Origin of the sequence: Chitinophaga sp. S165, assembly GCF_003182155.1 — a bacterium.
In the GTDB taxonomy this organism is placed as follows: domain Bacteria; phylum Bacteroidota; class Bacteroidia; order Chitinophagales; family Chitinophagaceae; genus Chitinophaga.
This window is the reverse complement of the sequence record NZ_QGTG01000004.1, coordinates 1-115,343: the sequence shown is the minus strand read 5'-3', so window position 1 is coordinate 115,343 and position 115,343 is coordinate 1. Positions and strand designations below refer to the sequence as shown.

The window sequence follows — 115,343 nt, the reverse complement described above, 5'->3', positions numbered from 1 at the left end:
AATCAATATTTTCTTAAACATGTTTTTTCAATAGGTTAAAGAAAAAGTAATAACCTAAAAGGTTGGAAAACTATGAGGCAGGCAAGTATTCTTTCCTTCTCATAATATTCCAACCTTTTAAATAAAAATTAAGGCTCTACCAAAAACAAAGGCTGATCGTACTCCACCGGGGAAGCATCGTCTACCAGTACTTTTACGATTTTACCACCCACTTCACTTTCAATCTCATTGAACAGTTTCATTGCTTCAATGATACAAACCACTTTACCTGGAGCCACTTCGTCGCCTACGTTCACGAAAGAAGGCTTATCGGGGCCAGGGCTACGATAGAAGGTACCGATCATTGGAGATTTGATAGTTACCAGATTATCTGCCTTTGCTTCAGCTGGTTTAGCTTCTGCAGCAGGAGCCGCCTGAGCAACAGGTGCTACGGGAACTGCCTGAGGTACTTGCTGGTAAACCGGCGCTACTGCTGGAACAGTATACACTGGTTGTTCGTTATCTTTTTGCTTTATTGTAATCTTAAACTTGTCCTGCTCGATGCTCAGTTCACTGATATTGGACTTATTGACCATTTTTACCAGTTCCTGAATCTGTTTAAAATCCATGTAGACAGTTTTTGGTTTAGAAATGCTTGTAAGTAGATAATGTATGGACTAAAACTATTCTTTTACTCTTTCGATGTACTCACCATTTTTGGTGTTTACCCTAATCAGTTCTCCTTCATTCACGAACAGGGGAACATTCACTGTGGCACCGGTTTCAACTGTGGCAGGCTTAAGTGTGCGGGTAGCGGTATCACCTTTCAGACCAGGCTCGGAGTAAGTTACTTTTACCACGATCTTGTCAGGCAATTCAACGCTCATATGTTGTTCGGTTTCTGTATTAATAGACACGCTTACTTCCTGACCTTCTTTCAGGAACTGAGGAGCATCGATCATTGACTCGGGCAGTGCGATCTGCTCAAAGGTCTCATTATCCATGAAATTGTACCCACTGTCATCCTGGTATAGATACTGGAATGTTTTCTTTTCAACACGCACAGGGTATATAGTGTCGCCGGAGTTCCAGGTATGTTCAATAGACCTGCTATTGTCAACACCTTTCAGTTTAGCCCATACTTTAGCTGCGGCACGGGCTGTTTTGTTCTGACCAAACTCTACAACAGAATATAAGCTGTTTTCCAGCTTAATAATCAATCCTGTTCTGATATCTGCAGTGGTAGCCATAAAAGGATACTTAATTTAAAGTTAAAAATACATTAGGACTGCAAAAGTAATTCATTCTGGCTAAATCCCTCATGGAACTGGTTGCTTCCTAATTTGTTTTAGTGTTATATAGAGACCTATTATTTTTTTTAGGAATGCAAACATAGTGTAAGGAAGGGTAATCTAGTAATTTTTTTATAAAAAAATGGAAACTAAGTCCATACTTGCCTTCCACCTGCCCGGAATAGTCCTTTTTTAAGTAAAAAAACCGTCCAAAATAAAGGTTCAAAGACTCTTGCCTTTGGTTTATAGACTATTGCAAAAATCGATACCTTTAGTCCCGTACAAAAAATCAAGCGTTCAAAAAATAGAGTTATGAAGCGTTATCTGATCCTTTTATGTTGTTTCTGCCTGCCATTTATATCACAGGCTCAAACCAAAAAGACAGTGTCTGTGCCAAAGGACCAACCTCCTTATCTTCAGTATCCGATTGTCCCAACTTTCCCGCTGACGTTGCCCGACGGCCATGTCATTACCAAAAATGATCTGAAAAAGAATGTCAAGACGATCGTTTTTGTTTTTAGCGTAGATTGTGATCACTGTAAACAACTGACGGAAGACATGCTAAAGAACATCGATAAGTTTAAAAAAACGCAGATCCTGATGGTCACGCCGTTTCAGCCGGAGCAGATGAAGGCATACTATAATAATTATAACATCAAAAACTACCCCAATATTATAATGGCCAGTGAGCCCACCCGACAGATCATGTATTTTTATAACCTGCATTACTTTCCAGGAGTGTTTGTTTACGACAAAAAACAGCAGTTCATGAAGGGCTTCGAAGGCACTGTGAAACTGGATCAGCTGCAGGAATATCTAAATTAACAATGCGGGCCTGTTTCAGTGGCTAATGGTTACATTTGTTTTATCCTCATATTCTTCACCTTAAAACTTTATACAAACGATGAAAGTTACTGTCGTAGGAGCTGGTAATGTAGGCGCAACCTGTGCTAATGTACTGGCCCACAGAGATTTTTTGCAGGAAGTTGTGTTGTTGGATATTAAAGAAGGCACAGCAGAAGGAAAGGCGTTGGATAGCTGGCAGCAGGCCCCGATTGATTATTATAGCACCAGAATAACGGGTGTCACGAACGATTATCTCAAGACCGCTGATAGTGATGTTGTTGTCATCACTTCAGGATTACCGCGCAAACCCGGTATGAGCAGGGATGACCTCATCTCTACCAATGCCAATATCGTTAAATCGGTTACTGAAAACATTGTTAAGCACTCACCAGACGCTATTATTATAGTAGTGAGCAATCCGCTGGACGTAATGACCTATTGCGCCTATCTGACTGCTCAGAAAGACAGCAGTAAGGTGTTTGGTATGGCCGGCATTCTTGATACCGCGCGCTACCGTGCGTTCCTTGCAGAAGAAATCGGCTGCTCACCAAAAGACATCCAGGCCATACTGATGGGGGGACACGGAGATACCATGGTGCCACTTCCACGTTATACAACCGTATCAGGTATTCCTGTTACAGAACTTGTTGCTTCAGATAAACTGGAAGCTATTATTCAGCGCACTAAAGTTGGTGGTGGTGAGATCGTCAACCTGCTGGGAACTTCTGCCTGGTATGCACCTGGAGCTGCTGCCGCGCAAATGGTAGAAGCCATATTGAAGGATGAAAAGAGGATATTCCCATGCTGCGCATGGTTAACAGGTGAATATGGCCTTAAAGATATCTATCTGGGTGTTCCAGTTGTACTCGGAAAAAATGGTATCGAAAAGATCATCGAATTACAACTTAACGATATCGAGAAAGCTTTGCTCAGTACATCCGCTACCCACGTGAAGGAAGTAATGGACGTATTGGATAATATGAAAGTGATCGCATAATATATTGATCCTAATACAAAAGGCTGACTAATAGCCAAAAATGGTCCGGCTATCAGTCAGCCTTTCTTATGCCAGCGAAAGCGCTCAATCCCTTCCACTCCCCTCTCTCGCCTTACTATTGCCAGGAATAAATCCTTTCGGGCTCTAAAAAGATTTATTACATTCGTTTCAACGGTTATTATACAAAACCTGATGTTTTGTTTGCCAAATGCATGATTGATATTCGTATTTTTAACCCGACTATATTCTCACTTATGTCAAACATAGAAAAACTGATCTCGCAAAAAACATTTACCAGCGAGTATAATAAAGGGTTAATAGGTCTCATCTTCGTAGGCAACTGGATAGTGTCACGTCATCAACAATTCTTCAAGAAGTTTGACATTACCATGCAGCAGTATAATATATTGAGAATATTGCGTGGCCAACACCCTAAAGCTGCTAATATCAACACTTTAAAAGAGAGAATGCTGGATAAAATGAGTGATGTTTCGCGGCTGGTTGAACGTCTGCGGAAGGCAGGATTAGTAGAACGAAAAAGTAGTGAAGTTGATAGAAGAGCTGTGGATGTGCAAATCACGGAGAAAGGCCTGGCCTTACTTAAAGTGATGGATGTGGACCTTCCTGATCTTGAAGATTCTTTGAAATTATCACTTACTGAAGAGGAGGCACTACAGTTAAATACGCTCCTCGATAAGATACTAATGCGTTATTAGATAGAAAAAGCTTCCGGCCATTTGAGTACCAATACTCAATAGACCGGAAGTTTTTTTATTGTACGTTGTTGATAGGATTTTTTAAATCCTCCACATAATTAAGATCTTTTCCAAAAGTCTCCTCTACCGTATACGATGCTACTAAAGCAACGGCTATACATATTACAGCAACCACTGCGCCGCTCTGGAGATAAGTTAAGTAGTGCTGAGCACCTGTAAATAACAGCGAAATCAGCGGTAGCATACCTCGTGCAAAGTTAGGAACAGTAATAGCAACAGTAGCTCTGAGATTTGTACCGAAACTTTCTGCTGCTATTGTGACGAAGATAGCCCAGAAGCCTACACTAAAACCAAGTATGAAGCAAACTGTATAGAAAAGCGACTTATCAGCGCCATGAAGATTAAGGTAGAAATAAACACAGACAGCAGTCAATCCAAGAAAGATCAACATTACTTTCCGCCGGCTTTGCAGCATTTGGCTGAGTAGCCCGCTGGCAAAATCGCCTAATACCAATCCGGCATAACAAAATGCTACCGCATCTCCTGGCCTGATAGGGTCTTTTACTCCCATTTCAATGGCAAACTTATTAGAGAATGCTACTAATATCCCTACTACAAACCATGTAGGAGTGCCAAGCAGCACACATTTCAAATATCTGAGAAACCGGTCTTTATTGTTAAATAGGGCAAGGAATTCCCCTCTTCCGGCAGTACTCTTTTCAGCAGTCTGGCTGAACATATCAGATTCCATTACACTAATACGCAGTAGTAGCAAAAGTAATCCCAGTCCACCTCCTATAAAATAGCAATATCGCCAGTCAGGCACCAGTTTAGCAATGAGATTTGCAGCAATTGCTCCCGAGACTCCCACCGTAGCCACAATCATGGTACCGTACCCTCTTTTTTCCTTTGGTAGTATTTCGGCAACCAGTGTGATACCTGCACCTAGTTCTCCTGCCAATCCAAGTCCTGCAACGAAGCGCCAAAACAGATAACCGTTAGTTCCGGTAACAAAACCATTTGCAATATTAGCAACGGAATAAAGTAGTATAGAGCCAAACAATACTTTCAGACGCCCCTTTTTATCTCCGATAATTCCCCAGAAGATCCCTCCTGCAAGTAAGCCTGCCATTTGAACATTTATCAGCAGCATGCCGACACCGGAGTCAATTTCCGTTTGGGATACTCCCAGATCTTTCAGACTGGGAACTCTTACAATAGTAAATAACAGCAGATCATAGATATCTACAAAATATCCCAGCGAAGCAACTAGCACTGCGACATTAAAGATCGTTGCAGAACGATTACCGGATTTCATAACGGATACCTGATTTATTCATTCACATCAGTATGGGTAGGATGCGGATGTTTTGTTTTGCCAAAAACTAGTTTAATAATAACAGGTAATGTAGTAATAATTATTAATATAATTACGATGAGCTCCAGGTGATCTTTCAGATTAGGGAAGAATTTATCAAGGTAGTGACCTGCCAGCATCATAGAAAATACCCAACAGAAAGAACTAACAATGTTAAAGAACATAAATCTCTTCCTTTCCATCTGTACTATACCTGCTACTATCGGTGCGAAGGTGCGTATGATAGGGAGGAAACGGGCCAGGAAGATAGCGCCTCCACCGTATTTCTCGTAGAATTCCTTTGCCTGGTAGAGGTGTTTCTGCTTAAAAAAGAAGGTGTCCTTTCGATTAAAAAGCAACGGACCCGATTTACGACCAAACCAGAAACCAACAAAGTTGCCCAATACGCCCGCAATGGCAATCAACACCATAATAACGAAGAATGGAACATTGAAAAAGCTTTCGCTCAGTAAGCCTCCATATATGCCAGCAACGAAGAGCAGGGAATCTCCAGGCAGGAAAAAACCAACGAAAAGCCCTGTTTCTGCAAATATGATCAGCAATAATAAATACAGGCCACCATGGTCGATGATCCACTGTGGATTAATAAGATGCTTGAATAACTCTATAAACTGGTCCATATAAACTTTATAATCTCGAAATCAGATACTAATATAGGCGCTTACACTGCCTTCTGCCGGCATTAACATACTTCGTCCAATACCATACACAACAGATTGCGGCAAAATAAGCATAAAACTGTTATTGATTTGTTATACTTCCTTTAACTGTGGGACTGGCGCCGCTGCCAGGGAATTTTCCCATTTTGATACTATGGCGGTCGCCATTGCATTACCGATCACATTTGTAGCTGAGCGTCCCATATCCAATAGATGGTCTACCCCCAGCAACAGTAATAATCCGGCTTCAGGGATATCGAACATAGAAAGCGTACCTGCTATCACAACAAGCGAAGCTCTTGGTACGCCTGCGATACCTTTACTTGTGATCATTAATACAAGCAACATGGAGATCTGCTGTTCAATCCCGAGGTGCATACCATAAGCCTGGGCTATAAAAAGACTGGCAAAGGTCATATACATCATTGAACCATCCAGATTAAACGAATAACCCAAAGGCAGCACAAAACTTACAATGCGGTTATCGCAGCCGAACTTTTCCAATTCTTCCATTGTACGCGGATAGGCTGCCTCGCTGCTGGCGGTGCTGAAGGCTAACAGCAAGGGGTCTTTTACCAGTCCAAGCAACGTGAACACCCTTTTCCCGAGTATAATAAACCCTACAAAAGCTAATACTATCCATAACGCAGCAAGACCTAAGTAAAACTGTCCAATGAATTTGCCATAGGTAAGCAAAATAGTGAGGCCTTTCTGTGAAATGATTGCCGCCATAGCGCCAAATACAGCAAAAGGAGCAAAATTCATCACATAGCTGGTCACTTTCAGCATAATATGCGCTACGCTATCCATGAATTTAACTACGACGGTACCTATTTCGCCTACGGCAGCTGTGGCTACACCAAAGAAAAGAGCGAATACGACGATCTGTAAGATCTCATTATGAGCCATTGCATTAACAACACTATCAGGGAATACATGCTGAAAGAAGCCTTTTAAGGTCATACTTGCTGCGGCAACGCCGCTGCTGGCATGGGAATCAGGAACAGGTAGGTTTAGAGAATGCCCCGGTTGCAATATGTTTACCAATACTAAGCCCAGAAAAAGAGAAACGAAAGTTGCCGAAATAAACCATAACATGGTTTTACCACCGATACGGCCCACCGCTTTAATGTCGCCCAGTTTTGCCACCCCTACCACTAATGTAGAAAATACCAGTGGAGCGATGATCATTTTTACAAGCCGTAGAAATATATCAGTAAGGATGGAAATGTTATCTGCAAATTTCCGGATGGTAGCTTCTCCGTTTGTACCCTTTCCGGTAGAGAGACCTATAATATATCCGGCAGTGTTGCCGAGGGCTATGTTATCGGCAGAAACCTGCTGCGCGGCATTTCCACCACCATAGGTTTCAGCATAGGAAACGTTCACAATATATCCTGTCAGGATTCCCAATACCATGGCTATAAATATAAATAGTGTAAGCCGGTTGGATCTCTTCATGCAATGCCTTTTAATTACAAATAATATATGCTAAACTGCTAAAATTCCCCAAAAATAAGGTTACTACTGTTAAGTTGTGACTTCGTTCATAAAATAAAACCCCAGCGTTTGCTTTTTGATATTTATATTTGGCGATCTGTAATAAAACGAAACAACAAACTAAACCACTTAAACGTCAACCACAATATCTCATTAGTATGGGCAAACTTTTTGTAAAAAAGCCACTCTCCCTGTTATTAGCTGAAGCATCCGAATCTGAAAAGGGCCTCAAACGTACATTAGGGGCAGGATCGCTTATAGCATTGGGAATAGGCGCTATCATTGGTGCGGGGCTTTTTGTTAGAACAGCTGCTGCCGCCGGACAACATGCCGGTCCTGCTGTTACGATCTCTTTCATTATCGCTGCCATAGGTTGTGCTTTGGCAGGTCTTTGCTATGCTGAGTTTGCCTCTATGATCCCGATTGCCGGTAGTGCTTACACTTACTCTTACGCAACAATGGGTGAATTCATCGCCTGGATCATAGGATGGGACCTTGTGCTGGAATATGCGCTCGGCGCTGCCACTGTAGCTATCGGTTGGTCTCAATACCTGAATAAACTTATTGAAAAGGTGTTTGGGGCGGCTTACGTCATACCCTACCAGTGGTCACACAGTCCGTTCGAAACATCTGATGCTGGTGTACATGGTATTATGAACTTACCGGCTGTCTTCATATTATTATTGCTCACTTTATTGCTGATCCGTGGTATCGAAGGTTCTGCTATTGTTAATAACATCATCGTTATTACCAAAGTATCTATCGTGATCCTGCTGATCCTGTTGGGCTGGCAGTTTATCAATCCGGCTAACCACACTCCTTTCACGATACCTGCAGATGCGGGTTCTGTGACCATGCATAATGGTAAGGTGATCAATTACAGCGATTTCTGGTTCCACGGAATTCCAGGCGTATTGCGCGGTGCAGGGGTTGTATTCTTTGCTTTTATCGGTTTTGATGCGGTATCAACTGCTGCACAGGAAACGAAAAATCCTAAGAAGAATATGCCTGTAGGTATCCTCGTATCACTGGCTATCTGTACACTTCTCTATATCCTCTTCTCTTATGTACTGACCGGTATTGCGCCGTACAAAGACTTCCTGAGACAAGGTGGTGAGGCTTCCGTTGCTTATGCAATTGATACTTACATGCACGGATATGGCTGGTTGTCAACGTTTGTAACTATTGCTATCCTGGCGGGTTTCTCATCAGTTATTCTGGTGATGTTGCTTGGACAGACAAGGGTATTCTACTCTATGTCAAATGATGGTCTGGTACCAAAAGTATTCTCTAACCTGCATCCAAAATTCCGTACTCCATACAGGTCTCAGTTGTTATTCTTTGTATTTGTATCCCTTTTTGCTGCCTTCATACCTGACAGCGTAGTAGGTGATATGACAAGTATTGGTACCCTGTTCGCTTTCGTACTGGTATGTTTAGGTGTTATCGTAATGAGAAAGAGCAATCCGGAATTACAGCGTGCATTCAAAACACCATGGGTACCATTCGTTCCTATTCTTGGAGCACTTTTCTGTCTGACAATGATTGTCAGCCTGGGCTTTGAAAACTGGGCACGACTGATTGTATGGCTGCTGATCGGCTTCGCTATTTACTTCGGTTATAGTGTTAAACACAGTAAAGCCAGAAAATTATAATACCGATATTGGTTTCATGATATCAGATCGCAAGGCCGGAAAATTCAAGACTACGGAAGTAGTCTGAGTTTCCGGCCTTGTTGAGTTTAGTGGCTGAATGAGGTCATTATTACTATAAAAGTGATTATTTTTGCGTCTCGATTTTTTTAATAATTAATTATACCCAATATGGGAAGAATATTTGAAGTCAGAAAGCACACCATGTTTGCCAGATGGGACAGGATGGCCAAACAATTTACCAGAATAGGTAAGGAAATAGCGATCGCTGTGAAAAACGGAGGTCCTGACCCAGACAATAACCCCGCTCTCCGCAGATGCATGGTGAATGCCAAAGGTGTTAACATGCCTAAAGACCGTGTAGAAGCGGCTATTAAGCGGGCGATGGGTAAAGACAAGACTGATTATGAAGAAGTTGTGTATGAAGGATATGCCCCCCATGGTGTAGCTGTAATGGTAGAGACTGCAACAGATAATCCTACCCGCACAGTAGCAAACGTCCGTATGCACTTCAACAAAGAAGGCGGTAGCCTGGGTAACAGTGGCTCCGTAGGCTTTTTGTTCAACCGTACCGGCGTTTTCAAGATTAAAAATGAAGGACAGAACCTGGAAGAACTGGAACTTGAACTGATTGACGCAGGCCTGGAAGAAATAGGAGAAGATAGCGATGGTAATATAGTACTGCATGCGGCATTTACCGAATTTGGTAACATGGCGAAAGCGCTGGAAGAAAGAAATATTGTTCCTATTAGTGCTGAGCTGCAGCGTATTCCTGCTACTACGGTAGAATTGAATGAAGAGCAGGCTAAAGAGGTGTTAACACTGATCGACCGTCTGGAGCAAGACGATGACGTGCAGCAGGTATTCCACAATCTCCGCTAATAGTTATAAAATAGCAATAAAAGAAGGGCCTTGTCTATGACAAGGCCCTTCTTTTATTGCTATTAGGCAAGAGGCAATAATATTAAAGAACACGGCACACTTCACTTTCTATAACGAGGCGCAAGCCTTTGCCATGAATAGTTTCTAATTTAATGGAATTGTCAAGCTTGAAATGCTTACGTATACGTGTCAGGTAAACGTCCATACTACGCCCTGTAAAGAAATCATCATTTCCCCATACACTCAATAAAATACCTTCTCTTTTCAGTCTTTTGTTAGGATTATCGCAGAGAAACTTCAGCAATTCCGCTTCTTTAGGGGGTAGATTAATAGTTGCGCTGGTCGGAGGATGGTAGATCTTAAATTCACTATAATTGAAAATGAGCGTACCTAACTTAAAAACTATTTGTTTATCATTTTGCAACAGGCGGCTCCTTTTCATAAAAACGTCCATCCTGCAGAGCAGCTCCTCCATATTGAATGGTTTCACAAGATAGTCATCGCCGCCACATTCAAAGCCGTTCAGCTTATCCTGTTCCATATACCTCGAGGTGGTGAAGATTATAGGTACATTATCATTTCTATCCCTGATCTCTCTGGCGAGAGCGAATCCATCCATACCCGGCATTACAACGTCGAGTAAACAAATATCAAATGGCCTTTCCCGGAAAGTATTCCAGCCTTCCTCTCCATCTGAACAATGTACAACCAGATATCCTGCCTTTTCAAGATGGCTCTTGATAACTTTGGCAAAAAAATGGTCGTCTTCTACTAACAGAACTCCTGCTTTCATAAACGGATTTGGGTTGATGGTTAATTTAGAAGTCATTTCCTGACAAGCCTAACAAAATGACAAATTATTAACTATTAACGTGGACTAAATGTTTATCCAATTTAGTTTTATTCTTTTAAATTTTGGCGGCACAACACCTAATATCTTCATCCATTTCGTTCATTCCTGACCAAACGAAAAATAAGTATGTCTAATATATTAATTATCATTTACAATAGGAAATAACATTTGATTAATGTTATTCCAGGATTAAACTTAACCCTTACATGAAATAATTATTCAATTATATTTTAAAACGTTTATCATGAAAGTATTTTATAATATTTGCATACTACATTAACATCTTTTTAAACCTACAACTCACACTCAAAAAAAAACGCAAGGCCGGAAAGCCTTGCGTTTTTTTTATAAAAAAGAGAAATAAACTATTCTTCTACCATTTCTACAACAACTCTGATCACATCCTCCACATTCGGTTTGGAGAAATAATCGCCATCAGAACCGTACGCAGGGCGATGAGCTTGAGCACTTAAGGTTTTCGGTGCCACATCCAGCCATTTATATCCTCCTTGTATTTCCATCACCTGTTGGAACATGTAGGCGGTACCACCGCCGGGCACATCTTCGTCAACAAAGAGTATCCTGTTCGTTTTTTTCAGAGACTCGACTATCTGATGACCGGTATCGAAAGGCAGTAGCGTCTGAATATCGATCAATTCGCACGAGATACCAAGTTTCTGCAACGTCTGCATAGCCTCTTCAATCACACGTAGCGTGGAACCGTAAGAAACAATTGTAATATCAGTTCCCTCATGTACGACCTCTGGTACACCTAAAGGCACCGTAAAACTACTAAGGTTCTGAGGAAGTTTCTCTTTCAGTCTGTAGCCGTTAAGAGATTCGATCACCAGCGCCGGCTCATTAGCTGCCAATAAAGTATTGTACATACCTGCCGCCTGTACCATGTTACGCGGCACACATACATTCATGCCCCTCAACGATCCCAATATCATACTCATCGGAGAACCGGAATGCCAGATTCCCTCCAGGCGGTGCCCCCTGGTACGCACAATGATCGGGCAATACTGAATACCTTTAGTGCGGTATTGTAAGCTGGCCACATCATCACTTAGCGGTTGCAGTCCGTACAATAAATAATCCAGATACTGTATTTCAGCGATCGGACGAAGTCCTCTTAAGGCCATACCGATACCCTGTCCCATAATGGTCAGTTCCCGTATACCTGTATCAAAGATCCTTTCCTTTCCATGCTTTTGCTGTAAGCCAGCAAATCCCTGGTTCACATCCCCTATTTTACCTACATCCTCTCCAAATGCAAATACTTTGGGATTATTTTCTATCAACTGGTCAAAGTATTTGTTCAATACCTCATATCCATTCACTGTAGACGAATCTTCGTTATATACTGCAGGTACAACAGGCACATTAGATACTGAATTCGCGCCTTCTGCATGCAACAGAGAATTATAATTTTCTCTTTCCTGGCTCAGCAGATTTTCATAATAATGTTTCAAAGCATCCATTGCCGGTGCTTTCACCTTCTTATGATACACCAGGATGCTTGCTGCTGCCTTAAGCACGTCACGTCTCAATGGTTCACGGTTTACCTGCAATTCATGCAACAGGCTATTAACCATTGTAGCGTCCACCTCCGGCAAAGCCGCTACAGCCTGTCCATATGTCAACATCTCCTGTACCTGCTGGCGAATAGGAGTAATATATTTTTCCCAGGCATTTTTGCGTGCATCCTGTGCAACCGTTTTGGCCTCTGCTTCAATAGCCAAGAGAGTTGTTTCGTCTGACAATGCGTTTTCGAGTATCCACTGTCTCATCTGGTGATTACAGTCAAACTCTTTTTCCCATGTAAGACGTTCTTTATTCTTGTAACGTTCATGAGAACCACTTGTAGAATGGCCCTGGGGCTGCGTCATTTCCTCAACATGGAACAATGCCGGTATATGTGTTTCCCTGATCTTCCTGATACCGGTTTCAAACACCTCACACATAGATGCATAATCCCACCCCTTTACGTTGTATATATCAAAACCGTTGGAATCTTCTGTTTTACGGAAGCCTTCCAGGGCAGCACTGATCGAATCTTTTGTTGTCTGGTATTTACGCGGAACAGAAATACCATATCCGTCATCCCATACAAAGACAGCCAATGGTACCTGCAGCACGCCTGCAGCATTCATTGTCTCCCAAAAGTGACCTTCAGAAGTTGAAGCATCCCCTATGGTAGCAAAACAAACCTCATTACCGTTATTAGACAGCTTTGTAAACTCTTTTAACACTTCAACATCGCGGAATAGCTTCGACGCGAATGCCAAACCTAATGCACGCGGCATTTGTGCAGCAGTAGGAGACATATCGGTGGCAGTGTTCTTAATTTGCGTAAGATCCAGCCAATTACCATCCTTTCCAAGGTTTGGCGTTGCAAAGTGGGAATTCATCTGGCGTCCGCCGGAAAATGGCTCATTGGCCAGATCAGGATCGGCATACATCTGCGAAAAGAATTGTTCTGGTGTGGCAATACCACTGGCAAAAGCAAAGGTCTGGTCCCGGTAGTAACCAGAGCGAAAGTCTCCAGGCTTAAAATATTTAGCCATAGCAATCTGCGCTACTTCCTTTCCATCTCCGAAAATACCGAACTTGGCCTTGCCTGTAAGCACTTCCTTACGGGCCAGCAGACTAACTTCCCTGCTTTCGCAAGCCAGGCGGTAATCATCCAGTACTTCCTTCCGAAATTCATCGAATGACAACCGGCTTTCCGTATTCATAGTCAGTTCATTGTTTTCTATCATTGCCTCTTTGTTAAAGTACAAAAGTAAGGTTAATTATAGTTAATTATACAGTTGCAAAACGTCTGAAAATGTAATGCGTAAAATAATTTGATTTTTTTTAATAAGATTTTAATAAATTCTTTATCGATAGATTATTTTTGGCTGTAAATTTGTTATTAAGTAAACGATGATCTATTTTTTAACCAATCGTTTTAAAACCACATTATACATGAAAAAATTCATCTTATCCCTATTTGCGAGCATGCTGTTAACCACTGCTCTCTGGGCACAAACACAGACAGCAAACCCTGTTGATGCGAAAGTAAAATTCAAACAGGAAACTATTGACTTTGGTAAAACTAAACTGAACAAACCAGTTTCAGTTGACTTTGAATTTACCAATACTGCAAAAGAACCTGTACTGATCGAAACAGCGCGCGCTTCCTGTGGATGTACTACTCCGAGCTGGACCAAAGAACCGATCCTGCCAGGCAAAAAGGGAAAAATCACTGCCAACTATTCCGCTAATAGCGTAGGTCAGCAGAACAAAACTGTTTGGGTAAGATTAAAAGGTGTTGATCAGGACAAAGAACTGCACCTGACTGGTACTGTTGAACAATAATCACTACAGATACTATATACCCGTATAAGTCATAAAAATGCCTTACAGTTTTGCCTGTAAGGCATTTTTATGTTAGTCCCCTGCTGATTCCGCGCTGAAAATTTACTTGGCCACAGATCCCCATAATATCAACTAACTTTGTAAACTCAAAATCAAGACAATTTATGCCTACCATTAGTAAGAGAGGGGAACAAATGCCGCCTTCTCCTATCAGGAAATTGGTACCTTATGCGGAAGCAGCTAAGAAAAAAGGAACCAAAGTCTATCATCTCAATATCGGACAACCGGATATTGAAACACCAAAACCGGTACTGGATGCAGTTCGTCACTCGGACTTCACCATACTAGAATATAGTCATAGCGCAGGAAATGAAAGTTATCGCCGCAAGCTGGTCACTTACTATGAAAGATTTGGTATTAAGCTAAATCACCAACAGATCATTGTAACAACCGGAGGCTCTGAAGCCATCCTTTTTGCCTTTATGGCCTGTCTGGATGCCGGAGACGAGGTACTGGTACCTGAACCATTCTATGCCAATTATAATGGTTTTGCAATTGAGGCGGGCATTCAGGTACGTACAATCACTGCTAATATTGAAACAGGGTTTGCATTGCCGGCAATGGAAGCTTTTGAAAAAGCGATTACCCCGCGGACCAGGGCTATCATGATCTGCAATCCTAATAATCCAACAGGTTATCTTTATAGCAAGGAAGAGCTCTCCGTGCTAAAAGAGTTATGCCTGAAACATAACCTTTATCTATTCTCTGATGAGGCATACAGAGAATTTTGTTATACCGGCGATCACTTCTCGGCTATGAATCTGGAAGGCTTGGAAGAACATGTTATTCTCATGGATACCATTTCCAAGCGTTACAGCGCATGCGGAGGCCGAATTGGAGCACTCGTTACCAAAAATCAGACAGTACTTGACGCTGTAATGAAATTTGCCCAGGCCAGGCTTAGCCCTCCTTCATTTGCCCAGATAGCCGGCGAAGCTGCGGTAGACCTTCCACTGGATTACTTCGACGAAATAAAAGCAGAATATCTGAGCCGCCGTGATGTATTGGTAAGTATGCTCAATGACATGCCAGGCGTATTTTGTCCAAATCCAGGTGGTGCGTTTTATGCAATAGCGAGGTTGCCTATTGATAATGCAGATAAATTCTGCCAATGGCTACTGGAATCTTTCTCGTATGAGCAACAAACAGTCATGCTCTCTCCTGCTACTGGGTTTTACGCAACCCCCGGACTAGGCATCAATGAAGTACGATTAGCATATGTGCTGAACAAGGAAGATATCAAAAAGGCGATGATCTGTCTTTCTAAAGCCCTCGAAACCTATCCCGGACGAGTGGCTTATAAAGAAGAAGCACTTGCAACTGGCAGATAATTTAAAAGGCGGTAATTATATTGTAAATAATTCTATATAATATCATTATTGCCTTTTCTTTAAATTTTAGGTCAAAACAGGCTATTTTTTATATTAGTAAAATTTATATACACGTTTTTGTTCTACCAAAATTCAATTTATTATAACCAAAGTGTTCTTTAAGTTAAATTTCTTTGTATATTTGTAATGCGAAAGGCAGATAAACAGGTAGGAACTGGTAGATGTGGAATTAGAGGAAAACTTGTTTAGCATAAATTTAACCTTAATAATTTCAGTAAGCGTTTTATAATTCTGAACTTTGGGTTATTAACATTCAGAAAGAAATTATCAACTTTTTGTAAAAAAGTTCTAGATATACTAAAACGTTTTAGCAAAATACCTTATTTTTGTATCAGTTTTTCATAACGTGGAATTTATAAAGGCAAACGGCTCCGATCACGGAGCCGTATTTTTTTGTCCAATACCCACTAAGTACCTTGATAATCAATCTATTAATATCATCTATTCTTTTCGAACGTTATAGTCTTTAAAACATTTATAAAAACTGAAAGAGGCAGCCTGCAACCAGGACCGCCTCTTTTAGTTTTATCTATTCAAGATTTACATATTCTCTTTGATCATATTGAAGAAGTCATCAAACAGATAACGGCTATCGTATGGACCAGGAGTAGACTCCGGATGATATTGCACCGAAAATGCAGGCTTATTCTTGATACGGATACCTTCCACAGAAGAATCATTCAGATTGACGTGCGTTACTTCCACTGTCTGACTGGCTGCGATGGCTTTAGGATCTACCGCAAAACCGTGGTTTTGAGTCGTAATCTCACAACGACCTGTCGCCAGGTTTTTAACCGGATGGTTCAGCCCCCTGTGACCATGATGCATCTTATAAGTTGGAATATCATTAGCTAGAGCCAGCAACTGGTGTCCAAGACAAATACCAAACATAGGTCTGTTGGCATTCAGGATCTTTTTTACTGTGTCAACAGCATATTTCAATGGAGCTGGATCGCCAGGACCATTTGAGATAAAATAAGCGTGTGGTTTGAATTTTTCGCATTCTTCAAAAGCCGTATCTGTAGGGAATACCTGCAGATAAGCGCCTTTTTCAGATAAGCATTTCAGCATATTTCTCTTCACACCATTGTCCAGTACCGCTATGCGAATATCTGCAGCAGGATCGCCTACATTATATGCTTCTTTAGTTGATACTTCAGCACATAATGCCAGTCCTTCCATTGAAGGCACTTGTTTCAGCTGAGCTTTGAGCTGTTCTATATCCAGTATTTCAGATGAAATGATACAGTTCATAGCGCCTTTGCTACGGATATGTGCCACCAGTGCCCTGGTATCCACATCATAGATAGCCACCAGATTGTTATCGGTCAGGAATTTTTCCAGTGATCCGTCAGCCATCTGACGTGAATAGTTATAAGCAATATTCTTGCATATCAATCCACTGATCTTCACACTTTCACTTTCCACGTCATCTTTCTTAACGCCGTAGTTTCCTACGTAACAGTTATTCATGATCAGTACCTGCCCTTTATATGAAGGATCCGTAAATACTTCCTGGTATCCTGTCATTCCAGTGTTAAAACACAATTCACCTGCGGCGGTGCCAATTTTACCAAAAGCTTTTCCCTGATATACCGTACCGTCGTCTAACAACAGTATGGCCGGCTGGATTGATCTAGTCTGAGGCATGCTTATTTTTTCGTTTTAAAAAATCGTGCAAAGTTATTGAATAAAAGCTTAACAATCGAGATTTCTCCTCATAATTTGTTAATCTTTAGCTTCAATTATTTGACATGAATCGATTTTATAATACGATGAGCGGTTGCAAAAGCTGTTGTATCATCCTCCCGGTACCTGATCACTACCTCCCAGCGATGAGGGCCATTTACCAGCAGCAGATTACAGAAGGAAAGCCTGATACCGCTCTTGTAGTTAAAACTACCTTCCTGGAGCAAAGCTGACATGCCGCTTTGAGTGATGGTATCTGTGGTATATTTAAGATCAGAGATCTCTTCGTTCTTTTTCATTTCAGTAGCTGTGGTCGATCCGGCAATCTCCAGGTCATTGGACACGTTGGGCCGGAAACTATACATATTCACTTCCACCTGCATTCCCTCTTCCACCCTATTTCTGTAACTCTTAGCGTATTCGACAAATTGAGCCACCTCCGGAGCCAATGGCTTGTCATTCACCCCCAGGTGCATTGGTGTGCTGATCTCAATGGTTTGGCGCCCTATTTTGGCTGTTTCCCAGGAAGAATATAACCATGCCTTATTTATTTTGGGATAGATCAGGTTAAATACTACACGTTTGCCGATATATCCACCCGCTACAGCAGCCAGCCCTATTACTAATATCACAGTAATGATCGCTCCGCGCCTGCCTGCCCATGCTAAATATCTTCGTTGTAATTCCCCGATTGGATTGGTCCTTGCTTTTCTGGGTTTAACTCCTTTTTCCCGCTGGAATTCTTCAAAACTTCCTTCCGGTCTTTTTAACTTCCATTCAGCATAGTTCGTGGGTAATTTTTTGCCACATTCAGCGCAAAAGGTGAGAAACTCTGACTTGAGCTCATTGTAATGCCCACAGCTTTTACATTTCAGGTAAATCATAAGATATAGAGAGATTTTAAACGGATCTGCCCGTACAATTTTCAATACAAACACGATATTACAAAAAAAACTAATTAATCTGTATTACCCTTTTGCAGATGCCTGAAAATCAGGCATAAAAAAAATCCCGGAGTAAACTCCGGGATTCCTTTATGAATTGAAGCGAACTAATACTATTCAGCTGCTTTTTCTTCAGTTGCAGTACCTTCTTCAGCTTTTTTCTTGCTGCCGCCGGCACGACGTGTTTTCTTAGCAGGAGCTGCTTCTTTCTCAACTTTACCACCATAGATCTCGTTAAAGTCAACCAGTTCGATCAGCGCAGTTTCAGCGTTGTCACCAACACGTTTACCCAACTTAATGATACGGGTGTAACCACCAGGACGGTTTGCGATCTTTTCGCTGATAGCACCGAACAGTTCCTTGATAGCTTCTTTATCCTGCAGGTAACTGAACACAATCCTACGGTTGTGAGTAGAATCGCTCTTTGCTCTTGTCAGCAAAGGCTCAACATATACACGCAGCGCTTTAGCTTTGGCTAAAGTAGTGGTGATACGTTTGTGCTTGATCAGTTCCATTGCAAGGTTAGCTAACAGGCTCTTGCGGTGTGCGGCTTTTCTGCCGAGTGGATTTAATTTTACTCCGTGACGCATGACGTTTTGTTTTTTAATTCCCCTATACCGTGTCAGGAATTACAGGGTACTTATTTAGATCTAATTAGTACTATTCTTCGTCTAATTTCAGTTTGGACAGATCCATACCGAAATGTAAACCTCTTTCGTTCAATACCTGCTCAATCTCACTGAGGGATTTCTGACCGAAGTTCCTGAATTTCATCAATTCTTCCTGTTCGTACTGTACCAGTTCGCTCAGGGAGTTGATCTTAGCAGCTTTCAGACAGTTGAAGGCACGAACACTCAGATCCAGATCTTCCAGCGGCGTTTTCAGTATCTTACGCAGCTGCAGTGTCTGTTCATCCACAACATCTTCCTTCTCTGTGTCTTTAGTATCAAAGCTGATGTTTTCATCGGTGATGATCATCAGGTGCTGGATCAGTATGCGTGAAGCCTGTTTCACAGCTTCTTCCGGGTGGATCGTACCATCGGTGATCACTTCCATGATCAGCTTCTCATAATCAGTCTTTTGTTCCACACGGGTGTTCTCGATGCTATATTTTACGTTCTTGATAGGCGTAAAGATAGAGTCGATAGCGATGTAACCGAAAACGGCATCTTTAGGTTTGTTCTCTTCAGCTGGTACATAACCGCGGCCTTTACCGATAGTCAGCTCAATATCCAGCTTTGCAGATGGATCCAGCGTACAGATAAGCAATTCAGGATTCATGATCTGGAAAGCACTGGTAGCTTTTTCGATCATGTCAGCACGGAACTCAGTTTTTCCTTTAATAGAAATCTGAATTTTCTCGTTGCTAACTTCGTTTTCAACGATACGTTTGAAACGTACCTGCTTTAAGTTCAGGATGATTTCAGTTACGTCTTCTGTGATTCCTTTTAAAGTTGCAAACTCGTGATCTGCACCTTCTATCTTTATTCCCACAATGGCATAACCCTCCAGAGACGACAGCAGCACACGACGCAGCGCGTTACCCACAGTCACCCCATAACCCGGTTCTAACGGCCGGAATTCGAATTGAGCTTCAAAGTCAGTAGACTTTTGCAAAACGATCTTATCAGGCTTTTGGAAATTCAGAATTGCCATTGATATGTTAAGTTTAATTGTTTATGTAAAACTGCCTTTAGCCATTAACATGCAGTCCTTAGTAACCTGCGTAAATTTACTACGCAGGCAACTAATGACCCATGCTTAACGGCTAAAGACATATTATTATTTAGAGTACAATTCTACGATCAGCTGCTCCTTAATGTTCTCAGGAACGCTCTCTCTCTCAGGATATGCAATGAAAACACCTTTCAGTTCTTTTTCATTCCAATCCAACCAGCTGAATTTAGGATTTTTACCGCGGATGTTGCTGGTGATAGCAGTGTTAGTTGCTGCAGAAGCTTTCAATCCGATCACATCACCTGGTTTCAGCTGATAAGAAGGGATGTTCATTACTTCACCATTAACAGTGATGTGCTTGTGAGAAACCAGCTGACGTGCAGCAGGGCGGGATGGAGCGATTCCGAGACGGAATACTGCGTTATCCAGACGTGCTTCCAGCAATTTGATCAAAACCTCACCGGTAACACCTTTACGACGGTTAGCTTCAACGAACAGGTTAGCGAACTGGCGCTCCAATACACCATAAGTGTATTTCGCTTTCTGTTTTTCACGCAGCTGCAGCGCGTATTCACCCAGCTGTTTACGCTTGCGGGTTACACCGTGCTGACCCGGAGGGTTGCTGTTCTTACCTAAATACTTACCGTTTCCTAAAATCGGTTCTCCAAATATCCTGGAGATCTTGGTCTTTGGTCCTGTATACCTTGCCATGTTCTTTGATAGATTTTTTAGTTTCGGTATATGATCTTTAAAAAATCTTAAACCTGATCATATACCCATTGTTAATAAAATTCTTAAGCGGCAATTCGAAAGCAGCAGGTGGAAGATACTTCCAACTTTCCACTTTCGAAATACCGCGAAATTATATCGATCCTATACCCTTCTCTTTTTAGGAGGACGGCAACCGTTGTGAGGTAAAGGAGTAACGTCTTTGATCATGTTAACCTCGATACCGGAGTTAGCGATCGCACGGATAGCACTTTCACGACCAGCACCAGGGCCTTTTACAAAAACATCTGCTCTTTTCAGACCTGCTTCCATTGCTGTTTTTGCAGCGTCAGAAGCAGCCAGCTGAGCTGCATAAGGAGTGTTCTTTTTAGAACCCTTAAAGCCCATCTTACCTGCAGTAGACCAGGAGATTACCTGACCCTGTTTGTTGGTAATGCTGATGATGATATTGTTGAAACTAGCAGAGATGTGTACATCACCGTAGTTGTCTACTTTAACTACCCTCTTTTTGTTAGCAGCAGTTTTTGTATTTGTTGCTTTTGCCATAATTATATAAAATTCCAGGTTCCAGGTTCCAGATTCCTCTTGCCATATATACGACTACTGGAAACCGGAACTTGTTATTTGTATTATCAAGTTTATTTCTTAGGCGCTTTCTTTTTACCTGCAACCGTCTTACGTTTACCTTTACGGGTACGGCTATTGGTACGGGTACGCTGGCCTCTTAACGGTAAGCCCTTCCTGTGACGAAGACCACGATAACAAGCAATGTCCAATAGACGCTTGATATTCATCTGTACTTCAGAACGCAGCTGACCTTCTACCTTAAACTCACTGTTAATGACGTTACGGATAGCAGCCTGCTCATCATCGTTCCAGTCCTTTACTTTCTTGTTAAAGTCTATACCAGACTTTTCCAGAATATATTGAGCGGTAGAACGACCAATACCAAAGATGTAGGTCAGGCCAATTTCTCCACGTTTATTTTTAGGAAGATCGATACCGGCTATACGTGCCATATTTGTATTTTAATTTACTAGTTATGTATTAAATGATTATCCCTGACGTTGTTTAAAACGGGGATTCTTTTTGTTGATCACCAACAATTTACCCTTCCTGCGCACAATCTTGCAATCTGCACTTCTTTTTTTTATGGAAGCTCTTACCCTCATAAGTTATAAGTTATAAGTCTGTGTGTGTTATTATTTATATCTGAATATAATTCTGCCTCTGCTCAAATCGTATGGACTCATCTCAACCCCTACTTTGTCACCAGGCAGGATGCGGATATAGTGCATTCTCATCTTCCCAGAAATGGTAGCTAAAATCTCGTGCCCGTTCTCTAACTTAACTCGGAACATAGCGTTAGACAAGGCTTCTAGTATTATTCCATCCTGTTTAATGAGTGCCTGTTTTGCCATAAAAATTTTTAGGACTGCAAAGATAGCGAAATCTTAGGAAAAAGAAAAATTAATCAAATAAACGTGAATAATTAATTGTGGATAATTCCTTGAATATATCCTTACTCATTAATTATCAATAGTTTGAACTTAACGCCGGGTTCTCCCTTTCTGCCTTTTCGATACCTTCAAATGAAGAAAGTATGTCTGGTTTTCCGTTCATTACAGCCACATTGTGCTCGAAATGAACGGAAGGCTTCTCATCACGGGTGATCACAGTCCAGCCATCTTCCATATATTCCACTTCTTTCACACCCAGGTTTACCATAGGCTCAATCGCGATCACCAGTCCTTCTTTCATGATAGGACCACTACCACGCTTTCCGTAATTAGGTACCTGCGGGTCTTCGTGGAGATTACGGCCCAATCCGTGACCAACCAGCTCACGTACCACGCCATAACCACGTTGCTTCTCTGTATAGTCCTGGATAGCGTGTGCGATGTCTCCGATACGGTTGCCCGCTATAGCCTTTTCTATGCCTTTATAGAGCGCTGTTTTCGTTGCCTTCATCAGCTCCAGTACCTCTGGTTTCACGTTACCAATGGCAAACGTATAGGCACTGTCTCCATGATAACCATTCAGCAGTACGCCAACATCCACACTCACGATATCTCCATCCTGCAATACATATGCGTTAGGAATACCGTGTACCACTTCCGCATTTACAGAAATACAGCAGCTTTTAGGGAAGCCCCTGTAATTCTTAAACGAAGGAACCGCCCCATTAGCAACGATGAACTTTTCAACGATCGCGTCGATATCAAGGGTAGACATTCCCGGTTTCAGATTTTTGGCCACTTCTTCCAATGTAGCACTCACCAATAATGCGCTTTTGCGCATCAGCTCAATTTCTTCCTTAGTTTTATAATGCACCATACTAAAAAACGGGTTAGGAAAGTTCAGTTTCGAAAGTGTTGTAGCGCACTGTTTCAATAAAGATCGTAACCACATAAAGGATGCGGCTTTTGCACTTGCCTCAGATTCGTAATTGCTCTTTACTTAAAAGATTAAGCCACGCAAGCATAAAACCGGCAGAGATCAACTCTGTTGGTTTTATGCTTCTGTGGCTTTTATACCAGGTAGCCTGGATTAATCAGACGTTAGCCGGAGCTGTTCTTCCTTTAATCCGACCTGTGCTCATGAGTCCATCGTAATGGCGCATCAGCAGCTGGCTTTCTATTTGCTGGAGCGTATCAAGGATAACGCCCACCATGATCAGCAGGGATGTACCTCCGAAGAAGGTAGCAAAGTTGCTATTGATATTCACCGCTGCAGCTATACCAGGAAGGATACCTACCAGTGCCAGGAAGAATGCACCTGGCAGGGTGATACGATCCATTACCGCTCCGATATAATCAGCAGTAGCTTTACCAGGTTTAACACCCGGAACGAAACCATTATTACGTTTCATTTCATCCGCCATAGAGGTCGGATTAAATATCAATGCAGTATAGAAGTAAGTGAAAACTATCACCAGTACAGCATAGATCAGGTTGTACCAGCCATTAGTGTGATCACTGAAGATACGAATGAACCCAGATCCGCTATCTGTTGCAAAACCGATTGCTGTAGCAGGGATAAACATGATTGCCTGGGCAAAGATGATAGGCATTACACCTGCCGCGTTCACCTTCAGGGGAATGAACTGGCGAACACCACCAAACTGTTTATTACCAACTATACGTTTTGCGTAGTTTACAGGGATCTTGCGGGTACCTTGCACGAGCAGGATCAGACCGATTGTGATCAGTACGAACACAGCCAGCTCTATAAGGAACAGCATCGGACCACCGTTGCTCTGGGCGTTCCTGGAGGAGAACTCCTGGATGATAGCCTGTGGCAAACGGGCGAGGATACCCACCATGATTATAATAGAAGTACCGTTGCCGATACCTTTATCTGTGATCTTTTCTCCCAGCCACATTACAAACAGGGTACCTGCTGTAAGTACAATGGTAGTAGTCAGCCAGAAGAAGGCTGCACCATATTCAGGGATAATAGAACCTGCGGATTGTTGTTTCAGGAAGGCTACGTAAGCGCTCGCCTGGAAACCGGTTACTATTACTGTCAGTACACGTGTATACTGATTAATCTTTTTTCTACCGCTTTCACCTTCTTTCTGGAGTTTCTGGAAATAAGGCACGGCAATTGTAAGCAGTTGTATGGCTATGGATGCAGAGATATAGGGCATTATACCAAGCGCAAAAATGGACGCCCTGGAGAATGATCCACCGGCGAACATATTGAACAGTCCGAGAATACCTTTCTCAGATTTGTTGGCAAACTCTCCCATACCCAGGCTGTTGGCATCGATACCGGGTAACGCGATATAGGATCCTACACGATAGATGAGGACAAGAAGCAATGTGGTGAGAATGCGGTTACGCAAATCCTCGATGCTCCAGATATTCTTAATCGTTTCGATAAATTTCTTCACAGGAAGATGAATGTTTAGATATTCAAAATTTCATCCCGCTTTAAGCGAGACCAAATTCCGAACCTGTATTAGCTGCTATCCAGTAACTCTGGCCGGGATTTGTGTTGTTTTCTCTGGCTTGATAAAATGTGAAAAGACGCACTACTCCGTAGGCGTCTCCTCAGTCGTGAAATCTTATACCAGCTCTACCGTTCCACCCGCTGCTTCTATCAGCTGCTTGGCTTTTTCGCTGATCGCATTCACTTTTGCGGTTACTTTAGCCTTCAGTTCTCCCTGACCCAGGATTTTCACTTTCGCGGTCCTGTTGATCAAACCGTTCATATACAGGTTTTCCAGAGAGAAGTCCTGCAGACCATATTTTTCAACCAGGTGATCGATCTGACCGATGTTGAATACCTGGTATTCTGTTGGATTCAAGCTCTTGAAACCACGTTTAGGCATACGACGCTGAATTGGCATCTGACCACCTTCGTGACCTCTTTTGCTCTGATAACCAGCACGTGACTGACCACCTTTATTACCTTTTGTAGATGTACCACCTTTACCTGATGCTTCACCACGACCAAGGCGCTTCTCTTTATGTACGGAACCTTGTGCAGGTTGTAACGTATGCAGATTCATTTTCTAATTTTTTTTACTTACGCGGAAATTAACCGCTCGCTTTAAATGTAAAATGTTTTTCGTAAATCTCCGATATAAATGTAGGATTATTTCCCGGGTAATAAAATTTATTACGCCTGTTCTCCTTCAACTTTCACCAGATGATTCACTTTACGCACCATACCCAGGATCTGGGGGGTAGCTTCCACTTCTACAGTGGCGTTCATTTTTTTCAGTCCTAATGCCTTCAGGGTGAGCTTCTGGCGCTCAGGACGGTCTATACCACTTTTTACTTGAGTGATCTTGATCTTTGCCATTGTTATTTGAATTGCCACTTTACAATTGCCAGAGCAGAATACCTGCTCTAAGTAACTGGATAGTGATATTATCCGTTAAATACTTTCTTCAGCGATACGCTTCTGGTTTTTGCTACCTGGATCGGCTCACGCAGGAGACCTAATGCCTTAAATGTAGCTTTAACCACGTTGTGCGGGTTAGCAGAACCCAGAGACTTAGCCAGAACGTCGGTGATACCTGCGCTTTCCAGTACGGCACGCATTGAACCTCCGGCGATCACACCAGTACCATGAGCAGCTGGCTTAATAAGTACTTTAGCAGCACCTTCTTTAGCTAACTGGTCGTGAGGAATAGTACCATGCATCACAGGAACTTTGATAAGATTTTTCTTAGCATCGTCGATACCTTTGGTGATAGCTTCCTGCACTTCCTTCGCCTTACCCAGACCGTGTCCTACTACACCGTGTTCGTTACCAACTACTACCAGGGCAGAAAAACTGAAAGTACGTCCGCCTTTGGTTGTTTTGGTTACACGGTTGATAGCCACTACCTTCTCTTTCAGCTCCAGGTCACCGGCCTTTACTCTATTAAATGTATTCTTTGCCATTTTTTTATTTGCGAATTACGATTTAATCAATTTCGATATTAGAATTGGAGACCAGCTTCTCTGGCACCATCAGCTACGCTCTTTACGCGACCATGATACAGATAACCACCGCGGTCAAAAGTGCAGGCAGTAATGCCCAGTGATTTTGCCTTAGTAGCCAGTGCAGCACCTACGAGTTTAGATTTCTCGGATTTGGTACCTTTCTGTGCTTTGATATCTTTATCACGGGAAGAAGCAGCAGCCAGCGTAACTCCGTTAGCATCATCTATCAATTGCACGTAAATGTCGCTATTGCTGCGAAATACAGATAATCTCGGATTCTGTGAACTACCAACAACCTTTTTACGAATGCGGTAGCGGATCTTCTGTCTCCTATTAACTTTTGTACTCATTTCTGATTTAATTTATTCATCCCGATGCTGCCGGGATGGTGTTGAATTAGCTAATTGACGCTACCGCCAATTAGCTAATTAAAATTATTTACCTGCAGACTTACCTGCTTTCTTACGAACCACTTCATCACTGTAGCGAACACCTTTACCTTTGTAAGGCTCTGGTTTACGCAGGCTACGGATTTTAGCAGCTACCTGACCTAACAGCTGGTTGTCGATACCTTCCAGCATGATCTTCGGGTTAGCACCCTTTTCAGTCAGTGTTGCTACTTTCAGTTCTTTAGGGATCTCAATAACGATGTTGTGAGAGTAACCTAAAGACAGGTCCAGTAACTGACCAGCGTTAGAGGCTTTGTAACCCACACCCACCAGTTCAAGTTGTTTCTTGAAACCTTCTGTAACACCTGTCACCATGTTGGCGATCAGTGCGCGGTACAGACCGTGCAGTGCACGGTGACGGATCTGGTCAGTAGGACGTACTACTGTAAGAACGCCATCCTTCACTTCTATTTTGATATCCCTGTCGATGGCTTGTTTCAGCTCACCTTTAGGACCTTTTACAGTCAGCTCATTAGAAGCGGAAACAGTTGCTGTTACACCGCTTGCTAATTTGATAGGACTTTTACCTATACGAGACATAATTGCAGTTTTTACTGTTATGTTTGGATTCAGGATCCTTCCGTGTTCAGCGCCGTATAGAAAGCTTAATTGTCAGAAGGTCCGTATGATTCGGCTTGTTATTGATCTGCACTGGTCAAACCTGTCAGCACTATTAACAAGCCATATATATTAATAAACGTAGCAAACGACTTCTCCGCCTACATTCTGAGCTTTGGCTTCTTTGTCGGTCATTACGCCTTTAGAGGTAGAGACGATTGCAACACCTAAACCGTTCTTGATACGTTTGAAATCAGCTGGTTTAGAGTATTGACGTAAGCCCGGACGGCTGATACGCTGCAGATCAGTGATAGCAGGTACTTTAGTCTGTGGGTCATACTTCAGGGCTATTTTGATAAGACCCTGTTTAGTATCTTCTTCAAATTTGTACTTCAGGATGTAACCTTTGTCGTACAGTATCTCGGTGATACGTTTCTTAAGTTTAGAGGCAGGAATTTCCACAATCCTGTGGTTGGCCATTTGCGCGTTCCGGATTCTGGTCAGGAAGTCTGCTATTGGATCAGTAACCATTGTTCTTAAAATTTAAAAACTATTTTACAATGCGATATCCAATCAGTAATAGATAGGAAAATCAAATAACTAATGCCGGTTTATTCCGGAGCCGGCTGGCATCCGGAAGTGGTGTTGGCTTACCAGCTTGCTTTTCTTACGCCAGGGATCTTACCAGCCAGGGCCAGGTCACGGAACATGTTACGACACATGCCGAAATGACGCATATAACCTCTTGGACGACCGGAAAGCTGACATCTGTTGTGCAGGCGAACAGGAGATGCATTTCTTGGAAGTTGGTCCAGTGCAGCATAGTTACCTTCTGCTTTCAGGGTAGCACGCTTTTCTGCAAACTTCTCAACCAGTGCAGCTCTCTTTCTTTCGCGAGCCTTTACGGATTCTCTTGCCATGTTATTGTTATATAATTCCAGTTATAAATTCCAAATTCCAAACCCTTTCAGGGATTGGAATTTGATATCAGATATTATTGATTATCCTTTTTGATATTCTTGAACGGCATACCCAGTTCTTTCAGCAGCTCGTAAGCTTCTTCGTTGGTGTTAGCCGTAGTAACAAAAGTGATATCCATACCGGAGATCTTTGTTACTTTATCGATATCTATCTCAGGGAAAATGATCTGCTCAGTGATACCCAGGGTATAGTTACCACGGCCATCGAAAGCTTTTTCATTTACACCTTTAAAGTCACGTACACGAGGCAGGGAAACTGCGATCAGACGATCCAGGAAGTCGTACATGTTGTTACCACGCAGTGTTACGCGGGCACCGATCGGCATGTTCTTCCTCAGTTTAAAGTTAGAGATATCTTTTTTAGACATAGTAGCGATCGCTTTCTGACCAGAGATACGGGTCATCTCGTCAACAGCAATATCTACCAGTTTTTTATCTCCAACAGCGCCATTGATACCCTGGTTCAGACAGATCTTTACCAGACGGGGCACCTGCATTACGCTCTTGTAATTAAATTTCTTTTGCAGGGCACTAACCACTTCATTGCGGTATTTAGACTGCAGTCTGGGTGTATATGTAGTGTTTGCCATTATTTAATTACCTCCCCTGATTTTTTAGCTATACGAACTAATTTACCGTTATCACGCTGCCTGTTAACTTTGGTAGGTTTACCAGCCTTAGCATCCCATAACATTACGTTAGAAATAGCGATAGGAGCCTCCTGCTTAACGATACCACCTTTGGTGTTCTGAGCAGTTGGTTTGGTATGTTTGGTGATGATATTCACACCTTCTACCAGAATGCGTGCCTTGTCAGGGATCACTTCCAGCACCTTGCGGGGCTTGGTCCTGTCCTTGTCATCACCGGCAATCACCACAACCGTGTCGCCTTTCTTAATGTTGAACTTAGGCTTGAATCTCGTTTTCATTATTTGTTTATTTAAAACGCCAAGCGAAACACCTGTTCCGCTTGATTAATATTGTCGTTTTTGAAACGGGCTGCAAAGATATGTTTTTAAGCTGAAAGCACAAAGCCTAAAGATCTTAACTTTTGGCTTTATGCTTTCAACTCTTATAATGCTTTGATTTACAGCACCTCGGGAGCCAGAGAGATAATCTTCATGTATCCCTTATCGCGCAGCTCACGGGCAACCGGACCGAAAATACGGGTACCGCGTGGCTCGTCAGAGTTGTTCAGCAATACAACGGCATTATCGTCAAAACGGATATAGGATCCGTCTTTACGGCGCAGCTTGTTTTTAGTTCTTACGATAACAGCTTTGGTTACCATACCTTTCTTTACGCCACCACCTGGGATTGCATCTTTAACCGTCACAACGATCTTGTCACCCACTTTAGCGTAATCCTGGCCTGAGTTGCCTAATACCCTAATACACAGTACCTCTTTGGCACCGCTGTTATCAGCCACATTCAGCCTTGATTCTTGTTGTATCATCTTATATGATTTGTTGTTGTTTAATCAGCGGCTACAACCGGGGATGCCGGATGGAGCTTGAAACAAAAAATTATTTTACTTTTTCGATAACTTCTACCAGTCTCCAGCATTTGTTCTTGCTCAGAGGGCGAACTTCCATAATTCTAACGGTATCGCCGATGCTGCACTCGTTTTTCTCGTCGTGCGCCATGAACTTGGTAGTTTTCTTAACGAACTTACCATAGATAGGGTGCTTCACCTTACGCTCAACGCTTACGGTGATAGTTTTATCCATCTTATTGCTGGATACCACACCAGTCCTGGTTTTTCTTAATTTTCTTTCGATCATTGTTGAAAGTATTTACTCCCTAGCCCTTCTGTTTTCACATCCGGGTTAATGAATTTTATTATTTAGGCTTGTGCGCCCAGTTCTCTTTTGCGCAGCTCGGTTTTCAGCTGTGCGATCTGACGCCTGAGTGAGCGGATGCTCATTGGATTCTCAATTGGCGTAATTGCATGACTGAATGTAATTTTCTTCAGGCGTAATTGCTCCTCAGAGATTTTCTCTCTCAGGTCCTGGTCGCTTAAACCTTTCAGATCCAGCTTATCTTTTGCCATTGTTTTATAAAATTTCTGGTTTATCGTTTATAGTTATCTCTCTGCGTTTGCATTCCTGCGGGTTGCCGGATTATGCAACGTAATCGGGACGCACTACAAATTTCACTTTAATCGGCAGTTTCTGTGCAGCCAGTTCCATTGCTTCTTTAGCTACCTGTAAAGGAACACCATCAGCCTCAAATAAAATGCGGCCTGGTTTCACTACTGCAGCCCAATGGTCAGGAGCACCCTTACCTTTACCCATCCTCACTTCCAGTGGTTTGGCGGTGATAGACTTATCCGGGAAAATACGGATCCACACGTTACCTTCACGTTTCATATGCCTGGTCAGAGCAACCCTGGCAGCTTCAATCTGCCTATCGGTGATCCACTTAGGTTCTAATGCTTTCAGACCGAAACTACCAAAGGAAATAGCCGCGCCACGCTTAGCGTTACCTTTGATGCGGCCTTTATGCATCTTCCTGTGTTTCGTTCTCTTTGGCTGTAACATCTTGGTATTAGTTAATTGTTAATGTTAATTGTTAAGTAAGCTTATCTGCGGCCACCACCACGGTTGTCACCACCTCTTCTGTCGCCACCACGGTTATCACCGCCTCTTCTGTCGCCACCACGGTTGTCACCACCTCTTCTGTCGCCACCACTTGGACGTCCTTCACCATCTTTAGCAGAAATTGCGTTAGGGTTCAGGTCACGTTCGCCAAGTACTTCGCCTTTACAGATCCATACTTTGATACCGATCTTACCGTAAACGGTCAGAGCGAAAATAGAAGCGTAATCAATGTCCATACGGAAAGTGTGCAATGGTACACGACCTTGCTTCATTTCTTCTGAACGTGCGATTTCAGCACCACCTAAACGGCCGCCTACTTTCACCTTGATACCTTCAGCACCCATTCTCAGAGCAGTTGCGATTGCCATTTTGATCGCACGTTTATAGTTGATACGGCTTTCGATCTGCTTAGCGATGGTTTCAGCTACGATATTTGCATCTATTTCCGGACGACGGATCTCCAGAATGTTGATCTGTACGTCTTCTTTTCCTGTCAGTTTCTTCAGCTCTTCCTTGATGCGGTCTACCTCTCCACCACCTTTACCTATGATGATACCAGGTTTAGATGTATGAATGGTGATGATCAGTTTACCTAAAGTTCTTTCAATCACTACCCTGGAAATGCCGCCTTTGTTGATACGGGCATTCAGGTAAGTCCTGATCTTGTTATCCTCGATCAGTTTGGTAGCATAATCCTTTTTGCCACCATACCAATTGGAGTCCCATCCTCTGATGATACCTAACCTGTTACCAATAGGATTTGTTTTCTGACCCATGTTCTGGTTTATTTGTCTATTAGATAAATAGTTTTAGTTTCTTTTATTTTGCTTCCACTGCAGGACGGCTATCAACAACAATTGTTACATGGTTGCTTCTCTTGCGAACGCGATAACCTCTACCCTGTGGTGCCGGACGCATTCTTTTCAGGATACGGCCACCATCAACGAAGATGGTTTTAACCTGCAGGTTAGCATCTTCTGCTCTTGTACCTTCGTTCTTCACTTTCCAGTTTGCAACGGCAGACAACAACAGCTTTTCCAACGGAACGCTGGGATGCTTAGGATGGAATTTCAAAATATTCAGAGCTTTTTCTACATCCAGACCACGGATCAGGTCAGCCAGCAAACGCATTTTGCGGGTTGATGTAGGATTATTGTTAAGCTTAGCTACTGCTTCCATTTTCTATTATAATTTGTGATTTGAGGTTCGAAGTTTGGGTTTAGAGGTGAATCAAAAACCTCAAACTTTAAACTTCAAACGATTTACTACATTTTCTTGTTAGCGTGTCCTTTAAAGTTGCGGGTTGGTGCAAATTCGCCCAGTTTATGACCTACCATGAATTCGGTCACGTATACAGGGATGAATTTGTTGCCATTGTGTACCGCAAATGTGTGGCCTACAAAATCAGGCGTGATAGTAGAACGACGGCTCCAGGTCTTGATTACAGTACGCTTGGTGCCTTCATTCATTTTCTCAACTTTCTGCTCTAATTTCTGGTCAACGTAAGGACCTTTTTTTATGGAACGACCCATGTCTTGTTGTTTTTATTCCAGATCCGCTTTATCAGTTCCGCTTTTGCGTTCTCTGCGTCAGCGGAACTGTTAAGGCGTTAAGTTTATAATTTCTTACCGTTTTTCCTGCTGATGATCAGTTTATCAGAGCTCTTATGCGACTTTCTTGTCTTCAGACCTTTCGCATATTTACCTGTTCTGGATCTTGGGTGACCGCCGGAAGATTTACCTTCACCACCACCCATCGGGTGATCCACCGGGTTCATCGCAACACCACGGTTACGAGGCTTGATACCTCTCCAACGGTTAGCACCTGCTTTACCGATAGACTGTAACGCGTGATCTGAGTTAGAAACAGTACCTACAGTTGCAGCACATGTGATCAACACTTTGCGCAGTTCACCAGAAGGCATTTTCAGAACGGCATATTTTTCTTCCTTGTTGGACAGCTGAGCATAAGTACCGGCGCTTCTTGCGATTGCACCGCCTCTGCCAGGCTGTAACTCGATGTTGTGAACAACAGTACCCAGTGGCATGTTTTTCAGCACCAGCGCGTTACCAACTTCCGGAGCTGCATTAGGACCGCTTGTTACGGTAGCACCTACCTGCAGACCCTGTGGAGCCAGGATGTAACGTTTTTCACCATCTGCATAGTTCAGCAGAGCGATGAATGCGCTACGGTTCGGATCGTATTCGATAGATTTAACTGTAGCTGGAATGTCGTGTTTGTCACGTTTGAAATCTATGATACGGTAGTGTTGTTTGTGACCACCACCAATGTAGCGCATAGACCTTCTACCCTGTACGTTTCTACCGCCGGACTTCTTGATAGGCTCCAGCAGGCTTTTTTCAGGGGTATCCGTGGTCAGCTCTGCATACGCGTTGCCTATTTTCCAACGGGTACCGGCTGTCATCGGTTTGTATTTCTTCAGTGCCATGATCTAGTGTCGTGTTTAACTAGTTTCTATTATAAAAAGTGATCTGTATATACATCCATCATCCTGCTGTTACGCAGGAATGAGCACTATATGTTAGCATACAGATCTATAGTTTCTCCTTGAGCCAGTGTAACAACCGCCTTTTTGTAAGAAGGTTTTTTACCAGCGATGAAGCCTGCTTTAGTAAAGCGCTGTTTTGCCTTACCTGGCATTACCGCGGTGTTCACTTCAGCTACGGTCACACCGTAAAATTCTTCCACTGCTTTTTTGATCTCCAGTTTGTTGGATTTTTTATCCACGATGAAGTAGTAGCGGTTGAATTTATCAGTGGCTTTGTTCACCTTTTCACTTACCACCGGTTTGATTAAAACGTCTGAAAGTCTCATCTTTTATAGCTTTGAGTTGCGGTTACCCGCAAGCTGTGTTTTTGTAATATTAACTATTAAGCTTCTACCGGCTCTTCAGTGAAGATCTTAGCAGCACTTTCTGTGAGAACGATGTAGTTGCTGTTCATGATATCATAGGTATTGATATCGCTCAGCATTACGCTATCCACAGTAGGGATGTTCCTCAGAGACAGGTAAACATTATCATTGTACTCAGGCAGTACGAATAAAGTCTTACGGCCAGTTACATTTACATTCAGATTAGCCAGGATACCTGCAAACTGTTTAGTTTTAGGTGTATCCAGGTTCAGATCTTCCAGTACGATGATGCTGTTTTCTTTAGCTTTGGTAGACAGGGCAGAGATCTTAGCGAGATCTTTCACCTTTCTGTTCAGCTTAATGTCATATTTGTGCGGTTTAGGACCGAAGATGGTACCACCACCTTTATACAACGGGTTACGGATGTTACCTTTACGGGAACCACCAGTACCTTTCTGTTTGTGCAGTTTGCGGGAAGCACCCTTCACTTCAGCTCTGGTCTTAACTTTGTGAGTACCCTGACGCTGTGCGGCCAGATACTGTTTTACTGCCAGGTAAATAACGTGGTTGTTAGGCTCCACACCGAAAATTTCCTCAGGAAGCTCAATGGTCCTGCCGGTTTTCTTACCTTCTTTATTTAAAATATCAACTTGCATGTTACTTCTGGATTAAAACGATTGAACCATTGTGGCCGGGAACGGAACCACTTACCAGGATATAATTCTTTTCAGGGAATATCTTCAGGATCTTCAGACCTTTCACTTTCACCTGTTCGTTACCGGTCTGACCAGCCATACGCATACCCTTGAAAACGCGGGAAGGATAAGAGGAACCACCCACAGAACCAGGAGCCCTGCTTCTGTCGTGCTGACCGTGTGTAGCTTCACCCACACCGGAGAATCCATGGCGTTTTACAACACCCTGGAAACCTTTACCTTTTGAAGTACCTACTACTTCAATTGTTTCTCCTTCTGCAAATATTTCGGTGGTAATGGTCTCACCAAGAGCTTTTTGTACATCCGGGTTGCGGAACTCTTTTACAAATCTTTTAGGGGAGGTGCTTGCTTTCGCGAAGTGATTAAGTTCAGCTTTGGGAGTGTTCTTTTCTTTCTTCTCACCAAATGAAACTTGAATAGCGTTGTACCCATCAGTTTCTACTGTCTTTACCTGAGTTACAACGCAAGGACCGGCTTCGATGATGGTAACAGCAGTCTGCTTACCATTCGGTTCGAAGATGCTGGTCATGCCGATCTTTTTACCAATAATACCTTTCATTATTATATATATTTTACCCAGCGCCTGGGGGTTGATCTAGCTATCCCCAGGATGGGCGGTTTAAATGCTTTATTGGGCGGCCACCCAGAAGGCGTGACCTATATTTGTGTGTGTTGTTATCTGACTGACAAAGGTGATTCAGTCCCTCTGCCAGGCAACAACCAGTCATATTAAATCAAATCAGGCAGACCTTTCGCCTACCTGCCGATGTCCTACGCTTTGATTTCAACTTCCACACCGGAAGGTAAATCGAGCTTACTCAGCGCGTCTACTGTCCTTGAAGAAGAAGTGTAGATATCCAACAGACGCTTGTGCGTGCACAGCTGGAATTGCTCACGTGCCTTCTTGTTAACGTGCGGTGAACGCAGCACCGTAAAAATTTTCTTTTCGGTTGGTAAAGGAATTGGACCTGTTACCACGGCGCCCGTGTTACGCACGGTTTTAACGATCTTCTCAGCAGATTTATCTACCAGATTATGATCGTAGGACTTCAGCTTGATTCTAATTCTCTGAGACATATGCAATGAACTTCTTCTTGTTTTTACCCTTACAATTTGGGAGGGCAAAGGTAACCCGTTTTTTTTTACTTCACAAATAAATTGTGGAAAAATAATCAGGAACTGTGTGTACGAGGCCAGGGCAGCCCTTCCATAACACACAAAGAAGTTTTTTTGAGGATTAGCAAAATACTGTTTTTCAATCAAATACCAAAAAATGATTGCCCAGCGCCCTAAACACCCCAATTCCTAACCGGCCCAAAATAAAAACAGGCCTCCGGGGAGCCGGTGACCTGTCCTGTCTGGGAATGCAATAAGCAATATTTTTCAACCTGTCAGACCTCAGATGGGTAAATTGCCCAGTAAGGAATTCAACAAGCCAAAAATTAAAGCCAATAACTGGTTTAATAAATCCATAGTTGAAGGTTTTCCATAAGTGATGCCTACTCTATTCTTGGTTTTCGGCAATCCCAAAGCAACCACGAGCTGGTGCATGAACCGAAGTTAAGTGCAAGCAGGGAAATAGCAACCATTCATTTCATTCATTATCAGCTAGTTCGGCTGTCTTACTGAATGAACAGAAAATGAACAAAGAGTTACAGAATGAACAGAGGTAGACCACAGGAAATAGACTAAAAAAAAGAGCTCCCCCAACCGGAGAGCTCTTAATAAAATCAGGACCATGCTCAGCGCTTCATCGCATTACAGATCCCTTAGGGAACTTGGAACTTACTATTACAACCCGCCCAGCAAGGACGCCAGCAACGCAAAAAGAGTTGCCAGTAACTGATTAATCAAATCCATTACGAATTATTTGATGGTTAATACCTACTCTTTTCTTGGTTTTCGGCAATCCCAAAGGAGATGATCATCTTTCCTCCGGCGAATTTAATGGCTGGTCACAAAATCAACATGTTCACTTTCATTCATCTACAAGCAGTTATGCCATTCCATTCAACTTGCCGCCGTGACTAAACAGAATCTCCTTTTTGGACACGCTCGGCTGTTTTCTACTTCCCATTTAATAAAAAAGCCCTGGCAACCTGCCAGGGCCTAACATTTTTACAATGTCTGCGGAGCCTACAAACTACGTAACAAATTCTTCACAAATCCGAGAATTGCAGCAAGGATGCTGGATGTCATAGCATTAGATTTAAGAGGGTGTCATGCCTACTCTATCTGGTTTTCGGCGATTCCCAGTTCACGATACACTGTTCCCGCGAACACTCTAAATTAAATGGCGCTCATCATTAAAGTTCCGTTCATTCTCATTCATTCTCAACCAGTTCATTCAGTCCGTTCAAGAGTAAGCTAGCCTCGTTCAAACACCCTGAACATCCCTTACTTGCCCGTTTCCTCCCGCATGATAGCCCGCGCTTTCGCCGTCGGTAAAAAGATCTGGAAACCTAAACCGAAATTTAGCTGGTGCGCGGTAACCGAATTACCAAAGCCTATGATCACATCATACTTCAGCAACGCATCCAGCGCCACATTAGGCGTAATGAAATAAGACAACCCAGGCCCTACTCCTAACTGTAGCCCATTCGTAGAAGCCCCGTTCGCCGGATTAGTTCCTCCGAAACCCACATTAGCCTCTCCAAAAAAACGGACGCGCTTAGAAAACTCCAGCTTACGCACATTCTCATCATGAATATAATAGCGGCCCAGCGCACCAACGCCGTAATTCACATTCGTTCCATTGCCTCCAGTGGTCTCAAGACCAAAGTTCAGATAACCTCCCAGCGCTAAATCATCCCTGAAAAAGTAAGCCAGCTTAGGGTTCAGATCAAAATGGAAAATTGTGCTCTCCTTCTGAAAATTAAAGCCGAAATCTGTGAGGTCTGCTCCTACCATGAGGTTGCCTTTCTGCGTCTGCGCTACCGCCGTGGTGCCAAATAATAATGCAGCCAGCGCAAGGGTTAATAGACGAGTTTTTTTCATGTTCTGATTTTTAAATTGATAAATACTTGCCATCGAAAATTATAGATGCCCGTTACAGGGAACTTTTAAACATTACACTTTGATGCTTAATGAGATAAGTGGGATATGAAGGGGTCTCCAAATTTAATGCCATTATAACCCGTCAGGGCTTTAAAAGTTATTGAAAATGAATAAAATAGGTCAACAATGAGTTATACACAATAATAACAAACAACTTTCTTCTGATGATGAAATGACGCACAGATAAGAAATACCGCCCGTTAACGGGTATCAGTAACTACAATATTCTCTTGCAGGGCAGCATACCTTCCGGCCTATATAGCCCAAATGCCGGCCCCTTTGAGCCACTGGCGGCGTATAGCGGGCCAATCCACCATAAACGAAGAAGGGATGCCTTTTCAGGCACCCCTTCTTTCTATAACTCTGATATGAATCTGCTTATTAGTCAGCGTTCACTTTACCTTTCACTTTTGCCATTTCCTCTTCAGCGATGCTGTTCGGAGCTGCAGAATAGTGAGAGAACTCCATGATGGAGGTTGCACGGCCAGATGACATTGAACGCAGCTGAGTTACGTAACCGAACATTTCTTTCAGCGGAACTTTAGCTTTGATCACCTGTACACCATTTCTCATTTCCATACCTTCCAGCATACCACGACGACGGTTCAGGTCACCTGTTACGTCACCCATGTACTGGTCAGGAGTCTGTACTTCTACCTTCATGATCGGCTCCAGCAGAACTGGTTTAGCCTTACGGCCAGCTTCACGGAAAGCAGCTCTTGCACACAACTCGAAGGATACTGCATCGGAGTCAACCTGGTGGAAGGAACCGTCAAACAGACGAACTTTCAGGTTGTCCAGCGGATAGCCGGCCAGTACACCCTGGTTCATTGCACTTTCGAAACCTTTCTGCACCGGAGGAACGAATTCTTTAGGGATGGAACCACCAAAGATGTCGTTGATGAACTGGAAAGTCTTACCGTCGTTCTCTTTCAGCCATTCTTCATCAGCAGGGCCGATCTCAACCTGGATGTCAGCGAATTTACCGCGACCACCAGTCTGTTTCTTGTACACTTCACGGTGTGTAACTTTAGCAGTAAATGCTTCCTTGAAAGCAACCTGAGGCGCACCCTGGTTAACTTCAACCTTGAACTCGCGACGCATACGGTCAACGATGATTTCCAGGTGAAGCTCACCCATACCACTCAAAATGGTCTGGCCGGTTTCTTCGTCAGTTTTAGCTTTCAGGGTAGGATCTTCTTCTACCAGTTTAGCGATAGCCATACCCATTTTATCCATGTCTGCCTGAGTTTTAGGCTCGATAGCGATGTGGATAACCGGCTCTGGGAAGGTCATAGACTCCAGAACGATCGGGTTGTCTTCGTTACACAGGGTATCACCTGTTTTGATATCTTTAAAACCTACAGCAGCTCCGATATCACCAGCTTCGATGAAATCGATAGGGTTCTGCTTGTTGGCGTGCATCTGCATGATACGGCTGATACGCTCGTTCTTACCAGTACGGGTGTTCAGTACATAAGAACCTGCATCCAGGTGACCGGAATAAGCCCGGAAGAACGCCAGACGGCCTACGAAAGGATCGGTCATGATCTTGAACGCCAGTGCCGCGAATGGTTCTTTAGCATCTGGTTTACGGGAGATCTCAGCGCCGGTGTCAGGATTAGTACCTTTTACTGCTTCGATATCCAGAGGAGAAGGCAGGTAACGGCAAACCGCATCCAGCATCTTCTGAACACCTTTGTTCTTGAAGGAAGAACCACACAGCATCGGAATGATAGCGATATCGATAGTAGCCTTACGGATAGCTTCGTGGATCTCAGCTTCAGAGATTGAATTTGGATCTTCGAAGAATTTCTCCATCAGGGTGTCGTCGTACTCAGCAACTGCTTCTACCAGTTTAGCTCTCCATTCTTCTGCCTCATCTTTCATGTCAGCAGGAATTTCAACTTCCTGGTAAGTAGCACCTTTACCTTCCTCGTCCCAGATGATACCTTTCATGGTGATCAGGTCAACCACACCTTTGAAAGAATCCTCAGCACCGATAGGCAGCATCAACGGAACTGGATTTGCACCCAGCATTTCCTTCACCTGTTTTACCACGTTCAGGAAGTCTGCACCGGAACGGTCCATCTTGTTAACGAAACCGATACGAGGTACACGGTAACGGTTAGCCTGGCGCCAAACAGTTTCAGACTGTGGTTCTACACCGGATACAGCGCAGAACAATGCAACCAGACCATCCAGTACGCGCAGTGAACGCTCTACCTCTACGGTAAAGTCCACGTGACCCGGAGTGTCAATGATGTTGAATTTATACTCTTTTGTGTCTGGCTGGAGCTTTCCCTGTGTAGTCGGGAATTTCCAGAAACAGGTAGTAGCAGCAGATGTGATGGTAATACCTCTCTCCTGCTCCTGTGCCATCCAGTCCATGGTGGCAGCACCTTCGTGCACCTCCCCTATTTTGTGGGATTTACCTGTATAGTACAGGATACGCTCTGTGGTAGTGGTTTTACCCGCATCGATGTGCGCCGCAATACCAAAGTTTCTTTGAAATCTTAAGTCTGCCATAATATTAAAATGACTGTATTACTAATGCAATTTGGGGGGCAAAGGTAAATGTTTTTTACCAATAAATAAAACCTGATAACCTTACCAGATAGATATTTAAGAATTCCTTTACAGACCGGAATTCCCCCTGTGAATAACCGCGCAAAGGTAAACTAATTTTACCATCTAATTCCCATCCAGCTATCTTCCTGAATACCAATTGTACAATTTGAACGACCGGTTTTAACAATAATCCCGCCACCCAATAATTATCCATTGTCTTTTTTTCACCTTTAAAACATATTTGTATATGTTCTTGTAATCTAATTGTCCTACCCCCGTACCCAGCTCACTGTTCATTATTGTCATGCTGAAATGTTTTAGCCGTTGTCATTAATTCACCCGAAATACATCTACACATGCGGATCATCTACAAACGACTCCTGCTGTTGAGCCTTGTTGCCGGCGGTATTCCGACCGCCCACGCGCAGTTCATCCTCAACCGGCAGGTCAATGCAAGTACAGGGGGAGGCGGCCCCTCCGGCGATTACATCTTCCAGTATACCATTGGTGAAATTGCCGTCAGCTCCCTTCAGAAAGGTAATATGCTCCTTACCCAGGGCTTTCATCAACCGGAAGAATTACCCCCGGTCCCTGCCGGTACCGAACTTATCGTTAACATGCTGCTGTACCCTAACCCGGTAGCTACCAACCTGAAAATCCAGTTCGACCTGCTGTCAAACAGCCCGGTTGCCCTCCTCCTCATTAACAGCGGCGGACAAATGGTACATCAGGAATCCAGGACCTACGGTGCAGGCAGGGTGCTGATCACACTACCGGTCACCAAATTCTCCGCAGGCATCTACACGCTCGTCGTCAAAGCCGGCGGACATATGTTCCAGGAAAAACTGGTGATACAATAACTCTCAAAAACATCAACCATGATCCAAAAATCTACCATATTGTTATGCGTTGCCGGGCTGCTTACCCAAAGCGGTCTTGTGACTGCCCAAACAAAAGGGATCAAAGCGCTCAATACCGGCGCCTCCTTCCTGATGGTGAATCCTGATGCCCGCAGCAGCGGCACCGGAGATGCCGTTACAGGACTGGAAGCCGATGCGAACTCCCTGTTCGGCAACGCGGCCAAGATCGTCTTTGCAGGCGATTGGGGTGTCAGTGCGTCCTATGCTCCCTGGATGTGGGACCTCAATAACAGTGATCAACGCACCAATATGGGCTACCTCGCCGCCTTCAAAAACTTCAATAATAATGCAGAAGGCGTGGGCGTATCCATGCGCTACTTTACTAACGGCACTATCATCTTCAGAGATGATAACGGTACCGAACTGCAACGCTACAAACCACGGGAGTACGCTATTGATGCAACTTACGCCCGCAAACTGGGCGCCCGTTATTCCCTGGCGATCACCCTTCGCTATATCCGTAGCGATCTCGGTCAAGGGAGCTACAACGGCCTTCAGCAAAAGCCTGCCAGTGCTGTGGCGGGCGATATCGGTCTGTACTCCCAGAATTATGCGAAGAACGATCCGGCAGGTAACCGCTATAGCTGGGGCATTGCATTCACCAACATCGGCTCAAAGCTGAATTATACGGACGATAGTGACCGTAAAGCCTTCCTCCCTGCAAATCTGCGTATAGGCGGCGGCTATTCATTCGTCAATACTATTGAACACCAGTTTACCCTCCTGGCTGACATTAACAAGCTGCTGATCCCCACTCCTCCCACATACCGGCTGGATGACAACGGACAACCTACCAGTGAAATACTGGATGGTAAAGATCCAAACCGCAGCATGACAGAATCTCTGTTCACTTCTTTCTGGGACGCCCCAGGCGGTTTCCAGGAAGAGATCCGTGAATTCTCAGTAGGTGCGGGCCTCGAGTATACTTACCAGCATCAGTTATTCATCCGTACCGGGTACTTCTACGAACATCCGCAGAAAGGCTACCGGCAGCATTTCTCGGCCGGTGTGGGTACCCGTTTAAAAGGTTTCTCTGTAGACATGGCCTATATCATGCCTACGGCAAATAGCATCTATCAGCGCAGGACCCTCAAGTTCTCGGTCGCATATCATATCGGCGCCACAACCGGCAATTAGTCCATATCCATCACACATATCAACTCCAACATATGAAACCATACATTTTACTGATTACGCTCCTGTTTTCCGGGCTGGGTATTTCCATAGCTCAGCAACGCACCAGGGATAAGCTGTTCCCTTCATTCCAAAAGGACTACTCGGCACTGAAAGAAAAAGAAAAAGATAGTAAACCCGCGCCTCAGGCGAAGAATGCCCGCTCCGCAAGAGAGCAGATGTTCACTAATTATCAGCCGCAAACTGCTCCGGCCCCAAACAGGTCCAGTGCATTAAAGCGGAGTGTTGCTCCGGGAGGAAAAAATCCATCAGATATCAGTGCTACGGAGGCATTGAATGCGGAGAGATCAAGACGGACCGATCTGCCTGCTACCCCGGTTCCCACACAAGGCTTTGAAACAGAGAGAAGCAGTACACCGTTTAAAAACGCATCTCCGGCAATTACCACGCCTCCTGCGAAAGCAGCTGCTCCTACTGCTGTTCCCTTCAGGAAAACATTCGAACGTAAGAAACAGTAATCCCTCAGTCTAAACACATTGTCATGAAGAAATTATATCTCCTGCTTATACTCCTGGCCGCGACCTGTTATGGTGCCTACGCCCAGAACGGGCTTTCGGGTACGAACTACCAGGCGGTGGTCCGTAATACCAATGGTACGTTAGTCGCTAATAAGAATATTTCTGTACGAATTTCCATCCTGGGCGGCTCTGCTGTCGGTCCGGTACAATACGAAGAAACCCACGAGGCAGCTACCAGCGCACTTGGTTTGTTCAATATCCAGATCGGTAAAGGAAGTCCTGTTACAGGTACTTACGCAGCCGTTCCCTGGGCTAACGCGAATCAGTATCTGAAAGTAGAAGTAAATACGGGCAGCGGTTTTGTTGCATTAGGCACTTCAGCATTGATGAGTGTTCCTTATGCGCTTTACGCTGCTAACGGTACTCCTGGCCCTGCGGGGCCTGCTGGTCCTGCCGGCCCGCAAGGTACGACCGGAGCAACCGGAGCCGCTGGCCCCGCAGGTCCTGTGGGAGCTGTAGGTCCTGTTGGACCGGCCGGTCCTGCGGGTCCTGCAGGCGTACCCGGACCAATCGGTCCGGTTGGCCCTGCGGGTGCAACTGGTGCTCAAGGTGATGCAGGTGCTACAGGTGCACCTGGTCCTGTTGGTCCCATAGGACCTGCGGGCGCTGTTGGCCCCGTTGGACCTGCTGGTCCGATGGGTGTGGCTGGTCCCGCTGGACCGATTGGTCCTGTTGGCCCGGCTGGTGCCACTGGCGCTCAAGGTGATGCTGGTCCGGCCGGAGCTGCTGGTCCAGCTGGTCCCGTAGGCCCTGCGGGGGCTATAGGCCCTGTTGGACCTGCTGGTCCGATGGGTGTGGCTGGTCCAGCTGGACCGATTGGTCCTGTTGGCCCGGCTGGTGCAACTGGCGCTCAAGGTGATGCCGGTCCGGCCGGAGCTGCGGGTCCTGCTGGTCCCGTAGGCCCTGCGGGGGCTATAGGTCCTGTTGGACCTGCTGGTCCGATGGGTGTGGCTGGTCCCGCTGGACCGATTGGTCCTGTTGGCCCGGCTGGTGCCACTGGCGCTCAAGGTGATGCTGGTCCGGCCGGAGCTGCGGGTCCTGCTGGTCCCGTAGGACCTGCGGGGGCTATAGGCCCTGTTGGTCCTGCTGGTCCGATGGGTGCGGCTGGTCCGGCTGGCCCGATTGGTCCTGTTGGCCCGGCGGGTGCAACCGGCGCTCAAGGAGATGCAGGAGCAGCCGGTCCTGCGGGTGCTATGGGCCCTGCTGGTCCTATTGGCCCGGTCGGACCTGCTGGTCCTGCGGGTCCACAAGGTCCTGTAGGTCCGGCCGGCCCTGCTGGCGACATCAACGGTGTTGCTGCGGGTGGCGATCTTGGAGGCAACTATCCAAACCCCAACGTAGTCCGTATACAGAATACACCTGTTTCCAATGCGGCCCCCGCGGCGGGTCAGGTGCTGAGATATGATGGTGCAAACTGGGTGCCTTCCGCATTGGGCGGCGGCGGTTTCACCTTGCCATATGTCACTACCGAAAACAACGCGGCCACATTGTTTTCCATCACTAATGACGGAGATGGTACTTCTGTGGAAGGCTCCAATAATACAACAACCAGCAATATAGCTGCGGTACGTGGCGTGGTTACCAGCACCGCTCCCGGTGGATTCTCTGCTGGTGTCAGGGGTATCAATAATGGCACCGGAGGTTTAGGTATCGGTGTATATGGATCACAGGGTGGTTCCGGCTGGGGCGTATACGGCGTAACGCCAAACGGTCTTGGTGTTTATGGTAATGCTTCTGCCAATGGTACGGGCGTATATGCCAATAGCAATACCGGAACCGGTTTAACTGCTACTTCCAATAATGGCATTCCAGCGAGCATCTCCATTTTTAACAACGCTAATAACAATACAGCCCTGAGTGTTTCATCTGTGGGCAACGGTACTGTGGTCAATGTAACCACTACCGGTAACGGCGCCGGTGTACGAAGCAGTACAGCCGCTGGCTTTGGCGTACATGGCATCACATCTTCACAGAGTTCCGCAGGTGTTATAGGTGATAATAATGACGGCGGTGAAGCCGTAGTAGGCCGCACCACTTCTGATATTGCAGGTGCGGTGGTAGGCCGTAATGATGGCGGAGGTTATGGCGTAAGAGGTTTTATCGCTACCAATACCTCTAACACTGGCGTAGGTGTATTGGGACAAGTAGGTCTTAATAATAGTACCGGCAGCGCCGGCAAATTTGAAAACTTCAACCAGAGTAATACGGAAGCTAACATCCTTGAGGTTGTTAGTAATAGTAATGGTAACATTCCCGATAATACATTGGGTAATGCCGGCTCATTCTTGCTGGACAATAACAATAGCGTAGGTGCAGCTGTAAGAGCTGAAGTAAATACCATCTTCGGCAACTTTGGTGCTGCTGGCGTTTTCGGTATTTCATCCGGTACTGGGGGCCGTGCAGGGCTTTTCTATGCATCCAATCCTTCCGGTAATGGTGCAGCCCTGATATCACTGACTGATGGAAATGGAAATGCGATCACTGCAAATGCCGGCAAAGACGGTAACGGTGTGGAAACCAATATAGATGGGGCAGGTACTGCCCTTTATGCCTGGGTACCTAGTTTCTCTGAAGGCCGGGCCGGCAGGTTCGAGATCTTTAACGAAGACAATGATAATCCGGCGGTAACTGTCAAAACTGTTGGTAATGGTACTGCCGGAGATTTCTTCGTTGACAGAACCACTGGTACATCTCCGGCAGTAAAAGGTGAAGTGAATTCCCAGTTCGCCAACTTCGGCACCGCCGGTATATTCGGTGAGTCTTCCGGTACTGGTGGATATGCAGGTCTGTTCTATGCTTCCAATGCTGCAGGTAATGGTCCTTCAGTATTGGCCTTAACAGAGGGTAATGGTAACGGAATCACCGCCAATGCCGGTGGAAATGGCGACGGTGTAGAAGCCAGCTGCGATGGTGGTGGTAACGCCATTTCCGGTTTCATCCCAAATTTCGGTACAGGTAAAGCCGGTAGGTTTGCAAACTTCAATAATGCGAATTCCCAACCCGTAGTACATATCACTACTTCAGGAACTGGCCCTACACAGCTGATCAACCACCAGGGGCCATCAGGTAGCATCGCTGTATTCCAGAGCGCCAGTACTAATGTGGCCCGTATCAACAAAGCTGGACGAGGTTTCTTCAATGGCGGAACCCAGAATAGTGGCGCTGACGTAGCGGAAGCATTTGATGTAATAGGAAATGTAAAACAATACGCCCCAGGCGATGTTCTGGTAATAGCTGAAGACACCGACAGGGCCGTTGAGCTATGTTCAAAGGCATACTCTACATTGGTGGCTGGTGTTTACGCTACCAAACCGGGTGTACTGCTGACCGAGGAAGATATTGATGCTGACCTCACAGATAAGGTACCGATGGGTGTGATAGGTGTGATCCCCACCAAAGTATGTGGTGAGAACGGGCCTATCCGCAGAGGGGACTTGCTGGTGACCTCAAGCAAACCAGGACATGCAATGAAGGCTGACCTTGATAAAGTTAAACCGGGTCAGGTGATCGGTAAGGCATTGGAAACATTTGACGGGAAAGGCACAGGACTGATCAGAGTGCTGGTAAATGTAAGATAGAAATCCCTACGATTAATACTAACTACCTCAAAAGGCGGCTGGATGACGTAAAGTTGTCCGGCCGTTCTGTTTACGGGGTATCGTCTAAGCATTAACATCAAACACCGGATAGCAGGAAGGCGAAAGTACGCTTTAAACATGCTTCATACATGTCGTATATACGACGCATCCGTGACGCATCTCTTAAGTTAACGTATCAAAATGATCTAAGCCGGAAAGTATGGCAAGTGGAATTTTTCCGGTTATTGTATTCACCGGATGTGCAGGCGGGTAAACTTCCGGAACTACCGGGCACAAAAAAAGAGAACATCCCCCGGTATAGCCCGGAGGATGTTTCCCTTATATCTTTATAAACCATCTACCTTAAGCGGTAGTAGATTGTTAGATCCTGAAGTGGGAGAATGCCTTGTTAGCTTCAGCCATACGGTGAGTATCTTCTTTCTTTTTGAAAGCAGCACCTTCACCTTTGCTTGCAGCTACGATTTCGTTAGCCAGTTTCTCAGCCATGCTCTTACCATTCCTTTCACCAGCGTAACGGATTAACCATTTCATACACAGGGAGATCTTTCTGTCAGGACGAACCTCAGAAGGGATCTGGAAGGTAGCACCACCGATACGACGGCTTCTAACTTCTACAGAAGGAGTTACGTTTGCCAGAGCTTTTTTCCAAACCTCGTAACCGTTATCGCCGGTTATTTGGCTAACTCTGTCAATTGAATCGTAGAATATCCTAAAGGCAATGCTCTTTTTGCCCTGTTCCATCACGTTGTTAACAAATCTGGTAACCAGTTTGTCGTTAAAGCGCGGATCCGGAGCCAAAGGCATCTTTTTTGCAGCTTGCTTTCTCATTTATTTGAAAAATTTCGACTATTTGTAAAATGTATTATTTCTTAGCCTTTTCCTTTTTGGTACCATACTTGGAACGGCTCTGCTTTCTATCTTTCACACCAGCGGTATCCAGGGAACCACGTACGATGTGGTAACGAACACCTGGCAGATCTTTTACCCTTCCACCACGGATCAACACGATGGAGTGTTCCTGCAGGTTGTGTCCTTCACCCGGGATGTAGGCGATCACCTCTACTTTATTGGTCAAACGCACCTTTGCAACCTTGCGCAGCGCAGAGTTAGGCTTTTTAGGCGTGGTTGTGTACACACGGGTACAAACACCACGACGCTGAGGACAGCTATCTAAAGCCCTGGACTTGGATTTAGCCCGGATAATTTCTCTTCCTTTTCTTACTAATTGTTGTATAGTAGGCATTCTACCTAAGTTTTTTTTCTGTCGGTTTACAATGACATCCAAATCACCCAGAATGGGAATTTGGGAGGGCAAAGGTACATTTCTCCATGTTAATAACAAAATGTTTTAAACATTTTTTTGGAGCGCCCCTCTAGCGACCTGACAGAACGGTCACAATGTCTTTCCATTCCTCCTCTAAAGACACCTCCGGCATTCTTCGGCCTGCCCTGTTATACCAATAACGGGCGTTGCCGCGGTCTCCTTCTTTCCGGTGAAGATATGCGTGCACCCAGGCGGCCGTATCGTCCTCCAGATGCTCTATTATATCATGTGCTTTTTGCCAGTTTCCTTTACCTTCCCACCAGAGGGAGGTCAGATAAGATGAAATGCCTGTAGGAGGCGTATCCTGGACGAGGGAGTCCAGAAAAGCAGAAAGTGTCATCCTGCAAAGATGCATTTTTTCCCCCGGAATCCCTAGTCTGCCGCTAAAGCGCTCCAAAAAAGGTTACCGCCAGTTATCTTCACGTCTATTTTAACCCATCATAGGGGTAATTTTCTACCCTATAATGTATTGCAATGTCCGTCTTGCCCAGAAACAGGTTACACTGTTTTAAGGTGTAAACCCATTTCAGGATTATACAACAAGCTTTATACAAGCTTTATACAAGCTTTATCTTACGTTCATCTTACGTTCAAAGACGTAAGATGAACGTAAGATAAAGCTTGTATAAAGCTTGTATGATACATATCAAATCGGAACCCTTCCGGACAGATATTGACGGGCAGTCAGTATAAACGAAGGGGGCCATCCGCATTCGCAAATGGCCCCTTACTAACACAACTAAGACTATTTTTAGTGTTTTGATACTTTGTAGTTCCAGTTACGGGCGTCTTCCGCTTTACCTGTGCGGATAGCATCCAGGCGCTCCAACAGCTCTGCTCCTACAGCATATTTGGAGGTATCCAGGCGGATCTCATGTTCCTTGTAGAACAGGTCTTCCACATAAGCCACGCTTGATGCAGTTCCTGTACCGAACACTTCCCGTAATGTACCGGCTTTCCAGGCGGCAACGATCTCGTCTATAGAGAGTGGCCTTTCTTCAACGGTCAGTCCCATATCTGAGAGAACATCCATTACACTGGCACGGGTCACCCCTGCCAGGATAGTACCCTGGGTCAGGTCTGGCGTGATCGCTTTATTGCCAATGATGGCAAAAACGTTCATGGTACCGCACTCCTGTAAATATTTATGCTCTTGTCCATCTACCCAGAGGATCTGGTCAAACCCCTGTTTACGGGCCTGCATGGTCGGATACATGGCGCCGCCATAGTTACCCGCTGCTTTTGCATAACCTACGCCTCCAGGAAAGGCGCGTATATATTTATCCTGTACCAATAAGCGGATCGGCTTATTAAAGTACGGACCTGAAGGTGAATTAATGATAACGAACTTGTAGGTGTCGGAAGGGCGTACACCAATAAATTCATCTGCAGCGATCATGAAAGGCCGCAGGTACAGTGAGCAACCTTCATTGGTAGGTACCCAGTCACGGTCCAGGTCGATCAGCATATCCATGCCGCCGATAAATAACCATTCCGGAACCTCTGGCATCCCCATTCGCTCTGCAGATGTGTTAAAACGGGCATAGTTGTCATAGGGACGGAAGATCATTGGCTCACCTTCCTGGTCTTTGTACGCCTTAATACCTTCGAAAATAGCCTGTCCGTAATGCCAGGCGGCATTCGAAGGGCTTACAGAAAGTTTCTGAAAAGGCAGGATCTCTGCATCTCTCCATTCCTTCCCATCAAAATCTGCCACCAGCATATGGTCGGCATACTTTTTCCCGAATACCAGGTTGTTAAAGTCAATCTCGTTGATCCGACTTTCTGTCGTTCGGGTCACTTTAATTTTCTTAACTGCCTCTTCAAGTACGGCGTTTGTTGTTGGATTGTCTACTGCCATCATAAGGACCATTAATTTTTTGTTTGCGTTTTGGTGTCTGAATTTCAATTCCCGGTCCTGTTTCCGTGAAATCTAAAGTCGGAAATTCTGAATCTAAAATTGAATACTCTTACATTTGCTCACTGTCAAATGCAAATAAACTGATTTTTTCCCCAAAGGGGAGCCATACATTAAGTTAAATATACATATACATGTCTTTTGATAAATTGCAACTGGATCCGTACTTATTGGCCAGGATATATACCCAGCCTATCATTCCGGGGAAAAAAGCGCCTGTTGCAGTCGTGCAGGAAGCACCTCCTAAAGTGAAATTTTTAGGCGAAAATCAAAAAAACATTACGCTGTTCATACAAAACGACAGCGAAGCATTCTTAAATGAAGAATTATTTAACCTGCTTACCAATATATTAAATGCATGTAAACTCGGTATGCAGGATATCGCTCTTATAAATGTAGCCCAATATGGTGCAATGGCATTTACAACCTGGCAAGCTGCCGTTCCTATGAAACAGGCTGTACTGTTTGGGATACCTCCTGCTTCTATGGGGCTTGAAGCCATCTCCAACTATCAGTTGCTACAGGTTAACGGTTGCCAGCTGCTTTGTTCTGACCCACTGGAGCTCATTGCACAAGACAAGATCCTGAAAGGAAAATTGTGGATGGGGTTGAAGCAGTTGCTTGGGATCTAATCCATCATTATCAAAGACATTAAATACCTTTTTCGTATGACACTTGTATTTGCTACCAACAACGAAAACAAGGTAAAGGAGATCCGCTCCATGCTGGGTGATCATTTCTCGATCATCACACTCAAGGAAGCGGGTATCGATATCGATATTCCTGAACCGCATGATACACTGGAAGATAATGCCAGGGAGAAATCAACTGTCATATATGAAATGACCGGTAAGGATTGCTTTTCTGAAGATACCGGCCTTGAAATAGATGTTCTCGATGGCGCACCAGGCGTACTGTCTGCCCGGTATGCCGGCGAACAGAAACTTTCGGAAGACAATATTACCAGGGTATTGCAGGAAATGGATGGTAAAGAAAACCGGCAGGCCCATTTCAGAACGGTGATATCCCTGATACTGGACGGGAAAGAATATCAGTTCACCGGTGTGTGCCCTGGCACTATCCTGACTGAAAAACGTGGTGGAAAAGGCTTTGGTTATGATCCTATCTTCGTACCGAACGGGTCGGATAAAGCATTTGCAGAAATGGATATGGCCGGTAAAAACCATTTCAGTCACCGTGCGAAAGCGCTCCAGCAGCTGATCACCTTCCTGAAAGACGCTGTTAACAAACCGCTTTCCTGAATGGCATAGATCATGCTACTTAATTGAAACTGTATTATATATAGATAGACATGGCAAGAGTTAAAATCGATATGCCGGCAAAACTGGATTTCACTACCCAGGTACCGGTAAGAATAACAGATATAAATCACGGCGGACACGTTGGTAACGATTCTATTCTGTCCATTATCCATCAGGCCAGGATCGATTTTCTTAAATCACTGGGCTATGAAGAAAGAGGTGCGGACGACAAAGGACTGATCATGGCAGATGCTGCCCTGGTTTATAAAGGTGAAGGTTTCGCAGGAGACATCTTCGATATCGCAATTGGTGTTGCAGATATCGCTCCTTTCGGCTTTGACTTTTATTACAGGCTCACAACTGTGCGTGGCGAAAAAACGATCCTGATCGCTGAAGCGAAATCAGGTATGATCTTCTTTGATTACAGTGCACGCAAGGTGGCAAGACTACCGGAAGACTGGAAAGAAAAACTGTCGGTATACGCCCAGGACAGCGTATCCGAAGGAAAATAAAACACATAAAACAATCAGGAAAAAGAATGGGAACAGCCACTCTGACGAGTATTATCAAACAACGCCGTAATATCAAACCGGCCAGCATGAACGGGAAAAAGATACCTGACGAACAGGTACAGGAGTTATTGGAACTTGCTGACTGGGCTCCTACTCATGGCTATACTGAACCATGGTATTTCGTAGTATTCAGTGGTGATGGTGTAAAACGCTTCTGCCAGGACCATGCAGATCTTTATAAAGCTAACACACCGGCAGAAAAATTTGCACAGGGCAGCTACGAAAAGTTGCAGCAGCAGGGAGACCTCGCTTCTCATGCGATCGCTATCTGCATGAAGAGAGGTAACAAGCCAGCCATTCCGGAACTGGAAGAAATCGCATCCGTTGCCTGCGCTACCCAGAATTTATGGCTGGGCGCTACAGAAAAAGGATTTGCAGGTTACTGGGGCTCGGGTGGCATGACCCTCCACCCCGCCATGAAAGAATATCTTTCCTTACGCGAAGAAGATAAAGTGCTTGGCATTTTCTACCTGGGATATACTGATGAACAGATCCCCGAAGGCAGAAGACTGAAGCCGAAAGAAGAGAAAGTGAAATGGGAAAAGTAGATTAACTAGGGATCAGGGATTGAAGACCGGCAACGGATGTTTCACTACCTGATCCCTAATCGTTAATTCCTAATTTTAACAGTATGCGGAACCATATCTTTCCGGAAATATTTTCCACTCTTTTTTTACTGTTGCTTTGTGCCCATCTCCACGCACAGAATAAACCCGCCCCTCCGAAACCAATAGACAGCGCAACACTCAGTAAGATCATCTCCCAACAGGTAAAAGACACTTCTTCAGGAAAGTCAGTGATCAAATTGTCCGACACCTCTGTTGCTATTATTATCACCCGGCTGGAAACATACACTTTGATGCTGAACCAGGTCATGAGCACCCTGCGTCGCGGACTGGATACCGTAGAGATCAGCGAAAGTATTCCACTGATAGATTCTTCCATGAAGGTCGTGAAAAGAGATATGGCCGCCAGTGGCAGTACTAACAACGTTCATGACCTCTATACTAACCGTGTATTGCTTGTACAGCTGGAAAGAAAACTGGACAGCTGGCAGGATGTGCTGTTCAAGTTCCATGACAGGCTTGTAAATATTACCGATACGCTGCTGCAACTCAGATCGGACACCACCATGCGTAATTTCCCTGCGGAAGATGAGTTGAGAGATATTTACGTCGGACAAATGGCCACCCTTATACAGAAATGGCGGCAGGTAGACAGTGCCAATAAGGCCAATCTGCTGCACCTCGGATTGCTGCAGAATAAAGTCGCCAAGCGATATATAGATGTAACGAACCTGCTGGAAGATATGGACTTTCAACTGTCCCGGTTCACACAACGTATGTATAATAAAGATTTCAGCTATCTGTGGGAGCCTCCCCTTCCCGGGAAAAAAGGCCCTAAGTTTCCGCAGGTATTGAACCGCTCCGTTCATAAAAACATTAACATCCTCAAGATTTTCTTTTCCGTTCGGGGGCCTATTTATCTGTTATGGTTCCTGGGTGCAGGCCTGTTCCTGTGGTGGGTATCCTTTAATGCTAAAAAGGTAAAAAGCAAACATGAAGAACGAGAGGCAGAAACGATCCTCCAGCAGTCACGCTACCTGTACAGATATCCGGTAGCCAGTACTATTCTGCTGGCGTCAACACTTTCTTTCCTGATCTCCATCCAGTACCCGATTATGTTCACAGGCATATGTTGGGTGATCACGGCGTTAGCTACCACGTTCATCATCCGTCATAATATTCCGCCAAACCTGTTCAAAAGATGGTTGCTACTGGTATTGCTGCTGGTAATGTACTGCATCAATAACCTGCTGATCCAGGTGACATTTACTGAACAATGGGCTGTCTTTATTGGAGGTATCATATCTATTCTGTTAGGCAGTTATCTGTTACGTGCGCTTCGTAATACGACCTTGCCTTTGCCGAAATATTCACGTTCCGCGATCTGGTTGTTTATTATACTCAGCGCATTGTCGGTAGTACTGGTTGTAATGGCACGCGTTGCTGCGGCTAAGATCGTTGGCGCAGCCAGTGTTGTAAGCATTACGATGGCACTGGGCGTTGTGCTGATGGTGGAAATATTGATGGAGGCCGTTTACCTACAGGTGGAAGCGAAGAAGGACTCCAGCACCTTCATCTCTATGATCGATTACCAGAACATCAAATCCCGCCTGAAGACCATTTTCTATATCATAGCCGCTGTGGGCTGGCTTGCCCTGATGGCGCGCAATCTTTATTTATATGACGGTCTTTACGAACAGATCACTGACATGCTGATAGCTGAACGGAAGATCGGCAACTTCACGTTCTCTTTCAGTAGTGTAATTATATTTCTGCTGATCATCTGGCTGTCGACCGTTGTTACGCAGATCATTTCCTATCTGCTGGGATATACAGGACAAACCTCGCAGACGCATAAAAAGCTGGGATCCGCCATGCTGCTGATACGGCTGGCCATACTGGCAGCAGGTACACTGTTAGCTTTTGCTGCATCGGGCATCCCTATGGATAAACTGGCGATCGTGATAGGCGCATTGGGCGTAGGTATTGGTTTTGGACTTCAGAATATTGTGAACAATCTGGTATCAGGGGTGATCCTTGCATTTGAAAAACCCATTGAAGTGGGCGATGTCATTGAACTGGGTACACGTACCGGTGTAGTAAAAGAGATCGGGATACGTTCCAGCAAGATCTCTGCAGGTGATGGATCTGAAGTGATCGTACCTAACGGCGACCTGATAGCACAGCAACTGGTAAACTGGACGCTGACCAGCAGGACGCGCCGTGTAGACGTACTGGTGGGTATAGCTTATGGCGCTGATCTCAAGAAGGCGCTGACCGTGATCAAAGACTATCTGTTAAGCCAGGATGACATCCTCAAAGCACCTGAACCTGTCGTGTTATTGCAAAACTTCAGGGACATCGGCGTAGACATCCAGGCGATGTTCTGGATCAGTGATCTTGGGCAGGCAGGGATAGTGAAAAGCCAGGTACTGACTGATGTCTATATCAAACTGCAGGAGGCTGGTATCAGTATCGCCTATCCCAGACCGCAGCAGGTACAGATCAATATGGAGCCAGGTATGTGGAAACAACCATCAGCAGGCCCTACCCCGGTTACACCGTCAGCTCCGGTAACGGCTGTAAAGCCCTCTCCGGTAGTACCTCCTCCGGGAGCACCGCCTGAAAACCCACGGCCCGATAACAGCCCGAACGATGCCGGTGATGTATAGAAAATTCACCTACATTTGTACCAGGTAACCATGCCACAACATAAACTTGTCGCAATATGCGCAGTATTCTGTCCCTGCTTCTAATTGTAGCCTTAAGTGGATCTGCAGCTCATGCACAGGTCCTTCAGTACCCGGACAAAGCATTTGAACTGGCCCAGGCCTCTGGTAAAAAAATAATGCTTGTATTTTCCGGGTCAGATTGGTGTATACCCTGCATCCGGTTCAATAAACAAATACTATCTGACAGTAGCTTTCTGAGCTTTGCCGGGGAGAACCTGGTAGTATTGGAAGCAGATTTTCCGCAAAGAAAAAAGATCGCTGCCCCGCTCCGGTCACAATATGATTCGCTGGCAGCAGCGTTTAATCCGCAGGGCGCTTTTCCACAGGTAGTACTGTTAAGTCCGGAGAAGAAACTACTGGCTTACGTGCCCTACCGGGAAGAAACATCCGCCGGTTTTATTTCAACACTTAAACACCTGCTTCAATAAACATCCATGCATAGCAGTAAGCTTCATACCAGGTTAATGGGCTCCGATTTTGAGCTGATAGCTACAGGAGCAAACGAGGCGATCACTGCCAGCAGGCTGGAAGAAGGCGTGGCGGAAATAAAACGGATAGAAGATCTGCTAACAGTGTTCAATGATAGTTCTGTTACAGCACAGATCAATGCGCAGGCAGGCGGAGCGCCTGTAACTGTACCTTCAGAGGTATATCAGCTGATACATCGTTGTAATAAGATCAGTACCATTACCCAGGGCGCTTTCGACATTTCAGCCGGCGTATTGAAAAAGCTGTTCAACTTCAAATATGACCATTTCGCCTGGCCGGAAAAGACGGCTATAGAAGAAGCCATGCAATGCATCGGTTTCCAGCATATTGCTCTCCTGAACAATCACTGCGTACAGTTAAAACGTAATGGCATGCGCATTGAATTCGGCGGTATCGGTAAAGGTTATGCAGCCGACAGGGTAAAAGCCCTCTGGATAGCCGGTGGTGCTACCAGTGGTGTGATCAATGCCAGCGGAGATCTTACTGCATGGGGCACACAACCCGATGGCGGGCCCTGGAAGATCGGCATCGCGCACCCCGACGATCCTTCAAAAGCATTATTATGGTTAGCCGTGAACAATGCCTCGGTAGCTACCTCCGGGAATTATGAACAATATGTAGAACGTGGAGGGATCCGTTATTCTCATAACATCGATCCCCGCAAAGGCTGGCCGGTACCTTATATCAAGAGTGTGACCGTTGTCAGTCCCAGTGCAGAACTGTCTGATGCACTGGCTACCGCCATCACCGTAATGGGACCTGTAGTGGGCCTTAACCTGGTAAACCAGCTGCCGGATGTGCATTGTATCATCATAGACGGCAAGAACAAAATATTTCAATCGGATAATATTCAAATACATGCGAAAGGCTAACAGCGGCAGTATGCTGCTTGTCGCCACGGGTACGTTACTGGCATTGCTGTTCATGCAATCTTGCGTGGCAGTAAAACCATATCAACGGATGTATCTCAACGACGAGAGTATGCAACTGGGAAAAACAGGAATGGAAAAATTTGACGAAAACGTACATACTTACCGTGAAGGAAGCAGTGGAGGAGGAAGTGGGAAAAGCAGCGGAGGTTGTGGTTGTAACTGATCTTAAATGAAAAGACTATTTATTGCGGCAGGCTTGCTGGCGGCTTATTTCACAGCATCTGCGCAAAAAGGAATCGACAGCACGGCTTATAAGAAACAAAAGATCTCTCAGACAGACATACAGGCATTGTTCTCCTTTTACACACAGGATGGAAATCATTCAGCCGTGACCGGGGGAAAAGGCACTGAAAATCTGCAGGTCTATTCTACTGATTTTACTATTTCCCACAGGCGGGATTCTGTGAATACTTTTGAACTTGGTCTGGGCATAGATATGATCACATCAGCGTCCACCGACCGCATTGATACGATACTATCTTCCGCCTCCCGGCACGACAATCGCTTTCATATCAATGCAGGTTACAGTCGCCAGTTGAAACGGCCAAACCTACGTGTGGGTATCAGCAGTGGTCTGGCCCTGGAATCAGACTATCTCTCAGTTCCAATTGGCATCTCTGTATCGCATGATAATGCTGATCATAGCCGCCAATGGTCGGCCGCACTTCAGTATTATTACGATGATCTTCGCTGGGGAAGATTCGACCCCGATTATTATAGTCCGGAAACCCTTGTATACCCGATCGAGTTGAGAGATACCGCCTGGTTCAACATCTACACACGGCAATCGTATAACCTCAATCTGGCCCTCTATCAGGTGGTCAACCAGCGCATGCAGTTTGCCATCTTCCCGGAGCTGGTGTACCAGAAAGGACTGCTCTCCACTCCTTTTCATCGCGTGTACTTTAATGATGATAATACACTAAGAGTGGAAAACCTTCCCCGGCAACGGTGGAAGTTCCCCCTGGGCGTACAATTCAATATGTTTGCGGGCAGGAATACGATCATCCGCTCCTACTATCGTTTTTACCACGACAATTTTGGCATTACCGGACATACGATCCAGGTGGAAGTGCCTGTAAAGACAAGTCCACAGCTGACCTTGACCCCTCTCCTGCGCTTTTACACACAAACAGGAGCTAAGTACTTCAAGCCTTATAAAGAACATGATATAAAAGAAGCCTTTTACACTTCCGACTACGACCTGAGCCAGTTCAACAGTTATAAAGCCGGTATCAGCGCCCGTTATGCCTTGTTCAAACCGATGTTCAGACATTATTCTTTCCAGGAAATAGGGCTGCGGTACTCGTTCTATAAACGTTCCGATCAGCTATCGGCACATATAGTGTCTTTACTGCTGGATTTTAAGCATAGCAAAGGGTGAGCGTATTGGCACAGCGTATGATATACTCTATTAAAAAGAGTATATGAGAAACTTACAACTGGGCCTGCTGGCCTTTGCCGTTATGTTATTGAGCAGCTGTGAAGTAGTTGGAGGAATATTTAAAGCGGGAGTATGGGTAGGTGTGCTGGCAGTTGCGTTCGTGGTGATTATTATTGTGTGGCTGATAGGGAGAGGTAGGAAATGATGGTTTATATAAGCTTATAGATATATAACCGGGGTTATCCCGGTTATTTTTATTCCCCCAAGATCAAATCAAGAAAAATTGACACGTTCGAGTGAAAAAAGAGTCTAATATTCTTGAAATAGAATAATAAATCCGATTTTTGTAAGAATACAGCAAAAAACAGGTTTATTATGCTTATTCAGTTTTCTGTCGCAAACTTTAAGACGTTTAAGGATAAGGCCACTCTTAACCTGCTTGCCTCAAATTATGACAAGGAAACCCGTGAAGAAGAGAACATCATACAAATTCCCGGGTTCAGCCTTAGAGTTTTGAAAAGTGCAGTGGTATACGGTGCGAATGCAAGCGGGAAAAGCAGGTTCATGGATGCAATTGCATTTATGAAAACCTTTGTGATCAAGTCGTCAATAGACAGGCTTAAAGGAGACCCCATTAATGTTGATCCATTCAGGCTTTCGGCTGATACAGAAGCGAGCTTCTCTGAGTTTGAAATATTGTTTCTTCATAACAATGAAATGTACCGGTACGGATTTCAGATATCCAAACAGGCGGTCTTGGCTGAGTGGTTATATTACAGACCTAAAACGAAAGAGATCGAGATCTTTTACAGGGAAGGGCAACGATTCGAGTACCATGTTAAAAGATTTTCGAAAGGGCATATACTTGCTAAAGAGGACCTCATAAGGGAAAATGCCCTGTTACTTTCCGTGGCGGCACAATTTAATGATAAACTGTCCGGCGATGTAATAGACTGGTTCAAAAAACTGAAGGTTATATCCGGGTTGCAGGAATACCGCTATCAGGGATTTACAGTGGAAAAAACTGAAGATGCCATCCAAAAAAAGAGGATACTAGATCTCTTATCAGTCGCAGATCTGGGTATTCATGACATCACACTGGAGCGTGTTGACACGGACAACCTACCTGCCGACATGCCTAACCGGCTCAAAGAACTTATTCAGAAGAAAGTCAACGAAGAAAACACGGAATTTATTTCAGACATACTCACCACACATCGCAGATATGATGCAGATAAAAACTATATTGGTGATGTTAAGTTCTCCCTTGACAATGATGAATCATCCGGCACGTTCAAATTCTTCTCATTGACAGGGCCGGTCTTAGATGCATTGGAACATGGTTATCCTTTATTTGTAGATGAACTTGACTCCAAGCTGCATCCCAATCTGGTATGCAAGCTGACGGAGCTGTTCAACTCAGCTACATCTAATCCACATAATGCACAGCTGATATTTAATACACACGATACAAATCTATTGAGCTCCGGGTTATTCAGGAGAGATCAGATATGGTTTACGGAGAAAGACAGATATGGCGCAGCTTCGTTGTATTCATTAAGTGATTTTAAATCAGAGGTACGAAGAACTGAAAATTTCGAAAGTAATTATATACAGGGGAAATATGGAGCTATTCCATTTCTAAATGATTTCCCCACGCCATTTAAATCCCAAAAAAAACCTGATGATACGAAATAAAAAAGTTTCACCACCATTAAAAAGACTTTCTCCATTTCTGACTGAAAAACCAACTATCCTGATTGTATGTGAAGGAGAAAATACCGAGCCATCCTATTTTAGAAAATTCAGACTATCATCTGCAACAATAAAAGCAGTTGGTGATGGACGAAATACCGTGGCGGTAGTAAAGCAGGCAATGGAATTATCGTCAAAGCGGAAGTATGAACAGGTATGGTGTGTATTTGATAAAGATAACTTTCCGGCAAGGGATTTTAATAGTGCGATTACACTTGCCACAGCCAATAATATTAAGGTCGGCTATTCAAACCAGGCTTTTGAATATTGGCTGATCCTGCATTTTACGGATCACCAGGGAGGTAGAATGAGCAGGAAAGATTATAACCAGGCTATAAATGCGCAAACCCGCCCATTGGGAGTTACCTATAATGGCAAGGCTAACAAACAAATATCAGAAGACCTATTTGACCTGTTAATGGCTGTCGATGATACAACCCGGGTGAGAAGGATTAACCTTGCAATAACCCGCGCAAAGAGAAACTATAAAGCTGTAGTACACTTAAGCCCTGTAGACCAACAATCTGTTACTACCGTTTTCAGACTTGTGGAAGAGATACTGAAATACACATAGACCATCTTACCCCGGCAACACCGTCCCTATATACCCATTCCGGTAATACTCCTCCTGGATCTTTCCCCAGATCCACGCCCTTCCTTTTCCTGACTTCAGGATCCATTCCCGTCTTAATGCTGACTGCTTATCGTCAAAATGTTCCAGGTAAATGACTTCCCAGGGACGATAATGCAGTGTGGCCCTTTGCCGGCCATGTTCATTATGGAAATGGAACCGCTTCAACAGATTGGCAGTATGACCAGTATACACCTTCTGGAACTGGCGGGAAAATAGGACATAGACGGTATACATAGATAATGTTATTCCTGAAATAAGGAAAGGTTACCCATTGGGGTAACCTTTCTTTTGCCTTCATCTCATAGGAGAACGAAGATACTCAATTTATCACGGCGGGCCGGGTATAATCTTTTGCTCCGGCCTACCCTGTTCAGGATCAACAGTTTGTTAATCAATAAGCTCCAGTTCTTTTAATCTTGCTACTGCCTCTATCAGCATGGCACCACTTAATTGAGTAGTAAGGTCAGTGGTAGTTGCTGTTTTCGTCCAGCTGGTGTTATAAATTACCTGCGGACGGCTGGTACCCTGCAGCCACATGGTCTGTGCATTCAGTTGCAGGAAGCTGATGAATTTAGCGGCGTCGGTACTACTGAGGCTGCCGTCGGTGATCAGCAGCATCATGTAACGCACCAGGATGCCCTTGAACAATCCGCCGTCTCCGCCACCTTCATCTTTCATGATGTTATTGCTGCTGAACTCACCGGCCAGAGAGTTATTAGCAGTTTTTAAGGCGTCTGTCAGGTAGGTCTGTTCACCGGTGATCTTGTATAGTTCCACACCTGCACCGATGAAAACACCCTGATTGTAAGTGAACTTCCATGCTTTGTTGGTACCACTGCCATCCAGTCCGTCCCATACCAGTCCTGTTACAGGGTCTACCAGGTTGTTCTTCTGCCACTGATAGATCTTTTTAGCCCAGTCCAGGTCTTCGCCATTATGGTTCAGCTGGTACATGCGGGAGGCGATGATCGATGCCGGCGCATTGGCAGGTGTGTTCTTATTCTGGCGGTCTTTATTCCAGTAAATACCACCACCCCAGGTATCATCCCAACCGCCTTTGATATCGTTCCATAACAGCTCGGCTGTTGTTTTGTAACGATCATCGCTGGTAGCTTCATAAGCACGCAGGCAGGCAAGTACCATCCATTCCATATCATCATAGAAATGGTTGATGTAGGTATTACCGTTCTTGGCTTTCATACCGTCCAGCAATTCATCCATGCGGGTCTTGATAGCGGCATCGCCGGTACGCAGATAAATATCCGTCAGTACATCCAGCGCATGTGCATTAGGCCAGTAGTTGAAAGTGAGATCGCCAGCATTGTTCTTGTTAAAATACTTACCACTCTGGTTGTAAAAACCGCTGATCAGTGACGATGCAGATGAATCAGCAATAGAAGGCCAGTTGTAGTTATAGGTAGTCTTACCGGCACCTGGACCCGGACCTTCATCCACAGGCTCTTTCAGACAAGCTGTGAAGGTCGTGGCCATGGCCGCTGTTATAGTAAATAAAAGAAAGATTCGACGCATGAGCTTTTGATTGATCGTTTAGATGAAATGGATGTCTATACCGGATTAGCGCACTATTACTTCGTGCGTGTAAGTTTTGTCCGGAGAGAAATACAATTTCACGTCACAGTTTTTAGTATCCACTTCTGAAGCGAATTTGTAACAGTAGTTATACTGATCGCTATTCTGAATAGGTTTCAACTCCCAGAAAGAAAGCGGTGTTGCTGAAGTAGGGCGGTTGTTGTCAGCATTGGAACTACCGAACCATTCTGTACCAGCTGTACCATCCGCAGCTTTTACGCTTACACGGAACTTGTAACGTTCGTCACGGCCCCATGATTCCTGGTGGAAGTTGATCAGTTTATTTTCAAATGACCAGACGCCATTAGTAGTGTAGCCGAGATCGTACATGATGCTATTCTCAGGTGCGAACCACAGGCCGATAGCGGTGATCTCTGTAATAGTGGCAACGGTATTATTGAAGTCCAGACGCAGACGGTATACTTTAGTGCCGCCAGACTGGGTGCTCTCCCCTCCTTCTTTCAACGCGGTTCCATCAATGAAATAAGTAGTAGGTGTACCGGTATTCCTATCAACGAATTTGTATTTACCATCTTTCAGTGAAGTATAGATCTCAAATACACCGGCGGCGGTAGATTTAAGCTTGACAGCCTGAGCCAGGTCAGCGCCTGCTTCGGTAGCATCTCCTGTCAGGAAAACATCTACTGGTATTTCTGCAAAGCCATTTGGTCTTTCTACTTCAATGGTGCGGGTTTCTGCTGCAGGTTGGATGTTATAACCTTTTGAAGCATTTACCGTCCATTTCAGTTTACCGGTAGCCAGTGCAGCGATGCCTGCTTTACCGGCAATACTGTTCAGGTCTTTGTGTGAAAGCGTTAGTTTGTTCTGCACACCACCACCATCTGAAGTGATCTTTGCAATCGGATTGGAGAAGTCCCCACTCTCTTTATCGATCACCAGTTCATATAATACAAGTGATCCGTCTTCAGCACGTGCCTGATCCCATTCAAAGCTAACAGTAGCGCTGGTAGCCGGTTGCAGCTTGATGTACTTATCAGCTACCGGGGCTGTCAGGTGAGCTACAGGTTGCAGATTGGTATTCAGTTCATGATCGTCTTTGCCGCAGCCGGTCAGTATAAGTCCCAGTGAAACCGGTAATGCGAGGAGTATATTGGCGAAAAATGTTTTCATATCGTATCAGTTTGAAAATATTAATGTGGGAATTACCAATCCTGGTTCTGACCAAGATTTGTGTTCTGATCGCGTTCAAATGTAGGCACCGGCCAGAGGTAGTGCTTCGGATTTATGAAGGCCCTGTCTTCTACAATGATGTAGCCGTTCGCATCTGTTCTAAAGCTGCCTCCGGATACTTTGATACCTCTTACAGGCCTGCTCATTACCTGGTCGGCGATCTTCCAGCGACGGATGTCCAGCGCACGTACACCTTCGAATGCAAGTTCTGCTCTTCTGTCCCGGCGTACGATGGTTTGCAGTGCTGCCTGTGCGACCCCAGGGAACTCCAGTGCGCCTGCATCGGTGAAGCCGGCACGTGCCCGCAGTGCACGGATCGTTTGGTTCCAGACACCAGCATCCAGCTGACCGAGTTCATTCTTCGCTTCTGCATACATCAGCAACACATCGGCATAACGGATCACGATGAGGTTTAAGCCAGAGTTATAGTTAGTAGCAGTACGGTCATAATATTTGTAGAAATAATAACCGGTGGGAGAAGCTCCCTGGTCGTCCACGCTGTTAGTAGCAGGATTGGAACCAGGTTTGGTCAGGATCGTCTGTACCTTACCATCAAAGTCTGTAACGGTAGAACCGTCGTGCAGGATGGTAGCGTTGAAACGGGGATCGCGGTTAGTATAAGGATCATTTTCGTTATAACCGGAACCCGCTTCCCGGATACCCTTTCCGTTCAGCATGATATAATCATCCACCAGATCCTGCGTAGGCACCAGCGTACTTCTCAGCAGCGCTACTGTTTGTGGCAGGAAGTTACGTTGTGAGCTGTTGGTACGGCCACCGCCATATTGTATGTCGAAGATTACTTCGCTGTTATACTCATTGGCGGTAGTGAAGATATTGCTGTAGTTGCTCTGCAATGCATAAGTGCCGTTGTTGGTATTGCTTATGAGCAGTTCACAATCGTCGATAGCTAACTGCCATTCGCTTTTGAACATATGCACACGTGCACTCAGGGCAATAGCAGCGCCACGGGTGATGCGGCCACGGTCTTTTTCCTGGTATCCGCCATTGGCACCGGAGTAGTTGTTTACCGGCAGATCGGGACGGATAGCGGTCAGCTCGGACTGAACAAAGTTGAGCACTTCATTCTTATTTGTCCGGGAGATCGATCTGGCCTCTTCAATGGAGATCAGGTTAGTGTAGAACGGTACATCTCCAAACCAGCTTGCCAGCTGGAAATAAGAGTAAGCACGAATGAACCTTGCTTCCGCCAGGATACGGCGTTTCAGCGTAGAGTCCATTCCGGGTACCCTGTCAATATTTGTCGTTACGATATTACACTTGCGGATGCAGGTGAAACGATATTGCCATTCCTGCGTAAGCCTGTCGTTGGACGGGTCGTAAGCGCCGGAAGCAATCCTGGAAACGGATTTATAACCGATACCGTTTACAAAACCATTGTCACTGAGTGCTTCGTCACCAAAATAATAAGTATCGTCAGACAGGTTCTCATAACAGCTTGCGAGCGCTGCCAGTGCATCGTCAGCGTTCTGCCAGTAGGCAGCGTCTGTATAGTCGCGCGTGATAGGCTGGTCCAGCTTACGGCAGGAGAACAGCACGACGGCGCAAAGTATTGGTAATAATAATTTCTTCATACTAATGAACTTTGAGCGCTATTATCAGAATTTCAGGTCCAGACCAAATGAGAAGGTAGCTGCATTCGGATAGCTACGTCCTGCAATAGCATTGTAATTGGTAAAGGACAGTTTATCGTCAAACTGTGTGAATTCCGGGTCCACACCCAACTCGCGGAAACGGCGGGGAGTGAATGTCAGCAGGTTCTGGCTGGTGAAATAAACCCTTGCGCTCTGGATGTGCAGCGTCTGACTTACACTACGAGGCAGTGTATAGCCGAACTGCAGGTTCTTTAAGCGCAGGTATTTTGTATCGAACATCCAGTAATCGGAATACGCAAAGTTGTTGGCATCGGCAGTACCAATAGTGAGCCGTGGATAAGACGCATCCGGATTGGTAGGCGTCCAGCGGTCAAGGTGCTGCTCGAAAGCATGGTCCTCATTGTTGTGGAATGCCTCTACGATGTCACCACGCAGGAACTGGCTTCTTTTACCAACACCCTGCCAGAACATTGAGAAGTCCCAGTTCTTCCAGTTAGCTGAATAATTGAATCCGAAAGTGTAACGTGGGAAAGGATTGCCAAATACATAACGGTCATCGGCATCGATGGTGCCGTCGCCATTACGGTCGATATAACGGATATCGCCCGGCATCACCTGCTGGTTGTAAGCAAACGGCACCTTTGGAGCGTTCTTGATATCGTCCAGGTTCTGATACAAGCCGTTTGACTTATAACCATAGTAGGAAGCGATCGGGAAGCCTTCCTTGATAATGAATGAGAAGTCAGAACCCTGTACGGATTGTTCACCGTATTTCACGATCTTGTTCAGGTTGTCTGACAGGTTACCGGAGATGGTATGATTGACAGCTCCGGTTTTTGCATGATAAGACACTGTTAACTCCCAGCCTTTGTTCTGCACTTTACCTACGTTCTGCAGAGACGCGCCGATACCGGCAGTACCAGGCACTACCTGGAACAGGTAGATACCATCAGTATTTTTATTGAAGTAGTCGAATGATGCGGAGACCTTATTATTAAACAGGTCTACATCCACACCATAGTTGCTCATAGTAGAGATCTCCCATTGCAATGTCTCATTGTAAGCGGAGAAATCGGCACCGGTGTTAGGTGTGTTATTGAACGGATATTTACCGGTGTTCAGTGTTACCCTTGCCAGGTAGTTGAATCCTCCGATGTTGGAGTTACCCACCTGTCCCCAGGAATAACGGAACTTCACGTTACCATACTTTTCCTTGAAGTCTTCGAAGAAGGCTTCGTCAGTGATCCTCCAACCCAGAGAGAACGCCGGGAAGAACTGCCACTGATGACCTGGAGCAAGTTTGGAAGAACCGTCATAACGCCAGGTGAATTCCGCCAGATATTTATCGTTATACACATAGTTCACTCTACCGAAAAGTGAGTTCAGCGCAAACAGGTTAGGATTGACGAACTCGTTGTAGGTACCAATGTTCGCATAATCGAAAGTACCATCAGGTTTAGGAATATATCCACCGCCGATGCTCCAGTCGGGATCCAGGTTAGTGGTACCGTAACGGGTAGCTTTTAAACCATATTCTTCATTAATGGCGTCACTACGACCGCCCACCTGTGCTTTCACATAATGTTTACCAAAGGTATTCTCATACTCTGCTGTAGCATATACGTTTGAGGCAAGATCTTTGAATTCATATTCATACATCTTGTTGTACAATGGAGGATTGGCCGTGGTATAATAAGAAGCGTAACTGTATTTGTTCTGACGATCGGTCTGGTTAGTGATCGTATAAGTACCGGAAGCGTTAAAATTAAGTTTGAAATGCTTTACCGGGTTGATGGTAATATCAAGACCGCCCAGCAGGTTGTCTTTCTCTTCTTTGTTGAAGCCTTGTGATTTTAACTGTGCCAGTACGTTATTACTGTTCAGTGACGGCACTACGAAATTACCGAGTGAATCAAGTACAGGATAGATACGAGGCGTACGGATAGCATCCCTGATCAGGATACCGATGTCTGCCTGTTGCCTGCGTTTAATCCCTTTGGTATAGGCAAGGTTCACATTTACTTTTACATACTTGCTCACATCGACAGAGAGATTTGCCCTGGCGTTGTAACGCTTGTAGAAGAAGTCCTGGTCAACATAAGAGTTCTGCAACATGTTGCCCTGGTTCACATATCCCAATGAAACAAGGTAGCTGCTTGTTTTGCCGCCACCGGTCATACTGAGGCTATGGTTCTGCATAGGTGTATGGTCGCGCAGCATTTCCTTCAGATAAGCAGGTTCTGAACCGCGTTTATGCCAGAAGTTGATATCATCCGGAGAGAACTGTGGCGTTTTACCGGAGTTCACCAGTGCTTCATTTTTCAGTGTCATGTATTCCCATGCTTCCACGTTACGGGGCAGTGTGGTAGGTGTTTGCCAACCATAGATGCCGTTGTAGGTAACACTTGGTTTCTCGTCTTTACCACCTCTTTTGGTTGTGATATAGATAACACCGTTTGCAGCCTGGGAACCGTAGATAGCAGAAGAAGCGGCATCTTTCAATACGGAGATGCTTTCTACATCATAAGGGTTGAGGTTTTGCAAACCATCCTTGCCAGCCTGCACACCATCAATAATGATAAGCGGGGAGTTACCGGTCAAACTACCTACACCACGGATGTTGAGGGTAAGCTGAGCACCCGGTTCAGCGTTGTTCTGCTGGAGGATCAGGTTAGGCGCCGTTCCCTGCAAGGCCTGGAACATGTTAGCAACGGGCCGGCCTTCAATATCTTTAGTGGAGATCGTATTGATGGCCGCCGTTACCTGTGTTCTCTTTTGTGAGCCGTAAGCGGTAACCACTATCTCTCCCAGGTCCTTAGAGTCGGCAGTGAGCATTACGGTAATATTAGTTCTTCCGCTGATCCCTACTTCCGATGGGATGTAACCAACGGAAGAGCAGACCAAGGTACCATTGGCTTGCCCAGCTGGGATCTTTAGCGTAAAAAAACCCTGATCATTTGAAGTGGTACCGACATTGGTACCCTGCAAACGAACATTGACATTCGGGATACCTTCTCCCTTATTGTTAACGATCCGGCCATTGATCGTGATTTCGGCCTGTTGAGGTGTGGCAGTAACTGCCTGACGGAGAATGATCTTGTTATCGATCATTTCGAATTTGATGTCCAGCGGAGACAACACCATATCCAGTACTTCGCCCAGTTTCTTGTCTTTCACGGACAGAGAGATCTTCTGCGCTACTTTTATTTCGTCATTTGAATAGACGAACACATATGGTGTTTGCTGTTGAATTTTCTCCAGCACCTGCCCGAGCAGTTCATTATTTACCTGGAGACTAATACGGTTTTCAAGTGGGATGTTTGTGTCCTTAACCTGTTGTCCCTGGCCGTATACAGTGTGATCTGCATTAGCAGCAAATGCACTCTGCGCCTTCAGGTCGAGCATGTTCAATAACGCCATGCAGACAAAAAGCGGGAGGAACAACGAGCGGAAAAGTCCCGAAAAACGCATGGGTAGCGGTCTTTCTTTCATAACGCAGCTGTTTGTGAATGAATTGATTTGATTGATTAAATAAACGAACGTGACCTATTCTGTGATCAGTAATGTGCTATCTGTAATTGTATAGTGGAACGCTTTGGACCTGGCAAGATAATACATGATATCCTGCAGGCTGTTGTTCTGGAAAGCCCCCGTAAGCCTATAATAGCGGGGAGCATCGCTGGCGAAGGTGACCTTCTTGCCGAATGTTCTTTCCAGTTCGAATGCTATCTCTTCCAGTGTTCTGTCGCGGAATACCAGTCTTCCTTCTGTCCAGGCTTTATCATCTTCTGCGGAAGTAATTTCTTTAACGATAGCCCTCTCACTATCATCATCGGTAACAACCTGGCGGTACGTCACTTTTTCATCTGGTGTGATATAAATGGTATCAGGTTTCTTCCCTGCTTCATAGGCCGGTATGAATGCTACTTTACCTGTTTTTACAGATGTTTGTACAGCTTCATTTTCATAAGCGCGGATATTGAAGGAAGTTCCGAGTACATGGATGCTACCTGATGAGAGATGTACGATGAATGGTTTCTTCGGATCTGCAGCGATATCGAAGAAGGCCTCACCGGTAAGATAGACCTCGCGGGAGTGACTATTGAACACTTCCGGATAAGACAACTTACTATCGGCGTTCAGCCAGATCTTGCTACCGTCTGCCAGTTCTATAACGGCCCTCGTAGCTTTACCATTCTGACGTTCCATCAGTTTGGCCACTTCTATCTGCTGTTGTTTGGGCCTGAGTGCCACAACGGCGACGGCAGCTATTAATATTGCGGCAGCAGCAACACCTGCCCATTTCCAGGGGAACATCCTTTTTACAGGAGTTACGTTTACGTTAATATTGATCCTGGACATGGTACGTTGCAAGGCCTGCTCTGTTTCGACAGAAGAATGATATGCCGATACTTTGAAGTACTGTTGCAGCAACTGGTAGCGTTCGCGGAGTTCAGGATAATCCTGCAACATCAACTCAAGCTCCTGCTGCTCTGCGGTGGTAGCTTCTCCTGCCAGTTTCCTGGCGGCTAACGTGGTAAATAATTCTTCGTTTATCATACGCGGTTGTAGTAGAAGGACAGAGAGAATAGAAAAACTACTTACAGGGAATCCGGTTTTTTATTTTTTTCTTTTAGTCTGTTGGTGATGTATGGGCCTATCACTTCGTTCAGGCGTTTCATAGCACGGAATAATTGCGTTTCTACTGTGCGCGGAGAAATGTTCAGGATCTCTGCTACATCTTTATATTTAAATCCTTCTTCTTTGATCAGTTTAAACACACGACGGCACTGGTCGGGCAGGCGGCCTACTTCCTGGTCCATTTTGAACAGGATCTCTTTCCACTCCATTGTGCGTCCGGGATCAATTGAGTTGGTCAATTGTGAAAGTCCGGTGTCGTCATTGAGGGGAGTGATACGTAAGGAGGAATATTGTTCGAGATAATTCAGCGAGTGATTTTTAACGGCCACGAAAAGGTACACTTCGAGATTGGCGATCTTTTCGAGTTCGTCACGGCGGTTCCAGATCTTTACAAAAACATCTGAAACTATTTCTTCCGCGGCTTCGCGGGTGTAAACGTATTGGATGGAGAAGTGTAACAGGCGGTCATAGAAATGGCGAAAGAGCTCTGAAAAAGCCTTTTCATCGCCTTCACATGCAATCTGCCGCTGCCAATATCTGATATCTTCACTGTTACTCATACGGTATGTACTAAGCTTAGTTTACATACGGAAAGTCCCCCGGAGGTAAATATAATGATCATTATCGCGGAATTATCCCCCTTTATTATGTTGGTATAGTCCTAAATTAGCCTGATCTAGAGAAGTTGGTAAATTATCCGATCAAGATCTTATCAGTCTTCACAACGTTGTTATTTTTGTATCATTTTATTTTTCCGGCTGGCATAGTACTCATTGGGCTGTTAAATCTTTAATTATCAGTTTTCGACACGTGCTTTTCTGTTCCTTCTTATCAGGCTCCCGCCCAGTCTGCCTTACCGGCTGGCCCGGAAGTTGATCCGGTATCTATATGAGGACAGGTAATTCCGGAAAACTACTTACAGGAGTAAAAAAAATATTTGGAGAGTCTTGGATTAGGAATAATTTTAAATCACACTGTAACTATATATAAAAGAACATATAAGTGTTTTTTTGACAGAAATTGCGTAATTTTAATAGCTATGACTAAAAACAGAAAATGTAACCTAGTATGATGTCATCTACATTTACTACCATATTGGTGATTATTGCGGTGTTCGCCTCGTTGTCATCTTTGGCAATCACGCTCCTGAACGCATCCCGGGAGACGGCCAGACTCAAGAGAATCCGCCGATTTCCACCAAAGTCACTGGTGGTAGAAGACAAATCAGGACATGTTGTAGTGCTTGATCTCGAAAAACAAAATGATACACAACAGATACTCCGTACCATAGATGTATTATTAGGGAAATAGTTCTTATTATTTCATTCACTTTATCACTATCGCCTGGTTAAATACCATCATCCACTATATTTATTTAACTATAACTATTATCCTATAAAACCACTTTCATTCGTTGGAACAAGAAAATTCACTGGTTGCTAACCCATCCACGCAATCTTCCAATACCCAGCAACCTAATTCGACATCCGCCAGTATAGCCGGCGCAGGAGGTGGTACCTTACTGGTGCTGCTGGCGAACAATCTGCCTGATAATTATCCTCTTAAATCATGGCTGGTCATCCTCGCGCCCAGCGTATCCATTGTATTATCCCTGTTCTGGAAATATATTTCCCGGAAGTCCAATGCATACTTCAAAGTGAAGAAAATAGAACGGTCAAAGAAGCTGCTGTTGCAGAAGATTGAGAACGCGCTACAGAACGGGATCATATCTGAAAAGGAAGCTATAACACTGCGAAAGAAAATGCGGGAGATCGAGCTGCAAAGCATCGATAACCTGGCCAACAAGATCAAGTCTATTGATTTTGAGGAATAGCAGATTTTCTGAACTTCTCACGCTGGGCCAGATAAAGCCCACCAATCACCAATATTGTACCGGCGAAGGTAAACCATGTGATAGGCTCATTGAGGAGCATCCAGGAGTACAGGAAGCCAAATACGGGGCATAGGAACAGCCACAGAGAAGCCCTTACTGCATCTTTACGGACAAGGTAGAACCATAACTGCAAGGCAATAACCGAAACAGGGATGATCAGCCAGCCGACGGAGAGCCAGAACTCTGTGTTGAAATGTGTCGTCTCAAAATTGGCGAAAGCAGCGGTGATGGGAATGAAAAGCAGTCCGCCGAGAAAGACCTGCCAGCCGTTAATGGCCAGATTAGGAAGTGTCCATTTAATACGGGCATAATACACAGTGGCCACCGAAACTGATAACATTCCTGACATAAGAATGATGATACCGCCTACGGTAGCATGGCTGTCCTGCAGTAATGGGTAGGTAGCGATGGCCACACCTGTCATTCCCAGGAACATACCTGTGATCTCATACCACTTCAATTGCCGCTTCATCCAGAGGGCTGAAATGACCATTATAAATAAGGGACTGGTGGCCGTAGATAAACTGCCGATACCGGCAGATACTGTTTTCATAGCGATCACGAAGCACCCCAGATAGACAGTGGTGTTCAAACTGCCGAATATCGTCAGGTGCAGCCACTCCTTTCCTTTGGGTAACGGATGTTTTCCCTTCTGTATCAGATAGGCGAAGATCAGCATCCCCCCTCCTGCCAGTAAGAACCTGACATTAGCAAGGATGAGCGGATCGGCCGCATGGATGCCAAATTTGGTGGCAACTGCAGCTGATGCCCACAGTAAAGCAAAGAGAAGACCTATGACGAGCTGGCGCATTATTATTCCTGTCGGTTTGTAATCGGCTATAAAAGTAGATATTTCCTGATGTTATTTTAACAAAAAGTCCCTGAGAGTACAAGCAGAGTTATAGCAGAGAAGACGGAGAGTTATAGCAGAGAAGACGTATATGGGTAAAAATTGGATAGAAAGTATCATTAAAAAAAATAACAGCCAGGGGTAGTACCACCGGCTGTTATTTTTTTTTAATATCCGGAAGGAGCTTATTGCTTTCCGAAGGTAACACCCTCGAAATTGTCTGTACGGAAAGGACTGGCCGGCAAGCCTGCACCATTGTATAAGTTACCGTCAGGATTATTCGACCAGCTGTAACGTACTGCCACGGGCTTGGCCACTTCGCTGCTGGAAACTGTTACACGGTTACCGCTGATAGTCGCATCTGCCCAATGGAATTTCTTATCCGCACCTGCAATCTCGAATCCTTTCAGCGTCCCGTTCTTTGCTTTCAGCCCATCATCTGTAAACTTGAAAGTGAGAACAACCTTATTTCCCACGATCTGTTTGGATTGATAGATCGGTCCGGAGTAAGGTATCTTCTCCCCGTATACCTTCGCCCTCGCGATCAGGGATAAACGACGGGCTACCTCCTGCTTGTTCTTTGGATGAATATCTTTGTCATCACCAATGTCAATCGCGGAAGCCATACCTGTATTAGGCAGGGATAACGCCATTAACTGAGCTTCACGCAATTCTGCCCAATCAGATTCCACAGGCTGCGACTTCTTCTCTGTGAAGTTAGCCAGTTGTACAAAAAAGAACGGGAAATCGCTTTTCCATTGTTTGCGCCAGTCTTTGATCATCAGGGGAAATAATTCCCGATATTGGTATGCTCTACCCACATTTGCTTCTCCCTGGTACCAGATAGCGCCACGGATCGAATAAGGCAGTAAGGGATGGATCATTGCATTATAAAGCAGCGTGGACTTATTGGCATCGGATGGTGATTGTGGTGTAGCGAGGCGCTCCAGCGCTTTCACAGTATCTGCAAAAGCAGGCATCTTCTTCAGGGATTCCCCACTTGTCCATGCTTCCGCTACTGTTCCACCCCATGAACTGTGGATAACACCTACGGGTATATGCTCATGACTATTTATTTCACGTGCGAAAAAATACCCCACAGAAGAAAATTCAGGGACACTCTGTGGAGTACACACCGCCCAGCCACCTTCCCATGGCGTAATATCGTCTTTTGGCGACGTGCTTGTTACGTGTTTCGCCTGAAAGAAACGGATCTGAGGATAATTGGCCGCGGCAATCTCCTGTTCATAATTCAACACTTTTCCCCATCCTTTAACGGGCATCTCCATATTAGACTGGCCCGAAGCTAACCACACATCCCCTACCAGTATGTTGTCCAGCGTTATAGTATTGTGACCGGCGATAGTCATTGTATACGGACCTCCTGCAACCTGGGCAGGCAATTGCACTTTCCACTTACCATCCGCAGTTGCAACAGCAGTATAGGAGCCTTGTTTGAACTTAACGGTCACCTTCTCTCCCTTGTCGGCCCATCCCCATATATTCAGGGGTTTATTTCGTTGTAATACCATGTTGCTACCGACCAAAGCGGGTAAACGAACATCAGCGTAGCTATTGAGGATAAGTGCTGTTGACAGGAGACCTGTCAGCATTGGTTTTAATAACGTGGTCAATTGCATGAACGGTAAATTTTATTCCGCCGGTCAAGGTACAAAATGGGGAATAGATGCGCAATATCTTTCGGGACAAAGTATGCGAGGTTGCGGCATTTATTGTCCTTTTTATGGCCAGGTATCATTTTGGCACGAAATTGTTATAGTCTATCTGCATAAAACGATAAGATCATGATAAACGGTATCATAACATTCGACTTCGACATCAAAGCACTGCACTACCTGAATAGTAACAGCCGTTATATCAAAGCTACTGCAGATGCGAGCGGCGATACGGACATAGCTTCCGCTGCCTTACAATATTATAAATCGACTACTAATCATCCTGATATACAACTGGAAAATGAAGCGGACGTGAATAGGTTCAAACATGTGGCGCGCCGCTTTTTCAGTGAGTTCAGTCAAAACTGATTTTCATTCTTTTGTTTCCCCGATGTTCATTCATTGTTCCCCCGTTCATCCATTGCCCCGGTTTCATCCATTTAACTCCATCATTCATTGTTCCCCCAACGGGTTTTCATTCATTGTGCTTTCCCCGGCATTCATTGTTCCCAAGGCAAGCATCCATTAAACAAGACTAACCTCAATATCGTCCATTACCCAAAAAAGTAAGCAGCCTGCAAAGTCACATTTGCGGGCTCTTTTATATAAAAAAAAGAAGGTCGCCAAGAATGACAACCCTTTCTAACCATATCCTAATAAAAACCAAGTTCTTTACTTCATATGCGATAACATATCAAGTGTAATATTTTGAATAAGATGTTTTTCTTGTGTAATTATTTCAGTATAGGGAAAGGGTGGGACCTTTTTTATTGTTAGGACAGTATCAAATTTCTTTCGTTGCTGATACAAATATATGACCCGCATTCATATTGTTTTGTAGTAGTATTACTACACTTAAAAAAGAGTGGGGCGACTCTTCTACAAATGGCCACCCCACTGCATTTCAGCCGATCATTTATTTAATTATTTTTTCAATATATTACCTAATACCTGCATAAAATATCCTCCTACTACACTTCTTGCCTGGAAGCCGACCATCTTTCCATCTTCTGTTTCATGCCAGTCGCTCAATGGTACACGTGACTGTGTTTCCTGCGCATACTTATACACAGGATCCACCAGGGCAGCGAAGTCTGACTGATTGTCCGTCAGTGCGGCAGTCCACAGTATCCAGTCGGATTTAGTGTATTTTTTACGGCTATCCAGTGGTAAGCCATATTTTAACTGATGTGCCAGATAGTATTTTATTTCTTTCTGATAAACGGATTTCGGGAATAATCCGAGGTTTAATACCTTGTCCCAAACCAGGTTGTACTTCTGACTCCAGGTACCTTTATTTTCGAACGCGAGTGTATAGTGATCACCATCTTCCGCCAATGTCATCCATTTAGGGACCATCTCTGTTGCTGCGGTCCTATATTTCTGAGCTGCTGTTTTATCTCCCAGCATATCCGCCAGCATAGCGTAACAACCGAGTCCTACGATCGCCTTTACAGAGAGGTTTGCATTCCTTGCCAGGTGACCGGCGAAATCGTCTGTACACAATTGGTTAGCGGGATCAAAGCCTTCCTTCAACAGATACTCTGCCCAGGTGGTCAGTGTTTTCCAATGTTGCTTTGCATAGTTCGCATTACCTTCTGCCTTCGCAATTGCTGCTGTCAGAATGATCATGTTACCGGATTCTTCTACCGGCATACCTTCTCCATATGCCTGACCATTTGCCAGCGGATATGTTCCCAGATCGTGCGCTGCATATGGCTGTGTATACTTACCACTTTCGCTGAAGTAGAATATTCCATTCAGCATTCCCTTCATCAGATCAGGGTTGTACACCAGGTACAATGGTGCTGAAGGATAAGTTACGTCCACTGTATTGATACAACCATTGCTGAAGTTCTCTTTTGAAAGGAACAGGATCTCTCCCTGCGGGCTCTTCACCAGCTTGTGTGCGGAGATGCTTTGACGATATCCCAATACACAAAGCTTGGCATATTTCTCTCCTCCCGCTTTCAGTGCTGCATCATATATTTCCTTGTCAAATGCAGTGCAGCGTGCAATAACAGCCGCATAGCCATCCTGCGCTTTTTTCAATTCCTTCTCTATCGTATAGCTATCATCTTTCTTCCACCAGGGTTTCAGATTAGTTCCGAAATACTGAATGGAATAAATATCGTCATACCCTACCAGGAACACCTGTTCTTTTTCAGTGCCATCCACCTTTCCAAGAGATACGGTTGTATTCAATACCAGCTGTGTACCTTTATCGACAGTAGCAGGTTTACGCTTGCCTGCAAATGTGCCGGCGGCAACGCCTTCCTTCGTAACATATTGTTTAGCGCCGGCAGACTGTGGTACAGCTACATAAAGATATCCCCAGTCAATACGCAGATCGTCTCCTTTCTTAGCCAGTACCGGTTGTGCGACAGAGCCGGTTTTCAGGATAGACAATCCTTCGCTATTATATTGCTGTGCGGTCACTTCCTGTGCAGCTGTATTCACGGCAAGATCGGATGAGGCTCCAAAATACACTTCTACTTTATGCTTCCGCCCGTCATTTGCTTTTACTTTATAAGATACATAAGAAACAGGACGGGACATCAGGTCCAGATCTTTCAACAACAATGGAGAAGTGAAGGTCAGTTTCAGGTCCACTTTTCCACAAGTGAAGTCATAACTGGTCTGTGTTGCTTCAAGCGTAATATTCTTCTGTTCCGCCTGCAATATCTTATCCACCAGTTTATCTTTTTCTTCTGTTACGATACCTCCGTCAAGGTAGGCACCACCGCGTGTATTGGTACAATGCATGGCCAGTACATTGTTGCCTTTACGCAGTTTCTTTCTTACATCGTCACTGATAGGGAAATATTCCATATGGTTTAACCATCCCACGTAACTATAGATAAGCTCTCCGTTCAGATAAACTTCTGCGTTATCGTCGTGGTTGATCTTCAGCAGCAGGTTATCCACATTGGGATCATCTACTGTGAAAGTTCTACGTGCCCATACGTCGTCCGTAAACCAGGGAGTACCGCTAGTCTTTTTTTCTTTTTCAAATGGCGCATTTCCTGTTTTCCAGTCTGCGTCATTAAATTCGGGTGCTTCCCAACCCTTTGCAGGAGCTGTCTCTGTATACCGCACCTGATAAGGCGCCATATCAGCAGTTGCTGCCAGCGCACGATATGCATGTCCGGGGGAACCTAATACTCGATAGGTTACACCATCCACCTTTACGAACCCCGTCAGAGATTGCTGTGTTCCTGTCCAGTGACGGGTAGTGGAAGCTGTCAGATTATCCGTTGCCGACCAGACGCTGAAATAGGGATCGTGCGTGATCAACGGATAGGCAGGCGCCTGCTGTTGTTGCGCATACAGCTGTTGTGCCAGCAATACGGCTGCAATACCAAAAATTCTTTTCATGATTTGTGGAGCTTTATATAATGATTATAGAAAACGTGGATACGCGCCGCTACCTCCGCGGCAATGGCAGTGTTGTTGAGACTCATGGACCTGAATTAAATAATACCCGTGGATTAAACTTAACTGCACACAGTAACACCGTCACCCGCGAAAAATAGAGATTTTTTTCGGGAAACGTATTCTTTACGCTTATTTTTTCCGGATTGGAGATCTACCTTCGTATGTTTAAGCTGTCATACGGGAAGCGGCGCGTGTTGCCGGGCTCTTTTTTATCTTCTTATTCCTTCTACCCCACCATATATACACGCCGGTCACGGGCAGGCTGGCGCAAACCAGGCTCGCCATGAACATGATAATCTTACCGGGTATTCCGGCTATTGCTCCAATGTGGATATCGTAGTTCATATCCCGCAGTTTATCTGCAAACCCGGCTTTCGCATATTCGCCGGTATAAGGGCCTTTTGCTGGCAGTATCGCTAATGTATTCTGATCGAAATAATAATTGTCCATCTTATAATATGTACCCGGCCTGTAATTGACTGATGCGGAAATAGCTGCCGAATCATCCGCCGGATAAGATATCATTATACCTGCATCTGCCGGCGCTTTCTTTCTTAGATCCTGCCACACCTGATCTTCCGGCGTCTTGTACAATGCTGTTTTAGTTTTATCAGACAATGGCGGTGCATCCACTGGCAAATGCTCTCCCCCTGATGTTACGTAATACAATGCATTGCTGAACCACTGGAAGCCCCATACCAGTCCGGTAGTAGCGAGGATCAGTCCTATTGCCATCACATAAAATCCCAGCACGTTGTGCAGGTCATAATTCAACCGTTTCCACTTTGCACTCAACTTCACAGAGAACCGTTGTTTGGCGGCTGCTTTATTTTTAGGCCACCATAACACCAGGCCCGTGATCAGCATTACAAAGAAGATCAGTGTTACAGACGCCGTTACCGGCTGACCGATCTTCTCCGGCAGCCACAGGTAATAATGTCCGTGTAATATAAAATGGAAGAAATCGCCTTCTTCACTCCATACCTTGATAACTTTACCGGTGTACGGATCCATGAAGACCTGGTAGTAATAATCCGGATCTGCTCCGAAGAACATTACTGTCGCGCTTTTGTCCTTTCCGGGGTAGCTGATAAGATTGGGCTGCTTATGAGAAATCTCTTTAACTGCGATGGCTTTTAGCGCTGACGGGGATAGCGGTGTTGCGTTCGTACTTGCCGTATATGTATATGGTTTCGTGATGCTTTCTATTTCCTGCTGGAATGCCAGGATACAGCCTGTTACGGCAATTATGAAAACGCCGAGGCCGGAAGTGAAGCCGAGCCATAGGTGTACTTTTCCGATAAGTTTTTTAACAGTCATAAGCAATTACATTCGCCAGGTTGCGGGTAAAGATGCTATAATTAGTAATGAATGTTTGCTCGAAAACGGAATTTCTTTTGGACTTCTGTGATTCAAGGGTTGGGCGGTTGCTATTTAGGGATCACTCTGGTTTTTGAAGTTATATATGGGATGCGGATATGGGATGCTGTGATTATAGCCCTGACCTTCTAGCTCAGGGATGCAGACTGGGACGCGGAGAGGGGCTGACAGTGATTATAGCGTTGACCTTCTAGCTCACGGATGCAGGTGGGGCCACTGGCTGCAGTTCTTTGAAGTTGCCTTGATATTTGGCTCTGGTTGGGCGGTTGGGCGTTGGTAGTTCTATTGAACCCCTGGGTACGTCGTATTGAGCGTACTTCAAATAACTGAGGCCAGTGGCTCCCACCCGCACCGCTCGCTGCGGCCGGTCTCCAAAATAATTGCAGGAGTCTGGCTCCCATGCTTTATCACGTTACGATACTTGCATGATATCCTTTATAATTCCGTTATGACCAGTTAAGATCCTATTGTTTGATCACCTCTTATGATCACCTCTTATGATTGCCTCTTATGATCACCTGGTATGTTTAATGGTTGTGTTTATCCATCATGATTGGCTATCATGATTACCCATTGTTTTTTGCCATTCTGATTCCCAAACCTGATTGCACTTATGAGTTCGTACAACGCAGAAAGAAGTGACTGTGATTAGTACAAATGATACAACAACCTGAATTGAGCGGCCGGACATCAGCCGTATAAAACCATATGGTCAGGATAATGTTGGGCGGCAAAAACGGCATAAATGGCATATCCGGCAATAAAGTACGCTTTAAACATGGCGTTAACCCGACGTTACTACGGCGTATCCCCTTAGTAACCTACATTCGTATAAACTAATATTATATGCCGAAATTTATTGGTGGTCCGCCGCCCTTTATTGGGACTCAGGATAATCTCACAATATATCTTATGAACGGAGAATACATCATCCGTACTAAAAGTTCGCTTACTGGTAAACGTGTTAAACGTGATCCCGCTTTTGCCAAAACTATGATGTATGCCGGATGGCTTAAACAAGGTGCACGTATCGCTTCACACATATATAGACAATTATCCGATGATAAACGTGTGTATAAGCGATATCGTGAACTCACAGGAAAAGCCATGTTGCTGTTAAAAGAAGGGTTTGATGCAGATAATGTCATCACTATGTTGGAAGCCGTTTATCTGTCTCAGCCAATGGAGTACATAGCGGGTAAAGACCTTGATAGATGCAGTAAAGGCTGCAGTGAAAACACTGTTTCAGAAGTTGGCCTTCTCCCCAATTTAGTGAAGAGCAATGAGGGGAAAGCTAATGATAGATGCAGTAAAGATCGTAACAAGTATTGTGGTGAATACGCCCGCAAGCCCGTTGGGAAATGTGTTAAATGTAATAGAGCACAGACACGATCATGCGTAAGCAAAAGTGTTGTAAGTACTACATGTAAGCTTAATAATAAATATTGTAAGGGCGATGTTCTGCATAATAAATATTGTAAGAGCGATGTTCTGCAAGGCTTAGATGCAACAATAAATGTAACAGTATGTAGCAGGAAATGTAACGGTGAATCCAAGGAAGAATATGAGCTTGATTACGCACACGAATATATGTTGCTGTGCTATTATTTTAGGGACCGACCGCAGCGAGCGGTGCAGGTGGGAATCACAGGCATTAGTTGTTTGAAGTACGCTGATGCGACAGATAGGGGTTTAATAGAAATACTAAAGCCTATCCGCCAATCAAAGCTTAATAGCTAGGGTACTTCAAAGAACTACAGCCAGTGCTCCCACCTGCAACCGTGAGCTAGAAGGTCAACGCTAGAATCACTGTCAGCCCATATTCGCTTCCAATGCAAATAGTGCGGCAATGAATTACAGTGATCCCACCTGCAATCGTGAGCTAGAAGGTCAACGCTAGAATCACTGTCAGCCCATAGTCACTTCCCATGCAAATAGTGCGACAATGAATTACAGTAATCCTACGTTCAACCGTGAGCTACAAGGTCAACACCAGAGTCACAGCATCCTATATCGCATGCATAATAGCACACTATTTACTCTTGTAGATCTCTGAACCTGCTAACAGGAAACATCCAAGACCGTAATCCTCAAAATCAGGAATCTTGTTGAAAGTTACAGGCTGCCCGTCTGACGGTTGTTTGCCGGTGCTTTGAACATAACCCAGCATGCCGTTGTCATGAACACAATCCTTCACAAGCGCATTCCATGCTTTTAACACCGCCGGCTGATAAGTCTTCTTGTCAAGATAACCATTACGAACACCCCACGCCATGCTGTAAACAAATAGCGAAGTTCCAGTCAGTTCCTTGCCGCCAAAGTTAGTAGGATCGTGCAAGCTGGCATTCCAGAAGCCGTCAGTACGTTGCAGCTTGAGGACAGCGGCAGACATATCTTTGAAGTCCTGAAGATATATTTTGTAGTAAGGAGAACTCTTCGGCAAGTCTTCCATGGTACGTACAAGCGATGCTAATACCCAGCCATTACCACGGCTCCAGTAACAGTTACCGCCATTAGGTTCTTTATAAGGAGGTACGAAATCCTTGTCGCGCCACCACAGGTGCTCCTGCTGATTGTATAAACCATTGCCGCCATGTTTGAATTTTGTAAAGGCATACATCTCGTACATACGGTGGAAATAAGTAGTGTCGTTGTATAACTTGCCAAGGCGCGTCATTACCGGCATCGCCATCTGAATGGCGTCAATCCAGTCCCAATCGTCAATGACATCGGTCGCCAGCATACTGTCGATCGAGGCCTTGATATCGTGTATACGATTGGGTTGTTTATCTATCTGGTAGAGGTCAATGTAAGTCTGACCACAAGCCTGGTTATCTGCATTGCGGGTAATGATACCTCCGCGTAAGCCCCAGTGATGCTTGTCGCCCCATTGTACGGCGTAGTCATAGTAGCTTTTCTGCGGATCGATCTTGTATAATGCCATCAGGCCTTCGTAGTAGACGGCGCGCGTCCAGATGTTGGAAGGCCATGTCTTATGCAGTACGATCTCTTTACCGGCATCCGGCCATTTGTCCATGAAATAACGGTTAACGAGGGTCAGGGTTTTCAGCACTTCTTTTTTCGGCGGCAGTGATTGAGCCTTTACAGGCAAATAACTGCTACAGCTTAGTAAGATAGTGGCGGCTAAAAGTTGCATCTTCATTATATATAGTTTTTACGTGGATTGAACGTGTATCAGGGCATTGGCTGAAGTCCTTCCCACATCACATGCCATTTGCCATTGCCGGGGATGCCTGGCAATGGATCAAGGCAGCCGTCGTATCCGGCGCACATCATGGCGACAGCGGTAAGCAGGCCTCCGTTGCCGGGCAGATATAGACGCAAACGTTCGTCCTGGTAGTTGTGGCCGTTAGGTAACCAGGTGTTCGTTTTTACAGGCATGAATAAGGCGTCGATGGCTTTATCAGGCATGCCGAGACGGGTGGCAGTCATCGCTGTTAAAGGGAAATCCCAGCCCCAGGTTTCCTGCCAGTTCCAGGAGGTCCATATTTTGTTGAAGGTGCGACGCATAACTGCGGAATCAACATGGGAGCCTGCTGGTAACATACCCAAAGCACCCAGTACAGCCGGATGATCAGTCATGTATGGTGGATTCGTGTATGAATCGGGTGCGCTTTCCGCTGCGAGATATAGCCCATCTTTCTGAGGGAGGACTGAGAGACTGTCCAGGATGTTGTCCCAACGGGTATTACGGGGCATTCCGAGGCGGGTACGCCACTGCTGTGCGGTAGTAAGGCCCCAGCGCCAGTAGGCCAGCTCGAATGTGGCGTTAAAGGTGCTTTCCGGCTTAAAACGTTCCTGGGCCGGGATCATGCCTTTGCCCAGTATATAGCGACGTGTGGTGCTGTCGTACGAGGCGTACGATGCCATGAAATCCGCGGTAGCGAAAACGAGATCTTTATACTTGTTCAGTGTTCCCTTGTCGTGGTAGTGCCGGTATAGCAGTTCCGTCATATAAATAAAGTGAGGCTGCTGCCATAACAGGAAGGCGCCTATAGAAGAAGGGCTTTCATTGCCTTGCGGGTCGGTCATCTTCTGCCAGCGGATGCCTTCGTAACCCTGTCGTTCGGCAATAGCCTTTGCTTTCCCTGCAACGGTGGCATACCATTGAAGGCTCTTCTCAAGCATATCCGGACGATTCCATAACGCAAAATGAACGGCATGCCACCAGTGCATTTCGAGGTGAGGTTTGCCGAACCAGCTATTATAGGTCAAGCCGGTTTCCTGTGGCGGCATGTTACCTGCACATTGAACCGCCATCAGGTATTGCGAAAGGATGATACGACGTTCGAGCTCAAAGGCACGCGGATCTGTGCTGCCGAGGAAATCAACGGCTGCGCCCAATTGCCAGAACTTATGCCAGTGTTCTTCGCTGAGCACACGCACTGTTTCAAAAGGCGGAAGGGAACGGGTAGTAGAAGGACGCTCTTCACTAAAGCGGAAATCACAATCAAAACGGGCCACATCAGCAGAAGGGGTAATGATGTGATCATGCCGCTGTTGCTGCGCCATGGTCATAGCGTCGGAACCAGTCACCTGTAAGAAATATTGTGTTTTGTCAAGTCTGTGTTCCAGCGTGAAGGAACGCTGCCCAACTTCTACAACACGGGAAATGTGTTTTTCAGGATACTGACGGTTCACCCCTGCGTCGGAAAAAGTACCCGTGGGATAAGGGAAGCGTATCTGGAGTTTAATGCGACCTTCCCTGAGCAAAGCAGATTCTAGTCTGACTGCGACGAGGTCAGTCTCAGGATGCACTGTGGTCTGCACTTCTACAGGGATGCCTTCTACTGTGAAGCTGCTATGGATCACACCATTCCAGAGGTCCAGTTCCTGGTTGATCTGTTTAATGTCGGACAGGCGGCAGGCGGCGCCATTCTTCAGCAGGATCTGTAGTCCGATATTGCCTAACTGCAAACGGTGCATGTTCTGACGGAACCAGTCTGACGCCAGCTTGTTACGTTCCGGCGTATTCCATTGTACTGCGTAGGTGATGTCCCTGTTATGCAGATGATATGTTTTAAGACTTTCTTCAAAGCGGTAACCGGCAGTATCGGTAAAGCTGTGCCATCCCCATTCGGATTGCGTACCTAGTGGCACGCCCTGGCTATAAGCGTCGGGAAATGATTGCAGTCCGGTGACGTCTACGGTAAAGGCGAAACCACCGTTGCCGAGTGTGAGAGATGCAAGCGAATCTGGTTTATTATTAACAACGTTATGCCGTTGTACCAATGCCATACGGTTAATGAGCTCCTGGCTCCGGGAAGCGGAGCTGACGAGCAGCAGTGCCGTACAAAATAATAGCGCGTATAACCGGGTTTGTATCCTTTTATTCATGATGGTGGAACACATTTCAATAAATGTATGGAAACGTTTGCGCAAAAACGGATTATTAATTTGCAATATCTCCTTCAGGAAAGTGTCCTATGGTGTCCTATCAATCCTGATAACAAGTGGGACAGATTTTATAATTTAGTCTGTATGAAAACATTTTCCCTTCTCCGATCCGCCACCTGGCTGCTGATCCTTTGCGGCAGTATGCAGGTGCGCGCCAACACCGGTCAATCTGCCGACGATAGTACCCGGCAGGAAAAATATGTACTTGTTATACATGGCGGTGCGGGCACTATACTGAAAAAGAATATGACCGCGCAGAAAGAGGCCGCTTACAAAGCCGGGCTGGAAGAAGCGCTGAAGACCGGTTATAAAGCTATCCAGGCAGGCAAAAGCAGCCTGGATGCCGTGGAAGCTACCATCAGGGTACTGGAAGATAATCCGCTGTTTAATGCCGGCAAAGGCGCTGTATTCACACATGACGGACGTAATGAAATGGATGCGGCGATCATGAATGGCAAAACGCTGGAAGCGGGGTCTGTGGCAGGCGTGTCTACGATCCGGAATCCGATCTCTGCGGCGAGAGCGGTAATGGAAAAGTCGGAACATGTGATGATGGCGGGACGTGGGGCAGAACAGTTTGCGAAGGAAGCGGGTCTTGAAATTGTAGATCCTTCCTATTTCCGTACACAGGAACGTTGGGATGGACTGCAGAAAGCGTTAAGAGAAGATTCTATCAAGAGTAAGCTGGACCATAGTTACCGGCCAGCGGGAAAACTGGGCATTGAAAATATCGACAACAAGTTCGGTACTGTCGGAGCTGTGGCGCTTGATAAAGCGGGTAATCTTGCAGCTGGAACATCTACCGGAGGTATGACCAACAAAAAATATGGACGTATCGGAGATGCTCCTATTATTGGTGCGGGCACTTATGCTAATAATAAAACAGTAGCGGTTTCCTGCACCGGTTGGGGAGAGTTTTTTATCCGTAGTGTTGTGGCATATGACCTTTCGGCGCTTATGGACTACAAAGGACTAACGGTGCAGGAAGCCGGCAAGGCTGTGATTGAAAAAGTAGGTACGCTCGGTGGCAATGGTGGACTGATAGCTTTGGACAAAAATGGCCACGCTGCACTTCCCTTTAATACCGAGGGTATGTATAGGGGCATGGTGACTGCTGATGGAAAAATAACGATTGAGATCTACAAATGATGGATAGTTCCGGGAAACTCCAGGACGGAGTTTCCCGGTTAACATTTTCATGTCAGTATAGGGTATTAGGATATAGTTATTTTTTTAGCGGTCGTGCGAAACCGCAACAGTTCGTTTTATTAAACAAAGCTGTTCTCAAACAATTTTCCAACTCCGGGGACAGGGCTTAGAATGTCTTTGGACGCTGCAGCAGCGCCAAAGGTCATTAAGACCAATGGAAGAAGGCCGGCAACCGCTAATATTGAGCCTATTGATGGAACAATTACTGAGATGATCTTAATGGCAGTCCAAAGGATCACAGTAAAGATAAAAATGCCCAGTGCCTGGTTGAGGTGATACCGTACCAAACAGCTTTTATCCGGGCTATTTTTATAGTGGACATAGCTATATATCCATCCAATCAATGTGATGTAGGCAATAATAGCCAACGTTTGGTTTTTCATAAAAGATATGGTTTAATTTTTCCGGATAAGGTTACAGTATTACTACCGCTGCCATTATCCTTTGCCATCAATTATTTGGGTGGGTTACCTTTCAGTTGTCGTGTCTGCGGTTACGATACCGGCTTTTGCAGCCTGTGTATCACGAGTGTTCTTTTGTACGCTGATAGCGCCGAAAATGCTCAGCAGGAAGGCGAAGGCATAGAAACCTTTCTCACTTGGCAACAGTGTCGCATTCCACAAGCCTACTGTCAGCAATACGATACATAAAATAGTGGATACCCAGCTGATACCATAGTAGATATCGGTTACCGGTATTCCTTCCAGACGGTCTCTTACGCATTTCTGCACAGATACGCCGGCAAACAGGCCATACATCAGTATGGTGAAATAATAGCCTTTCTCATTGAGCTGCATTTCAGCGTTCCACAGTCCAATGATGTAACCTAACACTCCTATAAATAATGCAAGCCAGGAGGTAGCAATAAAGGCAAGTGATGGTTTTTGCTTCATGTATGTTGTGTGATAATTACGATGTAAAAGTAGATCAAATTACAGGGGCAGGGAATAGCGGTTTTCAGGTATAATTCGACAGGATTCATTATTTTGGTCCTCAATATCCAGGATACTTATGCAATATAATAAGGGGACCCATTTGATTGCGACATTGCATACAACTGACAACCAATCACTTAATACATTCGAGGCATTCAGAACGTTGACCGACGAACTTATTCTTACCTGCCAGTTACAAAAACTGGGCGAAGTATATCATAACTTCTCCCCTTCCGGTTATACGGGAGTGGTATGTCTGAGTGAAAGTCATCTATCCATACATACCTGGCCGGAACACGGAAAGATCAATATTGATATTTATCTCAGCAACTACCTGCGTAATAATGACGGCACGGTAGATAAAATATACAGCGCGATCAAAGGTCATTTTAATGCGACTGTTGAACAAGAACAATTCCTCAAACGCTAGACAATGACGGAGATCCCTATCACTTATCCATGCCCTTCCTGTAGCAACGTAGTCACATTTACATCCAAACATACTACCGTAAAGGTATGTGCATGCGGTACAGTGTTGAACAGAATGCCTGACGGCACTGTGCTGTCAAGACCTTTCCATACCATTTCCGATAAAGCAGCTGTTATAGCTCCAGGTACTACCGGCAAATGGGACGGTAAGACGTTCAGAGTGACCGGCCGTTTCAGGACCTGGACATCTGAAACTGTATTCAATTACTGGACAATTATATTTCAGGATGAAACTGTTGCGTACCTGATGGAGGGATATGGCATGTATGCCATTCTTCTGCCAACGTCAACACCGCCGGAACTGAGCGGTGATGCAATCGGCCAAATGAAGCCAGGCGCAAATAAACAGCTGAATAATGTAAGATATACCTTACTACGTAAGGACCGTTGTAAGAAATGGGACGTAGAAGGTGAACTACATATCCCTGAATGTAACACTACCTTCAGTACGTATGATTTTACCAGTCCCAGTGGCAAGTTATTACATGTCATTGAATACTGGGCAAAGGTACTGCCTACCTATATTGTACACAATACAGATATTACAACGCTTGCCCTTGAGGAGACACGCCCGTATGAAAATCCAGGCTTGAAATTTACCTGCCGGTGTGGCGATGAAGTACATGTCGAAACCTTCCCTTTTGCACAAAGCTGTGTATGCCCTAAATGTGGCGACTGGTATGTCTATGAGAATAATCTTCAGTTTAACAGACATACGAAAAAGAACAAACAGGATATTAAACCTGCTATTACACTCGGCGCAACCGGCATCATAAAGGGCATATCATATAAAGTGATCGGTTTCATTGTAAAAGAGGAATACAATGCATATAGTTCACAATGGAGAGAATATACCTTATTCAATGAACGCGAGGGTTTTGCCTTTCTAAGTGAGTATGATGGTCACTGGATATACCTGCGGGAACAAGGTAAAACACCAGCTCCCGATGATCTTGGCATACGTGGATTTAATTATGATGGAGACAGTTTTGATCTGTTCAACTCGTATACCTATGGTATTGTTACAGCCAGAGGGGAATTTCCTGGTAACACATTCAATGATGGAAATGTAAAATGTTCAGAATTCATCTCTCCTCCCACTTTATGGGCCAGGGAGCAAAGTCCGGGCGAAGGTATTGTCTGGTTTAAAGGATGGCATGTAGATGCAGGCGATCTTAAAAAAGCTTTTGGTGATGCTATTATCCGGCCCACCCAATCTGGTGTGGGAGTAGTACAGCCGAATGGGTATGTTAATCTGACAAAAATGCTGAGGAACACACTGATAGCAGCGGGTATCTTAATACTGCTGCATCTGGCGGCCACTTCCTTGAACAGTGAGCGCCAACTGTTTGAACAGCAATTTTCATTTCCAGATACGGCTCATACACAAACTGCGGTGATCAATAATATTCACCTGGAGAAACGCAAGAGTAACGTCATGTTCAAGCTCTATGCTCCGGTGGAAAATACCTGGGTTGAAGTAGAGGCGACACTGGTAAATACAAAAACAGGTACGGAGTACAGTTCAAGTAAAGGAGTTGAGTTTTACAGTGGTGTAGAAGATGGCGAACGTTGGTCGGAAGGAGATCCGCAGGGCACCTTTTATATCAATGAAGTTCCGGCCGGCGATTATACGTTGAAACTGGACGCTATACGTGAGCAGGGTTTCTTTCCTGTGAAGCTATATACGATCGCCGCTTATTACGATGTGGCCAATACCAGGAACTTGTTTATTTGTCTGGGGTTATTACTTATATGGCCCATCTTCAAATATTTTTCAACTTATTTCAGCGAGCGGCAACGCTGGTCAAACAGTCCTTATTCAGCATTTATAACTGCAGGAGATGAATAAATTCAACCCATTCCAACCGGAATCGTCATTGTTTTCTTTCCGGTGGTTTATTGTAATTACGGCCCTCATTGGCGGATTGTTGTTCTATTCGGACACTAACGGATGGCGGCTATTTTCTGGCGGTCAGCAGCAATGGAGCGCTTCCGGCCCACGCGGATATCATAAATAACTTATCAAACAACCTAATATGTCTAACGCACTTATCAACTCTGTTCTCTATTCCTTTATAGGTATTGCTATCCTGGCCATCGTGTTCGCGCTGCTTGAGATATTAACACCCAGGCATAACCTGCGTAAGGAGATCATGGAAAAGCAGAATATGGCAGTAGCTGTATTTGCAGGATTTCTAATGCTGGCTATTGCCATCATCATTGCATCTGCTATTCACTAAGTAACGCGAACCAATGTTTAAAAAAGAAAACGGCGCACAGTGGCTGTTATTGACGGCAGTATTTGTTATTGCCACCTGTGGATTGATCTATGAACTGGTAGCGGGCACCCTGGCTTCTTATCTGCTGGGGGACAGCATTACACAGTTCAGTACTATTATTGGCGTGTACCTGTTTTCGATGGGAATAGGCTCTTTCCTGTCCAAATATTTCAACAGTAACCTGTTGTCCTGGTTCATCAGGATAGAGTTATTGGTAGGGCTTGTAGGAGGATTCAGTTCCGCCTTACTTTTTATTGTATTCCCGCTGGCGGCCTCCTTCCGTATTATCCTGTATGCTATTGTACTGATCACCGGGATACTTGTCGGATTGGAGATCCCGCTGCTCATGCGTATACTGGAGAATAAAGTGGCCTTCAAAGAGTTGGTAAGCCGTGTATTCACGTTTGACTATATCGGCGCCTTACTTGCCTCGCTGATCTTTCCGTTGCTGCTGGTGCCTCACCTGGGACTGATCAGGACCTCCCTCTTTTTCGGCATCCTTAACGTGGGCGTAGGCTGGTACCTTGCGCATCGTTTCACCAATGAGATCAGGCAGGTAACGCTGTTAAAGGCAGCGGCAATTACATTACTACTGGCGCAGCTGATCTGCTTTGTGTTTTCGGAGAACATCATGAGTTACAGCGAGACGATGACCTATGACGACAATGTGGTCTATTCGACATCCACGCCGTATCAGCGTATCGTGCTAACTAAGAACAAACACGAACTGCGGTTGTTCCTGAACGGAAATCTGCAGTTCAGTTCTGCGGATGAATACCGTTATCATGAGGCGTTGATACATCCAACATTTTCTTCTCTCAACAGCCCGGAACAGGTATTGGTACTGGGTGGAGGAGATGGTCTTGCTGTAAGGGAGATATTGAAATATCCGTCAGTCAAACAGATCACCCTTGTTGACCTGGACCCGGCTATGACAAAGCTCTTCTCTCGCCAGGAAATACTTGTGAGGCTTAATGATTCATCTCTGCTGAACAATAAAGTGCATGTACACAATGCAGATGCATTTACCTGGCTGCGCGCTAACAAAACGTTGTTTGATGCGATCGTGGTTGACTTCCCTGACCCTTCCAATTTTTCTATCGGAAAGTTATACAGCACCTCATTTTATCAGTTGCTGAAACACGCGTTGCGTCCGGATGGTATTGCTGTCATACAAAGCACATCTCCCTATGTAGCGCCTAAAAGCTTCTGGTGTGTGGACACTACTTTACGTTCCGTAGGATTGCATACCATCGCCTATCATAATTATGTTCCCTCTTTTGGCGAATGGGGATATATCATGGCGACTCCTGAGGAGCCACATCAATGGTTCAGCCACATACCGGCGCCACTGAAATTCCTGAACCCAACTACACTGCAACAGATGCTGACATTCCCGGAGGATATGAAGGCACATCAGCTACTAGACATTAATAAGCTCAATAACCAGGCACTGGTAAAATACTTTGAAGAAGAGTGGGGCAAATATCTTGAACATTAAGATATGCGGAGAAGATCATTTATACAATCCATCGCAGGGCTCACGGTTGTGAGTAGTTTTATAGCATCCTGCCACAAACAGCGTGTAATCGGTGGCAGTGTAATAGGCACAAGTGCTCATACCGGCCATCTGCTGCGTGATAAGAAATTCGCGGCACCAGTTAGTACGACAGAACATGCGGTAGTGATCGTTGGCGGAGGGATCAGCGGATTATCTGCCGCCCGTCATCTGCACCGCCAGGGTATTAGAGATATTGTTATACTAGACCTGGAAAAGGAAATGGGTGGCAATGCTGCCTGTGGGAAGAATGATATTTCCGGTTATCCCTGGGGCGCTCACTATGTTCCTATTCCTAATAATGACCTGACGGAATATACCGACTTTATGCGCGAATGCGGGGTTATCACAAGTGACAGTACCGCTCTCCTACCCACTTACAATGAATATCACCTCTGTTTTGACCCGGAGGAAAGACTATATATCAATGGCCAGTGGCAGGAAGGACTTGTACCGCAATTTGGCGTACCGGAACGAGAAAAGGTACAGATCCGCCAGTTCCTGGAAAAAATGCAGGCTTTTCGTATAGCCAAAGGTCAGGATGGGAAAGATGCTTTCGCCATTCCGCTGGATAACTCCAGCAAAGATCCCGCCTTCGTACAGCTTGACAGCCTTACCATGAAACAGTGGCTGCAACAGCAGGGCTTAACTTCTGAATACCTGCAATGGTATGTAAACTACTGCACACGCGACGACTATGGCACTACTTATGACGAGATCAGCGCCTGGGTGGGAATCCAGTATTTCGCCAGCAGAAAAGGAAAAGGCAGTAACGCTGATCATCATGATGTACTGACCTGGGCGGAAGGGAACGGTTGGCTGGCAGCACATCTGAAGAAAGAACTACAACCTTATTTTCACAACCAGGCGTTAGTGGCGCGTATCCACCAGGACAATGAGATACTTTCGGTAGATTATTTTGATGTAAAAGAAAGCCGGTTAAAGAGAATCAATGCCCGGCAGTGCATTCTTGCGGTACCACAGTTTATAGCAGCGAGGATAATGCACGATGAGGAACGTATGCAGAAAGTGCATCAGCATATACAATACAGTCCCTGGATGGTGGCCAACATCCGCACAAAGGAACTGGAAGAAAGGAACGGACCTCCACTCAGCTGGGATAATGTATTATACAATAGTCAGTCGCTGGGATATGTAGAGGCCACACACCAGGAGATCCGGCAAGGCATCCAACAGCGGAACCTCACTTATTATCTGCCGTTAACGGCGCATACGCCTGCAGAAGAAAGAAAGACCGCGATAGAAATGACACATGCGGAGTGGGTAAAACTGATCGTTGACGACCTGGAGAAAGTACATCCTAATATTGCAGATGCTATTGAGGAAGTGAATGTAATGGTATGGGGACATGCGATGGCCAAACCATTGCCGGGTATAGCACATGGAACTATCCGCCAGGAGCTTGCCGCATCTGTAAACGACAAGCTGCATTTCGCCCACACAGACCTGGCAGGTAACAGCATCTTCGAAGAAGCTTTCTATCAGGGGCTTTCAGCAGCAAAAAAAGTAACAACACATTTATCAGGTAACATATGAATAAGCAACCGTGGATAGGCAAACCGTGGACTGACAGTATTTTTATATTGTTACCTCCTTTTCTAAGTCTGCTGGTAGTTATATTATTTCCATCCCTCTTCCTTAATAACAAGGAAATGCCGGTGGCCGGCTGGGTTGTACTGGTGCTGCTGGTAGACGTCGCACATGTCTACAGCACCTTATACCGGACCTACTTCGATCCGTACGCATTGAATAAACAACGTTTCCTCCTTTGGATCATACCACTGGTGAGTTTTGTAGCCGGTGTGCTGGTATATACAATGAGCAGTCTGTTGTTCTGGCGGATACTTGCTTATGTAGCCGTTTTTCATTTCGTGCGGCAGCAGTATGGGTTCATGCGTGTATATAGCAGACAGGAAAATGCACACAGGTATAGTAAAGTAATAGATACCATCACCATATATACAGCTGCATTATACCCGATGGCATACTGGCATTTCAGCGGTCCGCGTAACTTCAGCTGGTTTATTGAAAATGATTTTGTCTTCTTTCCTTCAGCGGCATTGCTGAAGATACTAACTATCGCTTACTACCTGATCATTGCAACGTATATGATCAAGGAAGTGTATCTGGCCGTTATTACCCGCAGTGTCAATATCCCTAAAACAGCCATTATCACAGGTACGCTTGTGTCCTGGTATTTTGGTATCGTCTATTTCAACGGTGACATGGCCTTTACGCTGTTAAATGTGATCAGCCACGGCATACCTTATATGGCGCTGATCTGGATGTATGGAAAGAAACAGTACAAAGATCCCGGCAAGAGCAACTCATTCCTGCAACTTGTATTCAGCAGGTATGGTATTGTGGTTTTTCTTCTTTTGATCTTCCTGTTTGCCTTTATAGAAGAAGGCCTGTGGGATATGACCGTGTGGCAGGAGCATTCCACGATATTCGGTACGGCGCATTTACCGTCGTTAGAGCTGAGCCATCAATTACTCAGCCTGATCGTCCCGCTGCTGGCCCTGCCACAGATCACCCATTATATTCTTGACGGTTTTATCTGGAAGATAAAAAAGGAAGAATTCAAATGGAGCAATGAACGTTAGTTAGTAGTTGCTTCTGTTGTACTACCCTGGTTCACTAATGCCAGTAGTTCGTCTTTTTTGCCTGTTTGCAACAATATGCCGATCAATCCGAGATAGACGCGTTGCTGTTCTTTGTTCAGCCCCTGAAACAATCTTGGCTCTGTAGAGTAAATGCCCTTCAGGAATTGTCTCAGTTCCTTGTTATTTCCGGCGGCAGGTAAGATGCCATTACGTTCGTAGTTGTCTATCAGCTTCACGGCGGCCTCGCCATCCACAAAGGACTTCTGTCTCAGTCTGACCAACTCGTGCAGATGTCCCATTACCTCTTTGAAAACGCCGTGTTGTCTGGTCCTTTCGAACAGGTTCTGGGTTTGTTCGTTATCGCCTGGGTTAAAGGCATCAAAGTAGCGGGATTCTACATATACGCTGTGATAAAATCCGATCGCGTTATTGTTGAAAGAAGTCAGGTCTTTGAAGACTTCGGACTGTTTTGAGTTCAGGAAGTAGAAGAAGAACCTATCCCCTATCCTTTCTGTCCATCTTACAAAAGTGATCCTAAAATAGTATTCAATACCTTCTGCATCTTTCAGGGATATTACACCCGTGTCGCTTTCTGCAATAGATGGCTTGTATTCAATCGGCACTCCGTTGATCCTTATCTGATAATCCTTTTCCCTATTTAACATCAGGAACCAGCCGAATTCGCGTACCAGGAAGCTCTTAAACTCGTCTGACTGGAAAGAAAAACCGGATACTTCGAACAGATCATAGAAAGTAACTGTAGTGCTGGTTGTTTTCTTTACGGTCTTCTTTTTGCCTTCAGGATCATAAAAATCTTTTGCGTTCCTGCTGATGGTGATATCGTATTCCATCATATCTCCCGTCTGGCTATCTCTGTATACGGTATGCCACATGGCTTTACCGCTAAAAGCAGAGAAAGAGAAACGACCGCGGCCTTTATTTCCTTTTATGAAGGAAGAGAACTTCTGGAAGGAAGCTTTTTTAATGGAGTCATTGAAATGACCGAAAGTTTCCTTCAGCAGGTCATAGTCAATACCGGTGCCATTATCCGTAATAGATAAACTGTAGATCGTATCAATCTCATTAGATTCAAAATGAATATCGATCACAGAGGCGGCTGCGTCAAATCCATTCCAGATATACTCGGCTACGGCCTCCATGTAGTCTTTCGGAAGTCCGGAAGACTGGATACCTGTATCCGTCACTGACACTTTTTCTTTCATCTTAGCTATTTTGGCTGCTATTTACTAATTCTTCCAGTAATACGGAACTTTTTGTTGTGATAATTGCCTGAAACACATCATCCTGCTTTACATGTGTGGGCATGTTAAGCAGGATGACAGCGTTTTCCTTTGCAAACAGGTTAGTAAATTATACCAGGTTCTTTTTGATATATTTAATACTCTTGGTAATGCTGTCGAACGGATCACCCGGGCATTGATCCTGTTCAACGAAGAAATATTTCATGCCTGAGTCACCAACATGTTTGAATATTTCTTTGAAGTCTATTGAGCCGTTACCTACTTCTGTAAATGCCTGTTGAGGTGTTTTATCCATATCCTTTACATGCCAGAGCGGGAAGCGGCCTTTATTAGCTTTCATCAGGGCAACAGGGTCCAGACCGGCTTTCTTTACCCAATAGATATCCATTTCCATTTTTACCAGGTCTTTGTCGGTATTCTTTAAAAGGATATCATAAGGCAATTGTCCATCTTGCTGTTGGAATTCAAAATCGTGGTTATGATAGCAGAACTGAATACCTGCTTTTTTACAAACCTCGCCAGCCTTGTTGAAGTGCTCTGCCAGTTGTTTGTAATGGTCCAGGCTACCACGTTCATCTTCCATCAGATAAGCGCAGACCATATATTTAATACCTACTGTTGCAGCGTCATCCACAGCTTTTTCCCATTCGTGTAATACAGTCCCTTTGATGTCAGCACCATTCATTTTTGCCTCTCCCAACATATAGTGGCTGCTAGGCATTGAAAGCCCCTGTTGTTTCAGTAACATGGCGAATGCTTTAGCATCCATGCCATAGAATTTTTGTGTACCGGTGTAGGTCGCGCCTTCCACGGTATTAAATCCCAGTCCGGCAACCTTTTTCAGCGCCGCTACCGGGTCTTTCTGCATGGCATCCCGTACGGTGTATAATTGTAATCCGATATTGGTAATTGATGCCATCCATAATGAGGAAGGCCTGATGAGTAAACCGGCCGAAGCCAACGTGGTTGCTTTAAGGAATGATCTTCTCGACGTCATTGGAATTTATTTCTTGGTTAAAAATGGGTTGTACGATAGCTGACACAGGATAAAGATAGGGTTTAGGGGAATATGGTGTTAGGCCGATGTAATAATTTCCTGCGTTAAAGGGACAAGCGATTAAATTTGCCGTTATATGAAGACTGTTACCATTTATCGACCGGCATTTGTGTTATAAGCTACCGTAAGCCCAGTGGCCTATAGCTATTGGCATAGTCGTTGTCCTTAATTTGCTCTTGATCACTTTCCAAGTAGCAAATATGGATTCATCCCCGCAGTTTATAGTTGTAGCAGGCACTTCGGCAGGTGGTCTACCTGCACTGAAACTATTTGTCAGTACGCTTAGCCCTGAAATGATCTAACACTTCAGGCTTTTCAAGCGTACCACTTGTCTGTGTCAGCATCTGAAAACCTTCTGCATAAAAGCGTGTATTGGAGGGCAAAACTTTGCCTGCCTGTGCCAGTATTACTTCGCTGATATCCACCGGTGTATTGCCTGTATTTACGATCCGCGTAGTACAAAGGCTGCCATTCCAGGAACGGGTGACCTGAACGGTAGCAGGCGCAATTACTCCATTGGTTGTGACAACTGCAGTTTCAATCCGGATGTTTAAGTCAGACACTCTTGCTACCGGTACATTCCGTAGATTATAAAGTGATGAAAGCATCCGGTATTCCCTTTACGGTAGTGCCTAGCACACTCTTTCCGTTATTTAGGTGTACACTTATCTGTGCCTGTCCATTAGCCAGTTGCACTTTCCGGGATCCACCGGCTGTACCCTGATCATCTATTAGTACACCACTACCAGCGATAGAGAAATTAACATAGTTTGCTGCATCCAAACAGGGTACACCATTAGCATCTACCAACTTTACTTTTATTATAGCCGTATCGCCGGTTATTCTTTTATCAAGTTGCATACTCGCCGGTTGATTCCATTGGCCGGTCTGATAAGTAAAAAGAATTTCATCCGTTACAGATTCCTTTCCATTACGAGCAATTACCTTGACACGATAGTCCCCTTTATGCAGCGGCAATTGCCATCGAAGTCCGGCAGCAGGAAAGTCCTGGCTGTTACGTTTTTTTATACCATAACTCTTGTCGTTCACAAACAGTTCAGCTTCCAGACAATTAGAGTATACCCATATCATTTTTTCCTCTCCATCTTTCCCCCAACGCAAGGGCCAGTTATGTCCGTAAATATGTGCCATGGGTTGTTTAGTCCAATAGGACTGGAATACGTAATACGCTTCCTTTGGTGTAAGATCACGAGCAACGATACCTTTCTGGTTAACATATGGTACCGGGTTTTCAGGACGCAAAGGCGTAGAAAAATCTTTGAATATCCAGTAGGCACTACCGGTAAGTTGCGGGATAGTTTCCTGTTCTTTCAGATGCCAGTCAATAAGGTTGCAGGCATAGGTCTCTGACCAGTCACCGTCTTTGGATGCACGGGCACTACCACCGGTGAGTGCAAAATCGCCGGTGCGCTCATCGGCGCCTTTACCTGTGGTAACTTTCTTCAACGCAGCTTCGGGATATTCAGCATGTCTACCCTGGTGGCTATCAGCGCCCCATTCTGCGTGAAAGAAATGAGGTACGTCAGCAATAGCCTTCAGCGTTTCCTCTTTATACTCGGTATAACGGCCTCTGTACCAGCCCGCCCAAATAGAGGGAGAATATACATCTACAATATCTTTACAGAAATCACAACGGCGGATAGTTGTTTTTCGCGTACTGTCCAGCCGGTGAGCGAGTGCATTTAATTCGCTCATGAAAGCGCGGATCTGTTGTTTGTCAAACTCCGGGAAGTCGCCGGGCCAGTCGTTTTCATTACCGAGGCCCCATAAGATCACTGAGGGGTGATTATTGTGCTGCGCAATCATATTGGCGAGCATACGGCGTGCCTGCTCTTTGTATACATCACCACCGAGGCCACCGCGACACCAGGGAATTTCCTCCCATACCAGTATTCCCAGGCTATCGCAAAGTTGCAGTACTAAAGACGATTGCTGGTAATGACCTAAACGTATAAAGTTAGCGCCCATGTCTTTGATCATTTTCATCTCACGGCGGATCACCTCTTCTGTGAGCGCAGCAGCAACACCAGCCCCATCTTCATGCCGGTGTGTACCTTGTAACAACAGCCGTTTTCCGTTTAGCATGAAAGGGCCATGCATTACAAATTCAAAATGCCTGAAACCAAAATGCCCGTTCCAGGTGACTTCGTCTGCATTACTTTTAAGGCGGGCCTGCACGGTATACAATTGCGGTTGTGCAGGTGACCACAATAAAGGTTTCTTCACAGTGAATGGTGATAATACCTGTACGCTATCCTTTAGTGATATCTGCTGCGTAAAGTGATGTACTATTTTTTGCTGTGGGTCCAATACATCGACATCCAATGTAGCCTGACCGGTATGCAGCGGATTACGGAAAGCAGCGCGGAGCTGCACTACCCCTACTTTACCCTGGGCATCTACCTGCGCCTGGATGTGTAATTGTTCAAAAGACAGAGCAGGTGTATATACAAGATCAGTGTACCGGTATAAACCACCATACACATTAAAATCAGACATATCAGAAGGAATCATCTCCACATCCCTGGCATTACTACAACGGATCTCTAATGGTACTTTACCTTTATACCGTTTAGCTTCGGGACTTTGCAGGAACCGTTGCAGGGCATCTGTGATATCCACAGTCCATTCATCATAACCGCCTGTATGGTGAGCCACAAGGGAAGTGTAAATATAGACATCGGTCTTTTGTCCGGCGCCCTCGAAATGCAGCAGCGTGCGTCCCTGAACGTACGGGTTTTTAATATCTAATACGGTCCTGTACCAGCCTGGCCCCTGGTAATAATTCACATCCGGATCTACCGCATCTTTTGCATTAAAACAATGCGGCAGACTAACCTTTTCCCAAAGCGGTACAGATTCCGGGCTACCTTCTGCGGCCGGACGTACTGCTTCCCATATGCTGCCAAGATCTTGTCGTATAAATTCCCAGTTCTGAGTAAGACGCTGACTTTGCTGGGCCTGGGCTGTGGATCGTAATAAACAGAAGATAAGTCCTGTTAGGAGCAGATAACGGATCATTATTAATAGTGAATTAAGTGTTATAATATCAGTAGCCGGTAATTACAGGCAACGGTTTCATGATTCATTACTCCTGAAGGTAATGATGTCAGTTATGGACAGTATTTTCTATTGAGAAAAAGAGGGATGGATAGTGGGTATTACCCCTTCTTTTTCATAAACCCGGAATATTGATCCTAAGTTATGCAACCGTTTGCATTAAATGAAATTCTTGTTGGAATTTATTGGTTGTTGGTATTGGAGGTCACAATATTCTCACTTCCAGGAACGGTGTTTTTGTTATTAAAGTTGAAGAAAAAAAATTTACAGAAAATCTCTCATATCAAAAGATTATGTAACTTGCTGTAATATCTCCCCCTAAATTTATTACGTTCTAATTTTATTTACCTGATCCACAAGTTATGTTGAGGATCTGTGATTCGATAGTATTATAAAATTAGAATAGACTTTCTGACCTGATTCCTGGTGAATGAGGTTCTAATTTATTGATTCGATAAGTCTGAAATTTATTTAATAGTAACCAACCATATAAGAGAAAAGTTATGAATAACAGTCAAATTATTATTTATCAAACTGCAGATGGGCAAACATCAGTTGATGTAACACTGGAAAATGAGACCTTATGGCTTTCACAACGCTTTATGGCAGAGCTCTTTGAGAAAGATTCCGATACAATAGGCCTTCATATTAAAAATATTTATGACGAAGGGGAACTAGATGAAAAATCAACTACCGAGAAATACTCGGTAGTTCAACAAGAAGGCAAACGAAGTGTCAGACGCAATATAACCCATTATAACCTCGACGTTATTTTATCAGTAGGCTACCGGGTAAGTTCAAAAAGAGGGACCCAGTTCCGCATATGGGCCAATAAAGTCCTGAAGGATTACCTTATCCAGGGTTACTCCATCAATGAGAAACATTTGAAAGAACAAGGACAGCAATTTAACGCACTAAAACAAACGGTCCGTTTACTGGGTAATGTACTTGAAAATAACCCTTTAACGAATGATGAAGCCAGTGGCTTGTTAAAAGTTATCACAGACTATACCTATGCACTGGATATTCTGGATAAATATGATCATCGCAGGCTAACTATAGAAGCCACACATTCAGATCAGGTCTTTATTGCCACATATGATGAAGCCATGAACGCAATCCGGGGCTTAAGGGAAAAATTTGGAGGAAGTAGTCTGTTCGGCAACGAAAAAGATGAATCATTCAGAAGTTCTATTGCTACAATCTATCAATCATTTGGCGGTAATGATTTTTATCCCAGCATAGAAGAGAAAGCTGCGCATCTGTTATACTTTGTAGTAAAAAATCACTCGTTCTCGGATGGCAACAAAAGAATTGCAGCATTCTTATTCGTATGGTTCTTAGAAAAAAATCGTATCCTGTATCATGAAGATGGAAGCAAGCGTATTGCTGATAACGCTTTGGTCGCATTGACGCTGATGATTGCGGAAAGTAAGCCGGATGAAAAGGATATTATCGCGCAAGTGGTGGTTAGTCTGATTAATGGTTATAATTAAGATAGTTTGAAACATAACTGACAATGAAGTTATTAACAGAGCAACAGGCTAAAAGTCGTAAACTCTTACTATATTCTATAATGCTGATCCTTAAACCAATTCAATGAAATTACGTTTTAACTGGTTGTACTTTCTTCTTGCCCTTTTGATCTTTGCTATAGAAGTCCTCATCGCTGTTTATTTGCATGATGGGTTCATCCGCCCTTATGTCGGCGATTTCCTGGTAGTTATTTTAATATATTGCTTTGTACGCAGCTTTGTTCAAGCGCCCATGATACAGGTAGCGTTAGCTGTGCTGGCCTTTTCTTATTTGGTAGAAACATTACAGTATTTTAAAGTGGTGAAGCTTTTAGGCCTTGAACATTCGCGCACAGCTAATATTGTTATTGGCAACTACTTCACGTGGACAGATATACTATCTTATACACTGGGCATAGGCTTCACTATACTGGCTGAAAAATTGATTACCGGGAATAAGATTAACAGAATAAAAGAGAACACTATAACTAGCTGATCAACTATTCACAAACATTTTTAATCAGATTTTAAGTCCATCCTTATCTTCTACGCTAACGCCCGTCGCTAGTGCACATAAGTCTATTACACAATCCCCAAACGGCTACGTTGGACCCGACAACAAAGCAAATTGAACTCTGAAACAAAGCTCAGTGTTGAATGCCGCAGTAATTTTGTGTAAAACAAGGAACAATGAAACAGATAGATCAGATTTACATTAACGGGCGGTTTATTTCCCCCAAAGGAACAGAGAAAGCAGACATCATTAGTCCGGTAGACGGATCAATCGTAGCGCAACTTACCTACGCGAACGACAGCGATACAGAGGATGCTATCGCAGCTGCCACCGAGGCACTTAAACATTATTCCCAGAGCACTATAAAGGAAAGGGCAGCTTACCTTCAAAAGATCCATGACGAGATCATGAAGAGAATTGATGACCTCATAGAAGCCACCATCTTTGAATACGGTGCTACAAAAGAACGGGCGAAGTGGTCAAATATGCTTGCGGCTACTACATTTTCAGGATACATACCAGTTCTTGAACAGTATCAGTTCGAAAAAAATGTTAACGAATCGAAAGTGGTAATGGAGCCGGTTGGCGTTGCTGCATTATTTACGCCCTGGAATTCAAGTTCAGGTTCTATCGCTGCAAAAGTAGCACCTGCACTGGCTGCCGGCTGTACAGTTATTATCAAACCGAGTGAATTCAGTCCCTGGCAGTCTCAGATCATCATGGAGTGTATTCACGCCGCAGGTTTACCCGCAGGTGTAGTTAATATGGTGAATGGACGGGGAGATGTTATCAGCAAGGCACTTATGGAAAGTGTAGATGTTACCAAGATCTCTTTTACAGGTTCTACACAGGTAGGCAAGCTAATTGCTCAGCAGTCAGTTGCAACAATGAAGAGAGTGACGCTTGAGTTAAGTGGTAAATCTGCCAATATCATATTAGATGATGCCGATATCTCTACAGCCATACCAATGGCACTCCAGGCTTCCTTTATGAACAACGGACAGGCATGTGTGGCCGGTTCCAGGCTATTAGTCCCCGAAAGTAAAATAGCTGAAGTAAGAGAAGCATTGCTGAAAGCCACCGAAAACTTTAAAGTAGGCAGACCTTATAATGATGATGTTAATGTAGGTCCTGTTGCCAGCCAAAAGCAATACGACCGCATACAACAATATATCAATATCGGCCGGGAAGAAGGTGCAGAAATTATATGGGGCGGTACCGGCAGACCGGAAGGACTTGACAATGGCTATTATGTAAAGCCTACAATTTTTATGGGCGTGAATAATAATATGCGTATTGCCAGAGAAGAGATCTTCGGACCTGTACTTAGTGTTATTCCTTACAGCAATGAGGAAGAGGCAGTTGCTATTGCAAACGACAACGGCTACGGTTTAATGGCATACATTAGCTCTAAAGACGTGGATCGCGCCAATAAACTGGCCTCCCGCCTTAAAGCAGGCAGAGTATTGGTCAATACGTTAAAGCATGATCCTTTAGCTCCATTCGGCGGATTCAAGCAATCAGGCATTGGCAGGGAAAACGGAATATTCGGTCTGGAAGGCTTCCTGGAAACCAAAGCCGTTATATCTTGAGGTTATACTGACTATTTCAATAATGAAACACAGCATAGAACCGGCTAACAGCAGGTTGGCGTTCATGCTTATTCCGATGGCGAAATCCTCTTTCCCGAGAGGATTTCGTTTGTAATAAGGTCAAGAACGGATGAAAATACATCCGAAGACGAGCTAAATAACAACACTCCAATTTTTCATGCCTTAGAATGTCTGCTTCAATAGTGAAATTGTCCATTCTAACATTATGTAGTGGCTTTATTTGCCATGTACATATAGTTTTACTCCCGGAAACAACAAACAATGTTACTGCCTTTAAATGGTATAGCATTTAAACCTTCAAACAAACCAACTTAATATGAAACTTAACATTAAACTCCGTAAGTCAATTGCATTTGTGGCCCTGACCTTTTTATCTTCTTTTGCAGCCAAAAACAGTATTGCACAGGGATCTTCTCCGGTTAAGAATATTGTAATCGTCCACGGTGCATTTGCCGACGCATCCGGTTGGGAAGATGTCTATAAAATTCTGAAAAAAGATGGCTACAACGTAACACTGGTACAAAATCCGCTGACTTCCCTGAATGATGATGTTCAGGCAGCAACGCGAGCTCTGGACAGACAAAATGGTCCTGCTGTTTTAGTTGGTCATTCCTGGGGTGGTTCTGTTATTACGCAAGCAGGTGTATCTCCTAAAGTTGCAAGTCTCGTGTATGTTGCAGCTTTCTCTCCTGAAGTCGGCCAATCAACATTAGATGTTTATCAGTCAGGTCCGGCGCTGCCTAAAAATGGTATTCTCCCTGCAGATGCAAATGGTGTTGTCTATTTCGACAAGGCTCTCTTCCATGAATGTTTTTCTGCCGACGTGAGTGCTGCGAAAGCTTCATTTATGTACGACTCCCAGCAGCCAATTGTTGGCGCATGCTTTACCGCTCCGCTGACTGAAGCTGCCTGGAAGACTAAGCCTTCTTATGCAATTGTTGCGACAGAAGATAAAGCGATCAATCCTGTACTGGAAAGAGCAATGTATAAGAAGATAGGTGCGAAAGTAACAGAGGTAAAAGCCAGCCATGTAGTTTACATCTCACAGCCTGCTGCCGTTGCCAAAGTAATAGAAGAAGCAGCAAAAGCCGGTGTCAACAAATAAATCGTTTTCTATCTAAAACAAGCAGGTGTCTTCAAATATTTGAGACACCTGCTTGTTTTAGATAGTTCCCTACATCAGAATGCATAACGCCGGAATCCTCCATCAACAGGAGCCACGATGCCGGTTATATACTTTGCGCGCGGAGAGACCAGAAAGGTTGCCATATTAGCCGCATCCTCCGCCTCACCGAAATCGCCTAACGGTATCTCCCGTTCAGCAAAGGCCTTACGTGCCTCGTTAGAAAAGATATTACGGACATTCTGGGTATCCAGCAAGCCAGGTTGCAGACAATTAACCCTGATATTATAACGCCCTAGCTGACCGGCCAATGCTTTTGACCATGCAACCAAACCAGCCTTGGCGACAGCCGAGACGTTGACAGAACGTAGTTCATAACTACTGGAGAGATTCAAAATAACACCCTGCCTGCGTTCTATCATACCTGGCAACAGCTGTTGCGTCAATTGACGAGGGCGATCGAAATCCAACGTTACGGATTCAACCCATGTTTCTTCAGGACCGACCACATCTACAGGACGGCTTTGCCCCGCATTGTTGATAAGGATATCAACGTGTCCTAATGCCGACATTGCAGCTGTCGCAATATTTTTCGGCCCATCATTCATCATAATATCCTGTATGAATAATATAGGTTCTGTTCCACCCATACCTACAACTTCTGCCTTAAAACTATCCAGCAGTTCTTTGTTTCTTGCTGTGGCAAACACCTTCACTCCTTCCATAGCCAGCTCCCTTGCGATTGCCCGGCCCAATCCCTGACTGGCACCGGTTACTATTGCTGTTTTTCCTTTTAAATACAGATCCATAAAATCAATTTTTTCTTTGCAAACGTAGACCGTTGTGATTAACTTTAACATAGGTACTACCGATTGTTAGGCACGAACAAATTTGTAAGTAATGACTACAAGGAAAGAAAACTCCACTTATACGCGGAATGAACAATGTATCGTCAATTGTGACCTTACCTATGCTGTTCAGAAAATAGAAGGCAGATGGAAATTGTTATTGCTGTACAAACTGTCTAAAAATAAACTAAGGTTCAATGAACTTAAAAAAGAATTCTCCTACATGTCGGAACGGATGCTTAGCCTCCAACTGAAAACAATGGAAAAGGACGGTTTGATCAAACGTACTGTGTATGCTGAAATTCCTCCGAGAGTTGAATACGAGATTACTGAAGTAGCGAAAGAATTACTGCCTATTTTAGACCAGCTAAGCAGCTGGGGAAGCAAACAACGTAAAGCGGTTTAGCGAACGAAGGAGCATATAGTCCTGTATCCGCCGCCGACACTAAGCCGGAGAGGTAAAAGCGAGTCTTATTGTATTAAGGTCTATTGATAACTTTTCTGTTTGCAGCGCTTTTTCCGGTGACCACCAAATGCTGTTGAGATGGCCCTTGCCCTTTAGGAATTACAACCGGAAAGGGCGAGCATTGACACAGCACTACTGGATCTGGTATTTAATCTCTTGGTGAAAAAGTCTTTGAAACCTGTAAGCTGTTACTTTAAGGAGATTAAACGGACTATTGGATCTTTTTATGACAAAAATGTCTACCCGACTATTGTTGAATTATTAGGCAGTAACTAGTGATTTAAGTCTCCTCTTTTTTACAATTCTAAAACTTACAATCAATGAGATTGCTGTTGCTATAAAAATTAAAGTAAGTCCTGCCGATAATACCATTAACCATATAGTTACATTATGATATCCCGGACACATATATACAGTGATTGGTTCTGACAGAAATAAATAACCCAGAGATAAGAAAAGCCACAGAAAAATATGAACAAGGGCGATGATTAATTTATTTCCAATCATAGTATAATCTTATTTCAGACGATTATAATATAAGCAATTTTTTAAAAACACTTCTTTATTCGATTAGTTCACCCTCAATTCAAACTGTTTCAATTAAAATCCATTGATTATTTTCACGTGCATAGATATGTCTGACCAATGCCCCCTCAAGGTCCTGGCTATCAAAAGCCTTTCGAACGGCGGCACGAAGGCTTTCCCGCCCAACCGGATTATTTCTGCCGGAAATGAATAAGAGATCGCGAGCCGGCAAGGCGATGCATATCTGGTCATTAAACAGACGTTCCACTTGGCTCCATAGGCGATCTACCAAGATCATCGTAGCTTCAAAATTCCCTCCGTTCACTAACATCATGATATCAGCCGGATCCCCATTTAGTTGCGTTTTGTCCAACACCTGTTCAGTCAAATTATTTAACGCGATCTCGTGTAGTTTTTCAAGTGTAATGGTGGTTGACAGATCCCTGTTTTGCAGGAATGAATAATGGCTACCCTTGTCCAGGACGTAGAAAATACCCAGACCTGTTGATATAGTTTCATAAACGGGACTATCATCATGACTCATTTCAATTACTCTCTCAACCGGCTTCGGATCTGGAGTATCTTCTTCATAAAGCCCTTTTATCTTCGGAAAGACTTTGGTTAAGTCTATCCTATCATCAGAAGATAGTTTCAAAAATCTACCAAATAATCTATTCAATATTCCCATAGAAGAGGCTGTTTTCATTTCAGTTACGAATGTCCTTGATTCGGTTATTATAACAAGATTAAGGTTGATGAGTTTTGCATTGTGCATTATTAAGCATTAATCTTATGGAGAATCAACTTAAATCATCAACAAACAATCAGCTTGTTGCTCTTGTAACGGGGGCGAACCAGGGTGTAGGTTATCAGATCGCAAAAGCGCTTGCTGCCAACGGTTATTACGTATATATCGGATCGCGTAATCAGAACAATGGGGAAAAAGCTGCATCTGACATCGGTGCCAATGCTTACGCCGTCCAACTGGATGTTACCAAGCAATCAACTATTACTGCAGCTGTAAACCGTATTGAAAAGGAACAGGGACGCTTAGACCTACTGGTAAACAATGCGGCTATATCCCACGCCGGCAAGCAAGGCCGTACTTTAGAGGAAATTACCCAGGCTAACCGTGCCAGCATGGCCGCACTCGATGATATACGGACCGTTTGGGAGACTAACGTATTTGGCGTTATTAGCATTACACAGGCAATGTTGCCGTTGTTGAGAAAATCATCGTCAGCCCGTATTCTCAATGTATCAAGTGGCCTGGCTTCACTCTCATGGATCGCCGACCCTGCCTGCTGGGCAAGGGAACATTTTGACGTTGTCTATGCAGCGTCTAAAACGGCCCTTAATGCAGTTACGATGGCCTTTGCTTTGGAACTGGAGAAAGAACACATAAAGGTCAACGCAGTCAGCCCAGGTTTTACAGCCACCGCACTTAACAACTTCCAGGGTACTGACAGCGTTGAAGTAGGTTCGCGCGAGCCGATCCGCGTAGCACTCGATATCAACGGCCCCACTTTGACCTTCACAGGACCTGACGGTCCCTTTCAGTGGTAAATATTTCTAAAACTTAATTATGACCGGCGACTGAGATAGTAACCGGTCATAGTTATTACCTTTAAAAAATGAAAAGTGAAACACCCAGAATCAGCAAACTGGAGTCCATACCGGAAATACACCGGATGCTTGGGCTTCCAGGCCCGTTACATCCACTGATAACTTTAATGGATGGTACGGAAAAGCCAATTGACATGAGCCGGCTTCCCGCCAGTTATATAATGGGTCTTTATAAGATCACTTTCGTTACCAAACTCGGTGGAAAGTTCAGGTATGGCCAGAGCTATTATGATTTTGACGAGGGTAGTCTCTTATTTACTGCTCCTAACCAGCTCATAGGGCACACAGAAAAGTATGATGGTAATGCGGGTTGTTCACTCATCATCCATCCAGATTTTCTACAGAGTTATCCGTTGGCCAGGAAGATCAAACAGTACGGTTTCTTTTCATACACTGCCAATGAAGCACTGCATCTTTCCGAACAAGAAAGAGCTACCATATCGTCAATATATGCCATCATCAAACAAGAACTGAATAGCCGGATAGATGACTTCAGCCACGAAGTGATCATCGCTCAGATCGAGTTGCTGTTGAGTTACGCAAAACGTTTTTACAAGCGCCAGTTCCTCACCCGACAGGCAGTTACCAGTGATCTGCTGCAACAACTGGAAGAACTGCTGAATGCATATTTTGAGGAAGAGAACCCAGCCGGTCGCGGTGTTCCAACTGTTCAATATCTTGCAGACCGGCTGCATTACAGCCCAAACTATCTAAGCGATGTACTGCGTTCTCTCACCGGGCTGAATGCACAGCAACATATACATCAAAAGCTTATTGAAAAATCAAAGGAGTTGCTTTCTACAACCAAGTTAACGATTAGCGAGGTGGCTTACGAATTAGGCTTTGAACATCCACAATCATTTAGCAGGTTATTTAAAATGAAGACACGGATATCTCCGGTGGAATTCCGGTCAGCGTTTAGTTGACAAAAGGCTTTTAAAGGTTTCATTTAAAAGCCATTGCCATCTTCAGCAGAAACAGTTGAATTATCTAACAGATATCCTGAGATAAATATTAAACATACATTAGACATTCTTTAACAACCCTCCATCCTGCCCTACTACACCGTTGGCTATTGCAAGTTCCACCACGGCCAGCAGTTCTTTTCTTATATCTTCTGTCACCCTGCCAAATCCAAACAACTTAGCTACAATCGGGATTAAAGCGTCAGACTGTATTGCAAAGGAATTCTCTACAACTTTTTTCACGCCAAGACATAACTCCTCTGGCGAAATGTACTGTATCTTCTTATTAGGTAAAGTATTTCTATCTCTGATCACTGGAGTTTCCATTTGCTGATGCCAGAGGAAATCGCCTTTAATTTTTATCTTGCCGTTTCTTTCTGCGTGCAATGCAGCCTCTGATAAACGCTCGCGGATACGTCCTCCCAACTTACTTAATCCTGCAGCCCTCACCATCCGCTGTGCAGTTTCATCAAAATGTACCGGCCCTTCTATTTTAACAATATCTTCTATCCAGGCAGATAGTTTACCAATAGGATACAGATGTAGCTCTTGTTGTGCAATCTCAAGTGGTAATACAGCTAGTTCATATAAAGGCACTTCTGGCGCATTCTGGGTCGACTGTTCCCGGATAATAGCATTTACTTCGTCCAAATAAGCTTCTACTTCTATATCATCAATAGCCGTTTGTTCCTTTGCTTTCTCAATAGCAGCCACCAAACGATTCAACTCATTCTCTGTGTTCCGGAACCAGTCGAGACTCCAAAGTTGATGAATATTCCAGCCAATACTACGAAGCACTTGTTTACGAAGGCGGTCACGATCGCGTGCAGATTTTGCTGATGCATATGCATCACCATCACATTCAATTCCCATTAAATAACGGCCAGGATTTTCAGGATCTACTACAGCCATATCAATGTAGCACCCTTCTGAACCAACTTTCTTTCTAATGGTATATCCAAGATTAATTAACTTATTTGCTATTAGATCTTCAAACGGACGTTTTACTGCTATTGGTATCTCTTCAGCAACCTCAAACTTTCCGTGCTGCGCGAAATACAGGAAGCTCTTCAGGGTGCGGATACCCATTTTGCTCGTTTCGGTTGTTTTAATATCGTCTGATGTAATATTTGTAAACACTTCACACCTTAACTTCGCTCTTGTAATCAGTACGTTTAGTCTCTTCTCTCCTCCATCATTGTTGAGTGGCCCAAAACTCATTGGTATCTTTCCATCCTCAATGCGGCCGTACCCTATACTGATAAAAATGACGTCTCGTTCATCCCCCTGCACATTCTCAAGATTCTTTACAAAAAACGGTTCATGTGGATGGCTTCTGAAAAAGCCTTCCACTTCGGGGTGTTTCCGTCTCCTTATTTCCAATGCATTTTGTATTGCCTGCATCTGTGCAGTACTGAAAGCTACTACACCTAGTGTCTGTTTAGGGTTTCTCATGGCATGCTCAATAACTGCATCCACCACTGCTTCCGCCTCTTTGGGATTGCTTCTCGTTTTTCCCCTATCGTAAATAGCCTCTGGCAAATGGTGATATGCCAGCCCCATACGATATTTAGAGCCCGGACTAGGAAATATTACTAACCTGTTTTCATAAAACTCATGATTAGAAAGACTTATCAGCGATTCATGCCGGCTACGATAATGCCAACGCAGCATTCTTTCTGGCATCCCTTTACCATAACACATGCCAAGAATGCTTTGTACATCGGCCGTGATGTTTTCCTCATCATCTATATCACTATTAGACTTATCGAAGAAACTTGTTGGAGGCAGCTGTTTAGTATCCCCCACCACTACAAGTTGTTTACCCCGCATAGCAGCTCCTAAAGCTTCTACCGGTCGTACCTGGCTGGCCTCATCGAAAATTACCAGATCAAACTCAATACTACCCGGATGTAAAAAATTAGCAATGGACATAGGACTCATCATCATCACCGGTTTAATAGCCTGTATAGCCAGTCCAGCTTCTTGTATTAGTTTCCGGATGGGCATATGCCTTACCTTCCGGTTAAACTCACCCCTAAGAATATTTATCTGACCACCAGCTCCTGCATCTTTCCTCGGTACTCCCTCCCAATGCTTTAAGGCAACACAAGCCCGGTTATACTGTAAATGCAGTAGGTCTAACTGTTTAAACTTCTCTATTACTTCCTCATGCCCTGCACGTTCAAATGAACGAAGTGCAGGATCTGACATTGCTTGTTCAATCAGATATTGATACCATGCTTTCTGCAATGCTATTTTTAAGCAATCTTTCGCTGCTGTCCATTGTTCAGAAGGCTGAATGAGGAATTCCATTTTTTCCTTTATCAGGTTCTCCATAGTATTATTCCATCCAATGACATGCTGAATTTCAGATAATCGTCCAATCCAGATTGAAAACGCTTCTATCTGATCCTGGAACAGCAAGAGTCGAATTTTACCTCCTGAAAAGCGAAGAGCTTCATCAATCTTTAGATGCGAAATAACCTCCTGTAAAGAAACTTCCTGTTGCTGTATCTTGTCCTTCAACATTTTTGCATATTCCGCGCTTACAGCAGGTTGTTCATGCCGGTTTAAATAATCTAATAAGGCATCCGGACATCGTCCGTCAATGATCTGCTGATGCACTTCAGATAGATAGTCTGCTGCAGTAATCAGTTTATCCCAGTCGGTACGTAATTGTTGCCAGCGCGTACTAAATAATTTATTCGCTAAAGGGGCTAATTCGTTGACTGTATTTTGCAATCTACGGGCAGTGGAAATGGCATCCAGATATTGCAGTTTAGTAGCCACGTCATTGGGTAAAGCAGTTTTACACAATGACGCCAGTTTCTTATTGCTAGCTTTATATTTACCAACAAGGAATTTATACCATTTATCGCCATAAGCCAGGATATCCCGTCTGATTTCCAGCACCTGTTGCTCCCATCCTACGGGGATAAAAATTTCCTCGTATGCTTTACGTAATTCACTCAGCTGTTTACCTGTTTCAAGCAATTCAACAACATCCTTATGATTCAAGCTCCAGGCCGGATCAGTAATGTTTAGTTCTTTTAGATCGGGACTTCCAGAAGCGAGTATAGCAATGTTCACCAGCTGCTCTGATTCTTTAACTTCAACCGGAACTTTTAAGCCCATGGCACTAGCTACACTCGCTCCCCCTTTTTTCAAAGCAACGGTCGCTTCCAAACCAGCTTTCAAAATCTGATCAAGCGCTTCCTGTTCATGCGGTAATAAGACATTCAGCTTACATCCTCTGAAAGCCAGTTCTGCGGGTACACCAATGATCGCTAACTGGGCCTGAATACGATCCGCCATCGCCTCTACCTTATTCATACGGGCAATATCCATACTTTCTGCATCAGGCAATGATATCTTAAACAGTTGTATTCCTTTACTATCTTCTGCTATCTGTAAAAGGAAACCAATCACTTTCTGGGCACTAAAACCGCTATTCTTTATAGCCGTATTAACTGCGCTACAATACGCGTTTAGCTCCTCCCTGAATTCACTTAACAATCTGACTTCTTCCTGCAAATGCGTAAGTGTCGGCTTGCCCAATTCAAGAATACGCTTAAGCTCTTCATGTAACTCTTTTTTATTCGCTTTATGGCTATGTAATTCAAGACAAGCTTCGCCCAAATTAATAGCATCCAACCGTCTTTTAACTACATCCAATGCAGCCATTTTTTCAGCTACAAAGAGCACCTTTTTACCTTGTCCTACCGCATTAGCTATAATGTTAGTGATGGTCTGTGATTTTCCTGTACCGGGAGGACCTTGTATCACCATATGGCGCCCTTCATGAACAGCAAGCATAGCTAATACCTGGGAGCTATCCGCATCAACTACATGAAAAAGCTCATGAGCATTTGTCTGTGTATCCAGATAATGATCTTCTGTAGCGGTAGGAGGTCGTTCACTAAATCCATCTCCAAATAGTGCTTTTATTACAGGATGATTATATGGCTTGTTATCATCTGACCATAATTCACTATTAAGATCATGGTAGATCATAAATTTCCCAAAAGAAAAAAAACCTAATTCTATCGCATCCCGATCAACATTCCAGTTTGATTGATGTTGTATTCTGTTTTCAATATCACTAAAGTATTCTTGAATATTAAACTCATCTATATCTGCGAGTGTTGGAATGGTAATATTAAAATCCGCCAGCATTTTAGCTTGCAGCGATAAGTTCGGACCAATCTCACTTCCAGTATAACGTAATCTGAATCGTTCCTGCGCACTGGAACGTTCCAAGTATACAGGGATTAGCACCAAAGGTGCGCTTCTAACCTCTGTGGCATTCCCGGTCTCGTACCAATTTAGCATACCTAAAGAGACATAGAGCATATTAATCCCCTGCTCTTCAATACTGGTTCGGGAGAAATAATAAGTATTCAGGATTTTTGACTGCAACTTGGATTCTGTCTCATTCGTCTGCAGTTTGGTATCTACATAAGCATCCTCTAGTTGTTCTTCTGTTAATGGAGGTAACCCTGGCTCCTCATCCCCTTCATTCTTGCCAGGCTTTCCCAGGAATGACATAGCTTTACCTTGCGTTACAAGTATATCATATACAGCATATGATTTTTCTAATACGATATGCAGTCCTCTGGCTTTGGGGGTCTTGTAGTTTAATAAAGGGTTGCGAAGTCCTAAATCCAGTAATTCTTTACGGGAGGCTTCAAGGCGGGATAATATGGAATCGTTCATTGTATGTAAGAAACCGTTAGTTTAGGAGTGGTTCAATGCACATAACAGTTTAGAGACAAAATTGTTTAAATAGCTTTCTTGACTATACGGCATATAACATTCCCTTATTTTCATATTCGTTTATTTTACCCAATCTCGATGCTAAAATATTTTCCCTATTTTCGTATGAGTTTCACGTATATAATTAAACCCTAAAAAATGTAGTATGAAAGACAACAGCGGAGGCGCAAATAGCCCGTATCATGGTACCTTAGTTTTCACCAACAATACACTATCATTTAATGGAACCACCATTCAACTAAGGAATATTACGCGCTTTACTACCTACGAGGTACAGCGACCACATCTTATTCCTCCGGTATTTCTGATAATATCCACTTTGGTTTTTCTTATATCGTTCTCATGGAAAGGGGCATTTATTATCACAATTTTCGTAGGAGCAATAGCGGGATATGGATTCTATGAATATTTTCGTCGCAAACTATATGCGATTTTGATTGAATTAAATTCTTCATCTCACTATGCTTTTAGTAGCGTAGATAAAGATGGAATATCAAAGGTTTGCGAACGCCTCAATGATGCTATGACAAGTGATAAACCAATCAATACAACAATAACTTTTCACAGCGATAAAATAATATTTGGAGATCATATAGCTCGCGATAAATATGAATTTAACAATTCAAATATTGATAATGCAGGATCTTTTGATAACAATCCAAAATCACCATTATGAGTAAGCATGATGAAGTTATGGGAGACAAAATAACTATAAACAATTCCGCAATCGGTGCTGTGGGAAGCGGTGCTGTTAACTATGGCAACGTAACTTCTTCACCAGAGAATTACGATTATAACTTAATGCGTGAAGAAATCATAACACTTAAAAATGCCATTCAATCTCAACCACAAAGCGATGCACAGATACTTGCTTTATCGACAATCATACAGGCCGAAGAAGGGGCATCCACCCAAAATGGGACAATTATGATTAGTGCGTTGAGAAAATTAAGTCCGTGGGTATTTAATGTTGCGAGAGATATTGGAGTGAATGTTATTGCAAACTTTATAGGCAAATAAATTAGTATCGTTGTTTGGGTAACTACCCGGATGAACCGACCTATGTGGTGATCCTCTCGCGGCCTGTGTACTGTCATGTATAGATTTTAACCCCTGCCTCATAAGCAGACAAAGATGTATTGAAAACGGACATCTTCAGGCTAGATTATGCCATTAAGCTATTGAGGATCAACAAGTGTGGAACTGGCATGATTTTACTTTACGGAATAACATAAATCCCTCCTGCACATGATTAAAAGCTACATCAAAATAGCCTGGCGTAATCTTGTGAATAACAAGTCTTCTTCCCTGATCAATATTGGCGAGCTCGCCATGAGTATCACCATTGCACTACTAAACGGACTTTGGATCTGGGATAAACTCTCATTCAATAAGTATCATGATAATTATGATCGCATTACTCAGGTAATGACAATAGGAACAGCCCCCAAAGACGGCATCTACATAAACAACTCGCTACCTTATCCGCTGGCCGCCGCACTTCAGCGTGATTACAAAGATGACCTGTCTGAACCATATTTCTTCTGCAGCATTAACATTCCAAAGCAGGCCTTGTAGTTCTGCTCAATATAAATACTGTTTTCAAGCATTAGCCCTGCTGCCTGATGGGTTGATGTTCCAATACGAGCTGCCTGTTGCAATAGATCCTCGCGGTTCCATCCTTTGATCTGTTGCATACGCTGGTGATGAGGCGGCATATGTTCGGCCAGCGTTGTATATGCTTTATTGTGACCATCTCTTCGATGTAATGCAATGCGTTGGTGATCCAGATAGACTTCCACCGTCCGTTGATCATACAGCACTTTAACCTTTTTACCGACATGGACATAAGCAACACTATAGTACCTATGGTCTTCTGAGAGTTGTACGTGATAATTACGCTGAACAGTGAGTTGCACTACTTTTTTGGCACTAAACAGTTGTGGCAGTAGTGGCTTCAGAGAGGATTGTTCCTGTTGTTCAAAATAATGCCAGCGACTGTATGGCGTGCCTTTGTAAGGTTTATTATTGAGCAGCAGCATTTGTTCATGCACAGCCGCATTCAGTGCCTTAAGATTGCTAAAGTCCCGTTTCCTGAGTGGGCCGTATACGTTGTTATAAATGATATTTGCCGCTTTATCGCGTGGGCTGTATGGTCTGGTCGCGCTAAAGGTAGTGGTATAATGCTCACTGAGTTGCGTACAGATATCAGTAAACAATGGCTCATAACGATTTGGCTGCTTTACAGCGGTTCTTAAGTTATCACAGAGGATTGTATAGGAGCTCCTCCATAGAATAACAGCATAGCGTTGATGCAATGAACAAAGTCGGCTGTTTGCTGGCTCGCAGAAGATAAGCCCGCTAAAAGGCAGGATTGCAATAAACACTTCGCATTCGATCAGTTCTCCAGTAGGAAGATCAATATAATGCAGCTTTTTACCTGCAAGGTCGATCATCATCATATCGGCTATGGAGTACTCCATATGCATTGTCACATCCAGTTTCTTCAGATACTGATTAAGGTGATGACAATAATGGCTGTAAGCGTATCCATCAGGATGCTGCTGTAAATATTCCTGCCAAAGCAGTTGACGGGTGACTCCAACTTTACCTAATTCTTCCTGGGCATATTTCAAATGGACAACCAGTTGTTCAAGTCGATGCATATCATGAACGGTATTGTCATTGGTATACGCCTTTTCAGCAAGGGTTTTATTATCCGGATGCTGTTCCTGAGTAGAATCATCAGAGAGTAGACACAGATATTTACGCACGCTATTACGGCTAATACCTATGCGGCGTGCCATCTCCCGTATTCCAACTCCATCATTGTGAAGTTGTAAAAGCTGTCTTAATTGTTCCATTGCAATGGGCGTTTGTGCCATGCTCCCACATTTTTAGGAGCAAATAATGACAAAAGCCCTTACTAATGACTGTCCGCAGGTGGGTCAACATGCCAGAATGGCAATCTGAGCTGTGATTCCACAGCATCCCAAGGTGGGTCAACATCCCAGAATTATTCAACAATTAGCTATTTTATTGATAATTATCGGCGGTCAGCATCCCAGCATAGTGGGTCAACATAAATCAGAACGGTGGGTCAACATGATCCAGAATCTACAATTAAACCCGATATTACTAAATTGCACCCAAAAAATCAATGATAAATTGCGAGATGAGATTAAACATCAAGTATGATACGCCTCGGAAAGCTTAAGATAAGGTTCTACTGATTTACAAACAGCTACAGTGTTGGCTGGGATTCAGAACAAGAGGCGACTATGGTGATGAAGGAATTCTTTATTGGTTTAGTTTTAATAAGAATGAAAAACATATTTCGGCATCTGTAGAACTAGGTGGGTTACTGTTTGCGGAGCTTACGGATGTAGAGAATGGAAAGATTGGGTGAAAGAAATAAAGCTGTGTATTACGCTTGATGTTGACCACCCCTAACGCTCATCTTGACCACCTATTTCCGGATTCGCTCATATTAACAATTGATAATCAACCTGAATC

At 44.4% G+C, this 115,343-nt stretch carries 114 protein-coding genes (1 of these 114 running past the window's edge); 45 read left to right on the top strand and 69 right to left on the bottom strand.

Annotation, left to right across the window (positions count from 1 at the left end; all coding sequences use genetic code 11):
• The 3 genes from accC to efp form a co-directional block, all read right to left on the bottom strand.
• Window positions 1-21: the 5' end (the start) of an acetyl-CoA carboxylase biotin carboxylase subunit gene (accC, locus tag C7475_RS17790; RefSeq protein ID WP_110054747.1), read on the bottom strand. 1,317 nt of this gene lie to the left of the window's left edge; the window shows 21 of its 1,338 coding nt (coding positions 1-21); it begins with the start codon at window positions 19-21; its stop codon lies off the left edge, out of view.
• Window positions 22-128: 107 nt separating this feature from the next.
• Window positions 129-608 (bottom strand): acetyl-CoA carboxylase biotin carboxyl carrier protein, encoded by a 480-nt coding sequence (gene accB, locus C7475_RS17785; protein ID WP_110054746.1) that lies wholly within the window; start codon window positions 606-608, stop codon window positions 129-131.
• A 54-nt stretch (window positions 609-662) separates the two neighbouring features.
• On the bottom strand, window positions 663-1,229 hold the full coding sequence (efp, locus tag C7475_RS17780; RefSeq protein ID WP_110054745.1) for an elongation factor P: 567 nt from the start codon (window positions 1,227-1,229) through the stop codon (window positions 663-665).
• 354 nt (window positions 1,230-1,583) lie between these two features.
• On the opposite strand from efp, the gene C7475_RS17775 reads away from it, so the two are divergent.
• The 3 genes from C7475_RS17775 to C7475_RS17765 all read left to right on the top strand — a co-directional run bounded on the left by C7475_RS17775 (window position 1,584) and on the right by C7475_RS17765 (window position 3,830).
• Window positions 1,584-2,096: a peroxiredoxin gene (locus tag C7475_RS17775; protein WP_110054744.1), complete on the top strand. Its 513-nt coding sequence runs from the start codon at window positions 1,584-1,586 to the stop codon at window positions 2,094-2,096.
• A 79-nt stretch (window positions 2,097-2,175) separates the two neighbouring features.
• On the top strand, window positions 2,176-3,114 hold the full coding sequence (gene mdh / locus C7475_RS17770; protein WP_110054743.1) for a malate dehydrogenase: 939 nt from the start codon (window positions 2,176-2,178) through the stop codon (window positions 3,112-3,114).
• 254 nt (window positions 3,115-3,368) lie between these two features.
• Window positions 3,369-3,830 (top strand): MarR family winged helix-turn-helix transcriptional regulator, encoded by a 462-nt coding sequence (locus C7475_RS17765; protein WP_110055049.1) that lies wholly within the window; start codon window positions 3,369-3,371, stop codon window positions 3,828-3,830.
• Window positions 3,831-3,885: 55 nt separating this feature from the next.
• On the opposite strand, the gene C7475_RS17760 is transcribed toward C7475_RS17765, so the two are convergent.
• The 3 genes from C7475_RS17760 to C7475_RS17750 form a co-directional block, all read right to left on the bottom strand.
• Window positions 3,886-5,148 carry an MFS transporter gene (locus tag C7475_RS17760; protein ID WP_110054742.1) on the bottom strand — a complete coding sequence of 421 codons (1,263 nt, stop codon included), beginning with the start codon at window positions 5,146-5,148 and terminating at the stop codon, window positions 3,886-3,888.
• A 14-nt stretch (window positions 5,149-5,162) separates the two neighbouring features.
• Window positions 5,163-5,828 (bottom strand): DedA family protein, encoded by a 666-nt coding sequence (locus C7475_RS17755; protein WP_110054741.1) that lies wholly within the window; start codon window positions 5,826-5,828, stop codon window positions 5,163-5,165.
• A 132-nt stretch (window positions 5,829-5,960) separates the two neighbouring features.
• The gene (locus tag C7475_RS17750; protein ID WP_110054740.1) at window positions 5,961-7,328 is read right to left on the bottom strand and encodes a dicarboxylate/amino acid:cation symporter; all 1,368 of its coding nucleotides are present in this window, start codon (window positions 7,326-7,328) and stop codon (window positions 5,961-5,963) included.
• A gap of 197 nt (window positions 7,329-7,525) precedes the next feature.
• On the opposite strand from C7475_RS17750, the gene C7475_RS17745 reads away from it, so the two are divergent.
• Both C7475_RS17745 and C7475_RS17740 read left to right on the top strand, forming a co-directional pair.
• The gene (locus C7475_RS17745) at window positions 7,526-9,022 is read left to right on the top strand and encodes an amino acid permease (RefSeq protein ID WP_110054739.1); all 1,497 of its coding nucleotides are present in this window, start codon (window positions 7,526-7,528) and stop codon (window positions 9,020-9,022) included.
• A gap of 168 nt (window positions 9,023-9,190) precedes the next feature.
• On the top strand, window positions 9,191-9,901 hold the full coding sequence (locus tag C7475_RS17740) for a YebC/PmpR family DNA-binding transcriptional regulator (protein ID WP_110054738.1): 711 nt from the start codon (window positions 9,191-9,193) through the stop codon (window positions 9,899-9,901).
• An 82-nt stretch (window positions 9,902-9,983) separates the two neighbouring features.
• On the opposite strand, the gene C7475_RS17735 is transcribed toward C7475_RS17740, so the two are convergent.
• Together C7475_RS17735 and C7475_RS17730 are read right to left on the bottom strand one after the other, a co-directional pair.
• Window positions 9,984-10,694, bottom strand: coding sequence for a response regulator transcription factor (locus tag C7475_RS17735; protein ID WP_110054737.1), 711 nt, complete (start codon window positions 10,692-10,694; stop codon window positions 9,984-9,986).
• Between the two features lie 425 nt (window positions 10,695-11,119).
• Complete coding sequence (locus C7475_RS17730; RefSeq protein WP_110054736.1) at window positions 11,120-13,519, bottom strand: thiamine pyrophosphate-dependent enzyme; 2,400 nt, start codon at window positions 13,517-13,519, stop codon at window positions 11,120-11,122.
• Between the two features lie 208 nt (window positions 13,520-13,727).
• Between C7475_RS17730 and C7475_RS17725 the strand changes: the two genes are divergently transcribed.
• Window positions 13,728-14,120 carry a DUF1573 domain-containing protein gene (locus C7475_RS17725; protein WP_110055048.1) on the top strand — a complete coding sequence of 131 codons (393 nt, stop codon included), beginning with the start codon at window positions 13,728-13,730 and terminating at the stop codon, window positions 14,118-14,120.
• Between the two features lie 164 nt (window positions 14,121-14,284).
• Window positions 14,285-15,511, top strand: a complete 1,227-nt coding sequence (locus C7475_RS17720; protein ID WP_110054735.1) for a pyridoxal phosphate-dependent aminotransferase — start codon at window positions 14,285-14,287, stop codon at window positions 15,509-15,511.
• Window positions 15,512-16,111: 600 nt separating this feature from the next.
• On the opposite strand, the gene carA is transcribed toward C7475_RS17720, so the two are convergent.
• From carA to fusA, 34 genes are all read right to left on the bottom strand, one after another.
• Window positions 16,112-17,221, bottom strand: coding sequence for a glutamine-hydrolyzing carbamoyl-phosphate synthase small subunit (gene carA, locus C7475_RS17715; protein ID WP_110054734.1), 1,110 nt, complete (start codon window positions 17,219-17,221; stop codon window positions 16,112-16,114).
• Window positions 17,222-17,316: 95 nt separating this feature from the next.
• Complete coding sequence (locus tag C7475_RS17710) at window positions 17,317-18,144, bottom strand: hypothetical protein (protein WP_110054733.1); 828 nt, start codon at window positions 18,142-18,144, stop codon at window positions 17,317-17,319.
• Window positions 18,145-18,317: 173 nt separating this feature from the next.
• On the bottom strand, window positions 18,318-18,794 hold the full coding sequence (rplQ, locus tag C7475_RS17705; protein ID WP_110054732.1) for a 50S ribosomal protein L17: 477 nt from the start codon (window positions 18,792-18,794) through the stop codon (window positions 18,318-18,320).
• Between the two features lie 70 nt (window positions 18,795-18,864).
• Window positions 18,865-19,860 (bottom strand): DNA-directed RNA polymerase subunit alpha, encoded by a 996-nt coding sequence (locus C7475_RS17700; protein ID WP_089835240.1) that lies wholly within the window; start codon window positions 19,858-19,860, stop codon window positions 18,865-18,867.
• A 126-nt stretch (window positions 19,861-19,986) separates the two neighbouring features.
• On the bottom strand, window positions 19,987-20,592 hold the full coding sequence (rpsD, locus tag C7475_RS17695) for a 30S ribosomal protein S4 (protein ID WP_110054731.1): 606 nt from the start codon (window positions 20,590-20,592) through the stop codon (window positions 19,987-19,989).
• A gap of 162 nt (window positions 20,593-20,754) precedes the next feature.
• Window positions 20,755-21,156 (bottom strand): 30S ribosomal protein S11, encoded by a 402-nt coding sequence (rpsK, locus tag C7475_RS17690; RefSeq protein ID WP_110054730.1) that lies wholly within the window; start codon window positions 21,154-21,156, stop codon window positions 20,755-20,757.
• A gap of 92 nt (window positions 21,157-21,248) precedes the next feature.
• Window positions 21,249-21,629, bottom strand: coding sequence for a 30S ribosomal protein S13 (gene rpsM / locus C7475_RS17685; protein WP_110054729.1), 381 nt, complete (start codon window positions 21,627-21,629; stop codon window positions 21,249-21,251).
• Window positions 21,630-21,665: 36 nt separating this feature from the next.
• Window positions 21,666-21,782 carry a 50S ribosomal protein L36 gene (rpmJ, locus tag C7475_RS17680; protein ID WP_012789310.1) on the bottom strand — a complete coding sequence of 39 codons (117 nt, stop codon included), beginning with the start codon at window positions 21,780-21,782 and terminating at the stop codon, window positions 21,666-21,668.
• Between the two features lie 30 nt (window positions 21,783-21,812).
• The gene (gene infA / locus C7475_RS17675) at window positions 21,813-22,031 is read right to left on the bottom strand and encodes a translation initiation factor IF-1 (RefSeq protein ID WP_012789309.1); all 219 of its coding nucleotides are present in this window, start codon (window positions 22,029-22,031) and stop codon (window positions 21,813-21,815) included.
• Window positions 22,032-22,146: 115 nt separating this feature from the next.
• Window positions 22,147-22,947: a type I methionyl aminopeptidase gene (gene map, locus C7475_RS17670; RefSeq protein WP_110054728.1), complete on the bottom strand. Its 801-nt coding sequence runs from the start codon at window positions 22,945-22,947 to the stop codon at window positions 22,147-22,149.
• Between the two features lie 217 nt (window positions 22,948-23,164).
• The gene (secY, locus tag C7475_RS17665; protein WP_110054727.1) at window positions 23,165-24,508 is read right to left on the bottom strand and encodes a preprotein translocase subunit SecY; all 1,344 of its coding nucleotides are present in this window, start codon (window positions 24,506-24,508) and stop codon (window positions 23,165-23,167) included.
• 174 nt (window positions 24,509-24,682) lie between these two features.
• A complete protein-coding gene (gene rplO / locus C7475_RS17660; RefSeq protein ID WP_110054726.1) occupies window positions 24,683-25,129 on the bottom strand; it encodes a 50S ribosomal protein L15 in 447 nt (148 codons plus the stop codon).
• Between the two features lie 110 nt (window positions 25,130-25,239).
• Window positions 25,240-25,425, bottom strand: coding sequence for a 50S ribosomal protein L30 (gene rpmD, locus C7475_RS17655; protein ID WP_110054725.1), 186 nt, complete (start codon window positions 25,423-25,425; stop codon window positions 25,240-25,242).
• 68 nt (window positions 25,426-25,493) lie between these two features.
• A complete protein-coding gene (gene rpsE / locus C7475_RS17650; RefSeq protein ID WP_089835248.1) occupies window positions 25,494-26,012 on the bottom strand; it encodes a 30S ribosomal protein S5 in 519 nt (172 codons plus the stop codon).
• Between the two features lie 38 nt (window positions 26,013-26,050).
• Window positions 26,051-26,404 (bottom strand): 50S ribosomal protein L18, encoded by a 354-nt coding sequence (rplR, locus tag C7475_RS17645; protein ID WP_110054724.1) that lies wholly within the window; start codon window positions 26,402-26,404, stop codon window positions 26,051-26,053.
• A gap of 84 nt (window positions 26,405-26,488) precedes the next feature.
• Entirely contained in the window at window positions 26,489-27,043 is a 555-nt protein-coding gene (gene rplF, locus C7475_RS17640; protein ID WP_110054723.1) for a 50S ribosomal protein L6, read from the bottom strand.
• Window positions 27,044-27,193: 150 nt separating this feature from the next.
• Window positions 27,194-27,592: a 30S ribosomal protein S8 gene (gene rpsH / locus C7475_RS17635; protein ID WP_110054722.1), complete on the bottom strand. Its 399-nt coding sequence runs from the start codon at window positions 27,590-27,592 to the stop codon at window positions 27,194-27,196.
• A gap of 119 nt (window positions 27,593-27,711) precedes the next feature.
• The gene (gene rpsN / locus C7475_RS17630; protein WP_110054721.1) at window positions 27,712-27,981 is read right to left on the bottom strand and encodes a 30S ribosomal protein S14; all 270 of its coding nucleotides are present in this window, start codon (window positions 27,979-27,981) and stop codon (window positions 27,712-27,714) included.
• A gap of 74 nt (window positions 27,982-28,055) precedes the next feature.
• Window positions 28,056-28,631, bottom strand: coding sequence for a 50S ribosomal protein L5 (gene rplE, locus C7475_RS17625; protein ID WP_110054720.1), 576 nt, complete (start codon window positions 28,629-28,631; stop codon window positions 28,056-28,058).
• The gene (rplX, locus tag C7475_RS17620; protein WP_110054719.1) at window positions 28,631-28,969 is read right to left on the bottom strand and encodes a 50S ribosomal protein L24; all 339 of its coding nucleotides are present in this window, start codon (window positions 28,967-28,969) and stop codon (window positions 28,631-28,633) included. The genes rplE and rplX overlap by 1 nt, the downstream gene beginning before the upstream one ends.
• 158 nt (window positions 28,970-29,127) lie before the next feature.
• On the bottom strand, window positions 29,128-29,496 hold the full coding sequence (rplN, locus tag C7475_RS17615; protein ID WP_012789297.1) for a 50S ribosomal protein L14: 369 nt from the start codon (window positions 29,494-29,496) through the stop codon (window positions 29,128-29,130).
• 70 nt (window positions 29,497-29,566) lie between these two features.
• Window positions 29,567-29,824 (bottom strand): 30S ribosomal protein S17, encoded by a 258-nt coding sequence (gene rpsQ / locus C7475_RS17610; RefSeq protein WP_176842403.1) that lies wholly within the window; start codon window positions 29,822-29,824, stop codon window positions 29,567-29,569.
• 62 nt (window positions 29,825-29,886) lie between these two features.
• Window positions 29,887-30,093: a 50S ribosomal protein L29 gene (gene rpmC, locus C7475_RS17605; RefSeq protein WP_110054718.1), complete on the bottom strand. Its 207-nt coding sequence runs from the start codon at window positions 30,091-30,093 to the stop codon at window positions 29,887-29,889.
• Window positions 30,094-30,163: 70 nt separating this feature from the next.
• Window positions 30,164-30,583 (bottom strand): 50S ribosomal protein L16, encoded by a 420-nt coding sequence (rplP, locus tag C7475_RS17600; RefSeq protein WP_012789294.1) that lies wholly within the window; start codon window positions 30,581-30,583, stop codon window positions 30,164-30,166.
• 41 nt (window positions 30,584-30,624) lie between these two features.
• The gene (gene rpsC / locus C7475_RS17595) at window positions 30,625-31,419 is read right to left on the bottom strand and encodes a 30S ribosomal protein S3 (RefSeq protein WP_110054717.1); all 795 of its coding nucleotides are present in this window, start codon (window positions 31,417-31,419) and stop codon (window positions 30,625-30,627) included.
• Window positions 31,420-31,462: 43 nt separating this feature from the next.
• A complete protein-coding gene (gene rplV, locus C7475_RS17590) occupies window positions 31,463-31,822 on the bottom strand; it encodes a 50S ribosomal protein L22 (protein ID WP_110054716.1) in 360 nt (119 codons plus the stop codon).
• An 86-nt stretch (window positions 31,823-31,908) separates the two neighbouring features.
• Window positions 31,909-32,175 (bottom strand): 30S ribosomal protein S19, encoded by a 267-nt coding sequence (rpsS, locus tag C7475_RS17585; protein WP_089835258.1) that lies wholly within the window; start codon window positions 32,173-32,175, stop codon window positions 31,909-31,911.
• An 83-nt stretch (window positions 32,176-32,258) separates the two neighbouring features.
• Window positions 32,259-33,092, bottom strand: a complete 834-nt coding sequence (gene rplB, locus C7475_RS17580) for a 50S ribosomal protein L2 (protein ID WP_110054715.1) — start codon at window positions 33,090-33,092, stop codon at window positions 32,259-32,261.
• An 86-nt stretch (window positions 33,093-33,178) separates the two neighbouring features.
• Entirely contained in the window at window positions 33,179-33,478 is a 300-nt protein-coding gene (gene rplW, locus C7475_RS17575) for a 50S ribosomal protein L23 (protein WP_089809394.1), read from the bottom strand.
• Between the two features lie 56 nt (window positions 33,479-33,534).
• Complete coding sequence (gene rplD, locus C7475_RS17570) at window positions 33,535-34,173, bottom strand: 50S ribosomal protein L4 (protein WP_110054714.1); 639 nt, start codon at window positions 34,171-34,173, stop codon at window positions 33,535-33,537.
• A 1-nt stretch (window position 34,174) separates the two neighbouring features.
• Complete coding sequence (gene rplC / locus C7475_RS17565) at window positions 34,175-34,792, bottom strand: 50S ribosomal protein L3 (RefSeq protein ID WP_089835262.1); 618 nt, start codon at window positions 34,790-34,792, stop codon at window positions 34,175-34,177.
• Between the two features lie 212 nt (window positions 34,793-35,004).
• A complete protein-coding gene (gene rpsJ / locus C7475_RS17560) occupies window positions 35,005-35,310 on the bottom strand; it encodes a 30S ribosomal protein S10 (RefSeq protein WP_012789286.1) in 306 nt (101 codons plus the stop codon).
• Window positions 35,311-36,630: 1,320 nt separating this feature from the next.
• Window positions 36,631-37,230 carry an outer membrane beta-barrel protein gene (locus tag C7475_RS17555; RefSeq protein WP_110055047.1) on the bottom strand — a complete coding sequence of 200 codons (600 nt, stop codon included), beginning with the start codon at window positions 37,228-37,230 and terminating at the stop codon, window positions 36,631-36,633.
• 441 nt (window positions 37,231-37,671) lie between these two features.
• Window positions 37,672-39,819 carry an elongation factor G gene (gene fusA / locus C7475_RS17550; RefSeq protein WP_199236252.1) on the bottom strand — a complete coding sequence of 716 codons (2,148 nt, stop codon included), beginning with the start codon at window positions 39,817-39,819 and terminating at the stop codon, window positions 37,672-37,674.
• Between the two features lie 398 nt (window positions 39,820-40,217).
• On the opposite strand from fusA, the gene C7475_RS17540 reads away from it, so the two are divergent.
• The 4 genes from C7475_RS17540 to C7475_RS17515 are packed head-to-tail and all read left to right on the top strand — an operon-like array spanning window position 40,218 to window position 46,071.
• Complete coding sequence (locus C7475_RS17540; RefSeq protein ID WP_110054711.1) at window positions 40,218-40,721, top strand: T9SS type A sorting domain-containing protein; 504 nt, start codon at window positions 40,218-40,220, stop codon at window positions 40,719-40,721.
• An 18-nt stretch (window positions 40,722-40,739) separates the two neighbouring features.
• The gene (gene porV, locus C7475_RS17535) at window positions 40,740-41,918 is read left to right on the top strand and encodes a type IX secretion system outer membrane channel protein PorV (RefSeq protein ID WP_110054710.1); all 1,179 of its coding nucleotides are present in this window, start codon (window positions 40,740-40,742) and stop codon (window positions 41,916-41,918) included.
• A gap of 32 nt (window positions 41,919-41,950) precedes the next feature.
• A complete protein-coding gene (locus tag C7475_RS17530) occupies window positions 41,951-42,433 on the top strand; it encodes a hypothetical protein (RefSeq protein WP_110054709.1) in 483 nt (160 codons plus the stop codon).
• Window positions 42,434-42,456: 23 nt separating this feature from the next.
• Complete coding sequence (locus C7475_RS17515; protein WP_158286534.1) at window positions 42,457-46,071, top strand: collagen-like protein; 3,615 nt, start codon at window positions 42,457-42,459, stop codon at window positions 46,069-46,071.
• Window positions 46,072-46,452: 381 nt separating this feature from the next.
• Here C7475_RS17515 and rpsG read toward each other — a convergent pair whose 3' ends face one another.
• From rpsG to C7475_RS17495, 4 genes are all read right to left on the bottom strand, one after another.
• Complete coding sequence (gene rpsG / locus C7475_RS17510; protein ID WP_110054708.1) at window positions 46,453-46,920, bottom strand: 30S ribosomal protein S7; 468 nt, start codon at window positions 46,918-46,920, stop codon at window positions 46,453-46,455.
• 34 nt (window positions 46,921-46,954) lie between these two features.
• The gene (gene rpsL, locus C7475_RS17505; protein WP_012789278.1) at window positions 46,955-47,335 is read right to left on the bottom strand and encodes a 30S ribosomal protein S12; all 381 of its coding nucleotides are present in this window, start codon (window positions 47,333-47,335) and stop codon (window positions 46,955-46,957) included.
• A gap of 130 nt (window positions 47,336-47,465) precedes the next feature.
• A complete protein-coding gene (locus C7475_RS17500; RefSeq protein ID WP_110054707.1) occupies window positions 47,466-47,756 on the bottom strand; it encodes a hypothetical protein in 291 nt (96 codons plus the stop codon).
• 411 nt (window positions 47,757-48,167) lie between these two features.
• Complete coding sequence (locus C7475_RS17495; protein ID WP_233259884.1) at window positions 48,168-49,280, bottom strand: branched-chain amino acid aminotransferase; 1,113 nt, start codon at window positions 49,278-49,280, stop codon at window positions 48,168-48,170.
• 188 nt (window positions 49,281-49,468) lie between these two features.
• Here C7475_RS17495 and C7475_RS17490 point away from each other — a divergent pair, with 188 nt between their 5' ends.
• From C7475_RS17490 to C7475_RS17435, 12 genes are all read left to right on the top strand, one after another.
• Window positions 49,469-49,966, top strand: coding sequence for a hypothetical protein (locus C7475_RS17490; RefSeq protein ID WP_110054706.1), 498 nt, complete (start codon window positions 49,469-49,471; stop codon window positions 49,964-49,966).
• A gap of 36 nt (window positions 49,967-50,002) precedes the next feature.
• Complete coding sequence (gene rdgB / locus C7475_RS17485; RefSeq protein ID WP_110054705.1) at window positions 50,003-50,596, top strand: RdgB/HAM1 family non-canonical purine NTP pyrophosphatase; 594 nt, start codon at window positions 50,003-50,005, stop codon at window positions 50,594-50,596.
• A gap of 50 nt (window positions 50,597-50,646) precedes the next feature.
• Window positions 50,647-51,108 carry a thioesterase family protein gene (locus tag C7475_RS17480; RefSeq protein ID WP_110054704.1) on the top strand — a complete coding sequence of 154 codons (462 nt, stop codon included), beginning with the start codon at window positions 50,647-50,649 and terminating at the stop codon, window positions 51,106-51,108.
• 26 nt (window positions 51,109-51,134) lie between these two features.
• Window positions 51,135-51,716, top strand: coding sequence for a nitroreductase (locus C7475_RS17475; protein WP_110054703.1), 582 nt, complete (start codon window positions 51,135-51,137; stop codon window positions 51,714-51,716).
• Window positions 51,717-51,799: 83 nt separating this feature from the next.
• Window positions 51,800-54,406, top strand: coding sequence for a mechanosensitive ion channel family protein (locus tag C7475_RS17470; protein WP_110054702.1), 2,607 nt, complete (start codon window positions 51,800-51,802; stop codon window positions 54,404-54,406).
• A gap of 56 nt (window positions 54,407-54,462) precedes the next feature.
• On the top strand, window positions 54,463-54,894 hold the full coding sequence (locus C7475_RS17465) for a thioredoxin family protein (RefSeq protein ID WP_110054701.1): 432 nt from the start codon (window positions 54,463-54,465) through the stop codon (window positions 54,892-54,894).
• A 6-nt stretch (window positions 54,895-54,900) separates the two neighbouring features.
• The gene (locus C7475_RS17460; protein WP_110054700.1) at window positions 54,901-55,827 is read left to right on the top strand and encodes an FAD:protein FMN transferase; all 927 of its coding nucleotides are present in this window, start codon (window positions 54,901-54,903) and stop codon (window positions 55,825-55,827) included.
• Window positions 55,814-56,050, top strand: coding sequence for a DUF4266 domain-containing protein (locus C7475_RS17455; protein WP_110054699.1), 237 nt, complete (start codon window positions 55,814-55,816; stop codon window positions 56,048-56,050). Before C7475_RS17460 ends, C7475_RS17455 begins: the two co-directional genes overlap by 14 nt.
• Window positions 56,051-56,056: 6 nt before the next feature.
• Window positions 56,057-57,271 carry a DUF3570 domain-containing protein gene (locus C7475_RS17450; protein ID WP_110054698.1) on the top strand — a complete coding sequence of 405 codons (1,215 nt, stop codon included), beginning with the start codon at window positions 56,057-56,059 and terminating at the stop codon, window positions 57,269-57,271.
• Between the two features lie 43 nt (window positions 57,272-57,314).
• Window positions 57,315-57,476, top strand: a complete 162-nt coding sequence (locus C7475_RS17445) for a phosphatidate cytidylyltransferase (RefSeq protein WP_110054697.1) — start codon at window positions 57,315-57,317, stop codon at window positions 57,474-57,476.
• A 170-nt stretch (window positions 57,477-57,646) separates the two neighbouring features.
• Entirely contained in the window at window positions 57,647-58,969 is a 1,323-nt protein-coding gene (locus C7475_RS17440) for an ATP/GTP-binding protein (RefSeq protein WP_110054696.1), read from the top strand.
• Window positions 58,956-59,600, top strand: a complete 645-nt coding sequence (locus tag C7475_RS17435) for an RloB family protein (protein WP_158286533.1) — start codon at window positions 58,956-58,958, stop codon at window positions 59,598-59,600. Before C7475_RS17440 ends, C7475_RS17435 begins: the two co-directional genes overlap by 14 nt.
• 6 nt (window positions 59,601-59,606) lie before the next feature.
• Here C7475_RS17435 and C7475_RS17430 read toward each other — a convergent pair whose 3' ends face one another.
• The 7 genes from C7475_RS17430 to C7475_RS17400 form a co-directional block, all read right to left on the bottom strand.
• Complete coding sequence (locus tag C7475_RS17430; RefSeq protein WP_110054694.1) at window positions 59,607-59,894, bottom strand: GIY-YIG nuclease family protein; 288 nt, start codon at window positions 59,892-59,894, stop codon at window positions 59,607-59,609.
• A 153-nt stretch (window positions 59,895-60,047) separates the two neighbouring features.
• Window positions 60,048-61,151 (bottom strand): glycoside hydrolase family 76 protein, encoded by a 1,104-nt coding sequence (locus tag C7475_RS17425; protein ID WP_158286532.1) that lies wholly within the window; start codon window positions 61,149-61,151, stop codon window positions 60,048-60,050.
• An 84-nt stretch (window positions 61,152-61,235) separates the two neighbouring features.
• Window positions 61,236-62,381 (bottom strand): SusE domain-containing protein, encoded by a 1,146-nt coding sequence (locus C7475_RS17420; protein ID WP_110054692.1) that lies wholly within the window; start codon window positions 62,379-62,381, stop codon window positions 61,236-61,238.
• A 32-nt stretch (window positions 62,382-62,413) separates the two neighbouring features.
• Entirely contained in the window at window positions 62,414-64,036 is a 1,623-nt protein-coding gene (locus C7475_RS17415; RefSeq protein WP_110054691.1) for a RagB/SusD family nutrient uptake outer membrane protein, read from the bottom strand.
• A 24-nt stretch (window positions 64,037-64,060) separates the two neighbouring features.
• Window positions 64,061-67,549, bottom strand: coding sequence for a TonB-dependent receptor (locus C7475_RS17410; protein WP_110054690.1), 3,489 nt, complete (start codon window positions 67,547-67,549; stop codon window positions 64,061-64,063).
• A 54-nt stretch (window positions 67,550-67,603) separates the two neighbouring features.
• Window positions 67,604-68,617 carry a FecR family protein gene (locus C7475_RS17405; protein ID WP_110054689.1) on the bottom strand — a complete coding sequence of 338 codons (1,014 nt, stop codon included), beginning with the start codon at window positions 68,615-68,617 and terminating at the stop codon, window positions 67,604-67,606.
• A 41-nt stretch (window positions 68,618-68,658) separates the two neighbouring features.
• A complete protein-coding gene (locus C7475_RS17400; RefSeq protein ID WP_110054688.1) occupies window positions 68,659-69,258 on the bottom strand; it encodes an RNA polymerase sigma-70 factor in 600 nt (199 codons plus the stop codon).
• Window positions 69,259-69,766: 508 nt separating this feature from the next.
• Here C7475_RS17400 and C7475_RS17395 point away from each other — a divergent pair.
• Entirely contained in the window at window positions 69,767-70,009 is a 243-nt protein-coding gene (locus C7475_RS17395; RefSeq protein WP_110054687.1) for a hypothetical protein, read from the top strand.
• A gap of 103 nt (window positions 70,010-70,112) precedes the next feature.
• On the top strand, window positions 70,113-70,532 hold the full coding sequence (locus C7475_RS17390; protein ID WP_110054686.1) for a hypothetical protein: 420 nt from the start codon (window positions 70,113-70,115) through the stop codon (window positions 70,530-70,532).
• Here C7475_RS17390 and C7475_RS17385 read toward each other — a convergent pair.
• Complete coding sequence (locus C7475_RS17385; protein ID WP_110054685.1) at window positions 70,513-71,403, bottom strand: DMT family transporter; 891 nt, start codon at window positions 71,401-71,403, stop codon at window positions 70,513-70,515. The genes C7475_RS17390 and C7475_RS17385 overlap by 20 nt on opposite strands.
• 224 nt (window positions 71,404-71,627) lie before the next feature.
• Window positions 71,628-73,082, bottom strand: a complete 1,455-nt coding sequence (locus C7475_RS17380) for a sialate O-acetylesterase (protein WP_110054684.1) — start codon at window positions 73,080-73,082, stop codon at window positions 71,628-71,630.
• 165 nt (window positions 73,083-73,247) lie between these two features.
• Here C7475_RS17380 and C7475_RS17375 point away from each other — a divergent pair, with 165 nt between their 5' ends.
• Window positions 73,248-73,487: a hypothetical protein gene (locus tag C7475_RS17375; RefSeq protein ID WP_110054683.1), complete on the top strand. Its 240-nt coding sequence runs from the start codon at window positions 73,248-73,250 to the stop codon at window positions 73,485-73,487.
• A 555-nt stretch (window positions 73,488-74,042) separates the two neighbouring features.
• Here C7475_RS17375 and C7475_RS17370 read toward each other — a convergent pair.
• Window positions 74,043-76,496 (bottom strand): glutaminase family protein, encoded by a 2,454-nt coding sequence (locus C7475_RS17370; RefSeq protein WP_110054682.1) that lies wholly within the window; start codon window positions 76,494-76,496, stop codon window positions 74,043-74,045.
• A 225-nt stretch (window positions 76,497-76,721) separates the two neighbouring features.
• Window positions 76,722-77,876 (bottom strand): PepSY domain-containing protein, encoded by a 1,155-nt coding sequence (locus C7475_RS17365; protein ID WP_110054681.1) that lies wholly within the window; start codon window positions 77,874-77,876, stop codon window positions 76,722-76,724.
• A 906-nt stretch (window positions 77,877-78,782) separates the two neighbouring features.
• On the opposite strand from C7475_RS17365, the gene C7475_RS17360 reads away from it, so the two are divergent.
• Window positions 78,783-79,676, top strand: coding sequence for a hypothetical protein (locus C7475_RS17360; RefSeq protein ID WP_110054680.1), 894 nt, complete (start codon window positions 78,783-78,785; stop codon window positions 79,674-79,676).
• A gap of 292 nt (window positions 79,677-79,968) precedes the next feature.
• Here C7475_RS17360 and C7475_RS17355 read toward each other — a convergent pair whose 3' ends face one another.
• On the bottom strand, window positions 79,969-81,099 hold the full coding sequence (locus C7475_RS17355) for a glycoside hydrolase family 88 protein (protein WP_110054679.1): 1,131 nt from the start codon (window positions 81,097-81,099) through the stop codon (window positions 79,969-79,971).
• A 32-nt stretch (window positions 81,100-81,131) separates the two neighbouring features.
• Window positions 81,132-83,294 carry a hypothetical protein gene (locus tag C7475_RS17350; RefSeq protein ID WP_110054678.1) on the bottom strand — a complete coding sequence of 721 codons (2,163 nt, stop codon included), beginning with the start codon at window positions 83,292-83,294 and terminating at the stop codon, window positions 81,132-81,134.
• A 144-nt stretch (window positions 83,295-83,438) separates the two neighbouring features.
• Here C7475_RS17350 and C7475_RS17345 point away from each other — a divergent pair, with 144 nt between their 5' ends.
• Entirely contained in the window at window positions 83,439-84,503 is a 1,065-nt protein-coding gene (locus tag C7475_RS17345; protein ID WP_110055044.1) for an isoaspartyl peptidase/L-asparaginase family protein, read from the top strand.
• Window positions 84,504-84,622: 119 nt separating this feature from the next.
• Here C7475_RS17345 and C7475_RS17340 read toward each other — a convergent pair whose 3' ends face one another.
• Both C7475_RS17340 and yiaA read right to left on the bottom strand, forming a co-directional pair.
• Window positions 84,623-84,946, bottom strand: a complete 324-nt coding sequence (locus tag C7475_RS17340; protein ID WP_110054677.1) for an import component protein — start codon at window positions 84,944-84,946, stop codon at window positions 84,623-84,625.
• Between the two features lie 84 nt (window positions 84,947-85,030).
• The gene (gene yiaA, locus C7475_RS17335) at window positions 85,031-85,456 is read right to left on the bottom strand and encodes an inner membrane protein YiaA (protein ID WP_110054676.1); all 426 of its coding nucleotides are present in this window, start codon (window positions 85,454-85,456) and stop codon (window positions 85,031-85,033) included.
• A 118-nt stretch (window positions 85,457-85,574) separates the two neighbouring features.
• Here yiaA and speD point away from each other — a divergent pair, with 118 nt between their 5' ends.
• Genes speD through C7475_RS17305 form a run of 7 tightly spaced genes read left to right on the top strand, consistent with a single transcriptional unit; the run spans window position 85,575 to window position 92,454 of the window.
• Window positions 85,575-85,928 carry an adenosylmethionine decarboxylase gene (gene speD, locus C7475_RS17330; RefSeq protein ID WP_110054675.1) on the top strand — a complete coding sequence of 118 codons (354 nt, stop codon included), beginning with the start codon at window positions 85,575-85,577 and terminating at the stop codon, window positions 85,926-85,928.
• A gap of 3 nt (window positions 85,929-85,931) precedes the next feature.
• Window positions 85,932-87,839, top strand: coding sequence for a DUF4178 domain-containing protein (locus tag C7475_RS17325; protein WP_110054674.1), 1,908 nt, complete (start codon window positions 85,932-85,934; stop codon window positions 87,837-87,839).
• On the top strand, window positions 87,832-88,008 hold the full coding sequence (locus tag C7475_RS33015) for a hypothetical protein (RefSeq protein ID WP_158286531.1): 177 nt from the start codon (window positions 87,832-87,834) through the stop codon (window positions 88,006-88,008). Before C7475_RS17325 ends, C7475_RS33015 begins: the two co-directional genes overlap by 8 nt.
• Before the next feature lie 18 nt (window positions 88,009-88,026).
• Window positions 88,027-88,230 carry a DUF350 domain-containing protein gene (locus C7475_RS17320; protein WP_110054673.1) on the top strand — a complete coding sequence of 68 codons (204 nt, stop codon included), beginning with the start codon at window positions 88,027-88,029 and terminating at the stop codon, window positions 88,228-88,230.
• Between the two features lie 13 nt (window positions 88,231-88,243).
• Entirely contained in the window at window positions 88,244-89,770 is a 1,527-nt protein-coding gene (locus tag C7475_RS17315; RefSeq protein ID WP_110054672.1) for a polyamine aminopropyltransferase, read from the top strand.
• 3 nt (window positions 89,771-89,773) lie between these two features.
• Entirely contained in the window at window positions 89,774-91,384 is a 1,611-nt protein-coding gene (locus C7475_RS17310; RefSeq protein WP_110054671.1) for an FAD-dependent oxidoreductase, read from the top strand.
• Complete coding sequence (locus C7475_RS17305; protein WP_110054670.1) at window positions 91,381-92,454, top strand: hypothetical protein; 1,074 nt, start codon at window positions 91,381-91,383, stop codon at window positions 92,452-92,454. Before C7475_RS17310 ends, C7475_RS17305 begins: the two co-directional genes overlap by 4 nt.
• Here the strand turns inward: C7475_RS17305 and C7475_RS17300 are convergent.
• From C7475_RS17300 to C7475_RS17285, 4 genes are all read right to left on the bottom strand, one after another.
• A complete protein-coding gene (locus tag C7475_RS17300) occupies window positions 92,451-93,677 on the bottom strand; it encodes an ATP-binding protein (protein WP_110054669.1) in 1,227 nt (408 codons plus the stop codon). The genes C7475_RS17305 and C7475_RS17300 overlap by 4 nt on opposite strands.
• Before the next feature lie 148 nt (window positions 93,678-93,825).
• A complete protein-coding gene (locus C7475_RS17295; RefSeq protein WP_110054668.1) occupies window positions 93,826-94,713 on the bottom strand; it encodes a sugar phosphate isomerase/epimerase in 888 nt (295 codons plus the stop codon).
• Between the two features lie 326 nt (window positions 94,714-95,039).
• Complete coding sequence (locus C7475_RS17290) at window positions 95,040-95,381, bottom strand: hypothetical protein (protein ID WP_110054667.1); 342 nt, start codon at window positions 95,379-95,381, stop codon at window positions 95,040-95,042.
• Window positions 95,362-97,815: a glycoside hydrolase family 2 TIM barrel-domain containing protein gene (locus C7475_RS17285; RefSeq protein ID WP_110054666.1), complete on the bottom strand. Its 2,454-nt coding sequence runs from the start codon at window positions 97,813-97,815 to the stop codon at window positions 95,362-95,364. Before C7475_RS17285 ends, C7475_RS17290 begins: the two co-directional genes overlap by 20 nt.
• A gap of 542 nt (window positions 97,816-98,357) precedes the next feature.
• Here C7475_RS17285 and rhuM point away from each other — a divergent pair.
• From rhuM to C7475_RS17265, 4 genes are all read left to right on the top strand, one after another.
• Window positions 98,358-99,350: a virulence protein RhuM/Fic/DOC family protein gene (rhuM, locus tag C7475_RS17280; protein ID WP_110054665.1), complete on the top strand. Its 993-nt coding sequence runs from the start codon at window positions 98,358-98,360 to the stop codon at window positions 99,348-99,350.
• A 103-nt stretch (window positions 99,351-99,453) separates the two neighbouring features.
• Complete coding sequence (locus C7475_RS17275; RefSeq protein ID WP_110054664.1) at window positions 99,454-99,864, top strand: DUF2809 domain-containing protein; 411 nt, start codon at window positions 99,454-99,456, stop codon at window positions 99,862-99,864.
• A 194-nt stretch (window positions 99,865-100,058) separates the two neighbouring features.
• On the top strand, window positions 100,059-101,474 hold the full coding sequence (locus tag C7475_RS17270; RefSeq protein WP_110054663.1) for an aldehyde dehydrogenase family protein: 1,416 nt from the start codon (window positions 100,059-100,061) through the stop codon (window positions 101,472-101,474).
• A gap of 337 nt (window positions 101,475-101,811) precedes the next feature.
• Window positions 101,812-102,600, top strand: coding sequence for an alpha/beta hydrolase (locus C7475_RS17265; RefSeq protein WP_110054662.1), 789 nt, complete (start codon window positions 101,812-101,814; stop codon window positions 102,598-102,600).
• Window positions 102,601-102,674: 74 nt separating this feature from the next.
• Here the strand turns inward: C7475_RS17265 and C7475_RS17260 are convergent, their stop codons facing one another.
• A complete protein-coding gene (locus C7475_RS17260) occupies window positions 102,675-103,427 on the bottom strand; it encodes an SDR family NAD(P)-dependent oxidoreductase (protein WP_110054661.1) in 753 nt (250 codons plus the stop codon).
• Between the two features lie 91 nt (window positions 103,428-103,518).
• On the opposite strand from C7475_RS17260, the gene C7475_RS17255 reads away from it, so the two are divergent.
• Window positions 103,519-103,872: a helix-turn-helix domain-containing protein gene (locus tag C7475_RS17255; protein ID WP_110054660.1), complete on the top strand. Its 354-nt coding sequence runs from the start codon at window positions 103,519-103,521 to the stop codon at window positions 103,870-103,872.
• A 646-nt stretch (window positions 103,873-104,518) separates the two neighbouring features.
• Here C7475_RS17255 and C7475_RS17250 read toward each other — a convergent pair.
• On the bottom strand, window positions 104,519-105,163 hold the full coding sequence (locus C7475_RS17250) for a DUF1444 family protein (RefSeq protein ID WP_158286530.1): 645 nt from the start codon (window positions 105,161-105,163) through the stop codon (window positions 104,519-104,521).
• Between the two features lie 86 nt (window positions 105,164-105,249).
• On the opposite strand from C7475_RS17250, the gene C7475_RS17245 reads away from it, so the two are divergent.
• Both C7475_RS17245 and C7475_RS17240 read left to right on the top strand, forming a co-directional pair.
• Window positions 105,250-106,023: an SDR family NAD(P)-dependent oxidoreductase gene (locus C7475_RS17245; RefSeq protein WP_110054658.1), complete on the top strand. Its 774-nt coding sequence runs from the start codon at window positions 105,250-105,252 to the stop codon at window positions 106,021-106,023.
• Window positions 106,024-106,091: 68 nt separating this feature from the next.
• Window positions 106,092-107,009 carry an AraC family transcriptional regulator gene (locus tag C7475_RS17240; protein WP_110054657.1) on the top strand — a complete coding sequence of 306 codons (918 nt, stop codon included), beginning with the start codon at window positions 106,092-106,094 and terminating at the stop codon, window positions 107,007-107,009.
• Between the two features lie 99 nt (window positions 107,010-107,108).
• Here the strand turns inward: C7475_RS17240 and C7475_RS17235 are convergent, their stop codons facing one another.
• Window positions 107,109-111,767, bottom strand: coding sequence for a DUF3320 domain-containing protein (locus C7475_RS17235; RefSeq protein WP_110054656.1), 4,659 nt, complete (start codon window positions 111,765-111,767; stop codon window positions 107,109-107,111).
• A gap of 205 nt (window positions 111,768-111,972) precedes the next feature.
• On the opposite strand from C7475_RS17235, the gene C7475_RS17230 reads away from it, so the two are divergent.
• From C7475_RS17230 to C7475_RS32790, 3 genes are all read left to right on the top strand, one after another.
• On the top strand, window positions 111,973-112,503 hold the full coding sequence (locus C7475_RS17230; protein ID WP_110054655.1) for a DUF6232 family protein: 531 nt from the start codon (window positions 111,973-111,975) through the stop codon (window positions 112,501-112,503).
• Window positions 112,500-112,847 (top strand): hypothetical protein, encoded by a 348-nt coding sequence (locus C7475_RS17225; RefSeq protein WP_110054654.1) that lies wholly within the window; start codon window positions 112,500-112,502, stop codon window positions 112,845-112,847. The genes C7475_RS17230 and C7475_RS17225 overlap by 4 nt, the downstream gene beginning before the upstream one ends.
• 228 nt (window positions 112,848-113,075) lie before the next feature.
• Window positions 113,076-113,405, top strand: a complete 330-nt coding sequence (locus C7475_RS32790; protein WP_146217580.1) for a hypothetical protein — start codon at window positions 113,076-113,078, stop codon at window positions 113,403-113,405.
• Here C7475_RS32790 and C7475_RS17220 read toward each other — a convergent pair.
• Window positions 113,339-114,712, bottom strand: a complete 1,374-nt coding sequence (locus C7475_RS17220) for a transposase (protein WP_146217579.1) — start codon at window positions 114,710-114,712, stop codon at window positions 113,339-113,341. The genes C7475_RS32790 and C7475_RS17220 overlap by 67 nt on opposite strands.
• Window positions 114,713-115,343: the final 631 nt, after the last annotated feature.

What these genes read in the sequence shown, in the direction of transcription:
- accB (WP_110054746.1), bottom strand. Translation starts at nt 608, where the DNA reads ATGGATTTTAAACAGATTCAGGAACTGGTAAAAATGGTCAATAAGTCC.
- efp (WP_110054745.1), bottom strand. Translation starts at nt 1,229, where the DNA reads ATGGCTACCACTGCAGATATCAGAACAGGATTGATTATTAAGCTGGAA.
- C7475_RS17775 (WP_110054744.1), top strand. Translation starts at nt 1,584, where the DNA reads ATGAAGCGTTATCTGATCCTTTTATGTTGTTTCTGCCTGCCATTTATA.
- mdh (WP_110054743.1), top strand. Translation starts at nt 2,176, where the DNA reads ATGAAAGTTACTGTCGTAGGAGCTGGTAATGTAGGCGCAACCTGTGCT.
- C7475_RS17765 (WP_110055049.1), top strand. Translation starts at nt 3,369, where the DNA reads ATGTCAAACATAGAAAAACTGATCTCGCAAAAAACATTTACCAGCGAG.
- C7475_RS17760 (WP_110054742.1), bottom strand. Translation starts at nt 5,148, where the DNA reads ATGAAATCCGGTAATCGTTCTGCAACGATCTTTAATGTCGCAGTGCTA.
- C7475_RS17755 (WP_110054741.1), bottom strand. Translation starts at nt 5,828, where the DNA reads ATGGACCAGTTTATAGAGTTATTCAAGCATCTTATTAATCCACAGTGG.
- C7475_RS17750 (WP_110054740.1), bottom strand. Translation starts at nt 7,328, where the DNA reads ATGAAGAGATCCAACCGGCTTACACTATTTATATTTATAGCCATGGTA.
- C7475_RS17745 (WP_110054739.1), top strand. Translation starts at nt 7,526, where the DNA reads ATGGGCAAACTTTTTGTAAAAAAGCCACTCTCCCTGTTATTAGCTGAA.
- C7475_RS17740 (WP_110054738.1), top strand. Translation starts at nt 9,191, where the DNA reads ATGGGAAGAATATTTGAAGTCAGAAAGCACACCATGTTTGCCAGATGG.
- C7475_RS17735 (WP_110054737.1), bottom strand. Translation starts at nt 10,694, where the DNA reads ATGAAAGCAGGAGTTCTGTTAGTAGAAGACGACCATTTTTTTGCCAAA.
- C7475_RS17730 (WP_110054736.1), bottom strand. Translation starts at nt 13,519, where the DNA reads ATGATAGAAAACAATGAACTGACTATGAATACGGAAAGCCGGTTGTCA.
- C7475_RS17725 (WP_110055048.1), top strand. Translation starts at nt 13,728, where the DNA reads ATGAAAAAATTCATCTTATCCCTATTTGCGAGCATGCTGTTAACCACT.
- C7475_RS17720 (WP_110054735.1), top strand. Translation starts at nt 14,285, where the DNA reads ATGCCTACCATTAGTAAGAGAGGGGAACAAATGCCGCCTTCTCCTATC.
- carA (WP_110054734.1), bottom strand. Translation starts at nt 17,221, where the DNA reads ATGCCTCAGACTAGATCAATCCAGCCGGCCATACTGTTGTTAGACGAC.
- C7475_RS17710 (WP_110054733.1), bottom strand. Translation starts at nt 18,144, where the DNA reads ATGATTTACCTGAAATGTAAAAGCTGTGGGCATTACAATGAGCTCAAG.
- rplQ (WP_110054732.1), bottom strand. Translation starts at nt 18,794, where the DNA reads ATGCGTCACGGAGTAAAATTAAATCCACTCGGCAGAAAAGCCGCACAC.
- C7475_RS17700 (WP_089835240.1), bottom strand. Translation starts at nt 19,860, where the DNA reads ATGGCAATTCTGAATTTCCAAAAGCCTGATAAGATCGTTTTGCAAAAG.
- rpsD (WP_110054731.1), bottom strand. Translation starts at nt 20,592, where the DNA reads ATGGCAAGGTATACAGGACCAAAGACCAAGATCTCCAGGATATTTGGA.
- rpsK (WP_110054730.1), bottom strand. Translation starts at nt 21,156, where the DNA reads ATGGCAAAAGCAACAAATACAAAAACTGCTGCTAACAAAAAGAGGGTA.
- rpsM (WP_110054729.1), bottom strand. Translation starts at nt 21,629, where the DNA reads ATGGCACGTATAGCCGGTATCGATCTTCCTAAAAATAAACGTGGAGAA.
- rpmJ (WP_012789310.1), bottom strand. Translation starts at nt 21,782, where the DNA reads ATGAGGGTAAGAGCTTCCATAAAAAAAAGAAGTGCAGATTGCAAGATT.
- infA (WP_012789309.1), bottom strand. Translation starts at nt 22,031, where the DNA reads ATGGCAAAACAGGCACTCATTAAACAGGATGGAATAATACTAGAAGCC.
- map (WP_110054728.1), bottom strand. Translation starts at nt 22,947, where the DNA reads ATGGTGCATTATAAAACTAAGGAAGAAATTGAGCTGATGCGCAAAAGC.
- rplO (WP_110054726.1), bottom strand. Translation starts at nt 25,129, where the DNA reads ATGAATCTGCATACGTTACAACCTGCACAAGGTTCCGTACATAAAGAG.
- rpmD (WP_110054725.1), bottom strand. Translation starts at nt 25,425, where the DNA reads ATGGCAAAGATCAAGATCACTCAAGTAAAAAGTGGTATAGACCGTCCT.
- rpsE (WP_089835248.1), bottom strand. Translation starts at nt 26,012, where the DNA reads ATGGCAAAGAATACATTTAATAGAGTAAAGGCCGGTGACCTGGAGCTG.
- rplR (WP_110054724.1), bottom strand. Translation starts at nt 26,404, where the DNA reads ATGAGTACAAAAGTTAATAGGAGACAGAAGATCCGCTACCGCATTCGT.
- rplF (WP_110054723.1), bottom strand. Translation starts at nt 27,043, where the DNA reads ATGTCTCGTATAGGTAAAAGTCCTATCAAATTAGCAAGCGGTGTAACA.
- rpsH (WP_110054722.1), bottom strand. Translation starts at nt 27,592, where the DNA reads ATGGTTACTGATCCAATAGCAGACTTCCTGACCAGAATCCGGAACGCG.
- rpsN (WP_110054721.1), bottom strand. Translation starts at nt 27,981, where the DNA reads ATGGCAAGAGAATCCGTAAAGGCTCGCGAAAGAAAGAGAGCTGCACTG.
- rplE (WP_110054720.1), bottom strand. Translation starts at nt 28,631, where the DNA reads ATGGCAAACACTACATATACACCCAGACTGCAGTCTAAATACCGCAAT.
- rplX (WP_110054719.1), bottom strand. Translation starts at nt 28,969, where the DNA reads ATGAAAACGAGATTCAAGCCTAAGTTCAACATTAAGAAAGGCGACACG.
- rplN (WP_012789297.1), bottom strand. Translation starts at nt 29,496, where the DNA reads ATGATACAACAAGAATCAAGGCTGAATGTGGCTGATAACAGCGGTGCC.
- rpsQ (WP_176842403.1), bottom strand. Translation starts at nt 29,824, where the DNA reads ATGATCGAAAGAAAATTAAGAAAAACCAGGACTGGTGTGGTATCCAGC.
- rpmC (WP_110054718.1), bottom strand. Translation starts at nt 30,093, where the DNA reads ATGGCAAAAGATAAGCTGGATCTGAAAGGTTTAAGCGACCAGGACCTG.
- rplP (WP_012789294.1), bottom strand. Translation starts at nt 30,583, where the DNA reads ATGTTACAGCCAAAGAGAACGAAACACAGGAAGATGCATAAAGGCCGC.
- rpsC (WP_110054717.1), bottom strand. Translation starts at nt 31,419, where the DNA reads ATGGGTCAGAAAACAAATCCTATTGGTAACAGGTTAGGTATCATCAGA.
- rplV (WP_110054716.1), bottom strand. Translation starts at nt 31,822, where the DNA reads ATGGAAGCAGTAGCTAAGCTTAACAATAATCCTACATCAACCCGCAAA.
- rpsS (WP_089835258.1), bottom strand. Translation starts at nt 32,175, where the DNA reads ATGGGTCGTTCCATAAAAAAAGGTCCTTACGTTGACCAGAAATTAGAG.
- rplB (WP_110054715.1), bottom strand. Translation starts at nt 33,092, where the DNA reads ATGGCACTGAAGAAATACAAACCGATGACAGCCGGTACCCGTTGGAAA.
- rplW (WP_089809394.1), bottom strand. Translation starts at nt 33,478, where the DNA reads ATGAGACTTTCAGACGTTTTAATCAAACCGGTGGTAAGTGAAAAGGTG.
- rplD (WP_110054714.1), bottom strand. Translation starts at nt 34,173, where the DNA reads ATGCAAGTTGATATTTTAAATAAAGAAGGTAAGAAAACCGGCAGGACC.
- rplC (WP_089835262.1), bottom strand. Translation starts at nt 34,792, where the DNA reads ATGAAAGGTATTATTGGTAAAAAGATCGGCATGACCAGCATCTTCGAA.
- rpsJ (WP_012789286.1), bottom strand. Translation starts at nt 35,310, where the DNA reads ATGTCTCAGAGAATTAGAATCAAGCTGAAGTCCTACGATCATAATCTG.
- C7475_RS17555 (WP_110055047.1), bottom strand. Translation starts at nt 37,230, where the DNA reads ATGAAAAAAACTCGTCTATTAACCCTTGCGCTGGCTGCATTATTATTT.
- fusA (WP_199236252.1), bottom strand. Translation starts at nt 39,819, where the DNA reads ATGGCAGACTTAAGATTTCAAAGAAACTTTGGTATTGCGGCGCACATC.
- C7475_RS17540 (WP_110054711.1), top strand. Translation starts at nt 40,218, where the DNA reads ATGCGGATCATCTACAAACGACTCCTGCTGTTGAGCCTTGTTGCCGGC.
- porV (WP_110054710.1), top strand. Translation starts at nt 40,740, where the DNA reads ATGATCCAAAAATCTACCATATTGTTATGCGTTGCCGGGCTGCTTACC.
- C7475_RS17530 (WP_110054709.1), top strand. Translation starts at nt 41,951, where the DNA reads ATGAAACCATACATTTTACTGATTACGCTCCTGTTTTCCGGGCTGGGT.
- C7475_RS17515 (WP_158286534.1), top strand. Translation starts at nt 42,457, where the DNA reads ATGAAGAAATTATATCTCCTGCTTATACTCCTGGCCGCGACCTGTTAT.
- rpsG (WP_110054708.1), bottom strand. Translation starts at nt 46,920, where the DNA reads ATGAGAAAGCAAGCTGCAAAAAAGATGCCTTTGGCTCCGGATCCGCGC.
- rpsL (WP_012789278.1), bottom strand. Translation starts at nt 47,335, where the DNA reads ATGCCTACTATACAACAATTAGTAAGAAAAGGAAGAGAAATTATCCGG.
- C7475_RS17500 (WP_110054707.1), bottom strand. Translation starts at nt 47,756, where the DNA reads ATGACACTTTCTGCTTTTCTGGACTCCCTCGTCCAGGATACGCCTCCT.
- C7475_RS17495 (WP_233259884.1), bottom strand. Translation starts at nt 49,280, where the DNA reads ATGATGGCAGTAGACAATCCAACAACAAACGCCGTACTTGAAGAGGCA.
- C7475_RS17490 (WP_110054706.1), top strand. Translation starts at nt 49,469, where the DNA reads ATGTCTTTTGATAAATTGCAACTGGATCCGTACTTATTGGCCAGGATA.
- rdgB (WP_110054705.1), top strand. Translation starts at nt 50,003, where the DNA reads ATGACACTTGTATTTGCTACCAACAACGAAAACAAGGTAAAGGAGATC.
- C7475_RS17480 (WP_110054704.1), top strand. Translation starts at nt 50,647, where the DNA reads ATGGCAAGAGTTAAAATCGATATGCCGGCAAAACTGGATTTCACTACC.
- C7475_RS17475 (WP_110054703.1), top strand. Translation starts at nt 51,135, where the DNA reads ATGGGAACAGCCACTCTGACGAGTATTATCAAACAACGCCGTAATATC.
- C7475_RS17470 (WP_110054702.1), top strand. Translation starts at nt 51,800, where the DNA reads ATGCGGAACCATATCTTTCCGGAAATATTTTCCACTCTTTTTTTACTG.
- C7475_RS17465 (WP_110054701.1), top strand. Translation starts at nt 54,463, where the DNA reads ATGCGCAGTATTCTGTCCCTGCTTCTAATTGTAGCCTTAAGTGGATCT.
- C7475_RS17460 (WP_110054700.1), top strand. Translation starts at nt 54,901, where the DNA reads ATGCATAGCAGTAAGCTTCATACCAGGTTAATGGGCTCCGATTTTGAG.
- C7475_RS17455 (WP_110054699.1), top strand. Translation starts at nt 55,814, where the DNA reads ATGCGAAAGGCTAACAGCGGCAGTATGCTGCTTGTCGCCACGGGTACG.
- C7475_RS17450 (WP_110054698.1), top strand. Translation starts at nt 56,057, where the DNA reads ATGAAAAGACTATTTATTGCGGCAGGCTTGCTGGCGGCTTATTTCACA.
- C7475_RS17445 (WP_110054697.1), top strand. Translation starts at nt 57,315, where the DNA reads ATGAGAAACTTACAACTGGGCCTGCTGGCCTTTGCCGTTATGTTATTG.
- C7475_RS17440 (WP_110054696.1), top strand. Translation starts at nt 57,647, where the DNA reads ATGCTTATTCAGTTTTCTGTCGCAAACTTTAAGACGTTTAAGGATAAG.
- C7475_RS17435 (WP_158286533.1), top strand. Translation starts at nt 58,956, where the DNA reads ATGATACGAAATAAAAAAGTTTCACCACCATTAAAAAGACTTTCTCCA.
- C7475_RS17430 (WP_110054694.1), bottom strand. Translation starts at nt 59,894, where the DNA reads ATGTATACCGTCTATGTCCTATTTTCCCGCCAGTTCCAGAAGGTGTAT.
- C7475_RS17425 (WP_158286532.1), bottom strand. Translation starts at nt 61,151, where the DNA reads ATGGCCACGACCTTCACAGCTTGTCTGAAAGAGCCTGTGGATGAAGGT.
- C7475_RS17420 (WP_110054692.1), bottom strand. Translation starts at nt 62,381, where the DNA reads ATGAAAACATTTTTCGCCAATATACTCCTCGCATTACCGGTTTCACTG.
- C7475_RS17415 (WP_110054691.1), bottom strand. Translation starts at nt 64,036, where the DNA reads ATGAAGAAATTATTATTACCAATACTTTGCGCCGTCGTGCTGTTCTCC.
- C7475_RS17410 (WP_110054690.1), bottom strand. Translation starts at nt 67,549, where the DNA reads ATGAAAGAAAGACCGCTACCCATGCGTTTTTCGGGACTTTTCCGCTCG.
- C7475_RS17405 (WP_110054689.1), bottom strand. Translation starts at nt 68,617, where the DNA reads ATGATAAACGAAGAATTATTTACCACGTTAGCCGCCAGGAAACTGGCA.
- C7475_RS17400 (WP_110054688.1), bottom strand. Translation starts at nt 69,258, where the DNA reads ATGAGTAACAGTGAAGATATCAGATATTGGCAGCGGCAGATTGCATGT.
- C7475_RS17395 (WP_110054687.1), top strand. Translation starts at nt 69,767, where the DNA reads ATGATGTCATCTACATTTACTACCATATTGGTGATTATTGCGGTGTTC.
- C7475_RS17385 (WP_110054685.1), bottom strand. Translation starts at nt 71,403, where the DNA reads ATGCGCCAGCTCGTCATAGGTCTTCTCTTTGCTTTACTGTGGGCATCA.
- C7475_RS17380 (WP_110054684.1), bottom strand. Translation starts at nt 73,082, where the DNA reads ATGCAATTGACCACGTTATTAAAACCAATGCTGACAGGTCTCCTGTCA.
- C7475_RS17375 (WP_110054683.1), top strand. Translation starts at nt 73,248, where the DNA reads ATGATAAACGGTATCATAACATTCGACTTCGACATCAAAGCACTGCAC.
- C7475_RS17370 (WP_110054682.1), bottom strand. Translation starts at nt 76,496, where the DNA reads ATGAAAAGAATTTTTGGTATTGCAGCCGTATTGCTGGCACAACAGCTG.
- C7475_RS17365 (WP_110054681.1), bottom strand. Translation starts at nt 77,876, where the DNA reads ATGACTGTTAAAAAACTTATCGGAAAAGTACACCTATGGCTCGGCTTC.
- C7475_RS17360 (WP_110054680.1), top strand. Translation starts at nt 78,783, where the DNA reads ATGCCGAAATTTATTGGTGGTCCGCCGCCCTTTATTGGGACTCAGGAT.
- C7475_RS17355 (WP_110054679.1), bottom strand. Translation starts at nt 81,099, where the DNA reads ATGAAGATGCAACTTTTAGCCGCCACTATCTTACTAAGCTGTAGCAGT.
- C7475_RS17350 (WP_110054678.1), bottom strand. Translation starts at nt 83,294, where the DNA reads ATGAATAAAAGGATACAAACCCGGTTATACGCGCTATTATTTTGTACG.
- C7475_RS17345 (WP_110055044.1), top strand. Translation starts at nt 83,439, where the DNA reads ATGAAAACATTTTCCCTTCTCCGATCCGCCACCTGGCTGCTGATCCTT.
- C7475_RS17340 (WP_110054677.1), bottom strand. Translation starts at nt 84,946, where the DNA reads ATGAAAAACCAAACGTTGGCTATTATTGCCTACATCACATTGATTGGA.
- yiaA (WP_110054676.1), bottom strand. Translation starts at nt 85,456, where the DNA reads ATGAAGCAAAAACCATCACTTGCCTTTATTGCTACCTCCTGGCTTGCA.
- speD (WP_110054675.1), top strand. Translation starts at nt 85,575, where the DNA reads ATGCAATATAATAAGGGGACCCATTTGATTGCGACATTGCATACAACT.
- C7475_RS17325 (WP_110054674.1), top strand. Translation starts at nt 85,932, where the DNA reads ATGACGGAGATCCCTATCACTTATCCATGCCCTTCCTGTAGCAACGTA.
- C7475_RS33015 (WP_158286531.1), top strand. Translation starts at nt 87,832, where the DNA reads ATGAATAAATTCAACCCATTCCAACCGGAATCGTCATTGTTTTCTTTC.
- C7475_RS17320 (WP_110054673.1), top strand. Translation starts at nt 88,027, where the DNA reads ATGTCTAACGCACTTATCAACTCTGTTCTCTATTCCTTTATAGGTATT.
- C7475_RS17315 (WP_110054672.1), top strand. Translation starts at nt 88,244, where the DNA reads ATGTTTAAAAAAGAAAACGGCGCACAGTGGCTGTTATTGACGGCAGTA.
- C7475_RS17310 (WP_110054671.1), top strand. Translation starts at nt 89,774, where the DNA reads ATGCGGAGAAGATCATTTATACAATCCATCGCAGGGCTCACGGTTGTG.
- C7475_RS17305 (WP_110054670.1), top strand. Translation starts at nt 91,381, where the DNA reads ATGAATAAGCAACCGTGGATAGGCAAACCGTGGACTGACAGTATTTTT.
- C7475_RS17300 (WP_110054669.1), bottom strand. Translation starts at nt 93,677, where the DNA reads ATGAAAGAAAAAGTGTCAGTGACGGATACAGGTATCCAGTCTTCCGGA.
- C7475_RS17295 (WP_110054668.1), bottom strand. Translation starts at nt 94,713, where the DNA reads ATGACGTCGAGAAGATCATTCCTTAAAGCAACCACGTTGGCTTCGGCC.
- C7475_RS17290 (WP_110054667.1), bottom strand. Translation starts at nt 95,381, where the DNA reads ATGCTTTCATCACTTTATAATCTACGGAATGTACCGGTAGCAAGAGTG.
- C7475_RS17285 (WP_110054666.1), bottom strand. Translation starts at nt 97,815, where the DNA reads ATGATCCGTTATCTGCTCCTAACAGGACTTATCTTCTGTTTATTACGA.
- rhuM (WP_110054665.1), top strand. Translation starts at nt 98,358, where the DNA reads ATGAATAACAGTCAAATTATTATTTATCAAACTGCAGATGGGCAAACA.
- C7475_RS17275 (WP_110054664.1), top strand. Translation starts at nt 99,454, where the DNA reads ATGAAATTACGTTTTAACTGGTTGTACTTTCTTCTTGCCCTTTTGATC.
- C7475_RS17270 (WP_110054663.1), top strand. Translation starts at nt 100,059, where the DNA reads ATGAAACAGATAGATCAGATTTACATTAACGGGCGGTTTATTTCCCCC.
- C7475_RS17265 (WP_110054662.1), top strand. Translation starts at nt 101,812, where the DNA reads ATGAAACTTAACATTAAACTCCGTAAGTCAATTGCATTTGTGGCCCTG.
- C7475_RS17260 (WP_110054661.1), bottom strand. Translation starts at nt 103,427, where the DNA reads ATGGATCTGTATTTAAAAGGAAAAACAGCAATAGTAACCGGTGCCAGT.
- C7475_RS17255 (WP_110054660.1), top strand. Translation starts at nt 103,519, where the DNA reads ATGACTACAAGGAAAGAAAACTCCACTTATACGCGGAATGAACAATGT.
- C7475_RS17250 (WP_158286530.1), bottom strand. Translation starts at nt 105,163, where the DNA reads ATGAAAACAGCCTCTTCTATGGGAATATTGAATAGATTATTTGGTAGA.
- C7475_RS17245 (WP_110054658.1), top strand. Translation starts at nt 105,250, where the DNA reads ATGGAGAATCAACTTAAATCATCAACAAACAATCAGCTTGTTGCTCTT.
- C7475_RS17240 (WP_110054657.1), top strand. Translation starts at nt 106,092, where the DNA reads ATGAAAAGTGAAACACCCAGAATCAGCAAACTGGAGTCCATACCGGAA.
- C7475_RS17235 (WP_110054656.1), bottom strand. Translation starts at nt 111,767, where the DNA reads ATGAACGATTCCATATTATCCCGCCTTGAAGCCTCCCGTAAAGAATTA.
- C7475_RS17230 (WP_110054655.1), top strand. Translation starts at nt 111,973, where the DNA reads ATGAAAGACAACAGCGGAGGCGCAAATAGCCCGTATCATGGTACCTTA.
- C7475_RS17225 (WP_110054654.1), top strand. Translation starts at nt 112,500, where the DNA reads ATGAGTAAGCATGATGAAGTTATGGGAGACAAAATAACTATAAACAAT.
- C7475_RS32790 (WP_146217580.1), top strand. Translation starts at nt 113,076, where the DNA reads ATGATTAAAAGCTACATCAAAATAGCCTGGCGTAATCTTGTGAATAAC.
- C7475_RS17220 (WP_146217579.1), bottom strand. Translation starts at nt 114,712, where the DNA reads ATGGCACAAACGCCCATTGCAATGGAACAATTAAGACAGCTTTTACAA.